This window comes from Anoxybacteroides rupiense, from assembly GCF_014196195.1.
Taxonomy (GTDB): Bacteria; Bacillota; Bacilli; order Bacillales; family Anoxybacillaceae; genus Anoxybacteroides; species Anoxybacteroides rupiense.
This window is the reverse complement of sequence record NZ_JACIDF010000010.1, coordinates 1-115,343: the sequence shown is the minus strand read 5'-3', so window position 1 is coordinate 115,343 and position 115,343 is coordinate 1. Positions and strand designations below refer to the sequence as shown.

Here is a 115,343-nt window from a genome sequence, read left to right as displayed (position 1 = left end):
ATCTTCCATTTCTTGCACTAGTGCATGATATAAGAAATCTTCTGCTGTCTGGTATTGTTTCCACCTATCATCTTCTTGTATAAATCCTCGAATACTTGGTAACCGTAGTTCTTTACACATCTCAATCATTTCTTGTCGCTTATCCATTAATGAAGCACCCATTGAAATCACCTCTATACGCTCCTAACTCTATAATGTTAGGATTATTTTCATATAAAAGTGGCTCACTTTTCAATTGCTATGGTGGCTCAGTTTTAGCTTATCAAATACAACAAGGCAAAGAGATGGTTCAACGGATGTTGCACAACCATTCTCAAGGTCTACGGAAGGATTCTGGCGTGTCGCGACAAGAGCGTCCGTTGTATCAAAGTGTCAATGAATGTATCGATACGGTTCACGAGTGGTTAGGACACGGCAGGGGACGGATGGATCTGTGTGAAGTGTACATGAAGTAAAAGGGGAGTAACACATGGAAAATCAGAGAGAATGGATGCAGCTTAGGGAACAACTGCAGGAAAAGGATAAGAAGATCGAAACCTTGATAATCGAAAATCATTGGCTCAAGAAGGACTTAGCCGCATTGAAATCTGAATTAGAGTCCGAGAAAAAACGGCTACGAGAAGCAGTTGGTGCGTGGAGACGCAAAGCACAAGGGGGAGGTGGACAATGGAAGTGCCTACGAGAAGGATATCATGCGTATCACCGTAGTCATTATAAGGTGTATGTGGTCACCGATATTCCCAAAGATTTAGATATTGAAGAGGTGTGTGTAGTCCTAAACGAAACGTTTTTGCCGTCCGTGGCCCCATATCGGTTTGTACGCTGCGACTACTCCACCAAGTACAAGGGATGGCTGGTGGAAGTATCGAAAGGAAAGTACATCGATATATATGAACCCCCAACATCAGCAATGGGATAAAAATGAAGGAAAAACCAGGGAGATGGATGATCCAATGTCCTGGTTTTCTATTTAGTGGAATGTAGAGAAAAAGTTTCAGAACTTCAAAAACAAACTACAACACTTGAAGCTGGAGTCACCATTTTCGATACGATTATGAAGGAAATTGAGCAAGCTAGACAGGACATGCATCATAGGAAAAAACATCAAAGTAAAAATATACATAAAATGTTTTTTGTGTATATTTTACAAAAAACTTGAATATTTACTTTTTTTGTTGTATAGTAATAAATTGGAGAGAGAGGGTACAAGATAGGGAGGTTACTAGAATTGAAAAAGTTTATTATTAAAACCTTTGCTGTAGCTGTATTACTAACGGGGATTACTACAACAAATGCCATGGCTGCTTCATATAATTTCCAAGCTACTTATGAACATTTAATTTATACTAATTCAGGATTCTATGTTAAAGGCACTTCTAGTATAGCTGGAAAACAGAATTCAGATGAGGCAGGAGATACCAAGGCGAAGTATTCTATGGTTTCTAGGGGAAGTGAGCCTGCAGATGATGTAATTATTACATACTTCACTCAAGAAGGTACTGGCTCCTTTAAAAGAACATTTAAAGACTTTACATCTTATGCTTACTTAAGAATGGATAATTTAAATCCTACAGGCTTTTTCGGAGGAAGAGAACCTATTACGTCTAGTGGTACATATACCTATACCACTAAATAATTCTATAAGTTATTATTTATAAATATGTATAATTCTTGTACTCTCTCCTTATGAATTCTATGCAGGAGAAAGGTTATGAAAAAGAGTTCAATATACCTAATTATCACATTTACTTTCCTTTTGTTGATAAGTATTTTTTTATTTAATAAACAAATTTTTAATGATAAAACAAATAATGGAATTAATGTTATAAAAGTTCTTTCTCTTCATAAATTAACAGAGGAAGCAGAGGAAGCATATACAGACAATATTAAACAGATATATCCAGACTATAATATATCATTTGATGCAGTACTGGACCAACAAAACGATATACGCAATGAACAAGAGCTGATAAATAGAATAAAAGAGAAACTAAAGGATGATACATATCATATTATTGTGGAAATTGATGAAGACCTAGCATTTTCTTTAAGTAAAGAAGGATTATTAAGAAATATACATTCTTCTATAAAACCATTGATAAAACGATATAGTATTCTTAGTAACTATTCAGAAAGTGTACCCGGAAATAATCCTGGAGAAACATATTTTATCCCAATAGATTTTCGAGGGTACTGTTTAATTTATAACCGAGATATTTTTAAAAGATTAAATATTAAAGAACCATCTCAAACTGAAGATTGGGATAATATATATAAACTGAGTGAAATGATAGAAAAAAAATCTAATGGGGCCATAACGCCGCTTACTTATGGAAGTAATTTTCCTCCTTTAGCATTCAATGAGTTTTTAAAGTACATAGCACCTTTAGAAATTTATTTAGATAGTTCTGGTTCTTCTCAAAAAAGATTGAAGGATGAATGGGTTAAATTTATTGATAATTACAAACATTATTCAATGAATGTTTATGATGGTGCAGAATTTTTAAGGGGTAACATTGCTATGGAATGGGTTGATACCAGTACATTATTTGATGATTTACTTAAACAAATGGAACAAGGGAATTTGTTAGGTGCTAAAAAATTCCGTTATAATGTGGTTTCTTCACCTCGTTTTGAAGGTCACTCTTTTTATGGAATGGTTGATAATGTTGCAGTTGTACCTTACAATACTCCTAATTATAATATCTCAACTGGATTAATTAATATGTTTTATACAGATCATTTTGTAAACAGTGCATACACTTCCGAAAGTGTCAATCTTCCAATTCATATTACAAAGAAACTTGAGGATATTTATAATCAAAAGGATTATAAATTAGATATTTTTTATCCGGAAAAGCTTAAATTTTCTTATACTAATTATGGAAACAAAATAATTTTTCCAGGAATAACATTAATGTACGATAGTATTAGAGGAAATATCTCTCCAGAAGATTCATTAGTAGAATTTCAAAAAGTTATAAAAGATAACTAAAGGGTTGATGGATAATGGAATATTTAGCGATGGGGGTAAATCTAGTTCTCGCAACCTTACCGCATATACTTGTAGGTAGTATAATAGCCATTTTTACATTGGTAAAAGATAATGATTTTTTTAAGAAAAAACTATTTATCCTGTTATTTAGTAGTTTAGTTGTAATTTCACCAGATATATTGAAAATCATGGGCATCCTTTCGAGCCACTCTTTATGGCTAGTTCCGATATTAGGTTTAATTTTTTCATTTATTTATGTTCAATTAAATAATGATAATAAATTGAGTAAAGTCTGGCTGGTTTTTTCTCTGATTATTTTATTTGGACATCTTCTTCTTGATTTTATTGATAATGGAGTTGAATTATTTTACCCTTTTATTAAAGATGCTTTTGATTATACTCTAATCAATAAAATAGATTTACTTTTTATTGTAATTCTTATAACTTCATTCACCCTTCTTTTCTTTTATAAGAAAAAAACTATTATTGTTATAACTTCATTATCAATAATTGGTTTATATCTTGGTGCACTAATATTTTCAAAAATGCACTTGGAATACACCTTGAAGAAGGAATTCAAGGATCAAGATATTGTTTTATTGATAACATATCCTGATCATCATTTTAATTGGGAATTTCAAGTAAGAACTAAAAGGTCGATTGTAACAGGGAAATCACCTATGAACAAAACAAATATAAAGATTGAAACCAGAACAGAGTTTTGATTTAAATAATGCTCATGTTATGGCAATGAATATTTTATACAAATCTAGTTAACATAAAATTGCATGGTAGGAAAATAAAAAAATACAACATAATAGTTATTATGTTGCATTCAACAATCCCCGACGAAACGAGAAAAACCCCTTGATAATCAAGGGGTTTTTTCTTTTTCTCGACTTCGGAAGAGGTTTGAATGTAACATATAGAATGTATTTGTTTTGTTGAATCTAACGTTTTTGAGGTATGTTTGTGACAGAACGAGTAGGACAACAAGCTGTTGAACCGATTCGAGATCCAGAAAAAATTCGAGCCATGAAAGAGTATTTATTGCATCAATCCTATCGAGATTATTTTTTATTTACCTTTGGGATTAATTCCGGGCTTCGGATTAGCGATATCCTGCCGTTACGCGTCATGGATGTGAAATATACGGAGCATTTGCGTGTCAAAGAAAAAAAGACCGGCAATGTCCGCAAAATCAAAATGACGGCAGCGTTAAAACAGGAAATTGAGAAATACACCAGAGGAATGGCTGATTCCGATTATTTGTTTCCGTCTCGGAAAGGGAATCGTCCAATTGGTCGAGAAACAGCTTGGAGAATTATTAGTGAGGCAGCCAAAGCATGTGGTGTAGAAGGTCCGATTGGGACGCATACGATGAGAAAGACATTTGGGTATCATTTCTACCAACAGACAAAGGACGTGGCGATGTTGCAGCAGATTTTTGGACATTCGGCCCCGTCCATTACCTTACGGTACATTGGGATTCATGATGATATGATCGATGAAGTTCTTGAAACGTTTTCTTTATAGTATTGTCTCTCTGGATCCGATCTGTGGGGAATCTATTCAATCCTATGGGATAAATAATGAATATTCACGTGGTATTATTGTATATATGACATAGGCAGTAGCTTATTGGATTGAACATCAATAGGGGGATATAATGAAGCTTTCTATTTTACGAGCAATACAATTGAACAACTATGCGAATTAATCAAGCTTACCCCGACGCAACGAACAAAGAACTTGCGAAAATGCTAGGTGTTACGACCCAATGGATAAGTCAGCTAAAGAAATGATTTAACACTTTAACGCGAAAACAAAAATGATGCGTGCGCTTATATCATGAGCGATAGCCTGCGCCTTTGGCGCTTCGTTTAGATGGATAGCCTAACGGGGCTTCTTTTTATTTGAGTTTTGTTGTTGGGGGACGTGTGTTACATTAAGTTGAGTTGCTTCTTTTTGCATCTCTTTAATTTTAAGGGGCTTTTCGGGTATTTTCGGTTATTCTCCGGTTCTTTTTCGGTATGTTTTTGTTGCATTTAGCAACACTTATGGTAAACTTTAAGTGAACGGATTCTTGGTATTTCCGACTTTTTTTAGTTTGAAATGAGAAGTTAATTTCTCTTTTTTGAACATTTATTAAACTCAAATTGATTTAAAACGATTTGATGTTTTCAAACTTTTAGAGTAATAAAAAAGCGCTAGGATGTGTGGCAGCACAGACCTAACGCTTCTGAAATAAAATCTTATGTTTTGTGACAGTCTGCCATTAACGTAGTGCGATCTGGACCAATTCGAGCACCACTGTTAAGATTGCGCAGATTGTCTGAATGGTGTCTTTGTCCATAAAGTCACCTATCTTTCTATGACCGATGCTCGTATGGCAGTACGTGCATCGGTTTTGTTTTTCTCTATGTACTATTATAACGATTTTTTTATGGTTTGCTAGTTTATTAGCGACGTATCTGTTTTTATTTAGAATTTTAGGGGAGGACGCGATACAGTGTATAAAGCACCGCATTTCTTGCGTAGTGAATATTTTTACTTCGACAAAGATGGGGAAACATGGCGTTAAAAGAAGGCGCACCAAACGAAGTAGTTGAAGAATTTAAAAGGTATTTAGGGTGTCGTAAAAAAGTGGGGAAAACGGCGTGAGATATTAAAAAATTTAATACGACAAATGTACACGACATAGAAGACGAAGACATTGATGTAGATTGTCGCTAGGTAACGCATAAAGGGAACGTAGTAGCGACATAGTCGTCGACATGCGAGGCGCTCATTTGTCGCATGTGGCGACAGTGGACGCAATCCAGACGGTTAAAGAGTTATTTGAAAAAGGCGTTAAAGTTCATGTGGTGAATATGGGGTTAGTGGAGAACACGTCAACAGGCAAGCTCATTTTTAATGTAATGAGCGCGTTTGCCGAGTTCGAGCGTGATATGATCGTCGAACGAACGCAGGAAGGAAAGGCCATAGCGAAGCAGCGAGAGGACTTCAGAGAAGGCAGGCCGAAAAAGTATAGCAAGAAACAAATCGAGCATGCGCTTGAATTGCTTAAAACTCATTCGTACAAGCAGGTGGAGGAAATGACCGGCATAAGCAAGAGTACACTCATAAGGGCAAAGAAGAAAACAAAGCATTGAAAGCACCCTAATCGAACCAAAAAAACTGTCTCAAGAAGTCATGAAATGACCTTTTGAGACACCTTCTATTATTCAACGATGTTTGAGTGATTTCAAAGTAGAATCATATTGTTTGATTGCTTTTGCGAAGGATTCAAGCATCTTTGGATTGATGTCTGCTAGTGGTACGGTGTGCCGGTTCTTTCCAATCATCAATCGATCCCCCTGAATTTGGAGGAATTCAGAATCACCTATACTTGCATTGAAAGAGTGGATTGCTTTTTCTATGGAGTTCATCGTCGTTCCTCCTTCAGATCTAATTTTTGACCTTCCGATGGTCCATTGAGGAAATCGAAGCGAAACCGATGACGATTAGCTAAATAATATGCTTCACTTTCCGCATTCCAATTCATTTCAAAACGGTGTTTGCGTAGCCCACTCTTAAAAAACTTTGCGATTTCTGCCGAGCTATCATAACGGTCGAAATCTACCCGAGGAATCGTATCTTCCAAAAATAGAGAATGTAAACGGTTATGTCCGAAGATAGAAAACTCATCGTCATTCTCTTTTGTTAGACGTATCAAAGGCTGTGCAATATCCCAATATAACTGTTGAGCCCATATATCATCGATGACTTTTTTCTTAAACAAGTCAAACCACTCTTCGTGTATCAACATGTAGACTGCCAATGCCTTAAGAATTCTTCGGTTTCTTCGACTGACCTTTAACAATTCTTCAAAAGAAAATGGAGTGTCATATGACAAGAAGATTAACCAATCTCGAAATAGTTCTTGGTATAATACAAAATCCATATTTCAGCACTCCCTATGCTTTATTAGTATTATGATAATTATTTGTGGCAATCTATTAATGTAGTGTATGGCAATTAATTTATGTAGGCTCCAGCGGCCATACATAAATAAAAAACCACTTGCCAACATTCCCTAAATACCATACCCTCCTAGTTGGGCAACTTGTTCAACGGGAGGTAATGAAGGAGATGTTAGCAGTGGCTGAAATAGATTATATCAGATATGAGGCGAATCAAAAAGGGTGTTCATACTCAGATATTGCCAAAAGAACGAATCATGATCCTAGAACGATTAAGAAGTATGCAGAGATGGAGGACTTTAGCCCAACGAAAAGAAAACAAACCCGGAAAGCTAGAGTAATGGATCTGGTGAAACCTATCTTAGATAAGTGGATTCAAGAGGATTTAACGAAAAAGAAAAAGTTTAGAAGAACTGCAAAAAGAATGTATGAAATGTTAAAAGAACAATTTGATTTCAAAGGGTCAGATCGTTCCGTTCGACTTTATGTAGCCAAACGGAAAGAAGAGTTACAGGAACAGAGTGAATCAGCAGCTCTTCCTTTAGAAGCCAAGCCGGCGACAGCACAAGTAGATTTTGGAGAGGCCCCTTTGGTCTACAAAGGGGAACGTGTCATTCTTCCTTTTTTAGCTCTTTCGTTTCCGTACAGTAATGGCTTTTATTTTCAAGTCATGCCTTCTCAAAACAGAGAATGCTTTTTGGAAGGATTAAAAAGAATTTTTCATTACATGGGCAGAGTACCGAAGGTGATCCGTTTCGACAATTAGCCTTTTGATTGGAAGGATATTCAGTTAGCCCCAGGCATTACAAGGGAATATGTCCTTCAAGGCGATTTTATCGAAAACCAAGAAAACCTTATTTTTTATGGTGGGGTCGGAACGGGAAAGACGTTCCTTTCCACTCTCATTTCCATAAATACCATGAAGAAAAAGGGAAAGAAGGTGAAGTTTTATACTGCAGCTGCGCTAGTGAATGCGTTATTAGAAGCAAATGACAAGGGATCACTAGGCAAATTTCTCAAACAAATCGAGAAATTAGACCTCTTGGTCATAGACGAATTGGGCTACATCCATTGATCGATTGATACATCACTCCCATTTAATCATTTTTAAAGGCGATAGTCATCGCTATAAAGATTCAATCTCTCTCAACCAATAACGGAATTTGGCAAGTGGCATTTTTAATTGCCATTTCGTGCATTTTTTACTTGCCAAAAACATATTATTTTCCCAAACAGGAATGCCCATCAGCACCCCATTGCACTGCTTCCCTACCCCAACCCAATCCTCATTACGGCAATCGATTGCCCGCTGCGCGATAGATTTCATACCATTCCGCTCTTGTTAACTCTACTTGGCTCGCTTGGCAAATCTCTTTTAAACGTTCCACATTAGTCGTTTCGACGATTGTCTGCATTTTGGCAGGATGTCGCAAAATCCAAGCAACGGCAATGGCGGATTTGCTTACGCCTTTTTCTTCAGCGATGCGTGCTAGTACACGGTTTAATTCCGGGAATTGGTTGTTATCGATAAAAACTCCTTCAAAGAAGCCGTATTGAAATGGCGACCAAGCTTGAATTGTGATATTTTTTAACCGGCAATATTCGAGGATGCTGCCGTCGCGATCGATGGCCCCTTCAAATAATGTATTGGCTTGAATGCCACTGTTTACCATGCCGGAATGCATAATACTGAATTGCAGTTGGTTTACAAGAAGCGGCTGTTTCACGCACGATTTTAATAGCTCTATTTGCATGCTGTTGAAGTTGCTGACGCCAAAATGGTGAACTTTGCCGCTTGCTTGCAAAACATCAAACGCCTCGGCCACTTCTTCCGGTTCCATTAATGTATCCGGTCTATGCAGAATCAACAGATTTAAATAACTCGTCCGCAACCGCCGCAACATTCTATCGACTGATGTGAGAATATGTTCTTTCGAAAGGTCGTAATAGCCATCTCGAATCGAGCATTTGCTTTGAATTTGTATATTGTCACGAAGTCCAAGTCTTGAAGCTAACACTTGGCCAAAAAGCTCTTCGCAGTATCCTTTCCCATAAATGTTCGCATGGTCAAAAAGGGGAATTCCTTCTTCCAACGCATGATCGATGTAGCTGGATAGCTCCTGCACATTCATGTTGCCAATTCTCATGCAGCCTAATACAATCTCATCCCCGATTTGCCAAGATCAATCTGTTTCATCATCGCATCCTCCTCTGTTTGAATATGTATGGACTTTGATATAATCACTTTAATCCTTAAAGTATACTTTAAGACAATACTTTCACGGAGGATTTTTTATGCATTACACAATCAAAGAAGTTTCCGAGATAACAGGATTGCCATCATCGACGTTGCGATACTATGAGACTGAACAATGATTGCTGAAAATACAAAGAAATCCATCAGGAGTTCGAATGTATACGGAAGATGACCTCGAATGGATGGCCGTGATTACATGCTTAAAAGATACCGGTATGTCGATTAAGGATATAAAAAAATTTGTCGCCCTTTGCGCATTGGGCGACTGTACGTTAGAAGAGAGAAGGCAAATGGTTCTCGCTCGCAAGAAGAATGTGGAATTAAAAATCGCAAAACTGCAACAACATCTCGAACATATCCATTTCAAGGCCGATTACGATGAAGCTGCGTGCAAAGCTGGAACCGAAGCGGAACTGAAAAAAAGAAAATATCCGAGTCCGTTTAAATTGTAATGGTGCTTGAGTATTCGATATTAGAGTAAGGACTATGCGTCAATAGAACCGCTTATCGTCTGTGAAAATAATGATAGGATGTCAGATATTTAGAAAAATTGAAGACCGTTTAGAGGGTTGATTACTACATCCCCAGTAGAAATGGGAGGGGGATATAGAAGTACAAATTGATTTTCCAACATAAGCAAGCCGCTTTCTATCGCTTGTCCACTTATTGTCGGCAACGTTATGGGTTCACATTGGCTCCTCCCAAGGAATGATCCTTCACTCGTTTCAGTTCATACAGCAAATGGTAACAGTCTTTTGTGTAAAAAATAGGTACATATCACGAATCATCTTATGAAAAATGGTATAAAAATTATACTATTTTTACTTATGTTACCATTTATAAAGAGAATAAATGGAGGAGTGAACCAAAATGTCGAGCGTGTCGGACGAGGTGCATACAAGAAACTGGGGGATAGAGGTGCTTTCGGATGGACAGGTTGGCCGAACGAACCGGGACATTGTAACGATGAGGGAGCAGTGCGAACAATGATCCGTCTGAAGCCTGAAGAGCTGGAAACAATCGCAAAGCACATTCCTGATGCGGAAGACGCATGCGAACGGGCGCGGACGACGCTGTCGAGGGAACTTTCTTCCCTTGCTATGGACCTCCCTGGCGTCAGCACGCCTGACATGGAAGCGCTGCGGGACAACTGATTCATTGGCTGCGGCGTTATGAAGACAAATTGAACGAAGCTGAAGAACTGTTGTATCGCACCGCCGCGGCGATGCCCCAAGCGGACCAAACGATTGCCGACAACATGAAGGAATTCGGCTTGGAGCTTCTTGGTTGGTATGACGTGCAGCGCGTGTTTGGCGAGTACGATCCGATTACGGGGGAGCGCCTTTCTTTAGGGGACCGTTTGCTGGCGGGAGGAATGCTGCTTGCGTCGATTGTTTCTCCCGCTAAAGGGGCCGGAATGGCGGGAAAAGCGGCAATCACGGGCGCCAAGGCGATGGATGTGGCATCCGTCCTATCGAAAATGAAACATGTGGTGCGCGATGATAGAATAAAGGCGATCTTCGAAACGATTTACCGGCAAGTTGTCAAAGCGCCATTCGCTGAACCCGCTCGCCTGTTTAAAAAGCAATGGGAAGATTTAGTGGAAAGTGTCGCCTCCGTTTCACGACAGCCGGCGTATGCCGGAGTTGGATCTATTTTAGGGAAAACGATACAAAAGGACACCCAAACGTAATGGATTTTTCGGTGAACCGGGTTACAGAAAAGACAATAGATGATACAGCTGAGAACATAGACAAAAAACAATATGTTTATAATATGGTTGAAAATTCAGAACCGTTAGCGGAAGTCAATCCTTGGGCTGCATCCACTTTTAGAAGCGGAATATATAATGCTATAAAGCTTGAAGAGGATATAATTTTATATCGTTCTGGCAAAGCAGGCGGAGGAAAAAATGCGTTAGAATAGTATTTTACGAGAAAGCCAAGCACAAAGATTGAGGGACGTATTGGACTATCTAGAATAGAAAGTCCAACATTGCACAGTTATAGTGTGAGAGATTTGTTCTTATATTTATTACTGATTTTGTTTACTATAGCATTAATCAATACTAGCCATCCAATGTGATGCACTAGAGTGCAGGGAGGGCAAAATGATGTATTTGGATAAAAGAAGTAAAGCGATTTTATCAGAGTTAATTTGGCGGGATAGCAGTATTACCGTTGAGGAGATCACTAAAAAATTCCGCATATCTCGTAGGACCGTTTACTACGACCTGGATAAAATTAATGATTGGCTGAAATCGAATGGCCTAGAAATTGTTCAATATTTTAGGGGAAAAGGCTATTATATCCCGGAAGGTGAACGGGAAAAAATTGCTAAAAAACTGGAGGTTGCTGACAAATGGGAATATGAATATTCTGCAGATGAACGCTTAGCTTGGTTAGCAATTTACTTATTAACAAGAGACAGACCTTTATTCCTTGAGGATTTATCAGAGTTAATAAGAGTAAGTAGAAATACTACGATTGATGACTTGAAGAAGCTAAAAAAAGAACTGGAGCAGTATTCTCTTCAATTGCTTTCAAAGCGTGGGGAAGGATATATAGTTCAAGGGAGTGAAGGCGATAAACGAAAAGCGATTGTTTACTACCTATCAAAACTTATACCGGAGCCGCTTGATTGGCATACATTTTTATCGAATACCCGGGCACTTTTTTCCGAAGAAAGACAAAAGCAAACGATTCTTTCCCAAGAACTCATACAGATTCAAACGATATTGAATGAATGTGAACAGGAGTTAAATATACAATTTGCAGATGATACATTAAATAGCTTAGTTTTAAGGTTTTGGTTATTCGGTAAAAGAATTGTTCAAGGGAAAGAAATATCGATGGATCCAATAGAAAAAGAGATTATTAATCAAACGAAAGAATTTCAAGCAGCGAAAATAGCTAGCAAAAAGCTAGAACAGATTTATCACGTTTTATTACCTGAAGATGAAGTTTATTACTTAGCAACCCACTTGTTAAGTGCAAAAGTGCAATATTCAGCTCAAACACATGAAGATGATGAAACAAGAACATTAAAGCTTGTTGCTGAGAAAATGGTTACTGATTTTCAAGCATTTTCCTGTGTATCGTTCTCAAATAAAAAAGAAGTTGAAGCCAATCTTGTGTTACATTTAAAACCTGCTTTCTATCGAATTAAATATGGATTAAAGGCTGAAAATCCATTAGCAGATCAAATTAAACGAAAATATAAAGATGTGTATTTAATTACAAAAAAAGTTATTCATCATTTTGAAACGCTTGTAGGTGAATCGGTTCATGATGATGAGATTGCTCTTATAGCAATCCACTTTGGAGGTTGGTTGAAAAAAGAAGGGCTACAACCGGAAAAAAGAAAAAAAGCAATCATAGTTTGTCCAAGCGGTATTGGAACTTCAACCATATTTAAAACATCAATTAGATGGACTATTTTCAACCGTTGATTTTATAGACATTATTTCTGCACGAGAATATGAGAACAGGTCATATTCGAATGTAGACTTTATAGTATCAACAGTCCCGATTAAGGAGGCGAAACATCCGACTTTTATTGTAAATCCGATCTTAAATGATAAGGACAAAGAAAGATTAATTAAAAAGGTCCATGCATTAACGGGGACTGAACAAAGTGTTTTCCGAATTTCCGTTGATTCTGTAATGGACATCATTAAACAATATTCTAGTATACAAGATGAAAAATCGTTAAAACTCGCATTAAAAGAATACTTACATCAACCAATCATGACTAAAGAAAAGGGGGAAGGTCCAAATTTATTAGATATTTTAAAGGGTCAATATGTAACATTTTTGAATGAAGTAAATGATTGGGAAGATGCTATAAGGAAGGCAGCTCATCCGCTATTGCAGGATAAAGTGATTCAACCATCTTATGTTCATGCAATGATCCAATATGTTAAAAAATTGGGCCCATATAATGTTGTTGTACCAAATGTCGCGCTCCCGCATGGGAAACCGGAGGATGGTGCACTAAAACTTGGAATGAGTCTACTAATATTACAAAAACCTGTATCGTTCTCAAGTAAAGAAAACCATCAAGTCCGTTTATTATTTGTTTTGTCTTCTATTGATAACCAACTCCATTTAAGAGCTCTATCGCAATTATCAGAATTGCTTTCTTCACGAAAAACAGTAGTGGAATTAATGGAATGTAAAACGAAAGAAAGTGTGCTTCAAATCTTATCGACATCATAAAAGTTGGGAACTAAAGGAGATTGGATATGAAATTTTTAGAGAGAGACATTGTAGCACTTAATGTAGAAGTATCTACTCCGGAAGAAGCAATACAAAAAGCCGGGCATTTATTGAGTGATAAAGGATATGTCACACAATCTTATATCGATGCGATGATTCGCTCGTTTCAAAAAAATGGCCCGTACTTTGTGATAGCCCCTAATATTGCAATTCCGCACGCTCGTCCGGAAGATGGAGTAAAAGAAGCAAGTGTTTCTTTGATTCAACTAAAGGAGCCTGTTTCATTTGGAAGCACCGGAAATGATCCGGTGAAGCTAGTGTTTGCGTTAGGAGCTTCAAACAGCGATGAACATTTAAACGTTTTAAAAATGTTAATGAAGGTGTTAGGGAATGCTGAAAATACAGAAAAGTTAAAATTAGCTAAAAATTATGAAGAAATAAAATCGTTATTAAATTAATGGATCAAAAGGAGAGTTGGGTGACGATGAAAATTTTATGCGTTTGTGGTTTAGGTCAAGGAACAAGTTTAATATTGCGAATGAACGTCGAAACGGCATTAAGGGAAATGGGGATTACGGCTGATGTGGATAATACGGATGTATCCTCAGCTTCCAGTCTGAACCCGGATATCATTATTACTAGTAATGAACTAGCTCAATCATTAAAAGGAACACCCTCTAAGGTCATTATAGTGAATAACTATTTTGATATGGATGAAATTCGTTCAGCTTTAAAAGAAAATTTATAAACCTTAGTTTAGGGGGGAGGAGTAAGCATGGAATTTTTGTATTGGTTAGCCGATAACTTTTTCGGGACACCGGCAATTTTATTAGGAATTATCGTTTTAATCGGTTTATTGCTTCAAAAGAAAACGGCCAGTCAAGTAATCAGCGGTACATTTAAAGCAATTATTGGCTTTTTGATCATTAGTGCTGGATCAGGGATTATTGTCGGGGCACTGAACGTATTTGAACCAATGTGGAAAGAAGTGTTTAACTTAGAAGCTGAAGCATTATCAAACTTTATGGGGCAAGATGTTTTCAATGCGAAGTTTGGTAGCGCTGTAACATTGGCCATGACATTAGGATTTCTGATCAACGTACTTTTAGCTCGAATGACACCTTTTAAGTATATTTATTTAACGGGTCATATGATGTTCTGGACAACAATGATTTTTGCAGGAGTCGTTGTTCATACAGTGGGGGACAAATTGTCATTTTGGGGATTGGTCACATTTTTGTCAATTGTAATGGGGCTTTATTGGACCATCCAACCTACACTGACGCAGCCGTTCATGAGGAAAATAACGGGGAATGATAACATTGCTCTAGGACATACTTCTGCATCTGTATCACTTTTGGCAGCTATTGCAGGTAAATATTTAGGAAATAAGGAAAACGATTCAGAAAAAATAAAATTGCCTAAAGGCCTCGAGTTTTTAAGAGATTCAAACGTTATTACGGCGCTGACTATGGGAATTCTATTTCTTATTGGGGCCATTGTCGTTTCGTTAAAAACAACCCCTGGAGCCGAGGAATTAATAGGAAGTACAGGTGGACAAGACTTTATTGTATATTCAATTATTCAATCATTTACATTTGCGGGTGGTATTGCAGTTGTGTTGATGGGGGTACGGATGTTCATTGGTGAAATTGTACCTGCTTTCAACGGTATTGCAACCAAATTAGTTCCAGGTGCAAAACCTGCATTAGACTGTCCGGTTGTGTTCCCATTTGCTCCAAACGCTGTTATTTTAGGATTTGTTGGTGCCTTTGTCGGGGCAATACTGTGGTTGGTTGTGTTAGGGAATACAGTTGCTTACATTTTTGTACCTACCATGATCGTTTTATTTTTCCATGGGGCCACAGCCGGAGTGTTTGGTAATGCGACAGGTGGTGTACGCGGTGCCTTAATCGGTGGATTTATTACGGCGACGGTAGTTGCTTGGGGACAATATTTCATGGTAAGAAACTTAATCGCAAGTACTGTTCCTGACACAGCAATGTGGGCTGCAGACTCTGACATGTTTATTTTAGGGCCGATTATTCGCTTTCTATCAGGTTTATTTTTCTAATGATTGAATAAGATGGTTGGAATATATTAGGTTAGAAGTCTTTCACGATTGGGGAAGCCTGGTCTTAATTATATATTTCCTGCACAAGTGTGGACATTTCCAATTAGGATAAAAAATGAAAAAAGAGGTGTCTAGCATGTCTTTCATCCGAACATTTTTTGGTGATATAAAACCGGAACAGCTTGGATTTACCTATTCTCATGAACATATTGTTTGTCGTCCTCCGTATTGGGTTGAAAAAGGAGAGAATGACTTATTATTAGATAATAAAGAGGCTTCCCTAAAAGATGTGTTAGATTTTAAAAAACACGGTGGACAAACAATTGTAGATGCAACTGCAGTTGATTATGGTCGAGATGTAGAGGCAGTTGCAGAAATAGGGAAAGAAGCCGGAATTTTTATTATTGGAACGGCTGGGTTTAATAAAAGCTTTTTATGGGATGCGAAAATAGAAGAAAAAGTAAGAAAAGTAATAGGACCTTTTGATACTTATACACAATGGATTGACCATTCATCGATTAATGAGTTAACAGAATTTGTTGTAAAAGAAATTGAAGAAGGATTGGAAGGAACTTCTTATAAAGGAGGACAAGTGAAGTTTGGAACAGGCTATAATCGCATTACTCCTTTAGAAGAAAAAACAATACGTGCTGTTGCGCGAGCTCATCATGAAACGAAAGCTCCTGTTCACTCACATACAGAAGTTGGCACGATGGCATTAGAACAAATTGAAATATTAAAGAGTGAGGGTGTTGATTTATCATACGTCAGCTTTGGTCATATGGATCGAAATCCCGATCCGTATTATCATGAGCAAATCGCAAAGACAGGAGCTTTTCTTTGCTTTGATGGAATAGCAAAAATTAAGTATGCACCAGAAAGTACGAGGATTCATTGTATTTTAGAATTAGTTCGTAAAGGATATGAGGGACAAATTTTAGTTAGTGGAGATACAGCAAGAAAGACTTATTACAAACATTATGATGACGGATTAGGTTTAGAGTATATTATCGCTAAATGGGTGCCGAGATTTATTGATGAAGCGAACAAAGCCGGTTTTGACGGTGAAAAATTAGTTTATCTTTTCTTTGTGGAAAATCCGGCAAAATGTTTTGCATTTAAAAAATGAGTTGAATGCAGGTGAACTAGATGAAATTTGAATATGAAAACTCTTTTGAAGTGAAACATAAAATTCAGGAAAGGAAAATAGCCATATTGCCAATTGGGGCTATTGAAGCTCACGGTCCACACTTGCCTCTATCGACAGATAATATTTTAGCTGAACGGTTATCAGAAAAGCTTGCTGAAAAGGTTCATGCATTTGTTCTCCCTACTTTACCTTATGGACAAGTATGGAGTTTACGAGACTTTCCTGGGAGCATAAATATTTCAAATGAATCTTTAATTTCAGTCCTCGTTGATATAGGAACAAGTTTATATAAACAAGGTTTTCGAATTTGGGCGATCGTAAATGGTCATTTAGGGAATCAACCGGCTTTAAAAGATGCTGCACGAGTTCTTTATGATCGATTTCAGGATTTTAAAGTTTTTTATTTCTTTTATCCTGGGATGAATACAATTTTAAAAGATGTAAGAGAAACTCAATCCGTCCATTCCACTTATTTTCATGCTTGTGAAGTCGAAACATCAATCATGCTTTATTTAGCTGAAGAACACACGAATATGGATAAGGCCATCTGCGACATCCCAAATATACCGGAAAGTGCTGATTTCACACCAACTCCTTGGCAGAAATTTACTAATACTGCTGTTCTTGGAGATGCAACTCTTGCCACAAAAGAAAAGGGAGAGAAAATTGTTGAAGCTGCCATTGAAAAAATGGCAGCAATGTTAAGGAGTGCAAAAGATGAAATTGCTTAAAATGAAAAAATTTAGGGATCAATTATTAATCAATGTATTGGCAAGTGGTGAAGAAAACGCAAAAGCAATTTATGATGCTGGAGAAGGATATATCGTTCCAGGAATTGCAGCAGCAGACTATTCTACTATAGATGAGGGTGTGGCGAAATTACGCGAATTAAAAAAAGCTGTTCCTGTAGTTAGTATTGGTCTTGGAGGCGGTGGAAACTTCCGAGAATGGAAACGTGTTGTTCAAATGGCAGTTGAGGCAAAATCCGAGCATATTAATCAACCGTATGAAACAGCTAGCTACGCCAAAGGATATTTAGAGGCGAATAATGTCAAACCAATGATTAATGCCTTAGTAGTGCCAACTGGTATAATCGGTAAAGTGAGATTGTCCACTGGAGCTACAGTTGATGTTGAATCGTGCTTAGATTTAGCAGCAGCTCTTAATATTGATTCAATCAAAGTGATGCCGGTAAAGGGGTTAACTCATTTGGAAGAACTTGTATTTATTGCAAAAGAAGCAGTGAAAAGAGGTATTCGTGGGATTGAGCCGGCAGGTGGTATTAAAATTGAACACGTACCAATAATGTTTAAAGCCATCCAACAGACCCATATTGAATTATTTATGCCCCATATTTTTGGAGATTTATTAGTAGAACCTAGTAAAACGAATCATGAAAAAGTTAGGGATCTATTGACGTTGTTAAAAGGGGGAACATTATGATCGCTCAATATTTTCAGAAAATTGAACATTTGTTGCAAAAAATAAAAAATGAAGAGACAGATTCAATGAAAAAGGCAGCGGAAAAAGTGGCAGAAGCTATAAAACACGGAGGAATTGTTCAATTATTTGGGTGTGGACACTCCCATATTTTAACGGAAGAAGTGTTTTATCGAGCGGGCGGGCTTGTACCGATTAAACCCATTTTTCATGAGCCTTTAATGCTTCATGAAGGAGCAGTTCTTTCATCGATGTTAGAACGTAAAAACAATTATGCACATACATTTATGAGCAGACAAGACATTCGATCAGGAGATGTATTTATTGTCCTTTCCACATCCGGAAGAAATGCCGTTCCAATTGACGTTGCACTCCATGCAAGAGAAAAGGGAGCCTTTGTGATTATTATAACTTCTATGGAGTACTCGAACAGTCAACCTTCAAGACATGAAAGTGGAAAGAGGTTATATGAAGTGGGAGACCTAGTGATTGATAATCATTCCGTAATCGGAGACGCTATATTAAAACATGAAAAGGTGGCTATACCGTTCTCGCCAACATCTACAGTTTCAGGAGCCGTTATTTTAAATGGCATTTTTGCTGAGGCAATTGTGATTATGGCGAAAGAAGGTTTCACTCCACCTGTTTTTCTAAGTGGAAATATAGAGGGGGCAGATGAACACAATCAGTTACTCATTAATAAATATAAAGAAAGAATTCCTCTATTGACAAAAGGATTAGGTTAAAGAATTTTCCGGCTTTTACTCCTAACTGTACAAATTGATATAAAATTTTATTAAGGTAAGGAGTCACATAATTTCCTGTAAAGTACTTAATCTATGTTTCATTAGAAAAGTTTGTATTTAGATCAGAGTATTTAGATAATATTTCATGAATTTTTTTTATATTCTAAAATTGTTCCGTTAACTTTTAATAACCGGCTGATTCAAAATGGTCTTTATAAACTTTTTGAATCAGTTTTTTGTTGAGTATTTTTATTAAGAAAACTTATCAGTCATTCAGATTCTACCTTTTTACTTCCTCCATCCATTAGGATCCTTCACGAAGCTATGTCGATAAATAATTACGGAATTTTTAATTTCTCAGTTTCTATTTGTATAAAAATGATGTGAGTCTAAAAATTGGACACGGAGAACAGAGAGATGATAATCAACTTAATGACAATCGGTTCGAGGTGTCCAATCATGAAAAAGAGAACATTTGATCAAGAATACAAGATTCAAGCCGTTGATTTATGCTTGGAGGGGGATAAGTCCATCGCCCAAGTGGCAAAAGAGTTAGGATTGGCTTACAACTGTGACCGCTAAATAAAACTGAACAGAATTCGACTGATTAAATTGAACAGTTTAGAAGCGTGCACTTTACATGGAGTGGCGTACATGATAGCCTCGTTTCATGCGGCTGATTCTTGTTGTTGCTCGCTTTTTAGGAAATATCTTGTACGCAGAGGCTCCATGTCAAGTGATAGGGATTACGCTGGAATTTCCAGAAAAGTGTTCACTCTTATTTAGAGAAAACGGTTCAATTTTTCCCGTCGGTTACATGGGTATTCAAGATTTTCAAGATCTATTGGATTATGCCTTGTTTTGCTGTCGCTTGACCGGGTAGAGAAACTAGAGACGGTTACGCTTGAAGAATTGCAGCCGATCAAAGAGAAAATGCGAAAAATAAAAAAAGCCGGGTATCAAGAAGAAATCTTGCAGAAGCTTTATGAAGGAATTGGTTACCATATGTAGGAGGAGGTGCGGACCAGCCTTCATTTAGGAGATGGGGAAGTCGTTAGCAAGCATGTCGTTTGTTTTCTAGAGAGAGGGGAGAAAAGAATGAAGGTATATAATGATCCGCTTGATATTTCCGTTCATCAGTGGCTTCAATTGTTGAAAGACCCGGAAGTTTTTCGCACAGAAGATATAGTGCTCATCTTGACGGTTTATAAACAAAAGGATTCAAAAGCGACAGGCAGACAAGTAGCAAAACTTTTAAACAGAGTAGACCATCGGGGATTTAATTCTCAATTGGGTCGTCTTGGAAGGAGGATACGCAAACGATTGCCAGGGATAACGTTTCCGCAAAGAGAAGATGGTACGATTCGATGGTGGCATATTCCCTTTTTAGGAGAAGAATATCGGAATCAATGCTTTTGGCAAGTGAGACCTGAATTAAAAGAAGCGGTCCGTCTTTATGAGTTTGAGGGAGAATCGGAGCAGAAGAAAATGTTTCTGATGCCGGAAGAACAGGAATTGGACCATGTGGAATTATATGAAGGCAGTAAAAAATTAGTAGCCGTCAATCGCTATGAACGGAATGCGAAAGCAAGACAGTTGTGTTTATCAAAATATGGATACCGATGTTCGGTTTGTGACTTTGATTTTGAGGAGTTCTATGGAAGGATCGGTAAACACTTTATCGAAGTTCATCATCTCAAACCACTAAGTGAAATCAATGAAGAGTACAAAGTTAATCCTTTTGAAGATTTACGGCCGGTATGTCCGAATTGCCACGCCATGTTGCATAAAGCGAATGTTTCGATTGAAGAATTAAGACGCATGATTTCGATCCGTTCGTTAAGATAAATATGGTCTTTCTCTAAGTTGAAATATGATGATGTAAAACAATAGTTTCCCCCAACTAAAAAGACACGATGTATCTAGATACAATTAAAAACAGGATGTTGATGCATTCATACTATTTATTTTTTGTATTAAAAATGGATAAGCGTGAATATATGAAATTTAGAGAAGACAAAAGCTGGAGGGGATAGAAATGGATTTTGCTTTCTTCATTATTACTTATGTTTTATCTGTTTTCCATTTTGCATATGGATATAAAGAAGCTATAAAAATAAGTGCAGAAACCGGAAAAGTCAACGGTTGGTCTGTTATTTTTTCGTTTCCACTCGGATTGATATTTGCATTTTTTACAAACTTTTTTTATCACAAAATATATTGATCAATTCAACCAACAGATTGTTTCGGCGCCTGTCACCATTTCGAATGGCGCTGTTTAAGGATAAAAGATCTAAAATAATTTCAGAATATGAATATCCAACACTTGTACCTCGAAGAAATGTTTCAATAAGGATTTTAGATCCTATTATGGATATATATTTAACACTCTGCTTGTATTTAATCGCATCTACTAAATACAGTTGTTAGACAAATGCGAAATTTCCTGTTTGGCAGCCGTGGAGAACACCTTTACCTTGCAGGAAATTTCGCTTTTTCTTTTTATCGAGAAGGTCAGCAGGAAAGAGGGAGATGAAGATTGAACAAGCTACTTTTCTCGCTTCTGCTGCTCTTTAAAGGCTTTAAAAACATCTCTTGTTTGCTTCATATATTTATAAATGCTGTAAGGCTTTTTTATGATTCGGACCGGAAGGGAAAGCAAAAATTTACTGAGGTCGCTTCGATATTCCTCTGTGATCTCTGCCGGTTTATGAACAATTTTTTCATATACCTCATGATAAAATTCATGTAATAAATCAATCTTTATTTCAACGGAGTGATGGCAGTGAACACATTCAATCTTTGAGATTTTATCGTTAATGTAAGTAATGACGTGGTCTTGCTCTTCGTTGCAATGAATGCAAAACAACACCGCTTCTATTTCTTTAATTTCCACGTTCTTCACCTCTTTTTATGAAGGATCAAATCCTTCTCTATATTAAGTATATTATTCAAGTCTGGCTTCTTTTCCTTCTGTAAAATGTTTCCGACACTCACAATTGATAAAAACTCCTCGAGGATTGAAATCATTATAACCAAATTTCAATAGGTATTTCAAAGTATAAAAAGTTTGAAAAATAATTTTAAGAATTTATTGACTTTTTGAACAACTAGGATATAATGATGATAATAATCTATTAACAAATGTTATTAGTCGTAACAAATGTTACGAGTGCGTGCACATACGTTAAAAAACGCTTTGAAGGAGCTGGAAACATGTCCGTTTATCAAGAATTGCTTGCACGGGAACGTGACGGTCAGCCGATTAAAGTAGGGGTGGTTGGCGCAGGTCAAATGGGATTTGGGCTGATTTCGCAAATCTCGCGCATACCTGGCATGGAGGTTAGAGGAATTTGCGATGTCAATATGGAGGCGGCAGAAAGAGCCAGCAGCTATTATCAATCGAAAGTAACGAAAAAACATCCTGTTCTTGTCAGCAGCGATTACCGCAAAGTCATTCAATCGGATGAAGTGGAAGTGATTGTCGATGCGACAGGGATTCCTGAAGTCGGCGCCAATATTTCGCTGGAAGCATTGAGATCGAGAAAACATTTAGTACTGCTTAACGTCGAAGTAGATATTACAATTGGTTCTATCATGCACAATTGGTTTACGTCAGCTGGGTTGGTTTATACAGGATCGGCGGGAGATGAGCCGGCAGCCACGCTTGAACTGTATGAGTTTGCGAAGACGATGGGCTTTGAAGTACTGGTTGCTGGAAAAGGGAAAAACAACCCGTTTATTCCAAACGCCAATCCGGATACGTGCAAGGAAGAAGCTCTTCAAAAACGGATGAGCGCCCATATGCTTGCGGCGTTCCAGGACGGCACAAAAACAATGGCGGAAATGAATTTGTTAAGCAACGCTACAGGCCTCATTCCAGATAAAATGGGCATGCATGGCGTGGAGGCCCATTTGGAAACGGTTGCCGACAAGCTGAATTTACAAGAAAACGGCGGTGTTTTAAACCAATTCGGAGTCGTTGAATATGTAAAAGGGTTGGCACCGGGCGTATTTGTCATCGTGAAAAGCGAATTAGAACCTGTGGATGCCGAATTAAGGTATTTGAAAGTTGGCAAAGGTCCCCATTACGTTCTTTACCGGCCTTATCATCTCGCAAGTTTAGAAACTCCGATCACCATTGCCAAAGCCGTATTGCATCACGATACGTCGATTCATCCATTAGGCGCGCCCGTTTCAGAAACAGTCGCTGTCGCCAAGCGCGATATCCAGGCAGGGGAAGCCATTGATGGCATTGGCGGTTACTCGGTAAGAGGCGTGCTTGAAACTCATCAAGAGATGAAGAAAGATTCGCACATCCCCATCGGTTTAATCAGCGGAAAAATTATCGCCAAACGCCCTATTAGACAAGGCCAATTTTTAACATTGGATGATGTCGAGTTAGATCCATCCACCACTGTTTGGAAATTAAGAGCTCTACAAGATCGTTTGTTTTCAAACTAAAAATGCATGTGTCAAGCGCAAAGGAGGTGATTCTTTTTGAAGCTTGCCATCATTTTATCGATGATTTTGCTGATTCAATATGTGGCAACGATCATACAAGTCAGACATTATCAAAAATATGTCGGCAAAATTGTAAGCCGTTACAAAGGCAAAGAAGGCTATTTTTTGTACTCTGGCATGAACAGACGAAAATTGAGTCCCGGCGCTGTGGCTATGATTGTGGTGAACAACGATTATGTGATAGAAGATTGCTATATTCTCAAAGGGGTTTCCGTTTTTTCGAAGTTTAAAAAATATGAAAAATACATTGGGCATCACGTAGCGAAAATTTTGGATGATCATCATGAATGTGTTGAAAAGGCTGGAGGAAGGAAGAAGCAAATCCCTTCATTTTTGGCGGCTTTGTCAATGGCAGCCGAAAACGCGATGGTTTCCATTTCTAAGAAAAAGCTTTCCATATAAAATGCCCGGAAAGGAGAAGTGAAAGATGGAATGGTTAAAATGGATTGGTGAACATTTTATCGGAATGTTTCAGGCCGGCGGAGAGACGTTTATGGGAATGTTTACAGGAATTATCCCGACTTTAATTGTTTTACTTACATTCACTTATGCCGTTATTAAATTTATTGGGGAAGAGCGGGTCAATCAAGCGATCCAATTTGCCTCAAAGTATATGCTGTTAAGATATACGGTCATGCCGATATTGTCCGTATTGCTATTAACAAACCCGATGTGTTATACGTTCGGACGATTTTTGCCAGAAAAACAAAAACCGGCGTTTTATGATTCTGCCGTATCATTCGTTCATCCGGTAACAGCGCTATTCCCATATGCGAACGCAGGCGAGCTATTTGTCTATTTAGGAATTGCCAATGGGATCAAAGAGGCCGGCTATTCGATGTCAGAACTTGCTGTCCGCTATTTTCTCGTAGGGATTGTTGTCATTTTATTGCGAGGAATCATTACCGAATATATTACCAAATTCTTGGCGCGCAGAATGGAAGCAAAATCTTAACATAGGGCAAAGATGAAAGCGAATTCAAATGTTTAAGAGGAGGAGAAATGATGTCAAAACAAGCTGTTTTTGTTGCCAAAGGTTCAGGCGGCTGGGGAAAAGGCTTGCGCATTGAGCCGCAAGGAAAAAAACAAAAAGTTGTATCGATTACGGGCGGCGGCATCCATCCTGTAGCAGCGAGAATAGCAGAGTTAACTGGCACGGAAGCGATAGACGGCTTTAAACATTCCGTTCCAGAAGATGAAATGATGTGCGTGGTGATTGATTGCGGCGGAACAGCGAGAATCGGCCTGTATCCAATGAAAAGAATCCCGACCGTTGATATTCTTCCGTCTTCTCCTTCTGGTCCGTTAGCGAAACACATTACAGAAGATATTTTTGTATCAGGCGTTACCGTGAAGGACATTTATCGAGCGGATGAAGCAGAAGAACAAGCGGTTCAGGCGGATGCTTTGGGAGCAGAAAACTTGGAAGAAAGACCGGCATTCGATGTGAAGGATAAGGAAGCCTTTCGCTCTCAATATGAACAAGTGAAAAAAGAATCCCGTGAGCATAATGAAAATCTATTTATGAGGTTTTCAAGGGGAATAGGAAAAGTAACCGGCACTTTTTATCAGGCGGGCCGCGATTCTGTTGATATGCTGATTAAAAATATTATTCCATTTATGGCTTTTGTCAGTATGTTAATCGGCATCATCAATTATACGGGAATCGGTGATGTGATTGCCAATACTCTTTCTCCTCTCGCCAGTTCTTTATGGGGATTGATCATCATTGTTATCGTATGTACCATTCCGATTCTGTCGCCGGTATTAGGTCCCGGAGCGGTGATTGCGCAAGTCGTTGGGGTGTTAATTGGAAGCCAAATTGCAGCAGGCCATATTCCGCCGCAGTTTGCTTTGCCGGCTCTATTCGCTATTAATGGCCAGGTGGGTGCGGATTTTGTCCCTGTCGGTCTGTCTCTTGGCGAAGCAAAGCCGGAAACGATTCAATACGGCGTGCCAGCGGTCTTGTACAGCCGCTTAATCACGGGAGTTCTTGCCGTTTTAATCGCATATGCCGCAAGCATTGGCATGTATTAATCATTCAAGGAGGATAAAAGATGTCAAAAACCATTATTCGTGAAATCGGTGCACTCGTCTCATCATTTAAAGAAGAAAACCTATTAATTCTCTTTGGACTTCACGCTCCTCCAGAGCTAAGAGAGATATCGGTTATTCACGAATTTGCCGGTGAAGTGCCAGATGAGCCTCTAATTGAAGGCGGGAAAATCATTTGGAACGATCAAGAATATTCCATCACGGCGGTCGGATCAGCAGCAAACAAAAATTTAAAAGAACTGGGCCATATTTCTATCTATTTCTCCGAGCCGAATGAACATGTGCTTCCTGGAGCGGTTTTTGTTGAGCCTTTCGCCTTCCCATCGCTCGAAGTCGGGAAAGAAATTCGCTTTGAGAAATAACCAATTCTTTCGTTGATTATAACAAAATACAGTCTAATTTTTGATAGAAAGAAGGGGGACTGTTGGAAGATAGAAGGCTGCTTGTGAAAATATCCCATATGTATTACTTGGAAGGAGCGACCCAATCAGAAATCGCCAAAGTGTTCGGTGTAAGTCGATCATTAATCTCAAAATATTTATCAAAGGCGAGAGAAGCAGGAATTGTGGAAATAAAAATTCATGACGGCTCACACCATCCTTTTATGAATATAGAAGCAAGGATTGAGAAAAAGTATGGGCTTCGGGAGGTCATTTGCGTTCCTAACCTGGGAAATGGCACAGATTTAGACAGTATTGGAACATATGCAAGCCGTTATTTATTAAGGATCTTGAAAAATGGGCAAATTGTCGGAGTTTCTTCTGGCACCACCTTGCTCTCCGTAGCAAAGCAGCTGTCAGCCAAGCTCCCTTATGCCTCTACCACCTTTGTTCCGATCGTAGGAGGCATGGGAGATGAACGGGTAGATATCCATGCCAATGTTCTTGTTTCTATGTTTGCCGAAAAATTAAAAGCCCATTATAAATTCCTTCATGCTCCGGTAATAGCCGACAGTAAAAAAGATAAGGAATTGTTTATGTCCCAATCATCGATACAAAGTGTTTTTGAACTTGCTGAAAAAGCGGATATCATCCTTGTGGGAATCGGCGGTTCACCTAAACACTCCACCATTACGAGATCAGAGATTGGCAAAAAGTATCGGCAATATTTTAATGAACTCGATGCGGTCGGTGATATTTGCTATAAATTTATCGATGAAAATGGAAATGCTCCTTCGAATAGCTGGAATGATAAAATTATTTCTTTCGACATTAAAAAATTAAAAAAAATCCCGTTTGTGATCGGAGTAGCAGCGGGGGTGGAAAAAGTCGAAGCCATTAAAGCCGTTTTAAATGGGAAATTAATCAATGTGCTGATCACAGATGAAAAAACAGCAGAAATGCTCGGGTCCTAAAACGTATCCTCTGTGTAAAACACGAGGGTGTCCAACACATCAATTTTATATGCTTTTCATCTTTGCTCAGTAGCTGTGCTGTCGTAACTGCAAACATGACAGCCGCTTTTTTTTTTTGCACGAAATATGATAACAGATCTCCTGATTTTTTCAGCGCGAAAAAACAAGCTCAAATACGTTTTCTATTTTGAAATTTCTAGTAAAACTCACGTAGATATTCCTTGACTATTTTCAGAAAAAACTTTATATTTATTACAAAAGTAAATATAAAGAACAAATGTAAAGGGAGAGTGTAAAAATGAGCAATCATGCACTTCCAGCATTTATAACAGATGAAAAATTAGTTGAATTGTATAAACAAATGTGGCTCATTCGATATTTTGATGAGAAGGTGGACCAATTTTTTGCTAAGGGGATGATTCATGGAACGACACACCTTTGCGTCGGACAAGAAGCGACGGCAGCTGGATCCATTGCGGTTTTGCAAGAGAAAGATAAAATTACGAGCACGCATCGAGGCCACGGTCATTGCATTGCGAAAGGGGCATCCGTCGATAAAATGATGGCCGAACTGTTTGGCAAAGTGACCGGATACTGTAAAGGAAAAGGCGGCTCTATGCACATTGCCGACGTGGAAAAAGGAAACCTTGGCGCAAACGGAATTGTCGGCGGCGGCATCCCGTTGGCCGTCGGCGCGGCATTAACTTCCAGGATGAAAAACGAAGGCTATGTTGTCTTGTGCTTTTTCGGAGATGGTGCAGCCAATGAAGGAAGCTTCCATGAATCCCTAAACCTTGCTTCCATTTGGGATCTTCCCGTTGTGTTCATATGCGAGAACAATCAATATGGAATGAGCGGGTCTGTCAAAGATATGTTCAATATTGAACATATCGCCGATCGGGCACAGGCTTACGGCATTCCCGGCAAGGTCATCGACGGAAATGACATGCTGGAAGTGATGAATGCCGTTTATGAAGCGGTTGAATATGCCAGATCAGGAAAGGGGCCTGTACTGATTGAAGCCAAAACCTATCGATGGAAGGGCCACTCCAAAAGCGACGCCAAAAAATATCGCACTCGCGAAGAAGAACAAGAATGGAGAAAAAAAGATCCGATCAAAAGATTCAAAGAGTACTTGATGGAAAAAGGAGTATTAACAGAAGAAAAGGCCGAACAGCTGCGCGAAGAAGCGTTCCGGGAAATTGAAGACGCTGTCGCGTTTGCGGAAAAAAGTCCAGAACCGTCGCTCGATACATTGTTGGAAGACGTTTATGCGTAAAGGGGGAGAAAAGCGATGCGAGAGATCACGTATTTAGAAGCCGTTCGCGAAGCGATGAGTCAGGAAATGAGAAAAAATCAAGATGTTTATTTATTAGGAGAGGATATCGGGGTTTACGGCGGCGCATTTGGTGTCACGCGAGGAATGATTGAAGAATTTGGACCGGAACGTGTGAGAAATACGCCGATTTCGGAAGCAGCTATTGCCGGTGCGGCCGTCGGATCAGCGTTGACAGGGATGCGGCCGATTTTGGAGCTGCAATTTTCCGATTTTATCACGATCGCGATGGATCAGCTTGTGAACCAAGCGGCCAAACTCCGATACATGTACGGAGGAAAAGGGAAGGTTCCGATGGTGGTAAGAACTCCTGCTGGATCAGGTACAGGCGCAGCTGCCCAACATTCCCAAAGCCTAGAAGCATGGATGGCTCATATTCCCGGGCTAAAGGTCGTACAGCCGTCAACCGCTTATGATGCCAAAGGATTGTTGAAGGCGGCGATTGATGATGATAATCCCGTGATTTTCTACGAACATAAGCTCCTTTACAAAATGAAAAGCCACGTTCCAGAAGAACCATACTCGATTCCATTAGGAAAAGCAGACATGAAACGGGAAGGAAAGGACGTAACCATTGTTGCCACAGCGATGATGGTGCATAAGGCATTAGAAGCGGCAAAAGAGCTTGAAAAGGAAGGGATTGACGTCGAAATTGTCGATCCGAGAACACTTGTCCCGCTTGATGAAGAGACGATCGTCGAATCGGTGAAAAAGACAGGACGAGTGGTCGTTGTCCACGAAGCGGTCAAACGTGGAGGATATGGCGGTGAAATCGCAAGCATCATTGCAGAGAGCGAGGCTTTCGATTATCTCGACGCCCCTATTAAACGGCTTGGCGGGCTGCCTGTTCCGATTCCTTATAACCCGAATTTAGAAAAAGCGGCTGTCCCGCAAGTACCAGATATTATCAAAGCCGTAAAAGAAACGGTCCAATTTAAATAAAAAGGGGGGAAGAACCGATGGCCAAAGAAATTTTTATGCCGAAGCTGAGCAGTACGATGGAAGTCGGCACACTCCTTCAATGGTTGAAAGAAGAAGGTGAACCTGTTGATATCGGCGAACCGCTCTTTGAAATTATGACCGATAAAATCAATATCGAAGTGGAGGCCTATGACAGAGGAATCCTGTTGAAAAAATATTTCCAAGCCGATGATCAAGTCCCGGTCAATCAAGTGATTGGCTATATCGGCGAACGAGGGGAGGCTGTTCCTGAAGAGCCGCCGATTTTATCAGAAGGAGCAACCGAACCATCTGGTCAAAAGACGGAACCGTCTGCAATAAGCGAGGACGCTGTCGAAGGGAAAAGCAATGAGAATGGAAAGGTACGAGCCACACCTGCCGCCAGACGCTTAGCCAAAGAAGCGCAAGCGGATCTACAAAGCATTTTAGGAAGCGGGCCCAAAGGCCGCATCCACCTGAAAGATGTGCAGCAATATTTAGAAACGGAAAAGGAACAGCCAAAAGCATCGCCGCTGGCAAGAAAAATGGCCGAACGTGAGAATATCGATTGGAAGACGCTTCAAGGATCAGGAGCAGGCGGCAAGGTGATGAGCCGGGATGTGATCCATGCTGTTCCAGCTCAAGCGTCAGGACAAAAGCAGGAGCAGCATGAAGTCCGGAAGAAGCTATCTGGATTGCGGAAAGTGGTGGCCGACCGCATGGTACAAAGCGCCTTTACCGCTCCCCACGTTACATTAACCAGCGATGTGGATATGACAAAAGCGATCGAAATGAGAATAGCCCTCCTTCCGACTGTCGAAACACAAACAGGATTTCGTTTAACGTATACGGACATTCTCATCAAAGCGGTTGGTACGGCTTTATCACGCTTCCCTGAAGTAAACGTCCATTTGGAGCATGATGAAATCATTTATAAAAAGAATGTCAATGTTGGAGTAGCCGTTGCGGTCCAAGACGGTTTAATAGTGCCGGTCATTAAACAAGTGGAACAGAAAGGGCTGGCGGCCATTTGCGCGGAAGCAAAAGATTTAAGCAAGCGCGCGAGGGAACAAAAACTCCGGCCCGATGAGCTGGAAGGCTCTACTTTTACGATTAGCAATTTAGGCATGTATCCGATTGATGCATTCACGCCGATTATTAATCAGCCGGAAATCGCGATTTTAGGCGTAGGCAGAACCCAAGAAAAACCTGTGGTTGTCAATGGGGAAATCGCCATCCGCCCAATCATGACCGTCAGCTTGTCTTTTGATCACCGCGTCATCGATGGCGCGCCCGCGGCGGAATTTTTAGCTGAAGTCAAACGCATTCTCGAAAACCCGTATGAAATGATTTTATAAGGAGGAGGTTCCATTTGGCACAATCGTATGATATCGCGGTCATCGGCGGCGGTCCGGGAGGCTATATGGCGGCTCTTCATGCTGCTCGTCTTGGAAAAAAAGTCATGCTGGTGGAAAAGGAGTTTTTAGGCGGCACCTGTTTAAATAGAGGCTGCATTCCTTCTAAAACATGGTTGAAAAACGCTGAAATTATAGAATCCATTGAGTTGTCCAAAGAATGGGGCATTCAAACGGGCAACCTCACGATTTCCTTAGACAAGATGAAAAAGCGGAAAGATGACGTCATCTCCCGTCTCCGACAAGGGATTGCGCTTTTGTTAAGACAAGGAAAAATTGACGTATATCAGGCAGAAGGCTTTTTAGAAGAAGGAAATACGGTTCAATTGATTGCAGATCAAAAAGAGGAACGTGTTCAAGCGGATAAAATCATTGTGGCGACCGGCTCATCTCCCTCCATTCCTCCGATCGCCGGGCTAAACGATGTTTCTTTTTATACAAGCGATACCATTTTTGAAATCGACAACATCCCAAGCTCCCTCACCATTATTGGCGGCGGCGTGATTGGCGTGGAGCTGGCGACGGTTTTTTCTCGTTTTAAAACACGAGTGACCATTATTGAAATGGCTGGACGGATGATCCCGACCGAAGATGCGGACGCCTCCAAAGCGCTTGCTCAATCGCTGCAAAAAAAAGGAGTACGAATGTTAACAAATGCGAAAGTGACACGTGTGCAAAAAAATGGAGACAAAATCATGACGGAATGTCTCAATGAAAAAGGCGAATCCGTGTTGGTCGAAGGAGAGGCGCTTTTAGTAAGCGTTGGCAGGAAGCCTAATTTATCTGCGGTTCAGGGGTTAAAACTGGAGCAAAACGGACCTTTTATTCAAGTAAATGAAAAAATGGAAACGAGCGCTTCCAACATTTATGCTGTCGGCGATGTCATAGGGGGATACCAGCTGGCGCATGCAGCCTATATGGAAGGGATCGTTGCTGCTTCGAACGCAGCGGGATACGAGCGGAAAATGGACAATCAAGTGGTTCCGCGCTGTATTTTCACACTTCCGGAAGTGGCCAGCGTCGGATGGACGGAAGAAGAGGCGAAACGGAAAGGGCTTGCGGTGAAGACAGAAACATTCGATCTTGCCGGAAATGGGAAAGCGTTGATTTCCGGCAACACATCAGGATTTGTCAAAATCGTCTATGACATGAAATATGGAGAAATCATCGGCGTCACCATGGTCGGCCCTCACGTAACGGAAATGATTTCCGAAGCGTCTTCTTTCATATTTCTAGAAGGCACGGTCGAAGAAATGGCCCGTATGATTCACCCGCATCCAACGATTTCTGAATCGTTTTTTGACATCGCAAAAAACATTATAGATAAAAGTAAAAAATAATAGTGTGGTGTAAAAAGGGATTATTTACAATTGTTCTATGGATCGAACAAAATGTAAATAAGCTCTTATTTTTTGCTTTTAAAAAAGTAAATGGAACATAAAAGCTTTTTATTCATCTGATGATATGTTTATTATAGAATTATGTAAGTAATCAGATAGATCAAATGACATCGCAAGTGTTGATAATCCATTATTTTATGAAAAATGTGGAATGATTGAGCTAGGAATCAAGCAATGTCAACGGGTTTTTTATGGGTCATCAACACACCTGAAATGGTATGAAAAAAGAAGAGGTGAGGAAATGTTAGAGTGGGAAGAAAGAAGGCAGCTTGTTAAAGTGGCTACATTGTATTATATGGAAGGGTGGACGCAAGAACAAATCGCGAAAAAAATAGGAGTGTCAAGACCGATTATTTCCAAAATGCTGCAGCGTGCGAAAGAAGTAGGAATCGTAGAAATATTTATTAAAGATGAAAGTGCCCATACCGTTGAATTGGAGCAAAAATTGGAGAAGCATTACGGATTGAAGGATGCGGTTGTCGTACCGACAGTAGGATTGACACCTGATATGGTGAAGCGGGCTGTAGCGCGTGCGGGCGCTTATTATCTCTCTAAAAATTTAAAGTCGGTGAAAAGGTTAGGGATTTCGTGGGGAACGACGCTTGCAGAACTAGTGAAAGAATTTCCGTATATTCGCAAAGAAGAGTTAAAAATTATTCCGCTTGAAGGAGGGATGGGAAGAAAATTCGTTGAAATTCATGCGAACCAGCTTGCCCACGAATTGGCTAAAAAAATGAGCTGTACCTGTCTTTATTTATATGCTCCAGCCATTGTTGAGACAGAAGAATTAAGGGAAAGATTGTTATCCATGCCAGATATCGAAGCCGTGCTTGAAGAAGGTCGGAATATCGATGTTGCCATCATTGGAATCGGCAATCCGCATAAATCCTCCACCTTGCGTAAGCTAGGTTACTTGAAGGATGATGATCTGCACTATTTGCGTAAGCTGGGTGTCGTGGGTGATATCGGATTTCGATTTTTTGATGAATCTGGTAATGTCATTATCAATTCATTCACCAATAAAATGATTGGCGTTTCCTTAAGCGAATTAAAAAAGGTGAACCGAGTGATAGCGGTTGTTGAAGGAATTCATAAACTTGAAAGTATAAAAGGAGCACTGAACGGAGGCTTCATCAATGTTTTAATTATTGATGAGCAGACTGCTGCAGCGATTGTTGAAAATTGGTGAAAAATTTCATGGAAAACCATTTTTACTTGGGTCCATTCATTAATATACATTTACAAAAAAACCTTCATAAAGTAGAGATGTGACCAAACGATTGAGGAGGTTCATGTATCAGGCTGCAGCTTACTAATGATTCACCAAGTTTTTACAGATAGAAGGACCGAGACTCTATTACTCAACATGGATGATGAGGTATCACAACCGTATCATCGATGAAGGAATGGCCGGAACGCTAACGGGGGCTTCATCCGCTCAGTTTTTATCCGAAGCATTGGGCGACAATGAGCCAAAATCTGTGGGATGAAACCATTCTTCTGTAGGAAAAGGCAATAGGGGATGTTCCGTTGTCTCAATGGTCAAGCCTAAATAAAGACCTTCTTGAGCGCTGATACGCTTGATCTCATGATCGAAGGAGGCGGCTTCCATTGCTCGCATATGGTTCATTCGTTCGTCTGAGACATCTACCTGTTGGCTCATGGTTCATATGATGAAACAAGCCTTTCCATTAGTGTTTCGGCTTTACGACAAAGCTTTTAGGTGATTATGGTGTATTATGGAAAACGATCGTACGTAGCAGCTTGCTTAAAAAGAGTTGTCATCTCCATGTTCAAGAGCGATCGCCTATTTCTATTCAAAAGGCATCAAAAATTTGGCGATCAGACTGGCATTCTGTCGTGAGGAAAAGAGCTATTGCCCTTATGAAATTTATGATAGCGAAGCGAAACAAGCGAGTCCTATTGATATCAGCAAAAAGCTGTTCGATGTAACAGATGCAACCAACATACGAATCTATCGTTTTTTTTACATTTCAACCGTGAATTTGGTTTTATGTATTGACACGAGAAAGCGATTACAAATATAATTAAAACAAAATTAACTAAATAGAACAAATGTAAAAAGTCAGAATTATCATTTTTTGCGCGATTGTGTTTCAACCTAACTAGGGGGAAGGTTCATGAATTCGATTGAAAAAATCATTCACGAAAATTGTGTGTTGTTAAATGTCGAAGCGTATGATCAACATGACATTCTTTCTCAACTCTCGGATGCTTTATATAAACAAGGTTTTGTTAAGGATACCTTTAAGCATGCTGTTTTAGAAAGGGAAGCCGAATTTCCGACTGGATTGCCATTAGTTTCAATCGGTGTTGCCATTCCGCACACAGATGCTTACCATGTTGCTCGAACGGGCATAGGAGTTGCCATCTTAAAGAAACCTGTAGAGTTCTCTGTAATGGGAAGTCCTGATGATAAAGTACATGTATCTATTATTTTGATGCTTGCGATGAACGATGGCAAAAAACAAATCGAACTCCTGCAACGTTTAATGGAATTTTTTCAAAAAGAAGAAAAATTGCTTGTTTTAAAAGACATGAAAAACGAGAAAGAAATCGCTGCCTATTTAGAAACTGAAATATTTTGAAAATAGAAAATATTGATGATTAAGGGAGGAATAAAAATGAAAAAGGTGCTTGTCATTTGTGGAACTGGAGTTGCAACATCAACAATGGTGATCAATAAGCTAAAGGAATTTTTTGCAGAAAAACAAATCGATGTTCAGCTTTATCAATCAAAAGTTTCGGATATTTTATCAACCGGAAATGATTATGATGTCATCATATCGACAACCGTTGTTCCGCCAAGCATTAAAACAAAGGTTGTTAATGCCGTTCCTTTACTAACAGGAATAGGAAAGGAAAAGGTATTTAACGATATATTAGAAGCATTAAAATAATCAATGAGGGGATGGGAGTATATGGATTTCATCCAAAAGATTGTTGATTTAGGCCCTACAGTCGTATTGCCTGTCATCATTTTTTTATTCGGTCTTGTTTTAAAAATGAAACCGGGGCGTGCCTTTCGGGCAGGTTTAACCGTCGGAATTGGCTTTATCGGTGTGAATTTAATTATCGGCTTGCTCGTGGATAATTTAGGACCTGCCGCAAAAGATATGGTTGAAAGGCTAGGGATTGATTTAAGTATTATTGACGTGGGTTGGCCAGCTACTTCGGCCATTGCCTTCGGATCAACTGTAGGTGCCTTGGCAATCCCTATCGGATTAATTGTCAATTTCATTTTACTCATTGTAGGCTTGACAAAAACGCTGAATATTGATTTGTGGAATTTATGGCATATTGCCTTCACAGGTGCGCTCGTCAGCATTATGACCGACAGCTTTGCGATGGGAATTGTAACCGCCTCTGTACATGCCATTGTCCTCTTAGTCCTTGCTGATATGTCACAAAAACATGTAGAGAAATTTTATGGCTATCCAAACATTTCTTTTCCCCATGGAACGTCTACACCGTATATTTTGTTTGCTTGGCCTTTAGAAAAGCTCTTCAACATGATTCCCGGGTTTAAAAATTTAAAAGCTGATCCTGAATCGATTCAAAAAAGATTAGGAATTTTAGGTGAATCGACAGTATTAGGGCTGATATTAGGTCTTATTATCGGTATTTTAGCAGGATGGAATGCAAAAGAAGTGTTGAATTTAGGAGTATCGACTGCAGCTGTTATGCTTCTTTTACCGCGGATGGTCTCCATTTTAATGGAGGGACTTGCGCCCGTTTCAGAATCTGCCAGCGAATTTGTAAAATCAAAATTTCCTGGCCGCGAAGTATTCATAGGGATGGACAGTGCTTTGGCAGTAGGACATCCAGCAGCAATCGCCTCATCTTTGATCATGGTGCCGATTGTCTTATTACTAGCCATTATTGTACCTGGCAACAAAGTATTGCCATTCGGTGACTTGGCAACGATCCCATTCATTGTCAGTATGATGGTTCCGATTTTCCGGGGAAATGTTATTCGAACCGTGGTAGCAAGCACGATTGCATTAGGGTTTGGTTTATTGCTAGCAACCTATATTTCCCCTCTTTTCACACAAGCAGCCAAAAATGTAGGTTTTTCTTTCCCAGAAGGAACGAACTCCATATCCTCGCTTGTTGACGGGGCGGTTCCAACGACTGCGATCTTCTTATTCGGGGCAAAGTTAGGGTACATTGGCTTGATGATCATTGCATTAATTGCTCTAGCAACCGCTTATTACATCAATAAAAGGCCCAATAAAACAAACGAATCATAAATGGGGTTCATCCTTTGCTTCTTACAGCAAACGAAAACATGCAGCTTCAACTTCCAAACGATTCAGTTTCGAAGTTGAAGTTTTTTTGCGGAATGTTTTGGCGGTTTCTGTGTTGCTGCTTAATTAAAAAACCATCAGCATAGAACGTTTTGCAACAGCTTATCAAAAAGCAGTTACATATGATAACAAATGAATGGATAGCGAAGGAACCTATAAGCAGACGGACAATGGATTGAAAGACATATGTGCTGAACGGATGATGTGGGGTGGAAAAACTTTCTGTACCCCATTTCAAAAGTGACAGTGAGCAACATTCTTGGGGGGAAGTTATTTTTTTATGCCTTTTATCAGTAAACCCTCTGTAATCCACTCTCTCAATTTAATATTGGTTTCTTTTCAAATGATTGTAGCCTCATCCGCCGAGAACTCTCCCGCCTCTTAACGGGGTGAAGGTGAGGAAGCTGCAATAAATAGATGTTCTGCATGTAAGCGCTCATTTTCTCTTCTAGAGATCACCTTTTCTTCTTCATCAAAAAGGCTATTGATTCCGAATGTATGTTGATGGAGCAGTCGATCTCGTTTTTTATCGCGTTCTTCGGACATTTGTTGGTTCATGTGTTCCAAACGTTTTTTTATGAAAATGGAGAAGGCTTCCTGTCATGGTCTTCAAACCATTTGCTTAATCTGTACTTTTTTAGTACGATTGTATTAAAAAGGAGAAACAGATGAATTGGATCGCATGGTTCATTATTGCCTGTGAAATCGGATTTTGGGTATTCATTATTGCCGGCCTATTTGCAAGATATGTTTTTAAGCAACAAAAGCTAGGAATCTATCTATTAGCGATGTCACCTATCGTCGATCTCGTTTTACTTATCGCTACGAGTTTTGATTTATATCGTGGAGCAACAGCCACCATTGCCCACGGTTTGGCTGCCGTATACATTGGCGTTTCGATCGCTTTCGGAAAAAGCATGGTACGCTGGGCGGATGAGCGATTTCAATATTACGTGGCAAAAACAGGGCCAAAACCAGTGAAGCGTTACGGTCTCGACTATGCAAAGCATTATTTTAAAGGCTGGATTCGGCATGTTTTATCTTATATGATCGGTTGTGGTATGATAGGAATGATTGATTGGTTGATTGACGATATCGAACGAACGGCTGCCCTCGTTCAAATTGCAAAAGTTTGGACAATTGTGCTCATCGTCGATTTTCTCATCTCGATCTCCTATTTTATCTTTCCAAGAAAAAAGCCTGAAGAAGGATAAATCGTGAATAGGAAAGGATATGGTCCATATGCATTCTATGTTATCCAAAGCCATCCAAACGTATTTCGATACAAGCGAAATCGTTACATGGAAACAAGTTTATGGCGGAGATATCAATGAATCTTTTTACATTCGGACAGCTTCCGGCTCCTATTTCATAAAAATTCAAGCAGCGCCGCCTCCACGCTTTTTCCATTCTGAAAAAAGCGGATTAGATACGATTCGCTTAACGAAGACGATTTCCGTTCCAAACGTGTTTCACGTGTATGAAGATGGCGAGGTTGGCTGTTTAATTTTAGAATGGATATCCGGGAAGAAAACTGAACAAGCCGCCGAAAAACTAGGGGCTCTTCTCGCCCTCATGCATAACTATACAGGGGAAAAATTTGGTTTTGCGAACAATGGTTACATTGGAAAGCTGCCGCAACCGAATCAATGGTTTGATTCATGGATCGACTATTATCGAACATGCAGGCTGCAACCTCAAATTCGTCTTGCTGAAGAAAAGGGATTGTTACCCCTTTCCATTTTCAAAAAGTTAAATAAGCTGATGCAAGAGTTAGAGCAATGGATACCAGAAAAACCAAAAGCCTCTTTGCTTCATGGAGATTTATGGAGCGGAAATTGGATGGCGGGGGAAAATGGCGAACCGTATCTCATCGATCCTTCTGTTTTTTATGGACATGATGAATTTGAGCTCGCCTTTACCGAATTATTTGGCGGGTTTCCAGCCGGCTTTTATCATGCTTATCAAGAAGTAAATCCTTTATCCAAAGATTATGAAGATCGTAAAGAACTTTATCAATTATTTTATCTGCTTGTTCATCTCAATTTGTTTGGAAAAAGCTATGTAAATGCGGTAGAAAGAATCGTTAACCGTTATGTTTAACCGTGTTCACCTAACAACATTTCGTCAACGATTTCATTCTACCTTTCTTATTTATTGCTTAACCGTATGTTGATACCCATTCAGCAGCCTGCCGGACTTCTTGCCATGTAAGCTGATGGGCCGGTGTTCATCCAATGAATGGTTACCTTGGCCTTTGCCTTCTAGTTCCTCCGTTTCTGACCGGAGGCAGAGCGGATCATTCACACCCGCGGCAATAAATACGGACGTACCGGTTAAATCAGGAAGTTTGTTTCCTCTTCTTGGCATCATTGGATGATGCAGCAAGACCCCTTTTAAAGTCCCTTTAAAATGAAACAATAAACTTCCTGCTATATTAGCTCCGTTGGAATATCCAAATGCCACGATATTTCCGCGGTTCAATTGATAGTTTGCCTCTGCTTCATCTAAAAAGTCGTTTCGTTCTTTCGTCCGCTTAATCAAATCGGCCTCATCAAAAACTCCTTCCGCCAAGCGCTTAAAAAATCGCGGCATTCCGTTTTCTAAAACATTTCCTCGAACACTGAGTATGTTCGCTTGTGGATCGATATGCTCAGCTAATGGCAGGAGAGCTTGTTCGTTAATTAAGATATCTCAAATTCAGAGTAATATTGACGGATTATTCCCTATTTGTCAAATTGTTTTGTAAGCTACATCTTAATCATTTGAAACCAGAGGCTCATTTCCTTTATAGTAAACATAGAAATCATCAATATATGGGAGGAATTCGATCGATGGAATATCGGATAGAAAGAGACACAATGGGTGAAGTGAAAGTTCCAGCGGATAAATGGTGGGGAGCCCAAACACAAAGAAGTAAGAATAATTTTAAAATTGGAACAGAAAAAATGCCAATCGAATTAATTCGCGCTTTCGCCGTGCTAAAGAGAAGTGCCGCCATCGTTAATGAAAAACTAGGAAAACTAAGCAAACCTAGAAAAGAGGCGATCGTTTTTGCTTGCGATGAAATTTTAGCTGGGAAATTAGATGACCATTTTCCGCTTGTCGTTTGGCAAACCGGTAGTGGAACGCAGTCGAATATGAACGTGAATGAAGTGGTAGCGAATCGCGGAAATGCCTGGTTAAAAGAACAAGGAATGGATGAAAAGATTCATCCGAATGACCATGTCAACATGAGTCAAAGCTCAAACGATACCTTTCCGACAGCCATGCATATTGCGAGTGTCCTTGCGATCAAAGACACTTTGCTTCCGGCATTAGAGCGCTTACATACAACGTTCGTTGCGAAAGAAAAAGAGTTTCAACATATTGTAAAAATCGGTCGTACTCATCTCCAAGATGCCACCCCGCTTACACTCGGGCAAGAAATTAGCGGCTGGGCATATATGCTGCAGCGTTCCAAAGAGATGATTATGGAATCTACTGAAAAGATGAAAGCCTTGGCGGTTGGGGGAACGGCTGTAGGAACAGGAATTAATGCTCATCCAAAGTTTGGCGAGATGGTTGCCGAAGAGATTTCGGCTTATACAAAAGAAACGTTCACTTCGTCAATCAATAAGTTCCATGCTTTAACAAGCCATGATGAAATCACCTATGCCCACGGTGCTTTAAAAGCTTTAGCTGCCGATTTAATGAAAATCGCAAATGACGTTCGTTGGTTGGCGAGCGGCCCTCGTTGCGGAATCGGGGAAATTATCATCCCTGAAAACGAACCGGGCAGCTCGATCATGCCTGGAAAAGTAAACCCTACACAAAGTGAAGCACTCACCATGGTAGCGGTTCAAGTGATGGGAAATGATGCGGCGATTGGTTTTGCCGCAAGTCAAGGGAATTTTGAATTAAATGTTTTTAAACCGGTCATTGCTTATAATTTCTTGCAATCTGTCCGTCTGTTAGCCGATGCGATGGATTCCTTTAATACGAATTGCGCCGTCGGCATTAAACCAAACGAAAAAGTGATACAAGAATACTTGAATCAGTCTTTAATGTTAGTAACAGCCTTGAATCCTCACATTGGCTATGAAAATGCGGCGAAAATTGCCAAACATGCTCATAAACATAACTTGTCCCTTAAACAAGCGGCCATTGAATTAGGAGTGCTAACGGAAGAACAATTCGATCAATATGTTCGTCCTGAAGAGATGATTCATCCAAAAGCGTGATCAAAAAGTAGCTTTCTAACGTCTTAAAAGTCCAAGCCTCACTTATTTTATCGCGTTCGCGCCAATTTAACTTATGAAAGCTCGCTCATGGTCTTTTTAGGCCATGAGCAAGCTAAAAAACTCAATCAACTTATTGCTTTTATTTTCCATAATAAAAGTCGCTCCATTTATCCATGCTTAGAATGGCGATCAGCTAATATAAAATGATCACCATATCCCCAAAAAACAAAACAGAATGATTCCAGCTTTTGTTGCAACGCTCGGATAGGGTTCAAAATTTTGCATAGTAAATCGCTGAAGTTATAAATGATGTTTTTTTAAACGGATACTCGATTGTGAAAGGATCTCTTTAAGTGGTGAATAAAGTTGAACAGCAATCCAGTATCCGATAAAAAAGCCGATTCCATTTAGCATGACATCATCAATATCTACTTTTCTTCCAGTCCCTTGAAAAATGTTTTCAATTAATTGAATCAATTCGATTAAAATAGAAATGGAAATGGAGGAAATAAATGCTGTTTTCACGCTTTTAAGCCGATCCCAGAGGACTGTCAAGTAAAAGGACAATGGGAAAAGCAGCAAAGTGTTTCCCACAATGTTTGTAACTAAAGACATATAATAGCCGTGTTTGATAGCGAATATGGCCATATCGATTAACGAAGCGAAGGGAATTATATTAATATTATGAGCGATCGGTTGACTTGTATCTATTGCTTTCGGATCAATATAAATAGGGAAAAAGAGTAAGAACATAACGTACAGACAGTAGTTCACAAAAATATATTTGCCAATATGCTAAAAAAATTAAACTCCTTTTTTCTTCTGACCATAAATGCCTGAACGACTACAAATAAAATGGTAGCTAGAATAAAATATATAGGTTTAATAGTAATCATAAACTCTTTCCTTTCAAGATAAATCAAGAGGGGGGGTCAGGCAGCTAATCCAGTTATGCATAATCAACCCCATCGTCTGATTTAAATAGATAGTGCAGCAAAAGTAGAAAGCGGAACAAATACTAGCCCAGCAACTGCAGAAACCATTTTTTAATATCGCTATTTTCTTTCCTCTAGGTACTGTATAGGTATTTTTATTTCTATATAAATTTTATACTATAAAAAAGAAATATATTGTATATATTTTTGTTCAATTTTACTTTATAGTAATATTTTTCATATTGGTTTAGGCGGTATCTTTACATGTCCTTCGATATTTGTAAACGAGCGTGGAGGAAGCTTTCCCCTCTGATGATCAACCTTTTCGATGTCAGCATTTCGGTGATTGAAGAGCTGCAGGAGGAATTCGTTCATTGGCTTTCCTAATCTAAAACATGCCTTACGTTACCATAAGATAAAGACAATTTTCAAAATCATCTATCACTAGGTGGTTAAAGCACCGTCCCGCTATTGAAAAAATAATGGGACGAATCGTCCCATTGTTTTTGGCAGTCATCCTATACTAGGGGTGATCGCGCTTTTGGGATAGAGATGAGGAAGACAAGATACAAAAGAGAACAGCCTCTCCATATGGTGAAAAAAAATGGAGGAGGGGCGGTAACTGCCTCCACCGTTGCCGCCTGTTTAGCACCGAATGTGATTCTTTTTCTTTCGCTATTGGTTATGTCAATCATTAGGCTATGGAAGTTTCCTTTTTCTTTTGGTCTAGCCAAATGCTTGACACAAAATTTTATACATCATCAGGGAAGCTATACAAAAATGAACGAATTATAAAAATATCCAATAACAGAAAGTCGGTTTTGATTCATCTAGATGAACACTTGCACCAACAGTTAAAAGACCTAACATTCGAGAATAACTGCGATGTGCCAGAATACATTGAACGCCTGTTAGAAGAATTATGCACCAATAATAAACATACAAAAAAGGGGAATCAAAAATCTGAATCCCTAATTTATTGAAAGAAATAAAAAATAATTAAACAAGAGGTGGTTTTACGTACTTTTTTAACGAACCGCATAAATCAAACTATGAATATTTAGTATCCGAAGTGTATCCACACGCACGGAACGATAAGGAATACCATGTTGTCGCTTATATATTAGCACTTCCAGACATTTATAATCGTTGCATTAGTGACAGCTTTTTAAAAACTTATCCTTTTCTATGGACAGTGAAATATAAAGATACCTCATATTTTGAAACAGATGAGGAAACAGGGCAAGAGTATCAAGTAATCGACTGTGAAGTAGAAGTGGATGAAGAAGGGAAGGAAATTCGGAGCGAAGCATACTACCAACTTTCTAGCGGTTACCGTAAATTGGTTGATCTTGCAACGAATTTATTTAATAGACATAACGACTTCAATCTTATGGATGCACTAGAAACATGGGATGACGCTTTATTCAAGGTGTTCTTACAGGTAGTGTTAATCCGTAAAGGGAATAGAGAAATTAATGGGCTTGCAATACATATAGAGTAGGAAAATCAATAGATAACTTTTTTAAAAAGGTGTACCGTACACTTTTCGAACAGAAGGGAAAAGGATGAAAGTGACCATTAGCGGAATATAGAGAAGAAAAGTAAAGTGAGGCGAGTAAAATGGAGTCGGCTTGGTTTCATGGTCAATTGGTTAATATTTGCTATGAATTTCATCGACTCAGTACCAATGGACTCGATAAGAAACAAATCATTCAACAGTTAAATCACGATTATCGCCTATTTTCTAAAAAAGAAGCGTTTACTTGTGTTTGTTGCGGGAAACCGGTTGAAATGGTTCTCCCGCTCGATCGCAGTGTTCACTTTCGTCATAAAGACGGCAGTGAATGTTCCTATAGCGAGAATTACCGCAAATACAAGAAACAAAAAGAAAAATACGAGAATATCAAGAGACATGAACTGGGGAAGACCATCCTACGAACACTCCTAGAAGGACAGTTAAAGCCTTATGGCATCACTGTTCAAGACAGCTAAGCTACCACTATAAAGGGACGTTATCATTTATACTGGATTTTATCTTAACCTTTCCTAATCAAGAAAAAATATGGGCAATTGACTATTTCACTGGCTTTAAAGGGAGCAAAGGCTATGCTACTCACATTGCTAAACGTAAGGAAACGTATCAGTCACAGGGAATCAGACCATTTTTCCTTGTAGATGAAGTGTGGTTAGCTTTTAATCCAAAGGTTTCAGCTTATACTACATTTGTAGAATCAGAGTTACACATCATAGAAAAGCGGCCGCAAGATATCGATTGGAACTTATTTTTGTTAGATTTAGATCCTCATTTACTCGACCTGTTATTACAACAACCAAGTAAATATGAACCGTTTGACACGCGAAGCATTGTGTATGTGAATCCAGAGGATCGAACCTGTAAAATTTTACGTTTTTTGATGACGAATCAAAGACATGCTTTTGTATTAACCACTCCTTTGGAGATTAGCTTAGAACAGGCATTAAGTATTACACCCGATATGGAAACGTTTCAACTGTATTCTCACGAGGAAAATAAACAAATGGTCCTTCTTAAAGAGGAATTATTAGCTAAATACTATCAAATATTAGCGGAAGAAGAACGGTTGCAAGAGGCGATATACGAACATATTCAAACCATGGAAGAAAGAATAAAAGAGTGGGGACAAGCATCGACCAACAATAAAATTAGAAGCCAGGAAGAAATGGATGAGGACTTATCAAGGCGATTTAAAGCTCTTAATAGCTCTTATATGAAGAGAAAAGCAGAGTTGCTCATCCAATCCGCTCGACAACATATTCTTCAACACCATACGGTGAATACGTATCCCGAACCATCCGACATGACAACGGAGGAAAAGGTCGCAATGAAAAAACGAGAAGAGCAAAAAGAAAAAATTCTAAACTATAAGATAGCCGGAGAAACGTATATTAACGGGAATCCCCGAAAATGGAAAGAAATCGTTTTGTATAAATTTAATGCTGTTTATCGACATGAAATGACCTTGCCGCAGCTGCTTGATTATTTAAAAAAGAACAATGTAACATTTAATCAAAGCGAAAAATTAGTGATATACCCGATCAGAGAGTTTCTCCTCTACATTGCTAAAGAAGTAGGGAAAGACTTAAATGTTTAATCAAACACAGCCAAACCCTATTAGGGGCTGACCCAAAACGCATTCGCGTTTTGGGTCAGCCCCTTGCTTAAATGTTCTTTTTTATTCCTGTCTACTTGACAGGGGTCACTTCACTTTATTTTATATTGCAGGTGTCTCCATCACAGTTATTAACCGGAATAATTCTTCTGGTTTTAGCTATATAATTGTAGAGTTTATGACCAAAAACAAAGTAGCTTGATAATTTTAAAGGTAACCAAAATAACATCATCAACGGAAGTCTTGCTGAAATAGAAGCGATTGCGTCAATACCTTTTGTGATTTTTCCTGTTTCTACGTTTATACAATACATTTCTTTTTCAAGGTCAGTGATAGGTATATTTAGATTATTTTCTTCTCTAATACTCTTTAGTTCAATAAGGTTAAACCAATCCAGCTTATGAATATTTTCTTTAACTCTCATACAGATTGGACACCAGCTATCATACAATACTAAGATTTTACTCACCTTATGCTACTCCTTTTTGTAAAATTTTCAAATCTTATGTTTATAATAAGGGGTGATATCAAAATCATCAAATTAATTAATTTTGAAAGGATTTGAATATTCAAATACACTTATCACGCTTTACGTCTCGTTATTTTTAGCATTTGTTATACCTATAATATTGTTGATTCACGAGAACGCGATTGTCCAATTATATTGGGTAATAACATACACTGTAGGAATACTCCAACAAAAGCAAGCACCACAAAAAACGACCAAGAAAGGGGAATATTTCTTGTTAATAAATATCCTACAATGAAGGGACCGATCGCGTTACTGATTCCATAGAGAAGCTGATAGCTCGAAATGCTTTTCCCTCTTTTCTCAGACGGACCAATTTCTCCCACAATTGTTGCAGACGCTGGATAAAAAAGTTGTTCTCCACAACTAAAGAGAAGAATTCCGACGAAAAGAAGTGGAACAAAAAAGTTCAAGTGTGCAGATACTAAAAATGTACTTCCTAAGAAAATGATATAAGATAAGCCTAAAACAACCGAACCGACGATTATTTTTTGCAAATCGTTCAAGCGATGTGTAAAAAACAACAGCGGAACCTGAAGGACAATAACGGAAAGGCTATTTACTGTAAATAACACACCAGAAATCCAGCTAAGGTCTGGACTTATCTCCTTTATAAAAGCAGGCATTGCGAAACCTAAAGCGACGTACATAAAGGTCATCGGAGCAACTGCTACCAAAAAACGCATTAAGTTTGAGTCGTATGAAAAACGAATAGCCCAAACTTTTTTGGAAATCGGTTCTTTTTTTATAATTGATTGGTTGCGCAATGGAATTTTTGCAATCAACACGGCTGCAATAAGAAAACTGAATGCATCTATGAATATTAACGTCCCATAAGCAAATGATGTATTAAATATTGCTATGATACCTGTACCTATGAGCATTCCTAAAGAATTCCCCAAATTCCGTAAACTTCGAGAACTTCCAAACCACATCGTTCGATCCTCGCTGGGGACAAGTTGTGAGATGATCGTTTGGTTCACAACTGGCCATGCCCGCTGTCCCCAGGTAACAATAGTCGCTGCGATTGTCAATCCCCAAATATTATGGAATATCAAATATCCAAGAGTTCCGATTCCTCGTAACCAAAAACTTGCAAGAGCAGCAGGCTTTGCACCTAATCGATCCACTATCATACCGCAGACAGGTATGGCAAGTAATCCAGCCAATGCACTAATCGATAGCATTTGACCTACTTGCTCCAACGAAAGACCACTCGTCTTTAGAAAAAAAAGAACTAAAAATGGCATAGTTAACCCCGATCCGAACGAATCTAGAAACAATGCCCCTAGAAAGGGCGCACTCCAAGGTTGTGAATGAACTACTTTCTTTATTTTCGAATATTGAGAAACTAGGAACTTCATGCCATCTCCACCTTACCCTAGTATCTTTTGCTCAGCTGTAGAAGAAAGAGCTTTTGGCAGGACAATTTTAAAATCTGCCGGTACGTTTTCACTTAGCTCAATGCCGGCGCGAGCATATGGACCTATTTCATCTTTTTGTCCAGCTCCTGTTACATACATGGCCACTTCATGTACTCCGTCAATACCGAGTTTTGATTCTACTAAACTTTCCTTAAAAGCTGCCGTCATGAAAACACCTAAATTATGTGCTGTTCCCGCTAACAAAAAGTTTTGCGCGTAGTGAGCGGTTTCATAATGCATAAGTCGATAAATGCGTGCGCCTTTGTATTTCCATTTAATTCGATCTATAACACTTGTATAAAAAATTGTAACGGATGCATCCAGAAAGTAGTCTTGGCCATACAATGCTTCATCCAAAAATGATTTAACATCATCCATCTTAGAAAGAAGATGCAGGGCGTGATGTTTTTGACAATAATGATAAATGCCTCTTTCCAGACCTTCACAATTATTTATGACTGGATATAATTCCGTTGCATGCCGACCTCCAGGCGAAGGAGCGGCCTTCTTTGCAACTCGTCCAAAGAACCGAGTCGAATTTGTGAAGAGGATTCCACCTGTATAATACAGAAGATCGGAAAGTTCTTGTAGCTTGATTGATTCCGGCAAAAAGTTTCGATAGGTTCTTCGAAGTGTTAAAGCATCGGAAAGGGTCATGTTTGATAAGGTGCTAGGTTTAGGCAAAGTGATATTTGATTTTTCACAGTTACATTTATATGTAGGAGGATGTGGTCCGGAAGATTCCATAAATTCCTCACCCACTTCATCGGACGACTTATAATTGGCATCACGGCTTTCCAGATGGACAAACCAAGTGGATTCTCCCCACTCTGCCCATTCCATAACTATTTCTGAGGTTCGTGATTGTTTTTGTTCGTTCGCGGAAATGAGAACACCGACATCAATCAACTTATTAACAATAGCTTGTATTGTGTTTTTGGAAATGGTCTTCTCTAGCCTATGTAAAGTCTCTTCTGGGTTCCCTGTGAGTGCAGAGACGACACTCATGACTTTCGAGTCAACTTCGAAACGACGATGTTGCGAGGGTATCCTCAATTGAGGCTTCCTGTTGACGTAAGTAATAACCAAATCTGATGTTAGTTTGTATTTGTAAATATATTCCATATATTCCTTTTCCCCCTTTTTCGTTAGCTATGGTCTCCTATAGGGAGACGAATCTCGATTCCTTCAGGCAGTACTTGTCCATATTCAATATCTGATCGCGTAGTCTTATCAAACACAATATGGCCCATACCGGAGACGTACATCGCAACTTCATGAACCCCACAAACCCCCAATTTCTCTTCTATAGCACTATCCTTGAAAGCTGCAGTAACAAAACTACCCAAACCAAGAGCAGTACAGGTAAGTAAAAAGTTTTGCGCGTAATGGCCTGTTTCTAGATGCATGAGCCGATAGGCTCTACTGGTATTATATTTCCATTTTAAACGATCTATAACACTTGTATAAAAAACTGTAACTGCGGCATTCAGGAAATAATCTTGCCCATATAGGACATCGTATAGAAATGGCTTCACGTCTTCTTCTGCCTCAATAAGATGTAAAGCGTGGTGTTTTTGACAGTAATGGTACACACCGCTTCGTAAACCTTCACATGCATTCACAATCGGATATAACTCTATTGAATGTCGTCCACCCGGAGAGGGAGAGGGCTTTTTGGCTACGATTCCATAGGAGTGTGTGTCATTTGTGAAAAGAATCCCCCCAGTGTAAAATAGAACATCGGCTAAGTTTTGTAGTGAAATTGGTTCTTCAGAAAAACGTCGACAGGATCTACGTTTCATAAAAGAATTGACCAAAGTTTGATCTAAAAGTTTACTAGGAGTCGGTAGTTTGATGCTAGATGTTGCGCAGTTGCACTTGAAATATTGTGGTGCAGGAGATGATTTTTTTCTGAATTCTTCAACATTTTTCAATCTACCTTCTTCAGTGGTTTCAAATTTTGTATCTTTTGTTTGTAGATGAAGGAACCAAGATGATTCATCCCAATCTTGCCATTCCGCTACGATTTGCTCAATGGTCAAATTGTAATCTGTTTCCTTTTCTATGAGAATTCCATTTTTGACCAAGTGTTCGACAATACTTGTTACCATTGATTCTGAAAAAATCGGTTGTAAGCTTGTGTCTTCACTCGAAAACATGGAGATAATCTCGCATACCTTCCAATCAACTTTAAAAGTGCGTTTTACAGAAGGTAGATGCAAGTGCGGTTGTCCATCAGGATAAGTAATGACTAAATCAGGTGCTAAATAATAACGGTTCAATCGTGACATTTTCTCAAACCCTTTCCCAACAGAATAAAAGTAAGAACCACCTGATTGAGTTTCAGATGGTTCCGCTCATGCCAATTCTTAGTCGGCCGGGTGCATAATAGGTATCAGTGCTTCCTGTTCTTCAAAAATAAATGTTTCTTCTTTTACTGTAATAAATGTTTCTTCTTTTACTGTATTATTTTTTACTGAATTATCTTTTAATTCATTATCCAATTTTTCCACCTCCTTACATTACTTAAGTTTATATTAAATTTGATCGGCAATTTAGTCAAGTTAGAAATTTGAAAATTATTAGAAATGTTATAATATTAAGTCAATACTAGTAATAATTTTCCACTAAATTGCTGTGTAAATCTGCATTTGAAGCCGACACCATAGTCTATTTTGGCCGGCAGGAATTAATCTAGGAGGAATATCCATGATAACTTTGGTTCGAATGAACGAAGAACAATATAAAAGGTTCTTCGAAGAGACAGTCAGAGAGTATGCCGAAGAAAATGTAAAGGAAGGCAGATGGACACCATCAGAATCGATTGGACGAGCGATCAAAGAAACAAATGAACTATTATCTAAAGGGATTCATACGAATGGTCATTTTTTGTGTTCATTGCATCACGAAGTAGTAGGCGCAATAGGCACGATTTGGTATGAAGTCAAAGAAAATAATGGCGAGAAATCAGCTTTTATATACAGCATTAAGATATACGAAGAATTTCAAGGCAAAGGATATGGAAAGCAGTCACTTATTGCATTTGAAACTGACCTTGCCTCGATGAATGTAAGTTCAATCGGGTTACATGTTTTCGGGCACAACAAACGTGCATATCAGTTATATACCAAGATGGGGTATATTCCAACAAGCATTAAAATGAAAAAATATCTCAGAAGCAAATGAAAACTAACTCGTATCTCGATTTTACTAGACTTTAGCACTTGAGAAAGGCTTTCTTTTTATGGGTTCAGGAATTCTTAATAATATGCCAATGGAGAGGATTTATCCTTGGGGGGTATAGCGATGAACATTGTCACGCATTGGTGGCTGTTCGAGATGGCACCGGTGTCCGGGGTGCTGCGGGCAGTCTTCTACACTGGCTTGCTTGTGCTGTGTATCGTTGACTTTCCGTCGCCGCTACAGGCGGCGAAGATTATGGGCAGCACCGAGCGTGCCTTTTACACCCCGGTCTTGGCGATGCGGCTGCTGGGCCTCCGCTGGGTTAGTCCCCGCGTGCTGTCAGTTGTGGCCAAGCTGACAATCGCAATGTGGGTAGCGGCCGCGGCCGGGTTCGTCCAGCCGGTCACTGGTGTACTGACGTTCCTGGGTTTCGCATTCTTGCATATGGTGAATGCTGGTGCGCTAGGCGCCCACCACTCGAAGCACTCGGCGCTGTACGCGTTGCTAGCCATGTGCTTCTCGGTGTCCTACGACTTCTCGCTAGACGGTCTGCTCGCCCAGTACGTGAACTGGCCGCTGCTGGTGCCCGATCAATCGGCGTTCATCTCAGGGTTTGCCCCGAAATTGCTGCTATTATTCCTATCTTACACTATGTTCGCCGGCGGTGTGTCCAAGCTCCTCTACGGTGGCCTCGGATGGTTAAATGGCGCCGCATTGCGGTTCTACATTAAGTACTCGCCGTCCCGCTGGCCCTTCATGACCAGACTACTGGTGGGTAGCCCGGTGCTATGCCGGGTGTTAGCATCTCTGACCGTGCTAATCGAACTGTCGGCCCCGGTCGCGATCTTCGTTCCATCGTGGCGGGTTCCGTTGGTCGTATGCTGGATTTGGTTGCATATCGGCATCCTGTGCGTGATGCGTCCCATGTACTTGGTACAAATGTGGTGCTACCTGCTTCTGATTGTGCCGAGCCTGACCGACCATTCGAGCACCACCTCCGCTGTCTCCTTGGGGGGCTTGTTCACCGCCGTGGGAATACTCGCGTGCGTGGTCCTAATCACGGTGCTAATACGACAGTCTGAGGAGTGGCCGTTCACCACGGTGCCAATGTACTCTAATGGCCTGACGAATGGCGCCGTGCGAGTACCCTCCGAGTCCGAACTGTACGAGCGCGCCGTACGTGCTCAACGAAACCAGCACCGGGCGTGGCAACGGGCGTGGTTGCCTGTGGAAGTCATGGAGGACATCCTAGTTCGGTCGACCGACAGTGGCAAGAAGCACCGGCTGTTCCAACTGATGCTCGAGAACAAGGTGGCCAAGTTTGTCCGCTGGCCCCAATACACCAAGGTGGTTCGCGCTACCGCGATTGCCGATTTGGCGGCGAAAGCAGCAGACCGCGTAGAATTAGGCGTGTGTAGCCCGGAATACCCAGCGACCCGCCTGCTGCATGAGGTCGCGTTGATTGTCAAGAACGCGATCCCAGACTGGGAGCGGTATGACCGCATAGAACTAGTTTGCCGTACCGACTCGGGTAGTGTAGTGATTGCCTCCGTGCCGCTAGGCACGCAGGAAGTTCGAGGATCTGGTGACCCGCAACAAAGATCCGAAAGCATGCGATTAGAGCAATACGGTGAACTACAGGACAGATTAATGAGCTGACTTGCTATTATTGATGACAAGGATAGTGAAGTCAAAAACTATTGCAGCGCCTACCAACGACACCATAATACATCTCAACAAGAGGTTTATGAATCAGAAAAACCTAAAGAAGAAGTACAACAGTGCGAAAGTGAAGAAATCGAACAATTATCATTGTTCTAAATCTAACTAGAACTTTGAGATTTAAGCGATGAGGGGGTACAAACAGTAAATATCAAGGAGGAAATTGAAGAGAAGATTACAAAGGTTGTTGGGAACACATATATACCGGCTGCTACCAATATAGGGGGAGCAGTCGGTTGTTTTGTAATTTATTTCTTTTTATATAGTTAAATTTGCGCGAAACTATAGTTTAACGAATATTTATAGACGGATAGATTAAAAATTTGGTATAATTTAGTTAGAATACTAGGTAACGTCAAGAATTTTGTGTAATGCAACATAGATAGGGTATCTCTGAAATGGATTTGGAATGGATAGGGGATTAGTTTCCTCTATAAAAATGACAGAATATTCAGTTTTTTTGTGCAGAAAGGGAGGATCCCCTTATTTTATTGGTTTGGCATTTACAGTATTTGGTTAATTGTAACGTTCTTCAAACATTCGTTGAAGCGCCTCCTGTGCTTCAGCAAATCCTCGTCACTTTCGCCCTGCCCATTTCTCATTAAAATCTTGGATGGTCAAATACACGACTTTTTCAGCGGCTTCTAAGCTACTCAAACTGTTCATCGGCTTGAGACGTTTCCGAATCTCTTTGATCGTTCGTTCAATGGCATGGGTCATGTAAATCACACTTCGAATACGACTTGGATACTCCATAAATGTAAGGAGGACATCCCACTCATTCGCCCAAGATTGAACTTCTCTCGGATACTTGCTGGACCATTTCGACTCAAACTGTTGAAACATCTGTAACGCCATCTCCTTATTCGTTGCGCAATAAATCAGCTTGAGACCCTCTGCCACTTCAAATTGGTCTTTTTTCCGAACACGATGTAAGGTATTACGTACTTTGTGAACGACACAACGCTGCACATCGGCTTTCGGATAAACCGTCTTAAAGGCTTCCTCTAAACCCGGTAGTCCATCGAATACGCCTAGAAGGACTTCCTTGACGCCTCTGTTGTATAGTTGTTGAAGAATCTCCTGCCATACATGGGCGCTTTCCTGTCCTCCCACAAAGAAATCAAGAATTTCACGAAACCCTTCTTCGTTTACACCTAACACGACATAAATGACCTCTTTTTCTACCGTATCTCGACTGTTTAGTGCAAAATAAAAGTAGCCGCTTAAAACAGTTACAGGTATTTTTTGATTCATTAGTCATTTTCCTCCCCGTTATTAAAAATTCTTTTTTAAATTCTCCGTCCTGATTTTGATAACACTCTTAAAAGATAAGAAAATAAAACGAAAATAGTAATCATTACGATTTAAATAATATTTAAACATACTTCGCTTGTAAATGCAAAGACAAACTGGGGAGTATATATATTGAAGTCTGGAATGGGAAAAGATGAATGCTGGACGGGGAAGGAAGCTTTTAGAAAGAACTTCATAAAAAGGGCTGTTTGGATGATTCGTCTATCATCGCTAAAAGAATCGCACAAGGAGGGGGGGACTATACAGACGAATCCTTATTGAACGTTTGTGAAAAAATATGAAATTAATACCGACAATGTTTTGATGTATTCCATTCTATAGAATTCACAAATTCCTTTTTGTGTGGTATAGTTTATAAAACGTAATGATTACTATTATCGAGAGGTGAAGAGGAAATGAACCCTTTTATTCTAATCATAGGGGCGGGACCTGCTGGGATTGGAATGGGGATATTATTCAAGCAATTAGGAATTAAGAATTTCGGGATTTTAGAGCGTGATCGCATTGGTTCGTCATTTATGCAATGGCCGAAAGAAATGCGCTTTATTACTCCGTCATTTACAGGACAAGGATTTGGCGCATTAGATTTAAATGCTGTTTCCCCGACAACATCGCCTGCATTCACACTGCGAAAAGAGCGGCTAAGCGGCGAAGATTATGCACTATATCTTGATTTATTGGCTGAACATTATGATTTGCCGATTCGAGAAGAAGTAAATGTGACTAGCGTTGAGAAAAGGGGAGACCGCTTTGTTTTAAAAACAAATGAAGGCGATTATGAAGCAGATGCTGTCATTTGGGCGACGGGGGAATTTCAGTTTCCAAATGTACGTCCATTCCCGGGGGCGGAACATGCGTTACATAACCGATATATTGATAGTTGGAGAAAGCTTGAAAAAGGTCACTATGTGGTCATTGGCGGTTATGAAAGCGGGATGGATGCAGCTGTGAATTTAGTGGCTTATGGCAATGAGGTGACTGTGATCTCAGCTCAAGAGCGAAATGGAAAAAAAGAAGCGGACCCGAGTTTGTCGCTGGCCCCATATACATGGGAGCGCTTGCGAATAGCCGAGCGCACCAAGCGGCTAACCGTTATCGAAAAGACAAAAGTGGAAAAGATTTATAAGGATAACAACGGTTATACGCTATTTCTTTCGAATGGCAAGCAAATGCTGACTCAACCCCAACCGATTCTAGCCACAGGATTTCGTTCAGGTGCGGAACAAATTCGTCCGTTGTTTGAATGGGGGGAAAATGGAAAACCGAAACTGACGGTTCATGATGAATCGACCATTACGCCGAATTTATTTTTAATTGGGCCAAGTGTTGCTCACGATCAGGCGATTTTCTGCTTTATTTATAAATTTCGGCAGCGTTTTGCTGTTGTGGCCAAACAATTGGTTGACCGTTTCAGACTGTCTCATGATGAAGAAATATTCACTCACTACGCCAACAATCAAATGTATTTAACGGACTTATCTTGTTGTGAGGTGAAATGCGAGTGCTAGCCGAACAAGCGAAACGAAAACGGCTTTTGCTCATCGGGCTTGAATCCGTTGGAAAGACAACGTTATTTTCAAGATGGACGCAGTTTGGCATTGGTGAAGAAACCAATGTGAAGGGAACGACGTATACGATTCGTTCCCATCCCCTTCGTTGCTTGGATGGATGGGAGATTGTCGATACACCGGGATTGCGCAGAGGAGATGAGCTTGGCAAGCGGCAACTGGAAAAAGAAGTGGAAAAAGCCCATCATGTGATGCTTATTATACGGGGCACCCATTTTCAAGAGGAATTAGAAGAACTATTGTCCATTGTTTCTATCGATCAAATGGACGTCTCCATTGCCGTTACATTTGTAGATAAAATGAATGAACAAGCGAAAGCAGTATTAGAAAACGCCCAAAAGCAATACAAATTCCCGATCTTTTTGACAAAAGGAAGGAAGGAGACTGATGGTACGCTTCCGCCGTTTATGCAAGGAAGAAAATGGACAGAAGAGGATATGAAGCTATTACAGGCGCTTCGTTTGCCTAAACAAGAGCCTGTTTCGCTTTTATTTGAACGCCCCGTCGTAGGGCCTCTCGCTTCAGTAGCGGCGATTTTGATGATGTTTCTCTTTCCGGTTTATATCGCCTATAAAATCGCAGAGTGGGGACAGCCGTATTTAGAAGCGGCGTTAGCTGGAGTTATTCAGGCTCTTGAAGGGAAAGGGAGACTGGTTGAAGCGTTACTTGTTGGAGATTATGGATTGCTTACGTTGGGAGCGTATTCCTTTTTATGGGCGTTTCCCGTTGTGTTTTTGTTAAGTGTTATGATGGCGATCACGGACGAAACAGGGATTAAAGATCGGATCATGGATGCCCTTGATCCATATTTGCGAAAAATCGGATTAAATGGCCAAGATCTTATACCAGTATTAACTGGATTTGGATGCAATGTGGTGGCCGTTCAACAGAGCAGATTATGCAGTGCGTGCACACGAAAATCGTGTGTTTCTCTTATTTCGTTTGGTTCGGCTTGCAGTTATCAAATTGGTGCAACGATTTCCATTTTTCATAGCGCACAAAAGCCGTCTTTATTTTTGCCGTATTTATTTACTGTTTTTCTTGTTGGAGCACTTCATACGAGAATATGGCATCGGCAGGCATTCGCGCATATAGGGATGATCCGCCCGCATCGGACATTTATTCAGCTGCCAACATGGTCAGGAGTATTATACCGGGTTCGTGCAACGGTCTCACAATTTCTAACACAGGCGATGCCAATCTTTTTTACGATTTGCCTAATTGCTGGATTGATGGACGTGTTCGGATGGATGAAAAAAGCGGTTGGAGTGTTTGCGCCGCTTGTTCAATGGCTGAATTTGCCGCATGAAGCCGCTGTTGGCCTTGTTTTTTCGATGATTCGTAAAGATGGCATTTTATTGTTTAATGAAGGGAACCAGCTGCTGTTAACGGAGATGTCGACATTTCAATTATTTCTTAGCGTTTATCTTGCTTCTACTTTAAGTGCGTGCGCGGTTACTTTATGGACGGTTGCAAAGGAATTAGGGGTGAAAGAGGCCCTGTTATTATCGGGGAAGCAGATGGTCACATCTCTTACGTCCGCCCTGCTGCTTTCGCTGTTGTTCCAATAAAATACTGGATGCCATTCCAAGAAGCAAATCATAAAAGATCTAAGGAAGTCCAAAGATTAATAAGCAAAAAGCGCAGGGAAGCTGGAGGCTTGGATATAAAAGTGACAGAGCATTTCTCTATAATGAGAAATGCTTTTTTGTGTCTGTTTTGAACAAAGAAGTATATTTTTTTGCAGCAAAAAAATAATAATAAACGATAATAATTTATTGAAAAACGATAAAAAATCTATTAAAATTAAATCGACAATAAATAAGCGAGGTGCTTTTTATGAAACCAGAAACTCTCTTTTTAAAGATTGTTGTTATTCTTATAGGGATTCCAGTTCTTGCTTTGTGCATCTTTTTGGTACCTGTGCTAGGGAATGTTGCAGCAAAATTGCTTCCGGAATTTGCTTCTATTAAATATCTCGTTTTCATTGTTTTTTATGCATCCGCGGTACCGTTTTACTTTGCTTTGTATCAGGCTTTTAATCTTTTACGCTACATTGACAAAAATGAAGCTTTTTCCGAGTTATCTGTCATCGCTTTGAAAAAAATCAAATACTGTGCCATCACCATCAGCAGTTTGCATGTGCTCGTCTTACCGCTTTTCTATCTCTTTGCGGAGAAAGATGACGCTCCAGGTGTCATCTTGATCGGATTGGTGGTTCCTTTTGCATCAATGGTGATTGCCGTTTTTGCTGCCGTTCTGCAAAAACTTTTAAAAACGGCTATCGATATCAAATCAGAAAATGATTTAACGATCTGAGGTGGACAATATGCCAATTATAATCAATCTTGATGTTATGCTGGCGAAAAGAAAAATGAGCGTTACAGAACTTTCGGAGAAAGTTGGGATCACAATGGCGAATCTCTCCATATTGAAAAACGGAAAGGCGAAAGCGATTCGTTTCTCCACTTTAGAGGCGATTTGCAAGGCATTAGAATGTCAGCCAGGAGATATTTTAGAATACCGAAGTGATGAAGAGAGTCAAGATTAGGCTCATAGAACTATGTAACGTGAAGTGGAAAGGAAGAGGAGCATTTCGATGATTCAAATTCATCAAAAAGGAGTCGCTCATGAATTTAACCATTCAAAAGGATACCCAGAAAAAAATGATAAAGGCACAAATTATGAGAGCATGCAAACAACTCGTGCGTTTCGGTTGGGAGCAGGCCCTATCATGTTTGTTTCCCGTTGTGATTTTTGCCTCTTTGGCCTTTACAAAAATCGTGCCGCTTCCCTTTCTGCCGCGATATGACTGGCTGCTCATTATTTGCCTTCTGATGCAGTGGTGGATGGTGCGTTCTAGGCTTGAAACAATGGATGAACTAAAGGTGATCACATTGTTCCACCTTATCGGCCTTGCTCTTGAACTTTTCAAGGTGCATATGGGTTCATGGTCTTATCCAGGGGAAGGATATTCTAAATTTTTCGGAGTGCCTTTATATAGCGGATTTATGTACGCAAGTGTAGCGAGCTATCTTTGTCAGGCGTGGAGGAGGCTGAAGGTGGAGCTCGTTAAATGGCCGCCGTTTTTCGTCGTTGTGCCTCTTGCTGCCGCGATTTATTTGAATTTTTTCACTCATCATTATTGGATGGACGTTCGTTGGTGGCTGTCAGGACTTGTCATGATCGTTTTTTGGCCATCATGGGTCACGTACGAGGTTGGCGGCACTCGTTACCGCATGCCGATCGTCCTTTCCTTTGTGCTTATCGGATTTTTTATATGGATCGCTGAAAATATCGCAACGTTTTTTGGAGCTTGGCAATATCCAAATCAGGCCGAGGCATGGAGTCTTGTTCATCTTGGAAAGGTGAGTTCTTGGTTCTTACTAGTGATTGTGAGCTTTTTGATCGTAGCGACGTTAAAGCAAGTGAAGGAAAATCTTCCATCAGAATAGAGGCTTGTCCTCGCAAAACTTGAAATTATATGTGATCGAAACGAATCCTTTCCTTTTCCAACGATCAAAGTTCATTCTTATGACATTTAGAGGTAACTTGAGAGATTAGCATTTACGCTAAAATATGAATTTTAGCTGTCTCATACCGATTGCTTCTATTCACTAGTTTATTTGTGCAGAGTGGTGGAGAAATTTTTCTATTTAAACATGCCGTTGTGTCAAGTGGAACGATTGACGAGAAAATGATGAAGCTTCATCCAGAGAGCATAGAAAATCCAAAGAGACGAGAATGGCAGGATTAATTCGATAGATGATGCATAGCGGAAATCCTTACCGTAATTTTTCTAGTCAACTATTATGATACTAGGGTTTTTGCTTTTTTATATTGATGGAAATTAGATAAGCAATTCCAAGTTATGATGTTGACAATCTGTTTGTTTCATGTAGTGATTGCTGTTAATGGAATTTCTTCTGCTCATATTCTGTTAAGAGGAGGCAGACTTCTCGATAGAATGTATTAGACAATAGTAGGCGTTCCCCTTAAGACAGGGGAACGCCTACTAATGGACATGAACATGATGTCGACCTTTCGGCACCACCATTGGTGAGCCTGAAAGAGGGTCTTCGATTACTGTACAATCGAGGCCGAAGATTTCTTTGATCAATGTGCTCGTAAGCACTTTAGATGGCTCCCCTTCGGCCACAAGCCTGCCCTTGTGGAGCGCAAAAATATGATCGGCATAGCGTGCAGATAAATTGATGTCGTGAAGGACCATGACAATCGTTGTTCCATGTTTTCGGTTTAAGTCAGTAAGCAAGTCGAGAATTTCGATTTGATAGGTAATATCTAGGAATGTTGTTGGTTCGTCGAGAAGCAAAATGTCCGGTTGTTGTGCAAGAGCCATAGCAATCCAGACGCGCTGTCTTTGACCGCCTGAAAGTTCATCAATAGGATGATTGGCGAACTCGATAATATTCATAAATTCCATGGCTTCTGCAACAGCTTCATAATCTTTTCTAGTCCATCCGCTAAGCCAAGATTGATGTGGAAATCTTCCACGCCCCACCAGATCTGCAACCGTAATTCCCTCTGGGATGACAGGAGATTGCGGCAGCAATCCTAAAATTCGAGCCAATTGTTTTGGTGGAAATTGACTGATCGGTTTTCCGTCGAGGATGATCTGTCCAGATGTAGGCTTGATCAGTCTGGCCATCGTTTTTAGAAGAGTCGATTTCCCACAGCCGTTTGCTCCGATCATCACACTTATTTTGCCACTAGGAACAACAAGACTAACATCTTGAATAACGGTTTTATGATCGTACCCTGCCACGACTTGCTCGACTTTGAAAAGATGCACTGGTTTCATTTATAAACTTCCCTTTCGATTCATTCGGATCAGCAAGAAAATCAAATATGGCGCTCCGACTATGCCAGTGATGACGCCGACAGGAAAACGGGTTTCAAAAGCAAACTGTCCAATCAGATCTCCTCCGAGAACAAGATTCACACCAACAAGCCCCGCAGGAAGGGCATTGGAAAAACCAGATCCAACCAATCTTTTGGCAATTGGTCCCGAAAGAAATGCGACAAAGGCGATGGGTCCGGTGACAGACGTAGCCACAGCAAGCATACAGACTGAACTTAGAATAAGTATGACTCTGACTGTATTCGTACGTACGCCGAGAGATGTCGCCGCTTGTTCGCCAAGCTCCAGCAAACTGAGCTGTTTTCCCAATACGATAATGATAGGAGTGCAGATCAAAACCGTTATCATCAGTGGCGGAAGCTCATGCATCTGGGAGCCATTGAGGCTCCCGCTCAGCCATCTGAGTGCTGCGGGAATGTCTTGTTGTGCGCCAATGAGAAGCAGATAGGATATGGCGGCGTCAAGCATCGCTTGTATGCCGATTCCAACCAAGATTAATCGCCCAATTGAAAAGGGCTTTCTGCTAGATAAGAGATAAATTATCATGACGGTGGCAAGACCAGCCATCACCGAAGCTAAAGAAACGACCGATTCACTAGTTTGAAGCACGATGATGCAGAAAACGGCCGCCGCGCTTGAGCCGGTAGTAATTCCAATGACATTCGGGTTGGCAAGAGGATTGCGCAACATTGTTTGGAAGATGCTGCCAGCAAGACCGAAAGCAAATCCGGCAAAAAGTCCTGCCAGCATTCTCGGTAAGCGGATCGTATTCACCGCAAATGACGCACCTGGAATCTGCTCGCCTGAAAGCGCCCGGATGACTTCTGTAACCGGATAAATCGTGTTCCCAAGCAACAGCATCGCGCAACAAAGTATACACGCCAATGACGCAAGCAATCCAGTAACAAGTATCCATCGGCGACGTCTTTGGCGTCTGCCCGCCATAATCAATTCAACAGATGATTTGATCATAATGAACTCACTTTCGATTTTATAGCTAATAGAATGAGTAACGGCGCTCCGATAAATGCAGTAACAACACCGACCTCAAGTTCACCAGGGCTGCCGATGAGCCTGCCACATACATCTGATATCGTCAAGATAATGGCGCCTGCCATAGCAGACATTGGTATGACAAAGCGCAAGTCAGGGCCAAGTAGAAGTCGCATAACATGAGTGGATAAGAGCCCGACGAAGGCGATAGGGCCGGCCAGCGCCGTAGTTGCCCCGCACAATATCACACTTGCGAGAGCGGCAACTAGTCTCAAGATTTCTGTTCGAACCCCCAGTCCGGTAGCAACGTCATCTCCAAGTACGAGAGCGTTAAGGGCCGGAGCCGTTATCATAGCGATCAATATCCCGACGATAAGAAAAGGGATAAAGATGGAGATAGCGCTCCAAGTCCCTGATCCAACACTTCCGACCTGCCAAAACCTAAATTGGTCCATGGCATAAGAGCGCGGAAGTATGATCATGACGACGAGGGAAGAGAGAGCCGCGCTTGTAGCGGCTCCCGCCAAGATCAACTTGAGGGGAGTAGCCCCTCCTTGTCCCATGGAACCAATACCGAATACGAGACTTGCTGTTATCACCGCTCCAGCTAAAGCTAGCCAAATATATTGGTTGGCTGCATTGATATGCAAAAACGCGATCCCGCAAACAACAAACAAAGCGGCGCCCGTGTTCACACCCAAAATGCTCGGGTCCGCAATGGGATTTCGCGTGACAGATTGCATAAGCGCTCCGGAAACCCCAAGCGCTGCTCCGCAAAACAAACCGAAAATCGTTCGCGAAATTCGCTTGCGAACCACGTTGGCTCCATAAGAATCAACATCAGGGTGAAACAAACCGTCTACTAATTCTTGAAGGCTCACTAATCGGGAACCCAAGGCCAGGGAAGCAAGGATACACACGCCGAGCAAGAGAATACAAATCGCCAAAATCATTGTAAAGTTTTTCGGCGTATGTAAACGGATTCGTTTGTCATGAGTAGCAAAAAAACTATTCATTTACTTTGCTAGCGGCTCCTCCAATTAATTCTAAATAATCATCAATCGTATATTCTATGGAAAGCGGAGTCGGAGTGGCAGCTGCAACCAAAGGTGTGCTGCTGTCGATGAACGCGACAGAACCTCTCTGGATCGCTGGAATTTTGCCAAGCACAGGATCCGCTTTGAGGGCATTGTATAATTCTTCGTTGCCATATCCGACGATGATATCCACGTCGTTAAGAGCCTCGGCGTTCTCGGCACTTAAATCCAAGTAAAAACTTTTAGGATCTTTAATAAGTTTCTTTACACTTTCAGGGTATTCCAATCCAAACTCATGTAGAAAGGCCACGCGGGTGTCTACCGGCGTATAGATATGGAGTTTCGACAAATCATCAGCCGAAAAATTAGCCCATACAAATTTCTTGCCTTTAATTTGCGGATAGTTGCTTAATTTTTCTTGGATCAATTTTTCCATATCCTTGACCAGTTTCTCGCCTTCTGTTTTCATGCCCATTCCTGCTGCATTCATGAGAATTTGGTCACGCCATGGAGTGGCCCATGGTGCTTCCGGATAAGCAACGACCGGAGCAATCTGGCTGAGCATATCGTAGTCTTCCTTTGTTATACCGGAGTAAGCAGCCAGAATGACATCGGGTTTTGCGTCGGAAATCGCTTCAAAATCCAATCCGTCTGTATCGTGGAACACATTTGGTTTCGTTTCACCGAGTTCTTTGAGCTTTTTCGCAGTCCAAGGTAGAAGACCGCTATCATCTTGGACGCCAAAGTTTGCCGCCGAGAATCCTACAGGAATCACACCAAGAGCGAGTGGAATATCTTGATTCCCCCATTGGATCGTAACGACTCGTTTCGGTTTGCTTTTTATCACCGTTGTACCAAAAGCATGTTTGATCTCGATCGGATATTTTGTGTCGTCACCAGTGGCTGTTTTAGTATTTGTCGATTTCTCTTCATTTGATTTGGAGGTAGAAGGAGAACTGCTCGAACAACCAACTAATGCGATCATGAGCGCTGTCAAAATAACAAGTAGTTTAAATGAGAAGTTTTGTTTTGCAATCAATTTATAGCCCCCTTTTTATATTTAATCATAGATTTATGATAGGCAAATCCTATTAAATAGAAAGAAAAAACCTTGACAAATGATTTGTTTCCACACATTTGCTACTAGCAGGCGTTTTGCCTATCATTTTTCACAACGGCCAATCTGTGTCTACCTCCTATCTTGATCACAATCTATGAGATGGACAGCAAGAAAATAAATGCTTTTTGTCCACCAATATATGATAATGATTCCCAATCTCATTCTATGTTTTCAGAAATCAGTTGTCAATAATGAATGAGCGCCATCTTATATTTTTAACACTCCTCTGAAAAAAGCCCCCCTCTTAACGGAGGGGAGGAGGTTCATAGTGAAGAATTTTCCGTAGAAAAATCGTAATTGTAACAAACTTTGTAAAGCTCTTTTATTTCTTCTTTTGATGGCACTCTAGGGTTGTTTTGTGGACTTCCGCTGGCAAGCGCATCAGTCGCCATTTTTTCGATAGCGTTTTCAAAATCATGTTGATCAATGCCCCAATTTTTTAAATTAGGAATATTTAAATCTAGGCAAAGCTTTTTTACAGAACGAACGGCGATTTTTGCTGCTTCATCGTTGGAAAGGGTTTTTGCTGTTGGATCAAAATATGTTCCTAATACAGCTAAGCGATCGGTACAAGTTTCGTAACTAAACTCTAAAACGGCCGGTAGTAGCATCGCATTTGAAATTCCATGCGGGACGTGGAACAGCGCACCAATTGGCCTTGACATACCGTGCACTAGACAAACAGAAGAATTGGTAAAGGCCATACCTGCCTGTAATGCTCCCAGCGCCATTCCTTCTCTTGCTTCAATATTGTTTCCGTCCTCATATGCCTCTTTTAAGTGTTTCACGATTAATTCCATTGCAGAAAGTGCTAGAACGTCTGTCATTGGATGAGAACGTTTAGAAATGTAAGCTTCAACAGCATGACTTAAAGCATCAATTCCAGTGGCCGCCGTGACAGCTTTAGGAGAAGATAAAGTGAAGAGTGGGTCGACAATGGCGACGTCAGGCATGAAGGCAGGTTGTTTGATCATCATTTTTACATCATTAGCAGTATTGGTTATGACTGTTACATCCGTAGCTTCCGATCCGGTTCCGGCTGTTGTTGGAATGGCAATGTGTGGGATGGATGGATTTCCTGCGACTTTTTTTCTTCCCATATAATCGCCAATATAACCACCATTTGTTGCAACCACAGCAACGGCTTTGGCTGTATCAATACAACTTCCTCCACCTAGCGAAATCACTAAATCGCACTTTTCTTCTTGAAGAAGATGTAATGCTTCTTCCACGTAACCATCATTTGGTTCTGAATCCACACCTGAATAGACAACGCTTACAATTTCTTCTTTTAAAAGCTCATGTTGAAGTTTTTCAATATTCCCTAAGCTCTCCATAATTTTGTCGCTTATTACTAAAGCTTTTCTGCCTCTTAATGCTGCTTCTTTGCCTACTGTTTGAAAGGCATTGCATCCATAGGATATGGTTTGGGGTGTTTGAAACAAGGCATAATCTCTCATTTGGTACACTCCTTTCTTTTTCACCATATAAATACGCAAGACGTCTGCCAATTATTAAATGCAATTACCATAAGATCCTTTAGTGCGTGATATATAGACAGACAAGTGTTTCAGATCATAACGATCTATATAAATACAGATGAATGTTCCAAAAAAAGCCCACTGCTTTCCTCATTTTTTAGCCGAAAGTTCAGGGTGGATGGAGAAGTGTTAATGACATGTCTCGGTCATGCCAAAATGTTCCAAGTGCCGAACAACGAGCTGCTTCTAAACAAGTTCATTTGTCTAGAAGTCGGCTGGTTCGGTCGCCCGGCTGTCAAAGCGTTGATCTATTTTGCTAGAGTAAAAAGTTTATGGAGTGGAATCTTGAAAGAAGCAGGAGAATGGTAATATTTGTGCAAATAGAATTAAGGTGTTTATTTAAAAATGATTTAAAACTTTAATTTTCCCTTTGTTTGAAAAATGAGGATAATAACAATAAACCAATGCCAATCATTAAATACCATCCCTTGACGTCATATGAAATCATAAGGATTAGTTCCTAAATATTTGCTGGACCTGAATTAGGACTGTTGTTAAACGGATATTTCAATATAAAAGGTAATATACCTAAAAGCGTTAAAATAACTCCTAAAATCATGAACAAAACAGAGAAAACTTTCATAAACAATCCTCTTTTCATTTGTGTTATTTTATCGTAATTCAGAGAATGAAAATCATTTTATGGCGTATTTTACTTACTGAGCCTCTCCCACCTGCATTTCGTTAAGAGGCGGGAGATTTCTTGAAAAAATAACAAACTTTGCGACAACCGTCTTGATTTATAAGCAACAATGCCAGTAAAGTCTGGACCTTCTGACCCGCTTTATATTAAGAAAAATAATAAGGGTGGGAAAAATTTCTGTTTCATATCGTTTCCCTCTCATTCGTCATATAAGAATTTTTGCAACAGAACTTATACATGCAGAAGCCCCTTGCCAAACACGTTATCATCTTCCCGTGATTGCTTTTTTGTGTCCAAACATTTCACATCAACTATCGTTGTTGCTGTTATAAGAAATAAGCCTTCAGAAGTAGGGAGAATGAAAAACGCGGCCCATATTGCCATTATTTTTCCCCCGTTATAATGATGAATAGTGCGAAGATAGAGAAGGTTTTTGATCGGTGTAAAAAACGCGTAACATACAAGCGATAAAGAGGGGGACGGAATATTGAAGAAAATAGGACCTAATGGCATGAAATGGCTGAAAATCATCCATGTTTTTTTAGTGGTTTTGTTTTTTGGCGGCATTTTGAGCTCGGTAGCATTGAATTTCTGGATTGATTTTACAAAATATGATGAAGCCTACCACGGTTATAAAAACATGGTGACGATAAGTGATCATGTAGTCAGATGGGGAGCGGTTGGAACTTTGTTTAGTAGGCTTTATTTACGGATTTTTCACCCATTGGGGATTTTTTTAGCATTGCTGGGTCGGCGTCAAATTTGATCTTTATATGATCCAAACCGTTGTTGGCATTTTTGTCGTCGACCGTTTGATGATTGCCAATATGGAATTATTGGAAACGCAAAAGGAACTAGCTTTAAGCAATCCGGCTTTTCTTCAAAATCATGAAATAAGGCAATACGCGGTATATTTTCAAGTGGCCGTCACCGTTTTTATTTTTATTATTTCATATTTAAAACCTTGGAGAAAGAAAAAACTTCAACCGAAATAAACAAATTAGTAACTGTGAGTGTGCCAACATAAAAAGCGCGGTTCAATGGTCATTCATTCGGCACTTTTTTGTTAATGATTATTTTGCGCCTTAGAAATTGAAAAATCAAACAGAAATCCTTAGAGCGAATCATTAGAGAAAAAGATCAATGAGAGATAAACAAAGGGTCATATATGCTGAAAAAATGGACGATACTAACAAACGGTGATGCTTGTGTATAAAAAAGAAGAGCTTGTCCGTTTTGTCGAAGAAGCGAAGCCGTACGCCCGCGATGGAAAGGTGGCCGATTATATCCCCGCGCTGGGAAAAGCGAATCCGAATGAATTGTCGATCGCCATCTATATGCCGGATGGTCAGGTGATCGATGCTGGCGATGTAACAGTCAAAGTGACATTGCAAAGCATTTCGAAAATTATTGCGCTTGCGCTTGTCTTGATTGACTGCGGCGAAGAGAAAGTATTCCGCAAAGTCGGCATGGAGCCGACGGGAGACCCGTTTCACTCAATCGCCAAGCTTGAAGACATGCAGCCAGCCAAACCGCTTAATCCGATGATTAACGCTGGAGCGCTGGCGGTGACGCATATGATCCGCGGCGGTTCGGTCGAGGAACGGCTTGTCCGGCTGTTGGCATTCGTCCGCCGCCTCGCCGGCAATGAAAGCATTTCCTACTCGAAAGAAGTGGCTCAATCTGAGTTTGCGACCGCCTTTTTAAATCGTTCGCTTTGCTATTTCCTGAAGCAGCATGGTATTATCGATGAAGATGTTGAAGAACTAATGGATTTGTATACGAAGCAGTGTGCCATTGAGATGACGTGCATCGATTTGGCGCATATCGGCCTTGTATTGGCGCTTGATGGGCGAGACCCGCAATCGGGTGAACCGCTCATGCCGCCTGATGTCGCCCGTATCTGCAAAACGTTTATGGTGACGTGCGGTATGTACAACGCTTCAGGGGAGTTTGCGATTAAAATTGGCATTCCCGCGAAAAGCGGTGTTTCAGGCGGTATTCTCGCGGCTGTTCCTAAACGGTGTGGAATCGGCATTTTCGGTCCGGCGCTCGATGATAAGGGAAATAGCTTAACGGGAATGAAATTGCTTGAGCTGCTGTCAAAAACATATTCACTAAGTATTTTCTAGGAGGAGACAAACATGAAAACATTTATGGTGCAGTTTCACCGCGAAGATGATATGGAAACGATGAAAGTCGGCAAATTGAACGAAGGCGAGTTCAATGAGGTAACTGAAGGCGGGACGCGCCATTTGTTCGACTTGGATACGAACATCGGCTACTTTGTCTTTTTTGATGCCGAAGACACAAAAGGAAATGTATCCTATTTGATGCTTCAATATGAAGAAGACCAAGAAGAAGCGAGCGCATGCTATAGCTTTGAGATGAAAGATTTTTATGAATTTATGGCCCTATACTTAAGTGATCTTGAATTCGCCGATGAGGAAGAGATGGCCGGAGAAGGCGATAAAGAGGAAGCATACGGTCCGATTCACCATTTGGTCCATTTGCTCTACCATATTGTGGAGGAAGGAAAGACGGTGGAAGTGTAAGGGATGAAAGAAGCTGTTTTCAAAGGCCAGTAACATGATTTTTGAAAACAGCTTTCTTCGCTTAGCCCGGATGGAAGAGAAATCTTCTATGCGGGCTTTTTGGCGCTTAGAGGCCGTGTATGACCGTTTTTTACTAAGCATTGAGAACATTCGTTAGTAGCGCTTTTACTGTAGGAACATCAGCAGGTGCCCATTCAAGGGATGTTAGATCTTGAAGCGGCACCCATTTTAATTCTGCATGCTCTTTCGCCTTTGGCTCCCCTTCCGCAATTTTTGCTTTATACGTAAGCAAATGGACGATCACATCTGGATATTCATAATGCACTTCTTCCATTTTTTCATCTACTTTAATTGTGCAGCCTAATTCTTCGAAAATTTCTCTTGATAATGTTTCTTCTGGCTTCTCTCCTTCTTCCATCTTGCCGCCAGGGAATTCCCATACATTCGGTAATGTCATTTGAGGAGAACGAAGAGCACACAAAATACGATTTTGCTCATCTTCAATAACGGCGCCGATGACACGAACGGTCTTTTTCATGATGTTATTCTCCTTTTTGTTCGCATTTTTACTTTATTTTATCACAAAATATTCGATGCAAAGCTTAGTTGTTTTTTTGATTTCTGGAAAAACGCTGAAGAATCTTTGAGTGATAAATTTTGGTATGATATAAGAGCGGGACAATCTATTTGTCTGGATACTAGTCCAATGTGTGTCGCATAGATTCGTTTTCATGCAAAGAAATTATGGTGTTTTGGTAAAAAAACTAAAACCAATTGACATTGCTTGTGTCTAGCTCAATCATTCCATATTTTTAGTAAAATAATGGATTATCCACACTTTTGATCTTATCCTAATGTTTAGTTGGTCTTGTTTCAGATGAACACTGATTTACAAGGAGACTTGTATATGAGGAAATTTGTCATTTTTGCGTATTTTATTTGTTGCTGTTTTATTTTCGGATGTGAAAAATCGAAAGAAATAAACCACGCAAGATATCCAACTTTTGTCGCACTTGCCGATGGAGATAGTAAGTTGATTTTTCTTGATAAGAAGATGAATATAGTGAAAGAAATTAATAATAAAAACAAATTTCAAAGTTTTTCTATAGACGGAAATCGTGTTTATGCTTTAGAGGATGGTACGTATACGGGAACTAAACCCTCGATGCTCATCATGAATCTTTCGAATGGTTATATTGAAAGAAAAATAAAACTGCCACATATACCAGCGGCCTTTGTGGTCGTGAAGCAAAAAGCTTATATTGCTTCATCTGAAATATTTAGAGAGGGAATGCCTTTTTTTATTGTTAATTTGTCTAATGGGAAAATAGAAAAATTGATGTTTACCAAAGGAATGGTTAATACAATTAAACATTATAAAGATGAAATTTTCATTTCTATAAATTCTGGGGGGAGCATGAGCCAGCACAGTAATGTATATAGAATACAAACTAATGATGCATCCCTTTCATTTCATCCTGTTATTCAAGATCATCTTGAATTACCTCCAAGTGATTTTGTAATTGAAGATAACAAAATGTACTGTGTTTTTACAGGTTTTTCTTACGGACCACGGCCTGAGTGGGTGAAAGATCCTGAAAAATATACAAATAGGTTTATGGTTATCGATTTGAATAATGGGAAAATCATTTATGAGAAGAAATTGTCTAAGCCTTTCCCGCAAAAAATAATTAGCGTGGGGAATAAATTCTATATTAATAATTATACGGATATGGACATGAAAGGAAAATTTTTAACAATAATTAATAAAAAAGATTTTGGTGAATCATTTTTACCTATAAAGAATCCAGCCTATTTTGACTACAACAAACAATTAAAAGGATTTTTAGTGTCTAATCCTCAAAACGGAACATTACAATTTATGAAAAATGGTAAAATAGTTAAGAAACTTAAAGTTGGTGAAAATAGTAGCATAGTTAAGTCTGTGCAAAAATAAAACTTTGGCTATCTGTTTGAATGAAGCTAAAATCAGCCAGTATAAAAAAAGAACTTTTTTCCTCGAACAAAAGCTGTTCCCATAAAAAGTTGATGACTCTTTATTTGGAGTTCAGGGGTTATCTAATAGGGAAAAAGGTCAACTTCAGTCATTTGAAGAATTGAACGAACGATGCCCGTAAAAACACGGCTGAAAGGCAAGTGCACACACTTGCCTTTTCGTCATGTGAATGCGTGATGAAGGTCATGAACACCCCCGCTTTGGTTCTGTGAAGCGGGGGTGTTCGTCCTCTATTAAACAAAAAAGCCATCACTTTTCAGCGCATATTACAACTGCTGCCTCCAAGTTACTCAAAGACTGGTGCCATATATTCATACTCAAAGGTTTGGAGGAATTGGCGAGCTGCTTTTGACAGACGGCGGTTTTTAAGCCAAATCACGGCAGATTCTGATTCAATCTTGCAATCTTCAATTTCACTAATTTTTAAATCGGTTAAAGGGAAGGAGCATAATGTCGACTTCGGAAGCAGCGCCACTCCTACTCCTGCTCTTGCAAGAGAGAGGAGCATGGCGGCATCAGGGCCTTGACAAACAACATTCGGTTCAAATCCATGCTTTCGACATGTATCGATCACGAGCTCATAAAGGCCGACACCGCTAACTCGGTGTAATAGGATTAATGGAATATGCTTGAGTTCCTGGATTCGCATCTTTGGGCTGACAGGCCAGTGTTTCGATGAGATCACGACAAAATGATCCGCGGGCAACATAAGCAGCGAAAAGTCATGCAGGTCTAAAGGGAGGCGGACGATGGCAAGTTCGATTTCGCGGTTTCGTAAATTCTGCGCCAGACGGAATGAATCTCCCTCATATAACCGAAAACGAACCTTTGGATATTGTTCACGAAACTGCCGAATGCGTTCCGGTATGTAAGCAAAGCATGTTTTGACGGATCCGATCGATAAGATTCCCTTAATGCCTTGCCCCACTTCTTTTACTTCTGTAATGGTATCATCAAGTTGATGCAGCAGCTCTTTTGCTCGTCTATACAAAATTTCCCCGGCTTCTGTCAGCTCCATATTTTTTCCGTTCCTTTCCATTAAAAGAACGCCTAGCTCATCTTCGAGAGATTTCAATTGGTAGCTTAGCGGAGGCTGGGCCATATGGAGTTTTTTGGCTGCTCGAGTAATCTGTCCTTCCTCCGCAATGGTTGAAAAATAACGAAGCTGCTTAATATCCATTACAGTCTCCATCCTTTCCATTAAGTATATTTTTTTTGTATAGAGCATTAATTTTTTTAGTATTTTTCATATAGATTAACACATGATACATTTGATTTGTAAGATATTTCAGATAAAATGAAATTTTCTAACTAAAAGAAACGAGGGAGAGCGAGAAGATGGGAAATTTGGAAGCGGTTAAGAAAAAATTGCGAGGTTCCATTGCTCCGATTATAACCCCGTTTAACGAGGATGGTTCGATTGATTTTGAAACGCTGGAGCAATTGATCAACTGGCATATTGAGAGCGGTAGCCATGCGATTTCTGTAACGGGAACAACGGGGGAGCCGAGTTCATTGACGCTTGAAGAGCGCGTACAAGTGATGAAAGCAGCGGTTAAAGCGGTGAACGGTCGCGTTCCTTTCGTACCGGGTACAGGTTCGACTAATCATGCTGAAACGCTTTATTTAACAAAGATAGCACAAGAAATTGGCGCCGATGCGGCATTAGTAATTGTTCCATATTATAATAAACCATCTCAGCATGCCCTTTATAAACACTTTAAAGCGGTAGCTGATTCCGTGGATATTCCGATTATTGTCTACAATATTCCAGGAAGAACAGCGGTCAATCTTGAAGTGAAAACACTTGCGAAATTGCGGGAAGATTGTCCAAACATTATCGGGGTGAAGGAGTCCAACAAGGATTTTGAACATGTAAACCGAGTGTTGCTGGAATGCGGAAGAGATTTTCTCCTTTATTCAGGCATTGAACTGTTATGCTATCCAATGTTGGCGATTGGCGGGGCGGGATATATAAGCGCCACAGCTAATGTCGAGCCGAAGAAGGTAGCCGAAATGTACAATGCTTGGAATGCAGGCAACGTCCAACGCGCATTGGAGCTTCATTATGAGTTAATGCCATTAAATGATGTGCTCTTTAAAGACACGAATCCCGCTCCTGTAAAGGCGGCATTAGGCATGATGGGGAAAATTAAACCGGTTCTTCGTCTGCCAATGGACTTACCGACACAGGCTTTGCAAGATGAAATCCGCGAAGTTCTCAAGAGATACGTAGATTTGCCGGAGGAAGTTTCATCGAACTCATGAGACGGTCCTTTTCCATAACATCATAAAAAATAGGGTAAAGGGATGTGAAAAAAGATGGAGAATCAAGGAATAGCCGTTCAAAAATCGGCTCATAAGCAAGTAGACGATGTCCAGCACTATATAAACGGGAAATTTGTAGAGGGCCGGTCAGGAACCAGCTTTGATAACATCAATCCTTTTACAAATGAAGTGATCAACCGTGTAGCAGAAGGCCGCCAGGAGGATGTAAATGAAGCGGTGATGGCAGCGAAAAGAGCGTTTGAGCATGGCCCGTGGGGAACGATGAAAGTGGAAGCGCGAATGAAGTATATAAATCGTATCGCTGATCTGATTGATGAAGAAATTGAGGAAATTGCCTTTTTAGAAGCGCTGGATACGGGACTTCCGATAAGTCAAACGAAAAAGATGACAGCACGGGCTGCGGAAAACTTCCGCTTTTATGCAAGAATGGTTCAAGCCAAATTGCACGGCGAGTCCTACCTGGTTGATAAAGAATTCATCAACTATACCATTTACAAGCCGCTTAGCGTGATTGGACTGATTACACCGTGGAATGCTCCTTTCATGCTGGAAACGTGGAAAGTCGCACCGGCATTAGCAACAGGCAATACAGTCGTATTGAAGCCCGCAGAGCTTTCACCGTTAACAGCTAATAAACTGGCCGAAGTGATTCATAAAGCCGGTCTTCCAGAGGGGGTATTTAATGTCGTCCATGGTTTTGGAGAAACGGCAGGAGCCGCTCTTGTTGCGCATCCAGATGTGAAAGCGATTTCTTTTACAGGTGAAACTACAACAGGCTCGATCATTATGAAAAATTCAGCGGATACATTAAAAAAAGTATCGATGGAGCTTGGTGGAAAATCGCCATTCATTGTATTTGAAGATGCTGATTTAGAGAGGGCGCTTGATGCCGCCGTATGGGGAATTTTCTCGTTCAACGGTGAACGCTGTACCGCAAACTCTCGCGTTTTTCTTCATAAAAACATTAAGCCTCAATTTGTAGAAGCATTAAAAGAGCGTGTAGCCAACATCAAAATAGGAGATCCTTTAGATCCTGCTACACAGCTGGGACCTTTAATTGAAAAAGCCCATTTTAATAAAGTGCAGAGCTACATCGAACTGGCAAAAGAAGAAGGATGTGAGGTGGTACAAGGGAGCGTGCCTGAGGAATTAAGGGAAGGGAACTTTGTCCCGCCAACCTTATTATTAAATGCCAAAAATGAAATGAGAGTATGCCAAGAAGAAATATTTGGCCCTGTGATGGCCGTTATTGAATTTGAGACAGAGGAAGAAGTGATTGCAATGGCCAACGATGTAAGATATGGACTTGCAGGCTACGTCTGGACAAACGATATTAAAAAAGCGCATCGTGTGGCACATGCGGTCGATGCCGGAATGCTATGGATTAATGCTCAAAATGTAAGAGATCTTCGCATTCCGTTTGGCGGTACGAAAGATAGCGGAATTGGCCGAGAAGGCGGACATTATGCCATTTTCGAATTTTACACGGAGCCGAAAGTGATTCATGTAGCAATTGGGGATCACCATATACCTCAATTTGGAAAAAAGAAATAGAGAATCAAAGAAGCAGATAGAATAACAATGGATCGGTGATGAAGGGAATTTCCAAAGGAGAGAGTGAGATGCCAGCTAAAACAGGAAAACAATATATTGAGAGAGTGGATGAGGCGCAGGCAGTTGTCTGGATTAATGGCGAACAAGTAAGAGGAAAGATTTCTGAGCATCCTGCTTTTAAAGGAGTCATGAAAACGCAAGCAGAGATGTATGATATGCAACATGATCCCGCCAAGCGAGATTATATGACATATGTATCGCCAACAACAGGAGAACGTGTAGGGACTTCATTTATCCAGCCAAGAACAAAAGAAGATCTTGTGATGCGCCGCAAGATGATGCAAGAATGGGCCAAATATAATGGAGGAATGATGGGACGTTCTCCAGACTATCTTAACGTTGGCATCATGGCTTACGGCGCAGCTGCCAAAATGTTTGGGAAACAAGATCCGTTTTACGCTAAAAATATGGAAGAATATTACGAGTATTGCAGAGAAAATGATATTTCTCTCACTCATACGCTCATTCAGCCTCAAGTCAATCGGGCGGTCAACGCCGCACAGCTGCCAGATCCTTATATTGCCGCTCGGATTGTGAAGAAAACATCGGAAGGAGTGGTGATTCGCGGAGCGCGTTTGCTTGCAACGCAAGGGGGAATTACAGATGAAATTATGGTATTTCCTTCGACTCTATTAAAACAATCCGAAGAAGAAAACCCATATGCTTACGCATTTGCAATTCCCAATAACACCCCCGGGTTAAAATTTATTTGCCGTGAATCATTCGATTACGGAAAATCCCACTTTGACCACCCGCTAGGATCACGCTTTGAAGAAATGGATACGGTTGTTGTTTTTGATGATGTGGTGGTGCCGTGGAACCGCGTATTTGCACTTGGTGATGTAAGCGTTTGCAACCAGGCGTACAACGAAAGCAATGCCGTTGTTCATATGACGCATCAAGTAGTCGCTAAAAACATTGTGAAAACGGAATTTGTGTTAGGAATTTTACAACTAATGGTGGAAACGATCAACATCGGACAGTTCCAGCATGTCCAAGAAAAAATGTCCGAGGTGATTATCGCGTTAGAAACGATGAAAGCCTACATGACAGCAGCGGAAGCGAACGCAAAAATAGATAAATGGGGGATTATGACGCCTGATTTTACGCCACTAAATATTGCTCGCAATTATTATCCAAAGATTTACCCTCGATTTAGTGAAATTATGCAGCTATTAGGTGCTAGCGGTTTAATGGCTATTCCGTCAGAAGCAGATTTTAAGTCAGACATTCGCCCAGATTTAGATAAGTATTTGCAAGCGGCTAATGGAGAAGCTTACCATCGTGTGAAATTGTACCGTCTTGCTTGGGATGTTTGTATGAGTGCATTCGGCACAAGACAAACCTTATATGAGCGCTTTTTCTTTGGCGATCCTGTCAGAATGGCGAGTGCTTTATATAACGGCTATGATAAGCAAGAATATGTAGATCGTGTGAAAGAGTTTCTCGACCGTTCAGAACAGATGATTCAAAATAATTAAATTCTTTGCGATAGAGGGTTGTGAGATGGTTTTTCAGTTCATCATCTATTGACGAGTTGCCGCAACTAGATCATGAAAGCTAGCAAGAAATCACGGGAAGCCTATATAGATACGACTAAGGAAAAGTACAGCCCATTCAAGAAGAATTTCTATAAGTCTCGACGGTTGGCAAAAAGTGGCTGGGTACGTCAAAGTATGGCCGAGTCCCAAACAACCAATCGCTTACAGGTGTCAATAGGCGAGGGTGGTCGGTTGTCCGACCGTCGAAAAGTGTAGTGAAGGTATTACCACATTCAATAAGTGGGGGAGTTGGTAGGATGGAATTTAATATTATCCGCATTGCGAGAGTAGTGATTAACGTCACGGATTTAGATCGTTCGAGAGATTTTTATGTAAACGCTTTAGGTTTTGTTGAAACAGAGTGTGACGGAGAACATATTTATTTAAGAGGATTAGAAGAGCATACGCATCATAGCTTAGTGTTAAAAAAATCAGATCAACCTGGTGTTCATGCCCTTGGATATAAAGTGGCGTCAGAAGCCGATTTAGATAAATTATCCGCGTTATTTCAAGCAAAAGGCTTGAAAACGAAATGGTTGGAAGAAGGAACGCAATATGCGATCGGCAGAGCATTGCATGTCCATGATGTATCCGGGATGCCATTGGAGTTTTTCTGCAAAATGGATCGGGTGGAGCGGATGCTTCAACGTTATGATCAGTATAAAGGGGCGAGAATCCAGCGCATTGACCATGTAAACTGCATGGTTCCTGATGTAGAAAAAGCCTATGACTTTTTTATGAAAGAATTAGGATTTGCTTGCTCTGAGTACACCGTGACAGAGAAAGAGCGGATTTGGGCAGCATGGCTCCACCGAAAACAAGGGGTACACGATCAAGCTTTTATGAACGGAGAAGGTCCGCGCCTTCATCATATCGGCTTTTGGCTGCCAGATCCATTAGCATTAATCCATTGTTGCGATATACTGGCTTCTATCGGCTATGCAGAAAGTATTGAGAGAGGACCAGGGCGCCACGGACTTTCCAATGCCTTTTTCCTTTATTTAAGAGATCCGGATGGTTATCGAATTGAGCTTTACAACGGGGACTACTTGACAAGTGATCCCGATTTTATTCCGATTCGTTGGGAGTTAGATGACCCGAGACGTCAAACATTTTGGGGGCATAAAGCTCCAGAAAGCTGGTTTAACGAAACGTTTCCGTTTTTAGACATTGATACAGGAGAACCGATTCCTGTCTCCAAAGCGACTTTAGAAAAAATTAAACCAGAATTTATCCTATAGCTGCTTGTCCATGGGATCAAACAGAACGAAGGGGGGATGAGCAGTGGATGATCGGACATTTAGAAATGCAATGGGAAAATTCGCGACAGGAGTAACGGTAATCACAACGGCAGTAGATAGGGACGTTCATGGAATGACAGCCAATGCATTTATGTCGGTTTCTCTTAACCCTCGATTAGTGCTCATTTCGATTGGGGAAAAAGCGAAAATGCTAGAAAAATTGAATCAGTCAGACGCATTCGCTGTCAATATCTTGTCTGAAGATCAGAAGGAATTATCCATGCAGTTTGCAGGACAAATACAGAAAAAGCGCGAGGTAACATTTGAGTGGCTACATGGTATTCCTATTTTAAATGGTGCTTTGGCCAATATTGTCTGCCATGTTTATAGCAAGCAGCTGGCGGGAGACCACACGTTATTTATCGGGGAAGTCATCGATGTGGTTGTGGGGGAAGGGACGCCGCTAACCTTTTTTGCCGGAAAGTATGGAAAAATTGCAAATATATAAAATCGCATGTAGCAGGAGGATGGCTTTTACTTGAACAACCAACCGCTTCTTTAGACGAATGGTGAGATCTGGAAGCGGTATTGTTCGAGAACGCTGAAAAACGACAGGGCGGTGAACTACTCACCACTTAGCTAAAGCTTGAAGTGGGAGCTTCTCAGTTCCACGACGAAAGCCGCCTTTCGTCTCCCTGAGCGTGACTTCGGGTCGTTCCAACCCTAGATGTCCGACAATTCGGAGTTCTTTTGTACCTTGGATATTTTACGCATGGAAGGATCAGCTTGGTTTTCGCATTTTATTTTCTCCATGCAACCTCCTATATCCAGTTATGAAAGAACGACATAGGTTTATTTTACCAAAGGGTCAGACAATTGAACAGGCAAAAGCCTGTCCTTGTCCGAAGTCGATTCATCTCCCACTTTCATCAAGCTTCGCAAGATTTAGAAGTGGGAGACTTCTCGACTGAAGAATGTTAAAAAAATTAAGGTTGATCTGGAGAACAGGGAGGTGTAGCGATGGAAACCGTTTATATCCGGCATCCGATTTCCGCATCCGTCACAGCTCAAATGAGGCCTTGTGTTTTGGCGCTTGGCTTTTTCGACGGCGTTCATCTTGGACATAAAGAAGTTCTAGAGGCTGCCAAAGCAGCGGCGAAGCAAAAGCAGCTCTCCTTTGGCGTTATGACCTTTTATCCTCATCCTAAAGATATTATCCAAGCAAATGAAGAGCCGAGAAAGTATTTAACTCCTTTGCCGATAAAGGAAGAACGGTTTCGAGAGATGGGGGTGGAAAAATTATTCGTGGTCCGTTTTACTCCTGAATTTGCGCGTCTCCGGCCGAAAGATTTCGTCGTCCAATATATCGTAGGCCTTCGTTGTAAGCATGTCGTAGCCGGATTTGATTATCATTACGGATATAAAGGCAAAGGAACGATGGCCACTTTGAAAAAAGAAGGGGACGGAAAGTTTCAAGTAACAGTGATCCATCCGATCAAACGCGAGCAGGAAAAAATCAGTTCTACTGCTATCCGCAATCTGCTGTCTGTTGGGAACGTAGCCTTGATTCCTAGTTATCTTGGTGACTTCTACGAAATAAGAGGGAAAGTCAAAAAAGCGTCGATCTATTATAAAAATAATCAATTTCTTCATATTCTAGTAGATGAAGAATATATGCTGCCAACGCCCGGTATATATAAAGTTTATGTGGAAATAGATGGGCAACGATATAAGGGGACTTGCCAGCAAATTTCTAGCAATGGTAACCAATCATTCCTTTTAGTTCAGCTGACAAATTGCCTTATCAACACGTATGAGAAACGGGTTAAGGTAAAATGGCTTCAATTCTCTTTGCGCAAAGCAAAAGAGGATCACGACATCTATCAATATATGGAGGGAGAGCGAAGAATTATTTAGTCCTGTCTTGATGAAGATTGGATTGAAAAAGGTCTTAACCAATCAGTTCCGTCCTCTGAAAATAATGGAACAAGTCCATCATTTGCAATAGGGGACGCAGGAATGGATACGAAAAATAGCTTGTTTCAGAAAATGGTATATAAGCAAAATCACGAAACCTCTCGCATGCCATATAGCAGAGTAAAGGAAAGCTGTTTGGAAAAGAGTTCATCTGCGTTTGAAGAGATGGCAGAACGGAAACGAGTCGGACGTAAAAAATGAACGACAAAAAAGTGGAGGATTGGTGATATGATGGGACAAAATGAACGGGTCGTTGTTAACCATCAACAGCTCCATTATAAGGAGCTTGCTGCATCGGAGAAATTCAAACAGCTTTTAGCTGTAAAGAAGCGCTTTACCATTTATGTAACCCTATTTTTTCTTATCTTCTCTCTTTTGCTCCCCATTTTGGCATTCTACACTAACATCTTAAAAAAGCCTGCCATAGGCGCTATTTCATGGGCTTGGATATTCGTTTTTGCCCAATTTGTGATGACATGGATCATCTGCCACTTGTATGTAAAAAAAGCGGCTGAATTTGATGACATGGCGGACCAAGTGCTGCTGCATCATCAAGAAGAGGGGGAAAGATGAACATGGATGTAAAAGTTGTGACCCTTTTTACTCTCATCGTTGCCGTCACGCTTCTCATTACTTACTATGCTTCCCAAAAAACAAATAGTGCAAGTTCTTTTTATACGGCAGGCGGGGGGTTAACAGGCTGGCAAAATGGTTTTGCTATTGCAGGGGATTTTATGTCGGCCTCTTCATTTTTAGGGTTGATTGGCGCCATTTCCCTCGTCGGCTATGATGGGATCTTTTTAATGTATGGAGCGCTTGTTTCTTATTTAGTGGTTCTGCTTTTAGTAGCTGAACCTCTGCGAAATCTTGGGAAATATACATTGGCAGATATGATTGTAGAGCGTTTTCAAGCGAGAAAAGTTCGCGGGGTCACAGCCTTTAATGCGCTAACGATTTCTATCTTTTATATGCTGGCCCAACTGGTGGCAGCGGGTGATCTTTTTAAGCTTTTATTGAATATTCGTTATGAAATATCCGTTGTGTTAGTAGGTCTTGTCATGCTAATTTACGTGATTTTTGGAGGAATGACGGCCACAAGCTGGGTGCAGATCACGAAAGCTTTCCTGTTGTTAGGCAGCACATTTGTCATTTTTGTGATGGTGATGGCGAAATTTGATTTTAACTTTTTGCGAGTATTTGAGGAGATGCAGACAGCCACGCCTCTTAAGGAAGCCTATTTAGCTCCGGGGGCGAAATATGCGAACGGTCTTGATGCTTTTTCGTTAACGCTTGGCCTAATATTGGGCACGGCTGGGCTTCCGCACGTTCTTAGTCGCTTTTTAACCGTTCCAAATGCGAAGGTAGCAAGAAAATCTGTCGTTTATTCCATTTGGATTATCGGTTTGTTTTATGTGATGGTGATCTTTTTAGGATTTGCGGCCGCTAAATTTGTAGGGGCGCAAGACATTGTGGCTGCTAATCCAGCCGGGAATATGGCCGCGCCGTTGCTCGCTAAAATATTAGGGGGAGATCTGCTATTTGCTGTGGTATCAGCGGTAGCATTCGCCACGATTTTAGCGGTTGTGGCAGGAATTGTGATAACAGGCGCTACAGCATTTTCACATGACTTTTATAACGAAATTGTCAAAGGAGGGAAGGCGACAGAGAAAGAACAAATTCGCATGGCAAGGTTCGCATCGATCGGAATTACAGTCCTTTCTATTATCCTAGCTTTATTCGTCCAAAAAATGAATGTGGCGTTTTTAGCTTCTTTAGCATTAACAGTAGCAGCCAGCTCGAATTTGCCTGTTATTTTGTATACCGTTTATTGGAGGCGTTTTAACATAACAGGCGCGATTACAGGGATGCTCGTAGGATTGATTGGAACGATTCTCCTTGTTGCATTAAGTCCCAATGTGTGGAGTCCTGAACAAGGGAAGGCTCTTTTCGTTGGCGAACCGATTTTCCCATTAGCGTCACCAGGAATTGTATCGATTCCTCTTGGCTTTTTAGGAGCCTATCTTGGCACAGTCTTTTCAGCGAGAAAAGAGCAGAACGGCAATTTCGAGGAAATATTAGTTAAATCAAATACAGGGAGCGACATAAAAGGAGTTAGTCATCATGGAGTGTAAGGAGAGACCATTTGTACAATCAGTAAGAGGTATCTTTAACCTGCGTAAAGATGAATACAAGGTTTTATCACTATTGAAACGATGGTCATGATGACATTTTCTATAAGGCTCCCTTGTTGGTGAATGGATGCATTTCCGGCCTTATCCTAAAAACGAGGAGACGATTGCGGCGGTCGGACGACCGAGCAACCCTGTTCATTGACAAATGAAACAGCCGGTTGTTCGGTTTAAGCGCGACGAAAAAATAGGATTCTGTTTTTGCGTTGGCTATGTAAGCTCAACTTTCTTATAGAAAAATAAAACAAGGAGCGAGGGATATGAGTAAAGTCAAAGTCAGGGTGAAATTCCGCGGCATCCTGCAAGAGAGGGAAGCGGTCGCTAACTTGGACGAGAATAGGATTGAATTGCAAGGAAGGCATTATCGGGTAGATCAGCTGATGTGGGATGCTCCTATATCAGGTGCTGTATACGGAACGCTGTTCAATTATAAAGGAGCGCTTGCCGCTTTGGGAGAGACTGTATATGAAGCTCCTTATCATGGAGAACCAAAAGCTCCTGTTTTATATATTAAACCGAGAAATACAGTCATTGGTTATGGAATGCCCATTCCATTGCCGGCTGATGCCAGAGAGCTTGAAATCGGCGCGGCGCTCGGAGTTGTGATGGGCCGTACGGCAACTCGTGTGAGCGAGGAACAAGCGCTTGAATTTGTAGCGGGTTATACGATCGTGAATGATGTGAGCATTCCGCATCAAAGTTTTTATCGTCCGGCCATCAAGCAAAAGGCTCGTGACGGTTTTTGCCCAGTCGGCCCTTGGATCGTTGAACAGGATGAAGTACCCGATCCGGATGCATTGGGAGTGCGTGTATGGATTAATGGGGAGTTGCGACAGGAAAATACGACAGCAAATCTCATTCGATCTGTGAGCAGGCTTATTGCTGATGTTACGGATTTTATGACCTTATATGCTGGTGACACGCTGTTAGTAGGAGTGCCGGAAGGAGCGCCGGTCGCAAAGGCAGGAGATCATGTTCGCATTGGAATTGACGGGATTGGCAGTTTGGAGAATACGATTATTCATGAGGATGAATTAGCAGGGGGGCAACGATTATGAAGCGAGCACGAATCGCGTATGCCGGAGCCATTCATCATGCCGTTGAAGAGAATGGCTGTATGAAGCTGGAAGATGGCCGTATCGTTGCTGAACATGAAGTGGTTTGGCTGCCGCCTGTGCAGCCTCGTACAGTGTTTGCCCTTGGGCTTAATTATGCCGATCATGCGAAGGAGCTGTCATTTCAAGCGCCGACAGAACCGCTTGTTTTTTTGAAAGGCCCCAATACGTTTGTTGGTCATCGTGCACAGACGCGGCGTCCCAAGGATGTTGTCAACATGCACTATGAATGTGAACTGGCGGTCGTGATTGGCCGTCCAGCTCGTAGAGTGAAACGAGAAGAGGCATATGACTATATAGCGGGTTATACCATTGCCAACGACTATGCGATTCGCGATTACTTAGAGAATTATTATCGCCCTAATTTAAGGGTGAAAAGCCGGGATACATGCACGCCGATTGGACCATGGCTGGTAGATGCTAAAGACATAGCCGATCCGATGAATTTAACGTTAAAAACATATGTCAATGGCAAGCTGACACAACAGGGGACGACAAGGGATATGATTTTTGACATCCCTGCTCTTATTGAGTATTTAAGCAGTTTTATGACATTGAACAAGGATGATGTGATTTTAACCGGAACTCCTGAAGGGCTAGCCGATACAGCTGTAGGTGACGAAGTGGTCGCTGAGATCGAAGGAATTGGCCGACTTATGAACACCATTATAGCTGACGAATAAAGCGGCTGCTGATGTTGCTTATCGTTCTCGTGGTAATCATTTTTATAAAGAGAAAAGGAACGATGAAGTTTTGGCTGGGGTTCAGATGTTCGGAGTGCTCGAAAGACCGATTTGTTGATCCTAAAAAGCTGCTAGTCATTCAGCTTTTGGAGCGTGCTTGCACGTATGACAGGTTTTCGATCTTGGCTATCCAAAAAAGGCTTTGCCTCATTTTCAAGTGATAGAAAGAGAGGAGAAATCATGCCACATCTGATTATTGAATATACAGACAATCTGAAGGAGACGATTCATATTTCTGATTTATTGGAAAAAGTGAATCAAGTTCTGATCTCTAAAAGCGATATTTTCCCGATTGGAGGTATTCGTTCGCGGGCCGTTGAGCTTCATCATTACCGGATTGCGGATGGAGCTGAGGACGATGCGTTTGTTCATGTGACTTTAAAAATTGGCGCCGGGCGGTCTGAGAAGGAAAAAAAAGAAACCTGTGATCAGCTTTTTGAGGTAATAAAGGATCATTTTGCGGCCGAATTCGCCAAACGTTACTTAGCATTGTCTCTGGAATTAGTGGAATTCAGCGAAACGGGCACCTATAAGCATAACAATATTCATAAACGTTTTAGAACATAGTGTGGGAGATTTGTTCATTAAGCGAGAGCGGATGCAAAGCATCCGTATTTTTTTATGCAGTGTGGTTCAAATAATAAATGAGCAGAAAATGTGGTTTTAACATATCCGAAAAGTTCTGTTACGTTTGTTTTTTGGATATTGAGAAATGCAATAGCCTGATGGGTTTTTTATAGAAAATAATTCATTCCATTTTCATTGTATAAGCGACAATGCCAACACCGAATTGCATGAACCGTTGCACCTGCACTTCGCTGAGAGGCGAGAGACTTTTCGGAGGGGCTATGTTAGCGCGGAAAAACGAATCAGCAACGGTTTTGTTACCTATGTATATTTATGCGTTTTTTGATTTTTTCATTCAGATATATGTGCCCATCTTATTGAACAAATGGATGAGGATGTCATAAATGATTTCATTAATGACTGTAATATTATAGAAAATATTTTAAATTTATAAATAATAATGCTATACTATAATTAATAATGATATCTCATTCAGAAAAGGTGGATCAGCTAGGCTAGGTTATCGTCTAGTTTGTTGGAGCGCCTAAGGGGAGCGCTTACAGGTTTTCTTTAAATCTTAGGGTATAAGGATGGTAAAGATGAGCAACAATCGGATGAGAACAGATGTGATTTTAATTGGTGCTGGAATTATGAGTGCGACGTTGGGAACGTTGTTAAAGGAATTAGCACCAGACTGGGAAATTACAGTATTTGAGAGGCTCGCAGATGCAGGGGATGAGAGCTCTAATGAATGGAATAATGCCGGAACGGGACATGCCGCACTGTGCGAGCTTAATTATACGGTCGAAAAACCGGATGGATCGATCGATATTAGCAAAGCGATCAAAATTAACGAACAGTTTAATGTTTCGTTGCAGTTTTGGTCTTATCTTGTCAAAAGCAAGCTGATTGATCATCCGCAGGATTTTATTATGCCATTGCCTCATATGAGTTTAGTGCAAGGGGAAAAAAATGTCGCGTTTTTGAAAAAACGTTTTGAAGCGCTGGCTAGCAACCCTTTATTTGAGGGAATGGAATTTTCTGATGATCCGAAAAAATTGCAGGAATGGGTTCCGCTCATTATGAAGGATCGGACGCTCAATGAACCTATAGCGGCCACAAGAATCGAATCAGGGACCGATGTCAACTTTGGTGCGTTAACACGCATGCTGTTTGACCACTTGAAACGCAAACATGTGGATATAAGATACAAACATCATGTTGATGATATGAAACGAACTAGCGACGGCTCATGGGAATTGAAAGTCCGAAACCTCGATAGCGGTACGGTCGAGCGACATGTCGCAAAATTTGTCTTTATTGGAGCTGGAGGAGGCAGCTTGCATTTGCTGCAAAAATCCGGTATTCCTGAAGGAAAGGGAATTGGCGGATTTCCGGTAAGCGGAATATTTATGGTGTGCAATAATCCTGATGTTGTAGAGCAACATCATGCCAAGGTTTACGGTAAAGCGAAGGTGGGAGCGCCTCCGATGTCGGTTCCGCATCTTGATACGCGGTTTATTGACAATAAAAAATCGCTGCTATTCGGGCCGTTTGCCGGCTTCTCGCCAAAGTTTTTGAAAAACGGCTCCATGCTTGATTTAATTACTTCTGTAAAGCCGCATAATCTCTTAACGATGCTGGCGGCTGGTGTTAAGAACATGTCGCTGACGAATTACTTGATTCAGCAAGTGATGCTATCGAAAGAGCAGCGCATGGAAGAGCTGCGGGAATTTGTTCCGAGTGCCAGAAGCGAGGATTGGGATTTAATTGTAGCGGGTCAACGTGTGCAAGTGATCAAAGATACGGAGGCTGGCGGAAAAGGAACGCTTCAGTTTGGAACGGAAGTGGTAAGTGCCGCTGATGGTTCGATCGCAGCGTTGCTTGGCGCATCTCCGGGAGCTTCTACCGCTGTACACGTCATGCTCGAAGTGATCACAAGATGCTTCCCTGAACGCATGACAGAGTGGGAGCCGAAAATTAAAGAAATGATTCCTTCCTACGGTGTGCCACTTATGAAAAACCCAGGCCTTCTGCGCGAAATTCATGCTTCAGCTGCAAGAACGCTTGGTTTAAGCGAGGGCATGCCGCTTCCCATGGCCTAAAGTGAACGATAAGAATAAGAAACGGTTTTAAGAATATCGTTTGTTATGATGATTGATTCGTATATAGGGCTGGTTGAACATCGCTAGGGCCCATGTTTGGATCAGCCCTTTTTGTCGCTGCTGATATAGACGGAATGCAGCACATGAGACGGTCGGATGCTCGAACCATATCGCTTTTAACAGCTCATTGAATGGGTTGGAAATGATATGGTTCGGGCTTTTTCTATGTAAAGTTGAAATGAAGCGGTCTATTTTATTCCTAAATTTAAAAAAAGAATGGCACAACGCATATAGCCTATGAATATTTTCGGATGATAGATGGCGGCGTGATGAGGTGTTGGCTGAGGCGGCTCCATGCCAAAGTGGATGGCTTATTTTTAGGGGAAGTGGCTGGTTCATAATTGATCCATGTGCGTTATGATGGAACTATAAAAAGCATGAAACGGAGATGATGTAAAATGTCATGGACTGTATTGCTTTGTATCGTCATGGGAAGTTTATTAAAAATAGTGATCACTTCCCTTCCCTCTGGGGTTGTTGAGTGGATGACCGATAAATTTCAAATTCATTCAAAACTCAATCAGGAGAATAGCATTGTGACGATGGCTAATCAGAGACTGGAGGGGGAAGAAAAGGCAAAAATAATCCGTTACTTTAATGACGCCTCGTTTAAAGAACGGCATTATATATGGCCGGGCACGGAACAGAGCTATTTGCATCCGACAGATAGCGGAACGTTGATTATCGTTGATACGAAAAGTTCTAAAAAAGATGTAAGACTATTCATTTATTGCTACAACGACCGCGTGGAGGTTATCAAACAGTATAAGAAAAAAATGCTGGCGTATCGTCTTTTTCCGGGAAATTTAGTTCGTTATGCACAGCGGCTCGCAACGGATATTTCTGGATCTGAAAATCCTCATGTTTGTGCTAGTGGCGAATGAAAAAGAAGACAGATGCTCGTGGCTAACGAATTTGGTCAGCTTCATAAACGAAATGGAAAGCAGGGAAAAAGGCGGCTGTTCATTCGTTGTCAGATTAAATGGATTCACTTATTCTTGTATTGTCACCAAACTGTAAAGATGGAAAAAGGAAAGCAAGTGGTTTGTCCGCATGACAAAGGCCGGAGCAACAACGCTTTCGGCGCCGTTGTTGCTGACTTTGTGAAGTGTTGAACTCGATATCTACAAAATGGTAACGTCAAGTTAGAATGGGGCGTAAGTATCACGGTAACACCGTATGAATAAATATTCGTTTCATTTTGATGAACTTAGGAAGGAGAAAATCGATGAAATTTGCCATTATGCTTGTTTTGCTGATAGGAGTGGTCTCCCTTATAGGAACCATATTAGTGGCAAGAACGGTGGAGACGAACTATGGGAAATCGATTAAGCGGAATATCGGGAATTTGACGATTATCTATGTGATCCTAATTTTGGGACTTCTTATCGGGCTGGTCTGGTATGCATTTGTTGCTTTATAGCTTGACTAGCGGCCTAGCTGTCGTTAGACGGTGGAAATTTTTTATCATCGGATTGGAGCAAGCGAGGGATCTCTTCAACATGGCTGGAATCATCAACTTCATGAAAGTAGCCAGCCAATAAAAAAACGGTAAGGATGGGTTAAGATGGATTGGAAACCGAATCGTGCGGATAAGAAACCGATTTATAAGCAGATTGCCGATTATATTGAACAAGGAATTTCATCGGGAATATTCCCGCCGGACCGTTTGCTGCCTTCCGAACGTGCTCTTGCAAACGAATTGCAGGTGAATCGAAGCACTGTTTCTGCAGCTTATGAATGGCTGGAGTCTCTCGGAATAGTCGAGCGTAAAAAGGGAAGCGGCACACGAGTGAGTACGGATATATGGGGAATATCGCATAAACGCATCCCCAATTGGGGACGGTATGTCGAGGATGGCTCTTTTTTGCCTAATCTTCCGCTAGTGCAGCGAATTCGCACGGAAACACAAAAAAATGATTTAATTAATTTAGCAAGCGGCGAATTGACGCCAAGCTTGTTCCCAGCTGAACAATTTAAGAAAATTTTTGCTGAACAGCTGTTTACTGGACATCTCGGCTATGACCATCCCCAAGGAAATGAAGTGTTGCGGGAAACTATTGCTTCTCATGTGAGAGAGTACAAAAATATTGAGACGAGCTCTTCTTCTATTCTCATTACATCGGGAGCGCAACAAGCTCTTTATTTGATTGTTCAATGTTTATTAAAGCCAGGAGATGCGGTTGCCATTGAGGATCCGTCCTACTGTTTTTCTCTCCCTGTTTTTCAGTCTGCCGGGCTAAGAACGTATTTTTTGCCTGTAGACAAGCACGGCATGAATCCTGACGATCTTCTGTCCTTGCACAAGAAGCATCGGATTCGCATGGTTTTTTTAAACCCTGAACACCATAACCCTACAGGAACGGTCCTTTCTTTAGAGCGCCGAAAAAAAGTGCTGGAGCTATCGGCTGAATTCGGTATCCCCATCATTGAAGACGATCCTTATAGTTTAACGACCTTTGATGGAAGAATCCATCCCCCTTTAAAATCGATGGATGATGCGGGGAATATCTTGTATATTAGTTCTCTATCCAAAATTGCCGCATCGGGATTGCGAATTGGATGGGTGATTGGCCCGCCGAAGGTGATTCAGCGACTAGCCGATGCGAAACAGCAAGTGGATTTTGGACATAGCATTTTTCCGCAGTGGATCGCCAATGAATTTTTAGCGTCCTCACATTTTCATACACATATAGCGATGCTGCAAAAGAAATTAGAACAACAAAGAGATGTGCTGATTTCCAGCCTTGCCGACCAATTGGGCAGCCAAGTGGATTTTTTTATCCCAAAAGGAGGAATCCATCTATGGTGCAAACTAAATCGCCCGATGAATGAGCATCATTTACTTGAGGAAGCAATGAAAAGAGGAGTGGCGTTCGTTCCGGGAAGCATTTTAGGTTCAAAAAAAGGCTATGTACGCTTTACGTTTGGACGAGAAGAGTCACGCTTCATCCGGGAGGGAGTTTCCCGATTTGCAGAGGCGTTTAAAAGCATTCAGTCGGTTCCAAAGTAATCGAATCATTTCTGCCTTTGGGATGCAGGCCCCACTATTTTCAAAGTAGTGAATCGGGTTTTTGTTGAAGAAAGATAGAATGAGAAAATGGGGGCGCCTCAGCTTTTGGGAAGAACCTTGATCGATGGATTGAGCGACCAAGATCGAGTAAAGACATATTAAGATAACTGAAAGTTTCATGATTTTGTGAAAAAGCTTAAGAAGTTCATTGTGCAGAAGCGTCTCATGATAGCGGTTGGACAACATGATAAGATGAGCGTTAAACCTGTTTCTTTTTTTGGTTTGCCCCAAAAGCGAACGCTAGACCAATGCTTTTGGGGCTTCTTGCTTCTACTTACTTTTTCCATTTTACGCTTTCTTGTTTCTCCTCATTTACTAGGAGCTGGAAAACATCCGGCCTTGAATAATGGCCTACTACATCAAAGTCAAATTGACTGTAAGCAATATCTCGCAAATCAAGATCTGCGATAAGCATCTCTTCTTTGCCAAAAACAGGTCCCTTTATATATTCACCTAAAGGTCCAACGATCGCACTGCCTCCTAAACACATTTCCTCTGGAGAAGAGGATAAATCATCGTAGCAAGCTAGATCAGTAGGATACATGTCCTTGGTCACATATTGGTTGCAAGATAAAACGAAACATCTGCCTTCTGCGGCGATATGCCGAATCGTAGATTGCCATAGCTCTCTGGAGTCTGCTGTCGGAGCGATATAAATTTGAATTCCTTTCGCATACATCGCTACTCGGGCCAGCGGCATGTAATTTTCCCAGCAAATTAACGCCCCTATTTTGCCATAAGGTGTATCAAAAACGGGAAGAGTGCTTCCGTCTCCTTCTCCCCAAATGAATCGTTCTGAACCAGTGGGTTTGAGCTTGCGGTGCTTTCCCAGCAATTTTCCGTCTGGTCCAAAGAATAATACGGAGCAATATAAAGTGCCTTTGCTAGATTCATTGTCTCTCTCAATGACGCCAATAACGAGATACACCCCGGCTTTGCGTGCTGCTTCTCCTAATTTCTCAGTAGTTTCGCTAGAAACAGGAACGGAGTTTTCCCAATAACGAAGCCAATCCTTCCGTCCTTCTGATGAACGGCTCCCGACAGTTGTCCCGAAGCTGAGTCCCCTTGGATAGGCTGGAATAAACGCTTCAGGGAATACAACGATGTTCGCTCCTTTTTCCCCTGCTTGCTGTATGAACGAAATGGCTTTTTCGGTACTCGCTTTCCGATCCATAATGACAGAAGCTGTTTGCACAACCGCTACTCGCACATGATGTTGCTGAACCATGAGAAATCCTCCTCTTTTCAGTAGAATAACTCTATCATTGTTATGATAATGGAAAATCTATGCTTTGTGCCCAGCCAATAGAATCCATAATGTCCCATCCATTTTCCCTTAACACAATTGGGCGAGGATGGTTCTATCGATCAACGCAGCTTTTTGGCGCTACGGTTTCTATCTTAGGTTGGAGTGTATGTTGTTTTTCGGTCATCGGACGACTAACGGTCACTATATATAAATCAAATGAAAATAAAGGACAAAAGCAAGAATTTGACTATAATTTTGGAATTTATGTAAAATAATTTCTTTATGTGGTATAATGCATACAGATTAGTAAAATACGTGGTCTATACTGGTTATGATCTTATACGAAAGGAGAGGAAAAGAGCATGTGGTGGTTGATTGGGCGTATAAAAGAAAAGGCATCCATGATTTGAACCCTGAAGAAAATGCCAAGCACGTTTCATGGTCAGAACAGGCCTATATGGAAGCCCATATGCAGAATATGAGAAATGATCATCATGATAACGGCCCGATTTAGGGTTCCACGATAAGAAAACAGTGAAGATGTATCGATTCTATTTTGCCTCTTGACAAAAGCTACTCTGTATCTACTCCCCAGTCATTTTACTCAGCATGAATCGTCATAATCAATGTCAAAACGAAACGGAGAGGAAGATCCACTTGCCGATTGGAAGCATTAATCACCTAACGTTCTCTGTATCCGATTTAGAAAAATCCGTTCGCTTTTACCAGCAAGTATTCGGTGCAAAGCTATTGGTCAAAGGACGAAATTTAGCCTATTTTGATCTAAATGGAATGTGGCTTGCTCTGAATGTCCAAAAAGATATTCCGCGAAACGAAATCCGGCACTCATATACTCATATCGCTTTTTCCGTCAAAGAAGAAGACTTCGATGATCTTGTTCAAAGGCTGAAAGAGCTAGATGTGGCCATAATTCCAAGCAGAGAAAGAGATGAAAGAGACAAGCGCTCTGTTTATTTTACGGATCCTGACGGGCACAAGTTCGAATTTCACACCGGCAGTTTGAATGATCGGTTGGCTTATTACAAAAGCGAGAAGCATCATATGCAGTTTTTTACTTAATATCATCATGCGATGAAGAGGAGAGTAAATACATTCATTCTTTTCAGAGAGCTCCGGTAGCTGGGAAGGAGTAAGAATGGTTTATTGAAGCAAGCCTTGGAGCATCGCACGGGAACCGAAAAAAAAAAGGGGGATCGTGTGACAGGTGGCGCCTGTTATAGAGCTAAGGTATTCGTGTACCTACTGAGTTTAACATCTTTCCGAAATTCATCTCCCACTTCTAAACGAAGTGAAAGTGGGAGATGAATTTCGGTTAGGCGTAGCCTAAAGTGGTCTCTTTTTTTGTGTGTTATGATATAATTAGTTTTAGAAAAATGAAAGGCCGTTGTATCAATGAAATGAGACAATAATAACCATTCAGTGTTCCTGTTGTATTATCATCTTGTTCTGGTTGTAAAATATCGCAGAAAAGTGATTGATGATACCATATCTGACTATGCAAAAGATATGTTTGTGAGATTGGGTAAAAATTACGATATTTCCTTGGTCGAATGGAATCACGATATGGACCATGTGCATATTTTGTTCAAAGCACATCCAAATAGTGAACGATCAAAGTTCATCAATGCCTATAAAAGTGCAAGTTCTCGACTGATCAAAAAGCATTTTCCGAAAGTGAAAAGAAAACGGTGGAAAGAATATTTTTGGTCAAGAAGCTTTTGCCTGCTTACAACGGGTGGTGCGCCCATTGAAGTAATAAAAATATATAGAAAATCAAGGTATGAAGTGATGTGGTGTCGATATGGCAAACAAAGCCTATCAGTTCCGTCTATACCCAACAAAAGAACAAGAACAACTGCTCGCCAAAACTTTCGGTTGTGTCCGTTTCGTGTATAACAAAATGCTTGAAGAACGCATACAAATTTTTGAAAAGTTCAAGGACGATAAAGAATCCTTGAAACAGCAAAAATTTCCGACCCCTACCAAGTACAAAAAGGAGTTTCCTTGGCTAAAAGAAGTGGATAGCCTTGCGCTGGCAAATGCCCAATTGAATTTGCAGAAGGCGTTTCAAAACTTCTTTTCTGGCCGCGCTGGATTTCCAAAGTTCAAAAACCGCAAGGCGAAACAGTCGTACACCACAAATGTGGTGAATGGCAACATGAAGCTTTCAGATGGCTATATCAAGCTGCCCAAACTGAAATGGATCAAGCTCAAGCAACATCGGGAGATTCCTGCCCACCATATCATCAAGGCTTGTACGATCACGAAAACAAAAACAGGAAAATACTATATTTCTATTCTCACAGAGTACGAACATCAACCTGCACCAAAAGAAGTACAAACGGTTGTTGGGCTTGACTTTTCCATGAATATGCTGTATGTCGATAGCGAGGGTAAGAGAGCCAATTATCCTCGATTCTATCGCAAAGTATTGGAAAAATTAGCGAAAGAACAGCGTAAATGGTCTCGTAAAAAGGAAGGCTCTAATCGTTGGCATAAACAGCGTCTGAAAGCAGCGAAGTTGCATGAGAAAATTGCCAATCAGCGCAAGGACTTTCTGCATAAGGAATCGCACAAATTAGCGAAACGGTATGATTGCGTGGTGATTGAAGACCTCAACATGAAAGCAATGTCCCAAGCCCTCCATTTCGGTCAAAGCGTTCATGATAACGGCTGGGGCATGTTTATCACTTTCCTTCGGTACAAATTGGAAGAACAGGGGAAGAAGCTGATCAAAATCGACAAATGGTTTCCATCATCAAAAACTTGTTCGTGCTGCGGTAAAGTTAGGAAGTCTCTATCGCTTTCTGAGCGTACATTCCGCTGTGAATGTGGATTCGAGAGCGACAGGGACGTCAATGCGGCCATCAATATCAAACATGAGGGCATGAAACGATTAGCGATAGTCTAACTTGTCCTCGAACCGTGGGGCACACGGGGATCGCTCGGTCAACTTCTCATCATGAGATGGGATTACCCGAGAAGCCCCCACCTCTAAGCGAAGCGTAGGTGGGGGGAGTATGTCACTATGGTGACATATTAATAAAATGGGGTGGCATCGCGAATGAAAATTCGTCCCCAAGACCTAGTGTCTTGGGGCGAATTTTTTATTTAGCTTATTGGATAAAAGGAGGAGCTTGGAAGTGAGAGGTAAAAATCCATTCGAGGCTTGGCAATATCACCTTTTACTTTTGCTTCGAATCGGAATTTCCAATGTGGGCGATTGGATTTATTTAATTTCCTTGAATTTATTGGTTCTCAATATGACTGATTCCCCTTTTGCGGTATCTATCCTGTATATGCTCAAGCCTTTAGCGGCCTTACTTACGAACGCTTGGTCCGGGAGTGTGATAGATCGATTCAATAAACGGAATCTTATGATCATGCTAGATGTGATAAGGGCTGTACTAATTGCCATCCTGCCTTTTTGTTCTTCGATTGGGGCTATTTATTTTATTGTTTTTTTCATCTGTATAGCAAGTGCGGTATTTGGACCGGTATCGATGACTTATATCACCCAGCTAACTCCTCCGGAGCAAAGGCAGCGCTTTAATTCATTGCGAAGTTTAATGGACTCCGGCGGTTTTCTGATCGGGCCAGCGGTTGCAGGTGCCCTATTTTTAGTCGGAACGCCTGTATTGGCCCTTTATATTAATTCATTGGCTCTACTCTTCTCAGGGGCGATCACCTTGTTGCTTCCGAATGTTGAAACACAGCTGGTAAGTCATCCAGCTGATCACAAAGGCTCTTTCCAGCTGCTGAAAAACGATTGGAAGCTGGTGATGAATTTTAGTTATCGTTACGTTTATATCACGCTTATTTATTTTTTATTTAGCTGCATGATGGTAATCGCGACAGCCGTTGATTCATTGGAAGCTGCCTTTGCGAAAGAAGTGCTTGCTTTATCAGAAAGTGAGTATGGCTTTTTAGTGAGTGTAGCTGGAGGAGGTGTTGCGTTGGGAGCGATTGTGAATGCCATATTTTCGCGAAAATTAGCGACGTCTTGGTTAATCGGCTTTGGTGCCTTCCATGTAGCGATTGGCTATATGATCTATGCTTGTTCAAGCTCTTTTTCTATCGCTGCTTTGGGGTTCTTTATTCTTTCCGTCTCTTTATCCTTTGCCAATACCGGATTTTATACCTTTTATCAAAATAACATACCTGTTTCCGTAATGGGAAGAGTGGGAAGCATATATGGATTCATTGAAGCGATATTCCTCGTCATCACAACTGCTGTTTTTGGAATGATGGCGCAGCTTGCCTCTATTCAGTCTGTCGTCATGATCGGCGCATTCTTGATGCTACTCGTTACTTCGATTTTATGCGCACTCGCCTTATTGCCAGCAAAGAAAAAATATTACTCATCTATTATCACAGAGACAATAGAAGATTCACAAGCATGAGGAGATCTTTGGCTGACAATATAGGCTTATATAGAACGATTCCTTATAATTAAGAAGGAAGGGCTATCAAGTTGTAGCACGTCATTTTAGAGAAAATGAGCAATGCCTATTGTACGTGGAAACTTACAAGAAAAATGAAAATACGGGTCTTTACCAAATAGACAAAGTGGCGAAAATGTTTTTAAACTCCTCTTATGGTTCTATAAAGCGGCGTGTTCGATCGTATGCTGTCGTTTGTTCATTTGAGGGAGCAGATATTGACGCATGAAGCTGTATTTATCAATAGGGTAAATATAGTTTGGCAAATTTTAATTGTTTTTTTCATCATCGTTTGGTAATTTGTTCTTAATAGATGAAGTATGAATAAATGCTGTCAATATTGGATGGTTGTTGGCATGGAGAGCTAATTCGAAGGTTTTAGTTAAAAACTTACATAGTGAGGTCGTGTTCCATGATGGAAAGTAGCAGAAGGGATCGAAAAATAAAAAAACGAAAAAGAAAAAAGTGGTTCGTGATCCTGCTTATTTTGATCGTGCTCATTTTGACGGCATTGTTATATGCGGTCGTCGAATACCGTAAAGGCTTGAAAAACTCGCAAAATGACTCTTTTTTGCCGCATGAAAAGGTAGAATTTCAAGGCGTAAAGGATAAGGAGCGTATGAACGTTTTACTGCTTGGCGTTGATGCGAGAGGAAACGAGAAAGCGCGAGCGGATACGATTATGATTGCTCAGTATAATCGAAAGACCAAGCAAGCGAAAATCGCCTCCATTATGCGGGATTCCTATGTGGATATACCGGGGTATGGGAAAAATAAAATCAATGCCGCCTATGCTTATGGAGGTCCTGAATTATTACGGAAGACGATTAAAGAAAATTTTGATGTAGATATTGCCTATTTTGCTTTAGTAGATTTTAAAGGATTCACTAAAGCAATTGATGTAGCTTTTCCTGAAGGAATTGAAATCAATGTTGAAAAAGAGATGTCGAAAGGAATAGGTGTCACGCTGCATCCAGGTGTTCAAAGACTTCATGGAAACGAATTGCTTGGGTATGTGAGATTCAGAAAAGATGCTGAAAGCGACTTTGGCAGAGTGCGGAGACAGCAAGAGGTAGTGAAGCGTGTGATGGACGAATTTATCAGTGTGCGGGGGATCGCGAAGCTGCCGAGTGTAGTCGGTACCATCCGGCCATATATATTAACGAACGTAGGGTATAAAGAAGTACTGCCCCTATTAGCTACATTTCCCGGAAGCGACCAGAAGGATATTAGCTTCTTTCGAATTCCTATTGATGGATCATTTCGAGATGCCACCTATCCTCAAGCAGGGGCCGTGCTAGAAATGGATCTTGCGAAAAATAGGCAAGCGTTAAAGGAATTCCTAAAGTAAGCATGCTCGATTGTATGGTTCATAAGCTGCTAAAGACGGAATAAGGCACCCGTTTGCCAGCAAAAATTATAAATAAAGCGCAGAACATGTTTGGCCGCTAGTTTGATATAGACTTCCATGACGAAAAACGCATAGGGGGAGCAAAGCATTTTCAAAATAGATTGTACAAATAATTTCTGGAACATCGGCGATCAGAGGCAAGTCTATGGAGATGGACTTGCCTTTTTGTTCAATTTACCGGGATTTTTCTGGCGCAGATCAGTCGGAAACATTCCGTATTTAACATCATCCATCGAGAAGTCTCCCACCTCGTAACGGAGTGTAGGTGGGAAGGTTCATTGATGATGGGTTTGAGTGCTGTCCATTTCTCTTTTGACACGAATAAAGGCAATCATTTGGTTAAGGTCATCCGCTGTTAAAGGCTTTCCATCAATGGTAAAGCAAATATGGGCCAACATCGCTGTTTCCGTTAACTCGATGGTATGGAAATCGGGCTTTTCAGGGCTATCCGCGGCTCCAAGCAAATAGTCGGTAGACGTTTCAAATAATTGAGCCAATTCTTTAACTGCTTCTAATGAAGGCTGGCGGTAGCCGGATTCATAGCCAGCATAGGTACTTTTAGCGATATTTAATTGATCGGCAATATATTGCAAAGGCCATTTTTTCTTTTTTCTTAATTCTGATAGCCGTTTTGATATCATCGTCCTGCTCCCTCCCTCTTTTTCTCCCACTATAAAAAGTTCGCGAAACGAATAAAAACTCTTGTTATTTTCATAGGAAATGAATATAATGGAATCGTATATTCGCGATTCGCGAACAACTTAATTATAATGTACACTAAATGACCTATAAAACACAACAGGTTATTCAATAGAAAATCACCTTTTCGTTCGATTATCGCTTTTCATAGAGGTGTCAATGATGAAAAAGATTCTTTTAATCGCGACAGGCGGCACAATTGCCTCCGTAAAAGGAGAAGAAGGACTCTCACCGGCATTAACAGCTGAAGAACTTACAGGGTATGTGCCAAAACATAGCCCTAATTATCGCTTGGACAGCCAAATACTGATGAACATCGACAGCACAAATATGCAGCCAGAGTATTGGGTAAAAATCGCCGAAGCCATTTATGAAAACTATCATCGCTATGACGGGTTTGTTATTACGCATGGAACAGATACGATGGCTTATACAGCTTCGGCTTTATCTTATATGCTGCAAAATTTGAACAAACCTGTTGTTCTTACTGGTTCCCAAGTTCCGATTAGCTTTGAGCGAACGGATGCGAAAAAAAATTTATCCGATGCCGTTCGGTTTGCTTGTGAAGAAGTTGGCGGCGTATTTATCGTGTTTGATGGAAGAGTGATTCTTGGCACAAGAGCGGTCAAAATGCGAACAAAAAGCTACGATGCTTTTGAAAGTATTAATCATCCATATATCGCTTATATCCATCATGATCAAGTCGATTATCAATATGAGCTTCGCTCGGAAGCAGTTGGAGAACTAATATTTGAGCCGTCGCTTTGTCCGGATGTGTTTCTCTTAAAGCTACATCCTGGTACGAAGCCAGAAATCTTTGATTATATTAAACCGCTGTATCGAGGAGTGATTATCGAAAGCTTTGGAAATGGTGGGGTGCCGTTTCAGGAAAGGAACTTGCTTCCCAAAATTAAGGAGCTCATTGATGACGGCATGGCCGTTGTCATTACCACGCAATGTTTAGAAGAGGGAGAAGATTTGACGTTGTATGAGGTGGGACGCAAAGTGGCGCAAAACACCGTCATTCTATCTGGAGATATGAATACAGAGGCTATTGTGCCAAAGCTAATGTGGGTATTAGGGAAAACCAATCATCTGCTTGAAATCAAAAAAATAATGGAAACCCCGATTGCGGGAGATATTACGCCAAAATTTGATGAAAGCTGGGATTTATAAAATGATTAAAACAAAAGCAGTGCGAATGGAAAAAGACTTTCTTGGGGAAAAGGAAATTCCAGAGCATGCATACTATGGCATTCAAACGATGCGCGCGGTAGAAAATTTTCCGATTACCGGATATCGAATTCATCCGTCCTTAATTGAAGCAATAGCGATCGTGAAAATGGCGGCGGCACAAGCGAATATGGAAATCGGACAGCTCAGTCCACGGATAGGCCAAGCGATTGCCGCAGCCGCGCAAGAAATTATCGATGGAAAGTGGCATGACCAATTTATCGTGGATCCGATTCAAGGCGGGGCCGGAACATCGATTAATATGAACGCGAATGAAGTCATCGCCAATCGGGCGCTTGAATTGCTCGGTGAACGGAAAGGAAACTATCAAGTCATCAGCCCGAATAATCATGTCAATATGTCCCAGTCGACGAACGATGCTTTTCCGACCGCCATTCATATTGCCGTGTTAAAGATGCTGGAAAAGCTGCTGACGACGATGGAGAACATGCACGCTGTATTTGTTGAGAAGGCGCGGCAGTTTGATCGTGTGATTAAAATGGGGCGGACGCATTTGCAAGACGCTGTTCCCATTCGCCTTGGCCAAGAATTTGAAGCCTATAGCCGTGTGTTGGAGCGGGATATAAAAAGAATACAGCAATCGCGTCAGCATTTATATGAAATCAATATGGGGGCAACGGCAGTAGGAACCGGATTAAATGCTAATCCGCGTTACATTGATCGCGTGATTAGGCATTTAGCAATGATTAGCGAGCTTCCGCTAGTACGTGTTGAGCATCTCGTTGACGGAACGCAAAATACAGATGCTTATACCGAGGTGTCATCGGCGCTAAAAGTGTGCATGATTAATATGTCAAAAATTGCGAATGATCTGCGTCTCATGGCATCTGGTCCAAGAACGGGCTTTAATGAAATTACATTGCCGGCCCGCCAGCCTGGTTCCTCCATCATGCCTGGCAAAGTCAATCCGGTCATGGCAGAAGTGATCAATCAAGTAGCTTTTCAAGTGATTGGGAACGATCACACCATTTGCTTGGCATCTGAAGCGGGACAGCTAGAATTAAATGTGATGGAGCCCGTACTCGTTTTTAATTTGCTGCAATCCATTCATATTATGGATAATACATTTCGTGTATTTACTGACTATTGTTTAGCAGGAATTGAAGCAAATGAAGCGAATTTAAAAACGAAAGTAGAAAAAAGTGTGGGAATCATTACGGCTATAAACCCTTATGTTGGGTATGAAACAGCCTCGCACATTGCGCGTGAAGCTTATCTTACAGGCAAATCTGTCCGTGAGCTATGCTTATCCTATCATTTATTAACAGAACAGCAGTTAAACGAAATACTGGATCCTTATGCGATGACTCGTCCTGGAATTGCAGGGCAAAAAAATGATTAAAAAATAAAAACAGAAAGGCAGATACATATGGCAATACCAAGTGGTGCAAGCATGCATATTACAATCCGTATTCAGTTTGCAAAAAATTTGGTCTCTTTTGGTGACATTGCGACGGCAATAGGACAAGCGGGTGGAGACATTGTTGGAATCGATGTCATTTCCTCGACGAAAACGCATACGGTGCGCGATATTACGGTCAGTGTGTTTGATACTAAGCACGCCGACTTAGTGACAGACACATTGAGAAAAACGCATGGAGTCAAACTCATCAATGTATCGGATCGCACGTTCCTGATGCATATTGGCGGGAAAATTGAAACGAAATCCAAAATTCCGATTAAAACTCGCGATGATCTATCGCGTGTTTATACGCCAGGAGTGGCTCGCGTGTGCAGTGCGATTGCCGATGATCCAAGCAAAGCCTATTCGCTAACCATTAAACGCAATACAGTGGCGGTTGTCTCTGATGGGACAGCTGTGTTGGGGCTAGGGGATATCGGACCGTATGCAGCGATGCCTGTCATGGAAGGAAAAGCGATGCTGTTTAAGCAGTTAGCTGATGTCGATGCTTTTCCGATTTGCTTAGATACAAAAGATACCGAGGAGATTATTCAAATTGTTAAAGCCATTGCCCCGGCATTTGGCGGCATTAATCTTGAAGATATTTCTGCTCCTCGTTGCTTTGAAATTGAAGAACGATTAAAGCAAGAGCTGGATATTCCAGTATTCCATGATGACCAGCATGGAACGGCCGTCGTATTGCTTGCCGGTCTTTTAAATGCGCTGAAAATTGTAGATAAAAAGCTGCAAAATATTAAAGTGGTCTTAACCGGAATTGGCGCGGCCGGCATCGCCTGCACGAAAATTTTACTAGCGGCCGGCGTCAAAAATATTATCGGTGTTGATCGTCATGGTGCTATTCACCGCGGGGTGGAATATGACAACCCTTATTGGAATGAATATGCACAGCTAACGAATCCGGAAAATGTCAGCGGCACGCTTTCAGATGTGATTGAGGGGGCGGATGTGTTTATCGGGGTATCTGCTCCGGGAATTTTACAAATCGAAGATGTGCAAAAAATGGCGCAAGATCCGATTGTGTTTGCGATGGCTAATCCTATTCCGGAAATTGATCCGGAGCTGGCAGAGCCGTATGTACGGGTTATGGCTACAGGCAGATCCGATTATCCGAATCAAATCAACAACGTGCTTTGCTTCCCGGGGATTTTCCGAGGCGCTCTTGATTGCCGAGCGATTGAAATTAACGAAGAGATGAAGCTGGCGGCAGCTGAAGCCATTGCCTCTGTTGTGACAGAAGAAGAGCTAAATGAAACGTATATCATTCCAAGTGTATTTAACAGCAAAGTGGCTGAGAAAGTGAGAGAGGCGGTTATTAAAGCTGCTTATCGTACAGGAGTGGCCCGCAAAGAGGATATCATGTTTAAGGCTGAATAAAAACAACGTCGAAGTCCCGTTTACTGGGGCTTCGACGTTTTTAGTTTCCCAAATTAACAACGTTATTTTAATTTTTCATTTAAAACACTTTCTTCTAAAACGGAAAATTTATCTCCGTATACTTTGACAATATGCTTTTCTCCCCATCCGCATAAAGAATCTAAAATTTCTTTTAAGCTCCACCCGTATTCACTTAGTTCGTATTCCACTTTCGGGGGGACTTGATTATAAACAATGCGATTGATAATCCCATCTTCTTCTAACTCTCTCAATTGCTGCGTTAGCATTTTTTGCGTGATTCCTGGCATCGAACGTTTCAATTCACAGGTGCGTTTTTTGCCGTGTGTCAGGTGGCAAAGAATAACACATTTCCATTTTCCACCTATTACTTCTAGTGTCGCTTCGACGGGAATATTATATTTCTTTTTTTGCATGTTTTTCCTCCTCTTCAATAGTTACTAAAAAGTATCTATAGCACTTTAAAGTATCTATAGTACTTTAAAGTACGTACTTTTTTTTATAGCTTATATGCTCCATAATAACATTTGCCAGCTGGCTTTTGCTATATTTTTTACAACCAAGCAATGGGGAGGAAAGGCGATGAACGAAAGTAAACGAAATACATTAGCATTGATCGCATTAGCTGTAAGTGCCTTTGCGATCGGGACGACAGAATTTATCAGTGTAGGGTTACTGCCGCTCATTTCGCGCGACTTGCACGTTTCCGTTTCAGTCGCCGGGCTGACGGTTTCCTTGTATGCTTTAGGGGTTACTTTCGGCGCTCCTATTCTTACATCTTTAACGTCCAGTATGTCACGCAAAGCTTTGTTGCTTTCGATTATGGTTGTCTTTATCATCGGTAACAGCATTGCAGCTCGTGCCGATAGTATAACGGTTTTACTTGTAGCTCGTGTGCTTTCTGCGTTTTCACACGGTGTATTTATGTCGATCGGGTCAACCATCGCCGCAAGTTTAGTAGCGGAACACCGACGGGCTAGCGCGATTTCCATTATGTTTTCCGGTCTGACGGTCGCTACGATCACTGGAGTGCCGTTCGGTACATTTATTGGACAGCAATTTGGCTGGAGGTTTGCCTTTCTTTTTATTGCTGCTGTAGGGGTTATTGCGTTCATTGCCAACAGCATTCTCGTTCCAGCGAATTTGCGAAAAGGTGCCCGCACTACGTTTCGTGATCAGTTTCGGTTAATCACTAATGGACGTTTGTTGCTGCTGTTCATTATTACAGCTTTAGGATACGGAGGCACTTTTGTTGCTTTTACGTACTTATCTCCGCTTTTGCAGAACGTCACGGGATTTAGTGAAAAAACGGTTACGGTGATTTTGCTTGTTTATGGGGTAGCGATTGCGATCGGTAATGTAGCGGGAGGAAAGCTATCTAATCAAAATCCGATTAGCGCTTTATTTTATATGTTCATTGTGCAAGCTATTGTGCTTTTTATTTTAACCTTTACAGCTCCATTTAAGGTGGCTGGGCTTATGACGATCATCTTAATGGGACTGCTTGGTTTTATGAGCGTGTCAGGATTGCAAGTATATGTAGTGATGCTTGCCGAGCGTTTTGTGCCGAGCGCAGTCGATGTTGCTTCAGCGATTAACATTGCCGCATTTAACGCGGGAATTGCGATTGGTTCCTACCTAGGCGGCATTGTCACCGAATCAATGGGGCTGATTCATACCGCTTGGGTCGGTGGATTGATGGTGCTAGGAGCCGTCCTTTTAACAAGCTGGAGCTTGGCACTTGAGAAGAAAGATCAAAAGATGCACAGAGCGAAAAACGAGATGATGGATCATCGCGAATGCCTTATGCGATAAGTAGTGTAATACAAGACCAATCAAAAGAAATAAAGGAGATGAGTTGAATGACGGCCAAACATTTAGCCGACACAACGATTTTAGCGAATGGGGTCAAAATGCCGTGGCTTGGGCTTGGAGTATTTAAGGTGGAAGATGGGCCGGAGCTTGTTCAGGCTGTTAAAGCAGCCATTCGCCACGGCTATCGCAGTATTGATACCGCGGCGATTTATGAAAATGAACAAGGAGTAGGCCAGGGGATTCGCGAAGCATTGCAAGAGACCGGAGCTTCACGTGAAGAATTATTTGTGACGTCAAAAGTGTGGAACACGGATTTAGGATATGACGCGACGCTAGCAGCGTACGAAGCGAGCCTGAATAAATTAGGTTTAGAGTATCTAGATTTATACTTGATTCATTGGCCTGTAGCAGAAAAATATAAAGAAGCATGGAAAGCATTAGAGACGCTTTACAAGGCAGGAAAAGTACGGGCTATCGGTGTGAGCAATTTTCATATTCATCATCTTGAGGAGCTGATGAAGGAAGCAGAAATCAAGCCGATGGTGAACCAAGTAGAGTACCATCCGCGTCTAACACAACAAAAGCTTCAGGCTTTTTGCGAAGAGCACAGTATTCAATTAGAAGCGTGGTCGCCATTAATGCAAGGACAATTGCTTAATCATCCTGTTTTACAAGAGATCGCGAAGCATCATAATAAGACGGTTGCGCAAATTATTTTGCGCTGGGATTTGCAAAAAGGAGTGGTAACCATTCCAAAAACAACTAAAGAGCAGCGGATGATGGAAAATGCCTCCATATTTGATTTTGCTCTGACAAAAGAAGAGGTGGAACAAATCGATCGCTTAAATCAAAATCGCCGCGTAGGTCCAGATCCGGATAACTTTGATTTTTAACACATTCACCAAGAAGCTCCCCCTCTAAACGGGGGGAGGTTCATACAATCGATATCGATCCATTGAGAAGATATGTCATGATGTTTGGAGGAGCCAAGGAGGGGCGAGAACAATGAACGAGAAAGGAAGCATTGTTTTTATCGGCGACAGTATAACAGAAGCGGGCAGAAGGAAAGATCCCGAGCAAATGGGTTACGGGTATGTCCGACTGATTCACGATTATTTGCTGACAGATGACCCGCAGCAGCCGTTAGCCGTTGTCAATCGGGGAGTGAGCGGCAACCGCATTCCTGATCTATTGGCGCGTTGGGAGAGAGATGTCATTGCATTGCAACCATCTTTTGTTTCGATTTCCATCGGTATCAACGATGTGTGGCGCCAGCTCGATCATCCCGAGAAGGAACAGGTGTATCCTAAGCAATTTGAGGAAATCTATATGGAGTTAGCTTGGCAAACGAAAGCCAAAACCTATGCGCATCTGATCTTGATGGAACCGACGATTATTGGCGAGGCGATTCATTCAGAAGGCAATCGAAAGCTGAAGCCTTATGTGAACATTGTGCGTAAAGTAGCGCATACGTTTCATGGAACGCTTGTGCCTACTCATCAAGCATTTCTTGCTTATTTGCAAGCACGTCCATCATCTCGCTATCGGCTGACGACAGATGGAGTTCATATGAATTCGCTTGGCAATATGTTGATGGCGCGAACATGGCTTACGGCGTTTGATCGCGATCGGCGACAGAAATAGCACACGAAATGTGTTTCGCACTTCACATTGGCATTTGCTTTAACATTCCCAGCAAAACAAGCGAATGTAAGCATTTTTATTCTATTTTCCCGTATCGTGGCAAAAAGTGCGCCGGATAGGCCGGATTGTTCAGTTGGTTTAAAGGCTGTAAAGTGCCATGTCGTTTATTTGACGAGTGAATGTTTAAAAGCATAGATAACCGCTTGTGTCCGATCTTGTACTCCCAGTTTGGCGAGAATGCTGCTGACGTGGACTTTGACGGTTTTCAATGAAATAAATAGCTCTTCGGCGATTTCTTGGTTAGACTTGCCTTGGGCGATCAATAAAAGGATCTCCATTTCGCGGTTCGTCAGCTCTTCGTGAGGCAGCAGCGTTTCTTTTTGCCGCATTTTCTTCATCATTTTTCCGGCTACCTCCGGCTCCAATACCGACTGGCCGTGGAAAGTAGAGCGGATGGCATTGGCAATTTCGCTCGCTTTCGAGGTTTTCAGCATATAGCTTGCCGCTCCCGCTTCTAGCGCCGGATAGACCTTATCGTCATCTAGAAAGCTAGTGACGATAATAATTTTTGCCTCCGGCCATGCGGACATGATTTCTTTTGTCGCTTCAATCCCATCCATTGGCTGCATCACCAAGTCCATTAAAACGACATCCGGGCGAAGCTGAAGCGCTAGTTCCACTCCTTTTTTTCCGTTTTCTGCTTCGCCGACTACCGTCATGTCAGGTTGAGATGATAAATAAGCAGAAACTCCGATTCGCACCATTTCATGGTCGTCAATCAATAACACTCTAATCATGGCGTTGATCCTCCTGTGCCACTATCGGTACTTTTACTTCAAGTCTTGTCCCTTTATTTTTTAAGCTGATAATTTTGAGCGTTCCGCCGATTTCAGCCGCTCGTTCATACATGTTTTGCAAGCCGTATGAACCGCTTTTAGAATGATTTGCATGGACATCAAATCCAATTCCGTCATCAACCACACGCAAAATAGCAAAATGATCCCGCTGAATTAACAGCACCTCCAGAGTCGAAGCTTTCGCGTGGCGAAGCGTATTGGAAACAGATTCCTGCAAAATACGAAATAAATGGTCTTCTACTCCTTTATCTAAAGGTGCATCTTCTATTTTCCATTTGATCTGCATCGGCGTTTTTTGCGATAATTCCAGCAAAAGCTCCTCCATTCCTTCTTGCAGTGATTTGCCCTTAAGTTGGACAGGACGCAAATGAAGCAGCAGCGCTCTCATTTCCAATTGCGATTGGTGAATCATTTGCTCGATCAGTTTCAGCTGCTTGGTTTCATGGTTATCGGACCGCTCTTTTTCTTCCATAATCGCCGACATCATCATCGAAGCGGCAAAGAGCTGCTGGCTGACGGAATCGTGCAGCTCGCGCGCAAGCCGATTTCTTTCTTGGGAAATAATATCTTGAATAAGCCGCTCTTGCTGTTCAGCTTTTGCTGTCGCCATTTTTTGTGAGCGTTTGGTTTGTTCGATCCATTGATGATGAATTTTTTGGAGGCGTTCCCAAATTTCCTGAAAATCTTCCGTTGGCTGCTTGACTTCCAATTGCATCAATGAGCCTTGTTCGATTTGTTGAAGGGCGTTGGCGATCGTTTGCAGCTGCTGTCGCCACCATAGGTTAGAAACAATTCCGAAGGCAGCTCCGATCAAAATGACAACAGTAGGTGCAAAAACGATAAATGGCAAATTCATGATTTTGGTTTTCCATAATATGGACCAGTCTCCTAATGGAAACAACGTGAAACAAGAGAAAAGCAGAAGAAACAAAACAACAAGCGCCACTAAAATAAAAAGTGCAAACTGCCGCAGCATCATGTTCATATCCGCTTCACCTCTAAATTTCCGACCATCATCGAGGTGATGATTTTAAGCTTTTGCTCTGCTGTCTCATAAGCTGTTGTTTGCCAGACCAATGTTTGGTTAAATATTTGCTCCTTTTCCTTATCTAAAATGAGAGTGGAACCAACAACCGCGGAGTGGACGATGCTGATTTCGAGTTCATAAGGCACAAAAATTTGGACATTTCCGATCCAATGGCGTATGGAAATCACTGCTTCGCCTTTTGGAAGCACCGCATAGCTTAAATCAATCACGGTATCTCCTAGTCCTACTTGGATATTCACATCGTTCCATTCATATGCTTGCTCAGGTGTCTTTTGACGGCCAAATAACAAATTTTGCAATAAAGGCTTTCGCTCAAGAATTTCCGTTTGGACTGTTCGATCGGCCGGCTGTATTTTAGGCTGCAGCAAAGCCGGCTGGCGTTTCGATTGGAAAAACTGAATTAGAACATAGAGTAAAATGGCCAATAGAAAAAATCGAGCAGTCATCATTGTAAACACATTAAAAACAAGTTGGATGATACCAAGCCAAAATAAAATTTTTCCAATCATGCTGTGCCACTTTTTTCTTCCTATATATACAAATGCTCCTGATACAAGAAGAGAAAAAATAAGCCCTTGATGAAAAAAAGAAATTTCAATGGCTAAAAGGAGCACACCAATTAAGATGGTCCAGCTTATATAATCGGTTTTTTTACGATGGTTAAGCATAGGCTCCCCACCTTTATCTCAAGAAATAGTAAAGAATGGATACGCAAATAGACGGTTTTGTTTCTGGAAAGAGATTGCTCGTCTATGCCGGTACTAGGCAGAAAAGCGGCCGCATGCTCCTTCGCTTCCATGTAAAGATGTAAATGGAACAATGGAAAAAAGCGAAAAGGCGCAGCTGCCTACGCCCTTTAGCATACCACTTTTTTTCCGGACTGTCCTTTATTTTTTGCAAGGAGTCCCGCTGCCATTCCATTAGTGGTTGTTTTCCGTTTCAAGCTGTTTTTCCAATTGTGCGATTCGCGCATCAATCGTATTTCGGTAATAGGATGAATGGACTTGCTGCTCCAAGCGCTCTAAGTATGATTCAATGTCCGAAAACACGGGGACGGACTTGCTCGAATAGCGATTTGCATCTAGAACTTGATTGATGCGATAGTGGGCATGCGCGAGGTTTTCCCGGCCCATTAATTCCATCCTTCTAATATGCATATCCTTTAGTTTATGCTTCATTTCTTCATATTTTTTTTCAAGCTCCATTAAATGTTGCTGCACGTTTTCATAGGAATGCTTTAACTGCGCAGCTCGCTCTTCATATTGTGTATGCTCTTGAGCGGCAAATTCAAATAATTCTGTTTCCCCGGCTTTAGAAGCGATTTCCGCTTGCTTTTGGCGCTTATCCGCCAACTGCTTGGCATGATGGTACTCACGCAAAAATTCTTCTTTTAATAAGTACTGACGTTCAATGAACTGACGAACCTTTTCTGTTTCTTGTTCGCATTGGCGCAAATATTGATTTAACATCGCAATCGGATTTTTCTTTTCTTTTTCATCAAGCAGCTCATGGAGATCAGCAGCAATCACATTTTTTATGCGAGAAAATAAACTCATATTTCTTCACTCCCTTGATTAATAATTTTTTTGCAGTTCATTCCATTGTTTTTCAAAATTCGCAAATGGATCTTCTGTTTCTTTCGGTGTATGCGAAGACTTGGTCCAGTTTTTATAAACAACATACAGAACATATGCTGCGACAATGGCAGCGATGGCTGGGGCATTCGCCACACTGATGGATAAGGCGATCAGGCCAAGCAGCGCCCAGCCAATCTTTGAACCTGCCGATTTTGCTTTTAAAAATTGTTTGAACGTGTAATAAAGAATGACAAGACTGAGCGCGAAGCCGACGAGCGGTCCTACGTTGGCGAACAGGACAATGGCCGCAATTCCTCCAGCTAGCAGCAGCCCGATTTTTCTCAACATGGTTCATCTCCTCCTTTCTTGTCTTTATCTTAGCTTTCTTTTTCTTTTTCCATCATGCTCTAGAGTTATATTTTTGGCTAAGACCTGAGATGTATTTTGATATACGGTCGCTGTTGTTGAATGAAAGAAAGCAAATTTATGAGCATGCAGAAAAAATTCAGAATAAATTAAAAACCTTTTAAAGGAAAAGTGTATTATAATCATCTATAGGGGGATTTTTTGGAATCCGGGGGGATTTTATAACATGCAAAGAATACGAACGACAGATAAAGAGAGAATGAAGCAGTTATACTATACAGGAGTGACGGAGGAAAAGCTGCAATATGTATATGAATATCGAAATATCCTGTTTGATCTCGTCGAACCGGTGGTGAATGAGCTGTACGATGATATCAAAAAGGTGGAAGTTTTGCGCGAGCTGATTCAGCAGCATTCGACGTTTGAGAGATTAAAAGAAACACAAAGGCGATATTTGCGCGAATGCTTTGAGGCGACCATTGATGATAGCTATATTCAGAAACGCTACACGATCGGACAAGTCCATTCGCGAATCGGGCTTAGTTTATCTTGGTATTTAGCTACATATACTCGCTATGCTGATATTTTATACAAATATATTTCACAGGTGCTTCCAGAACAAGCGACAACCATTTTGCTGACGATCCAGGCGATTTTTTCATTCGATATGCAGCTGACGCTTGAAGCATACAAGGCTTCGGAAGTGGACAAAGCTGCTCATCCGCTGCGCTGGGAGCTGGAGCGGCTACGGCAAATGAACGGGTTTACCAAAACAGACTTGAAGCATTTGGAGCAGTTTAGCGGCTATATTTCTTTTTGCATTGACAGCATTATCGACCAGTTTGATCATGCCTTTACCTATCGCTTAGGGAGCGAGCCTTATTACAGCTTTATCGCGAAAGACAAGTATTTAGTGTATATTCGCAATTTTTTGCTGCAATTTTTTCAAGAAAAGGTGTATGAAGACCTTGAATCGTATTTTCTAATTATTCGGGATTGGAGCCGCCTGATCATTGAACGGGGATATCCGGAAAGCTTGTTCCATATTGCGGCTGAATCGGTATGCGAAGCGCTGAAAAAAGTATTTCTGACAAAGGAGTATTTGCATGATCGGCATATTGTCCAATATATTCATTCCTTTGAACGATTTTCCAAGTTTACATTGGCGATTATGAGTGAAATTATTCGTCCCTATTTATTTTTGCGCGATTTTGATTTTCTTGATATTTATGCTTATGAGATTAGCACGATTGATTTTGGAAGGCTGACATGGATTGATGATAAAATGCGGCGCCTCTTGCGCACGCTTGGAATTCATGAAGAAAATCCGATTGGCCGAAGATGCTACGAGCTGCTGCACAATCGAACCGTTCCTTGCTCAGGCTGCCCTATTCTGGAGCAGACAGATGAGCCGCTGCTTGTGACACTTCGCAACGACCAAGGGACTAGTTATTATAAAATCCGCTCTTTGCCGCAAACCAAAATTTTTGAGCTTTCGCGTGCGCTTTTGGTGATTCAGGATGTGACAAAAGAATCGAAAGTCATGTTTGACACGCTGGAGCGGCTGCTGCAATTGGCGGAGTATCGCGATGACGATACGAAGAACCATGTTCATCGGATTGGCAGGCTGTCAGGCATGCTCGCTCGTTTAGCTGGCTGCGATGAACAATTTGTTTCCCAGATCGAAATTGCTGCGAAATTTCATGATATTGGCAAGGTGGGCATCCCCGACTATATTTTAAATAAACCCGGCAAGTTGACGAAGGAAGAATGGGAATCAATGAAAACGCATGTTTTAATTGGACATCAGATTTTGGCCAATTTGGACTTGCCGGTGATTCAAATGGCGGCCAACATCGCCCGTACGCATCATGAATGGTGGAATGGCGAAGGATACCCAAACGGTTTAAAGGAAGAAGACATTCCGCTGGAAGGGCGAATTGTGGCCATTGTGGATGTGTTTGATGCTTTGTTATCGAAACGAATTTATAAGGATGCGTTTCCGCCTGAAAAAGTGAAGGAAATTTTATTGGATGGCCGCGGAAAGCAGTTTGATCCGAAGCTGATCGATTTATTTTTGGCGATGTGGAATGAATTTTTAATCGCGAGAGAACGCTTGCAATAAAGCGAACAGCATGCATGTTGTTCGCTTTATTGCTTTTTGAGCAAAGCTATGCCGCAGGTGTTTGCCTTATTTTCATCATAGGGTGAAGCTGTTGGACGATCGGCGGAAGGCGCATTTGTGGACGTGTTTTTTCATCAAAGTCCTTTACCAATACGATATTTTCCGTCTTTCATATGGAAAAAATTTATTGTGCCTTCCTCTACTATTCAACAATATTCGACATTTGTTATGATAAAGGTGATTTTCATCATAGATTAGCTTAAAGGGGATGACACAATGCCGCAAATCAAACGAAGCTTGGCGACTCGACTTTCATTATGGATGGCTGGCACGTTTGTCGCACTTACATTAGTGAATGCTTTCGTATTTTCGTATATTGTCCAGCAGGCGTCGAAACGCACAGTAGGGAGCTATGCTGCTGAACAAGCAAAAAATATTACCAGCATGCTGGATACAGAGAAATATGCGTCATTTTTGCAGCAGCCAGCCGAGAATGATACATATTGGCAGTTAAGAGAGCAATTGAATGATATTCGGGAAAAAATCGGCGCATTGTACGTATATACGTTGCGCGTCGATGGACAAAAACTCTCCATCATGATTGACGGTCAACCGCCAGGCTCCGAGGTGGCATCGGCCATAGGCGATTCTACTTCTTCCACAACGTTAAAAGACATTGATGGAGCGTTAAATGGAAAAACAGATTATACGGATATCGTCCATGATCAACAGTATGGGGATTATTTATCAGCATTTGCACCGATTATGCATAACGGCAAGATGATTGGAGCGCTTGGTGTTGATTTGCCTGCAAACTATGTGGAGCAAACCATGTCTGCGGTGAAGGAACAAATCCGCGGGCCGTTTCTTCTCGGGTCTGCTATGGTGGCCATTCTGATTAGCGCAGGAATCTTCCTATATTTGCGCCGCCGCTTCCGGCCGCTCACTCTATTAACAGCTGCATCGGAGCAGATGGCAGCAGGAAAACTGGGAGAAGCGCACCAGAAGATCCTCCAGCTTAGGGACAAAGGAAACGATGAATTGTTTGCTTTAATTCGCTCATTTAAAACGATGGTGGACCAAATGTCTCTTCTGATTGACAAAATCAAGCATAGCAATGATTGGATGGTGCAAGCGTCCAGCGAACTGCAATCGCATGCTGCTTTTACGGAAGAGCAAAATGAAAAAATGGTCAAAACAGCCGGCATTGTTCATTCTTATTCACAGCAGCAGCTTGAAAGTATGAGGGAATCCAATGCGGCGATTCAAGAAATGGCGACTGGCATCCAGCGCGTCGCTCACTCTTCCTCTTTGCTTGCTGAATCGGCTGAAGAAATGAATCGCGATGTTCAAACAGGGGATCGTCATGTTGATCAAGCGATGCAGCAAATGGAAAGCATGTATGCCAAAATCAAGGAAACCGCGAACTGCATTCAACAATTATCGGAAGGAACAGATGAAATCAGCCATATTCTTGATGTGATTCGCGGTATTTCCGAGCAAACGAATCTTTTAGCGTTGAATGCGAGCATTGAGGCGGCCCGTGCTGGAGAAAGCGGCCGCGGATTTGCGGTGGTGGCCAATGAAGTTCGAAAGCTGGCTGAGCATTCAAAAAGCTCCGTTGATACAATCGGAAAGATGATGGACCGCTTCCGCATAACCACCGAACAAGCCGTTCAGCAGATGGAGCAAGGGGAACAGGAAGCAAACGCAGGCCGCGGCCAAGTGGCGGAAATTCGTTCGATTTTTGCCAACATCGTAACAAACGTGCAGAAAAACACGGATGAAGTTCAAGAATTATCCGCCATTGCTCAGCAGATGTCGGCAGGAACAGAAGAAATTGCCGCCGCCGTAGAGCACACGTTGTCAGCCGCAAGGGAAGTCAGCGGCTCGATCAGCACCATGGTCCAATCGGCCGAGCATCAAGGGCAGCTTGCTAAGCAACTTAGCGAGATGGCGCGCCGCATTCATGGGGTATCGGATGAGCTGCATGAACAGATCCGCCAATTCCGAGGATAAATTTAGCGAAACCCTCGCCCTTTCCTTGGAATCACGCACTTGCGCCCAACAAAATGGCCATTAGCCCCCGACTCAAGCCTAAAGCTTGGGTTGGGGGCTTTTATTAGTTTTGTTGAACAGCTGCCTCTAGCCAATCGCGGTACGTTGTATGGGGATAGAACAGGGTTTTGTTTTTTATTGTCTTTGAGTTGATACGATATTTCAAGAAAATGTAGTGGAGATCTTTAGTATGTAGATCCATATATAGGGCTATTTTCTTAAAATAAACGAAAATAGATTTAATTTCCCCTATTCTCCTTTTCTGTACAAGTGATTAAAATGATATTGTCCCAAATTTAGATGAAAAAGGAGGGATTCAGCTGATTGTTTGATCATTGATTTTTTTCTTTATTTTTTTCAGTTTAGCAACGAATGAGGTGACAACAGATGAGGAAAAGGAAGTCTAAGTGGTATTCATTTATTTCTTATTTGCTTGCTTTTACAATGATGTTTTCAACGCTTGCTCCTTTTGTTCAAGCGGAGGAGAATGCGCCTCCAGCAGTGAACGCTTCTCCGACAGAAGCTCCAGAGAATGGTGAAGCGCCAATTTCCAATAATGAAGGGTCTTCGTCGTCTCCTTCCGCAAACGTCGAACAGGGGGATTCCATCCCTGCTTCTGATGCTGCTAATGAAACGTCAGAAGCAGGGTCTCCAAGCTTTTCGAATGATAACCAAAATATCGTCTCTGCCAATGATCCTTATCCGAAAGAAAAGGAAATCCCAGCTCTCCGGACGGAAACAGCGAAGGTCTATGAAAATTCGGATGGAACGTATACCGCAGAAGTATTTGCAGAGCCGATTCACTTTAAGAAAAACGGCCAATGGGTAGATATTGATAACACACTGGTTGAAAACTCACAGCAGGAATTCGAAAACAAAGCGAATCAATTTAAGGTGAAATTTTCTAAAAAACCGAAACAAAATCGCCGAGCAAGATTGTTTACGTATGAAATCGCTGGCCATCAAGTGGCGGTAGAGCTATCGGATGATGACGCTTCAGCAACAAAAGTATTCAGGGGAATCAAGGATGTAGCGGGAACACTCCAAAAGGATCGCATCCAATATAAGCAGATCTATCCTGGAGTGACTTTTGATTATACTTTAGACGGAACAAAGGTTAAGGAAAATATTATTCTCGATTCCTATCAAGGCAATAACCGTTTTACATTTCATATTAAAGCTCAAGGGCTAAAGGCTGAGAAGCAAGCGTCTGGTATCATCGAATTCACAGACGCCAAAACAGGAGAATTTTTATTTTATATCCAGCGCCCATACATGTACGATTCATCAAAAGAAGGAAACGTGTCAGAACAAGTCACCCAAGAGGTGACACCTGTCGACGATGGATTTATTCTCACTGTCACAGCAGATGAAGCGTATTTAAAAGATCCGAAGCGCGTATATCCCGTCGTCATTGACCCTTGGATCGACGTGTTCCAAGCGCAGGATACGTACATTGCGAGCGGATCTTCCACTGGCTATCATAACACTGATAAATTATTGGTCGGATATGACCAAACAATAGGGAAGACGCGTTCTTTATTAAAATGGACCCTTCCTGTTATCCCAAATGGAGAGGTCGCAGGAGCTTCCGTTGGTCTTTATCAATACACTTCAAATGCAAATGTTCCGATTTATCTTCATCGAGTGACAAGCTCTTATAATACGACGACGGTCACCTGGGCTTCCCAACCAAGCTTCTTGGCGACAGCTGAAGACTCCCAAAGTTCGACAAGTACAGGATATGTGTACTTTAATGTATCAAACTTAGTGAAGAGTTGGTATGATGGCACGCAATCCAATAACGGGATACTCGTCAAGTATGCGGATAGTCAAGAAGGAACTGCTAAAACCAAATATTTCCGTGCAACAGAGTGGGTAAATCCGGATGGTTCGCCATTTGGTAAACCGAAGCTTGTGGTCAGCTTTCGTCCTAAAGAACTGCTTGGGATCACCGATTATTGGACGTACACACCTGATTTATTCCAAGGAGAAGGAACCGCCGTTGTGAATGTGATCAACGGAAATATGGTATATGAGATTAACCTTCTATCATTACCGGGAAAGACGGATGCATTTCATTTAAATTTAGTGTATAACAGCCGTTCTAACTATTCCGGATCTTATGGAAAAGGTTGGATGTTTAGCGCCCAACAAAGCCTTTATATTAATCCAGATAAATCTATTATTGAATATCGGGATGATAAAGGAACTCGCTATCACTTTGCGAAGCAGCAACATGATACGTCTGATACGTATTCAGCACCAGAAGGGACGTATTTAGAGTTAACAAGCGATGCCAATGGATATTACATCAAGCGTCCAGATGAAACGACCTTGTACTTTGATCAGTCAGGAAGAAACACGAAAATTGTGGATGAAAAAGGAAATGCGATTATTTATGAATTTGATGGAAGTTCCAATCGTGTCATAAAAATAAAAGAACAGTATAAAAACGAACCGCCAACACGAGAAGTTTCATTGAGCTATAACGCTAACGGATTGCTGGAAAAAGTGGTTGATTTTCGTGGTACGCAGATGGTGCTTACCTATGAAACAGTTAACGGTACCAATCGCTTAACCAATATTATTTACGGCTATAATCGAACAGAAAAGAAAACCATTGCTTTTGATTACAATGCCAATCATCAGCTTATTGGCATTACAGACGCGAACGGAAACCGAGGCGAAATTCAATACGACTCATCCAATCGGGTAACGAAGCTTATTGACCCTCGCTCTACTACTATTTACTCAGAACTATCGTACCCGAGTGCTACGGAAACTATTTTTACCGATGCGCGAGGCAATAAAACGTATTATAAAAATAATTCTGATCAAAATAAAGCGACCGTCAATGTGACACAAATTACCGAAGACTATCAAGGAACTGATCCGGCAACGACCATCTATGAATGGGAAAAAAACCAAATAGTAAAAGTGATGGAGCCTAATAAAAATACAGGTGATCCAGATCCTTCCGTAACGCATCAGGCTCAATATGATGAGAAAGGAAATCTTAAAGAAGCTTCATCGCCAAACAATTTGCAAGTAACAAATGATTATGATGACAAAGCAAATCTGATCAAGGAGCAATTTAGCAATGGCTCTTATGGTCAATATGTGTATGATGAGCAAAGCAATTTAATTTTTTCTACTAATAACTATGTATTGACTGACTACAATACGTATGATCGGTTCGGAAATGTGCTTAGTACGGCATCGCCGACACGAGTCACTCATAATCGTTTGCCAAACTCGAGTTTTGAGTACGTTGACACCAGCGGTTACCCATTAAATTGGAGAAGGTATACGGCTGGGCAGTACGCTCGAAGCAGCGATCATGCCGCTGGCAAGTATTCGGCTAAAATCACGCTGACTGGCAGCGAAAGCGGCGGCTACTATTCGCAGATCATCCCCGTTCAAGCAGATGAAGGCGATAAAAATTACACGATCGCAGGATATGTCAAAACGCAAAGTGTAACTGGAACCGGCGCCCAATTCCGAATTTATCCGCTCGATGCCAGCCAGCAAAATATCAAGGATAGCTCAGGACAATCCATTGTGTTTCTTTCTTCATCATTAACGGGAACGAATGATTGGACGCGTCTGTCTGATTACGTTCAGCTCCCCGCAAATACAGCGTATGTTCGTGTCGATTTGCTGTTTAAAGGGGCTGGCACCGTCTATTTTGATGCCGTACAGTTTTTATATGGCGCGATTCTTGATGATTATTACAGCAATGAAAACGCCGGCTTTGAATGGGGAACAGGCGCTGTAGCCGATACATGGGAGCTAAACAGCCTTGGAGCGAATGATGGAAGAACGACAGAAAGGGTTCGGCGCGGCAGCTATTCTCTGAAAATCAATGGTGCAGCGAATACGTCTCGATATGTGGGGCAATATGTAGAGGTTTCAGGAACAAAAGGAACGCCGATCACCATTTCTGGTTGGGCCTACACAACTGGGGCCAATGCTTCCGGTGGGTTTTTTGGATTGCGGCTTCGTTTTGTAAAGCTTGATGGCACTTCCACCGCTGTGGATATTCCATTCGATTCATCCGAACGTCTCAGCAACCAATGGCAATTTGTAAAGAAGACCGTGCGCGCGGATGTCGATTTTACGCAAATGAAAGTTTATGCTATGTATGAAAATCAGACAGGCACGGTTTATTTTGATAATATGAAGGTGGAAGAACGTGCTGCAACGGCGTCCCAAACCTATACGAGCGACGGCAGCTTGGTCCAAACGGAAACAGATGAATTAGGCCGTACAACATCATACAATTATGATGCCAACGGAAATCAGACGGCATCGATTCTTCCAAGCGGAAAAAAGACCAACTACCAATACGATTATTTAGATCGTCTCAAAAGCGTTACATTGGTCGCAAGTTCTGATAC

The 115,343-nt window shown here is 41.2% G+C and carries 107 protein-coding genes and 9 pseudogenes (1 of these 116 running past the window's edge); 87 read left to right on the top strand and 29 right to left on the bottom strand.

The annotated features are described in order from the left end of the window. Window positions 1-147: the start of an IS21-like element helper ATPase IstB gene (gene istB / locus GGQ95_RS15150; protein ID WP_183187090.1), read on the bottom strand. It extends 606 nt beyond the left edge of the window; only the first 147 of its 753 coding nucleotides appear in the window; its start codon is at window positions 145-147; the stop codon falls past the left edge of the window. Window positions 148-469: 322 nt separating this feature from the next. On the opposite strand from istB, the gene GGQ95_RS15145 reads away from it, so the two are divergent. From GGQ95_RS15145 to GGQ95_RS15120, 6 genes and pseudogenes are all read left to right on the top strand, one after another. Continuing rightward, window positions 470-919, top strand: coding sequence for a hypothetical protein (locus GGQ95_RS15145; RefSeq protein WP_159719192.1), 450 nt, complete (start codon window positions 470-472; stop codon window positions 917-919). Window positions 920-1,228: 309 nt separating this feature from the next. Further along, on the top strand, window positions 1,229-1,636 hold the full coding sequence (locus tag GGQ95_RS15140; protein ID WP_159719193.1) for a hypothetical protein: 408 nt from the start codon (window positions 1,229-1,231) through the stop codon (window positions 1,634-1,636). Window positions 1,637-1,711: 75 nt separating this feature from the next. Then, window positions 1,712-2,995, top strand: a complete 1,284-nt coding sequence (locus GGQ95_RS15135; RefSeq protein ID WP_159719194.1) for an ABC transporter substrate-binding protein — start codon at window positions 1,712-1,714, stop codon at window positions 2,993-2,995. Between the two features lie 14 nt (window positions 2,996-3,009). Further along, window positions 3,010-3,720, top strand: coding sequence for a metal-dependent hydrolase (locus tag GGQ95_RS15130; protein WP_159719195.1), 711 nt, complete (start codon window positions 3,010-3,012; stop codon window positions 3,718-3,720). Window positions 3,721-4,030: 310 nt separating this feature from the next. Continuing rightward, window positions 4,031-4,531, top strand: a complete 501-nt coding sequence (locus GGQ95_RS15125) for a site-specific integrase (RefSeq protein ID WP_244963767.1) — start codon at window positions 4,031-4,033, stop codon at window positions 4,529-4,531. Between the two features lie 1,268 nt (window positions 4,532-5,799). Then, window positions 5,800-6,150, top strand: a pseudogene (locus tag GGQ95_RS15120) (recombinase family protein); the annotation flags it as partial. Window positions 6,151-6,222: 72 nt separating this feature from the next. On the opposite strand, the gene GGQ95_RS15115 reads toward GGQ95_RS15120, so the two are convergent. Together GGQ95_RS15115 and GGQ95_RS15110 are read right to left on the bottom strand one after the other, a co-directional pair. Further along, the gene (locus GGQ95_RS15115) at window positions 6,223-6,426 is read right to left on the bottom strand and encodes a hypothetical protein (RefSeq protein ID WP_183187085.1); all 204 of its coding nucleotides are present in this window, start codon (window positions 6,424-6,426) and stop codon (window positions 6,223-6,225) included. Next, entirely contained in the window at window positions 6,423-6,941 is a 519-nt protein-coding gene (locus GGQ95_RS15110) for a hypothetical protein (protein WP_183187084.1), read from the bottom strand. Before GGQ95_RS15110 ends, GGQ95_RS15115 begins: the two co-directional genes overlap by 4 nt. Window positions 6,942-7,129: 188 nt before the next feature. Here GGQ95_RS15110 and GGQ95_RS18420 point away from each other — a divergent pair. Both GGQ95_RS18420 and GGQ95_RS15100 read left to right on the top strand, forming a co-directional pair. After that, a pseudogene (locus GGQ95_RS18420) lies at window positions 7,130-7,723 on the top strand (transposase); the annotation flags it as partial. Between the two features lie 3 nt (window positions 7,724-7,726). Next, a pseudogene (locus GGQ95_RS15100) lies at window positions 7,727-8,117 on the top strand (ATP-binding protein); the annotation flags it as partial. Here the strand turns inward: GGQ95_RS15100 and GGQ95_RS15095 are convergent. Both GGQ95_RS15095 and GGQ95_RS15090 read right to left on the bottom strand, forming a co-directional pair. Next, window positions 8,087-8,287: a hypothetical protein gene (locus GGQ95_RS15095; protein WP_183187083.1), complete on the bottom strand. Its 201-nt coding sequence runs from the start codon at window positions 8,285-8,287 to the stop codon at window positions 8,087-8,089. The pseudogene GGQ95_RS15100 and the gene GGQ95_RS15095 overlap by 31 nt on opposite strands. After that, complete coding sequence (locus tag GGQ95_RS15090) at window positions 8,250-9,107, bottom strand: aldo/keto reductase (protein WP_376768716.1); 858 nt, start codon at window positions 9,105-9,107, stop codon at window positions 8,250-8,252. Before GGQ95_RS15090 ends, GGQ95_RS15095 begins: the two co-directional genes overlap by 38 nt. A gap of 148 nt (window positions 9,108-9,255) precedes the next feature. Between GGQ95_RS15090 and GGQ95_RS18630 the strand changes: the two are divergent. The 15 genes and pseudogenes from GGQ95_RS18630 to GGQ95_RS15020 all read left to right on the top strand — a co-directional run bounded on the left by GGQ95_RS18630 (window position 9,256) and on the right by GGQ95_RS15020 (window position 20,695). Then, window positions 9,256-9,669: pseudogene (locus GGQ95_RS18630) on the top strand (MerR family transcriptional regulator). Window positions 9,670-10,203: 534 nt separating this feature from the next. Next, window positions 10,204-10,874: pseudogene (locus GGQ95_RS15080) on the top strand (pre-toxin TG domain-containing protein); the annotation flags it as partial. Window positions 10,875-10,909: 35 nt separating this feature from the next. After that, the gene (locus tag GGQ95_RS15075) at window positions 10,910-11,143 is read left to right on the top strand and encodes a hypothetical protein (protein WP_183187082.1); all 234 of its coding nucleotides are present in this window, start codon (window positions 10,910-10,912) and stop codon (window positions 11,141-11,143) included. Window positions 11,144-11,330: 187 nt separating this feature from the next. Beyond that, the gene (locus GGQ95_RS18410) at window positions 11,331-12,668 is read left to right on the top strand and encodes a BglG family transcription antiterminator (protein WP_244963762.1); all 1,338 of its coding nucleotides are present in this window, start codon (window positions 11,331-11,333) and stop codon (window positions 12,666-12,668) included. Then, window positions 12,613-13,437, top strand: a complete 825-nt coding sequence (locus GGQ95_RS18405) for a PTS sugar transporter subunit IIA (RefSeq protein ID WP_244963761.1) — start codon at window positions 12,613-12,615, stop codon at window positions 13,435-13,437. The genes GGQ95_RS18410 and GGQ95_RS18405 overlap by 56 nt, the downstream gene beginning before the upstream one ends. 26 nt (window positions 13,438-13,463) lie before the next feature. Further along, complete coding sequence (locus GGQ95_RS15065; protein WP_183187081.1) at window positions 13,464-13,895, top strand: PTS sugar transporter subunit IIA; 432 nt, start codon at window positions 13,464-13,466, stop codon at window positions 13,893-13,895. A gap of 26 nt (window positions 13,896-13,921) precedes the next feature. Then, window positions 13,922-14,185, top strand: a complete 264-nt coding sequence (locus tag GGQ95_RS15060) for a PTS sugar transporter subunit IIB (RefSeq protein ID WP_080860698.1) — start codon at window positions 13,922-13,924, stop codon at window positions 14,183-14,185. Between the two features lie 27 nt (window positions 14,186-14,212). Next, window positions 14,213-15,511: a PTS ascorbate transporter subunit IIC gene (gene ulaA, locus GGQ95_RS15055; protein WP_183187080.1), complete on the top strand. Its 1,299-nt coding sequence runs from the start codon at window positions 14,213-14,215 to the stop codon at window positions 15,509-15,511. A gap of 136 nt (window positions 15,512-15,647) precedes the next feature. After that, a complete protein-coding gene (locus GGQ95_RS15050; RefSeq protein ID WP_183187079.1) occupies window positions 15,648-16,640 on the top strand; it encodes a phosphotriesterase family protein in 993 nt (330 codons plus the stop codon). 20 nt (window positions 16,641-16,660) lie between these two features. Beyond that, window positions 16,661-17,392: a creatininase family protein gene (locus GGQ95_RS15045; protein ID WP_183187078.1), complete on the top strand. Its 732-nt coding sequence runs from the start codon at window positions 16,661-16,663 to the stop codon at window positions 17,390-17,392. Then, a complete protein-coding gene (locus GGQ95_RS15040) occupies window positions 17,379-18,104 on the top strand; it encodes a KDGP aldolase (RefSeq protein WP_183187077.1) in 726 nt (241 codons plus the stop codon). The genes GGQ95_RS15045 and GGQ95_RS15040 overlap by 14 nt, the downstream gene beginning before the upstream one ends. Further along, complete coding sequence (locus GGQ95_RS15035) at window positions 18,101-18,847, top strand: SIS domain-containing protein (protein ID WP_044746811.1); 747 nt, start codon at window positions 18,101-18,103, stop codon at window positions 18,845-18,847. The genes GGQ95_RS15040 and GGQ95_RS15035 overlap by 4 nt, the downstream gene beginning before the upstream one ends. A gap of 459 nt (window positions 18,848-19,306) precedes the next feature. Then, on the top strand, window positions 19,307-19,429 hold the full coding sequence (locus GGQ95_RS15030; RefSeq protein WP_159719482.1) for a transposase: 123 nt from the start codon (window positions 19,307-19,309) through the stop codon (window positions 19,427-19,429). A gap of 279 nt (window positions 19,430-19,708) precedes the next feature. Then, the gene (locus GGQ95_RS15025) at window positions 19,709-19,858 is read left to right on the top strand and encodes a hypothetical protein (RefSeq protein WP_156450539.1); all 150 of its coding nucleotides are present in this window, start codon (window positions 19,709-19,711) and stop codon (window positions 19,856-19,858) included. An 87-nt stretch (window positions 19,859-19,945) separates the two neighbouring features. Then, a complete protein-coding gene (locus GGQ95_RS15020; protein WP_183187076.1) occupies window positions 19,946-20,695 on the top strand; it encodes an HNH endonuclease in 750 nt (249 codons plus the stop codon). Between the two features lie 700 nt (window positions 20,696-21,395). Here GGQ95_RS15020 and GGQ95_RS15015 read toward each other — a convergent pair. Beyond that, entirely contained in the window at window positions 21,396-21,743 is a 348-nt protein-coding gene (locus tag GGQ95_RS15015; RefSeq protein ID WP_044741662.1) for a hypothetical protein, read from the bottom strand. Window positions 21,744-22,063: 320 nt separating this feature from the next. Here GGQ95_RS15015 and GGQ95_RS15010 point away from each other — a divergent pair, with 320 nt between their 5' ends. From GGQ95_RS15010 to GGQ95_RS14935, 16 genes are all read left to right on the top strand, one after another. Then, window positions 22,064-23,311: an NAD(P)H-dependent oxidoreductase gene (locus GGQ95_RS15010; protein ID WP_183187075.1), complete on the top strand. Its 1,248-nt coding sequence runs from the start codon at window positions 22,064-22,066 to the stop codon at window positions 23,309-23,311. Between the two features lie 36 nt (window positions 23,312-23,347). Further along, a complete protein-coding gene (locus GGQ95_RS15005) occupies window positions 23,348-23,773 on the top strand; it encodes a transcriptional regulator GutM (protein ID WP_240371462.1) in 426 nt (141 codons plus the stop codon). 25 nt (window positions 23,774-23,798) lie between these two features. After that, window positions 23,799-24,326 carry a PTS glucitol/sorbitol transporter subunit IIC gene (srlA, locus tag GGQ95_RS15000; protein ID WP_183187074.1) on the top strand — a complete coding sequence of 176 codons (528 nt, stop codon included), beginning with the start codon at window positions 23,799-23,801 and terminating at the stop codon, window positions 24,324-24,326. Window positions 24,327-24,376: 50 nt separating this feature from the next. After that, window positions 24,377-25,408 carry a PTS glucitol/sorbitol transporter subunit IIB gene (srlE, locus tag GGQ95_RS14995; RefSeq protein ID WP_044741665.1) on the top strand — a complete coding sequence of 344 codons (1,032 nt, stop codon included), beginning with the start codon at window positions 24,377-24,379 and terminating at the stop codon, window positions 25,406-25,408. Window positions 25,409-25,428: 20 nt separating this feature from the next. Further along, a complete protein-coding gene (locus GGQ95_RS14990; RefSeq protein WP_044741666.1) occupies window positions 25,429-25,788 on the top strand; it encodes a PTS glucitol/sorbitol transporter subunit IIA in 360 nt (119 codons plus the stop codon). Window positions 25,789-25,850: 62 nt separating this feature from the next. Further along, a complete protein-coding gene (locus GGQ95_RS14985) occupies window positions 25,851-26,780 on the top strand; it encodes a sugar-binding transcriptional regulator (RefSeq protein WP_231883425.1) in 930 nt (309 codons plus the stop codon). 298 nt (window positions 26,781-27,078) lie between these two features. Next, window positions 27,079-28,059 carry a pyruvate dehydrogenase (acetyl-transferring) E1 component subunit alpha gene (pdhA, locus tag GGQ95_RS14980; protein WP_044741667.1) on the top strand — a complete coding sequence of 327 codons (981 nt, stop codon included), beginning with the start codon at window positions 27,079-27,081 and terminating at the stop codon, window positions 28,057-28,059. Between the two features lie 15 nt (window positions 28,060-28,074). Continuing rightward, a complete protein-coding gene (locus tag GGQ95_RS14975; protein ID WP_044741668.1) occupies window positions 28,075-29,058 on the top strand; it encodes an alpha-ketoacid dehydrogenase subunit beta in 984 nt (327 codons plus the stop codon). Between the two features lie 17 nt (window positions 29,059-29,075). Further along, on the top strand, window positions 29,076-30,413 hold the full coding sequence (locus GGQ95_RS14970) for a dihydrolipoamide acetyltransferase family protein (RefSeq protein ID WP_183187073.1): 1,338 nt from the start codon (window positions 29,076-29,078) through the stop codon (window positions 30,411-30,413). A 14-nt stretch (window positions 30,414-30,427) separates the two neighbouring features. Next, on the top strand, window positions 30,428-31,810 hold the full coding sequence (lpdA, locus tag GGQ95_RS14965) for a dihydrolipoyl dehydrogenase (RefSeq protein WP_183187072.1): 1,383 nt from the start codon (window positions 30,428-30,430) through the stop codon (window positions 31,808-31,810). 301 nt (window positions 31,811-32,111) lie between these two features. Further along, a complete protein-coding gene (locus tag GGQ95_RS14960; RefSeq protein ID WP_183187071.1) occupies window positions 32,112-33,059 on the top strand; it encodes a sugar-binding transcriptional regulator in 948 nt (315 codons plus the stop codon). Between the two features lie 952 nt (window positions 33,060-34,011). After that, window positions 34,012-34,479, top strand: a complete 468-nt coding sequence (locus GGQ95_RS14955; RefSeq protein WP_044741672.1) for a PTS sugar transporter subunit IIA — start codon at window positions 34,012-34,014, stop codon at window positions 34,477-34,479. Window positions 34,480-34,515: 36 nt separating this feature from the next. Further along, window positions 34,516-34,791 (top strand): PTS sugar transporter subunit IIB, encoded by a 276-nt coding sequence (locus GGQ95_RS14950; protein WP_044741673.1) that lies wholly within the window; start codon window positions 34,516-34,518, stop codon window positions 34,789-34,791. A 21-nt stretch (window positions 34,792-34,812) separates the two neighbouring features. Further along, window positions 34,813-36,144 carry a PTS galactitol transporter subunit IIC gene (locus GGQ95_RS14945; RefSeq protein ID WP_183187070.1) on the top strand — a complete coding sequence of 444 codons (1,332 nt, stop codon included), beginning with the start codon at window positions 34,813-34,815 and terminating at the stop codon, window positions 36,142-36,144. A gap of 725 nt (window positions 36,145-36,869) precedes the next feature. Continuing rightward, window positions 36,870-37,415 carry a hypothetical protein gene (locus GGQ95_RS14940; RefSeq protein WP_080860752.1) on the top strand — a complete coding sequence of 182 codons (546 nt, stop codon included), beginning with the start codon at window positions 36,870-36,872 and terminating at the stop codon, window positions 37,413-37,415. 19 nt (window positions 37,416-37,434) lie between these two features. Next, window positions 37,435-38,304, top strand: coding sequence for a fructosamine kinase family protein (locus tag GGQ95_RS14935; RefSeq protein WP_183187069.1), 870 nt, complete (start codon window positions 37,435-37,437; stop codon window positions 38,302-38,304). 58 nt (window positions 38,305-38,362) lie between these two features. On the opposite strand, the pseudogene GGQ95_RS14930 reads toward GGQ95_RS14935, so the two are convergent. After that, window positions 38,363-38,883, bottom strand: a pseudogene (locus GGQ95_RS14930) (alpha/beta hydrolase); the annotation flags it as partial. Between the two features lie 152 nt (window positions 38,884-39,035). Here GGQ95_RS14930 and fumC point away from each other — a divergent pair. After that, window positions 39,036-40,424 (top strand): class II fumarate hydratase, encoded by a 1,389-nt coding sequence (gene fumC / locus GGQ95_RS14925; protein WP_183187068.1) that lies wholly within the window; start codon window positions 39,036-39,038, stop codon window positions 40,422-40,424. A 300-nt stretch (window positions 40,425-40,724) separates the two neighbouring features. On the opposite strand, the gene GGQ95_RS14920 is transcribed toward fumC, so the two are convergent. Then, window positions 40,725-41,198, bottom strand: a complete 474-nt coding sequence (locus GGQ95_RS14920) for a VanZ family protein (RefSeq protein ID WP_183187067.1) — start codon at window positions 41,196-41,198, stop codon at window positions 40,725-40,727. A gap of 1,191 nt (window positions 41,199-42,389) precedes the next feature. Here GGQ95_RS14920 and GGQ95_RS14915 point away from each other — a divergent pair. From GGQ95_RS14915 to GGQ95_RS14905, 3 genes and pseudogenes are all read left to right on the top strand, one after another. Continuing rightward, window positions 42,390-42,863: pseudogene (locus GGQ95_RS14915) on the top strand (DUF2538 family protein); the annotation flags it as partial. A 119-nt stretch (window positions 42,864-42,982) separates the two neighbouring features. Further along, window positions 42,983-43,354 (top strand): competence protein CoiA family protein, encoded by a 372-nt coding sequence (locus GGQ95_RS14910; protein WP_183187065.1) that lies wholly within the window; start codon window positions 42,983-42,985, stop codon window positions 43,352-43,354. Window positions 43,355-43,647: 293 nt separating this feature from the next. Continuing rightward, on the top strand, window positions 43,648-44,493 hold the full coding sequence (locus GGQ95_RS14905) for a hypothetical protein (protein WP_183187064.1): 846 nt from the start codon (window positions 43,648-43,650) through the stop codon (window positions 44,491-44,493). Between the two features lie 115 nt (window positions 44,494-44,608). On the opposite strand, the gene GGQ95_RS14900 is transcribed toward GGQ95_RS14905, so the two are convergent. The 5 genes from GGQ95_RS14900 to GGQ95_RS18625 form a co-directional block, all read right to left on the bottom strand. Continuing rightward, window positions 44,609-44,980, bottom strand: coding sequence for a thiol-disulfide oxidoreductase DCC family protein (locus GGQ95_RS14900; protein WP_080860767.1), 372 nt, complete (start codon window positions 44,978-44,980; stop codon window positions 44,609-44,611). A 152-nt stretch (window positions 44,981-45,132) separates the two neighbouring features. After that, window positions 45,133-46,404, bottom strand: a complete 1,272-nt coding sequence (locus tag GGQ95_RS14895) for an MFS transporter (RefSeq protein ID WP_183187063.1) — start codon at window positions 46,402-46,404, stop codon at window positions 45,133-45,135. 12 nt (window positions 46,405-46,416) lie between these two features. Then, window positions 46,417-47,589, bottom strand: coding sequence for a SagB/ThcOx family dehydrogenase (locus GGQ95_RS14890; RefSeq protein WP_183187062.1), 1,173 nt, complete (start codon window positions 47,587-47,589; stop codon window positions 46,417-46,419). A 23-nt stretch (window positions 47,590-47,612) separates the two neighbouring features. Beyond that, the gene (locus GGQ95_RS14885) at window positions 47,613-48,758 is read right to left on the bottom strand and encodes a SagB/ThcOx family dehydrogenase (protein ID WP_183187061.1); all 1,146 of its coding nucleotides are present in this window, start codon (window positions 48,756-48,758) and stop codon (window positions 47,613-47,615) included. A 78-nt stretch (window positions 48,759-48,836) separates the two neighbouring features. Continuing rightward, window positions 48,837-48,971, bottom strand: a complete 135-nt coding sequence (locus GGQ95_RS18625; protein ID WP_280528800.1) for a hypothetical protein — start codon at window positions 48,969-48,971, stop codon at window positions 48,837-48,839. 205 nt (window positions 48,972-49,176) lie between these two features. Here GGQ95_RS18625 and GGQ95_RS14880 point away from each other — a divergent pair, with 205 nt between their 5' ends. Then, window positions 49,177-49,653 carry a GNAT family N-acetyltransferase gene (locus GGQ95_RS14880; RefSeq protein WP_044741682.1) on the top strand — a complete coding sequence of 159 codons (477 nt, stop codon included), beginning with the start codon at window positions 49,177-49,179 and terminating at the stop codon, window positions 49,651-49,653. A gap of 120 nt (window positions 49,654-49,773) precedes the next feature. Further along, on the top strand, window positions 49,774-51,309 hold the full coding sequence (locus tag GGQ95_RS14875; protein ID WP_183187060.1) for an HTTM domain-containing protein: 1,536 nt from the start codon (window positions 49,774-49,776) through the stop codon (window positions 51,307-51,309). A gap of 639 nt (window positions 51,310-51,948) precedes the next feature. Here the strand turns inward: GGQ95_RS14875 and GGQ95_RS14870 are convergent. Further along, window positions 51,949-52,569 (bottom strand): annotated as a pseudogene (locus GGQ95_RS14870) (IS256 family transposase); the annotation flags it as partial. Between the two features lie 515 nt (window positions 52,570-53,084). Here GGQ95_RS14870 and GGQ95_RS14865 point away from each other — a divergent pair. The 5 genes from GGQ95_RS14865 to GGQ95_RS14845 all read left to right on the top strand — a co-directional run bounded on the left by GGQ95_RS14865 (window position 53,085) and on the right by GGQ95_RS14845 (window position 57,712). After that, window positions 53,085-54,197, top strand: coding sequence for an NAD(P)/FAD-dependent oxidoreductase (locus GGQ95_RS14865; RefSeq protein ID WP_183187059.1), 1,113 nt, complete (start codon window positions 53,085-53,087; stop codon window positions 54,195-54,197). Further along, entirely contained in the window at window positions 54,191-55,828 is a 1,638-nt protein-coding gene (locus GGQ95_RS14860) for a nucleoside recognition domain-containing protein (RefSeq protein WP_161491033.1), read from the top strand. The genes GGQ95_RS14865 and GGQ95_RS14860 overlap by 7 nt, the downstream gene beginning before the upstream one ends. 268 nt (window positions 55,829-56,096) lie before the next feature. Beyond that, on the top strand, window positions 56,097-56,576 hold the full coding sequence (locus GGQ95_RS14855) for a DUF2975 domain-containing protein (RefSeq protein WP_044742075.1): 480 nt from the start codon (window positions 56,097-56,099) through the stop codon (window positions 56,574-56,576). 10 nt (window positions 56,577-56,586) lie between these two features. After that, entirely contained in the window at window positions 56,587-56,808 is a 222-nt protein-coding gene (locus GGQ95_RS14850; RefSeq protein WP_044742076.1) for a helix-turn-helix domain-containing protein, read from the top strand. 133 nt (window positions 56,809-56,941) lie between these two features. Then, complete coding sequence (locus GGQ95_RS14845) at window positions 56,942-57,712, top strand: DUF817 domain-containing protein (protein WP_044742119.1); 771 nt, start codon at window positions 56,942-56,944, stop codon at window positions 57,710-57,712. A gap of 560 nt (window positions 57,713-58,272) precedes the next feature. Here the strand turns inward: GGQ95_RS14845 and GGQ95_RS14840 are convergent. The 5 genes from GGQ95_RS14840 to GGQ95_RS14820 form a co-directional block, all read right to left on the bottom strand. After that, window positions 58,273-59,079: an ABC transporter ATP-binding protein gene (locus GGQ95_RS14840; protein ID WP_183187058.1), complete on the bottom strand. Its 807-nt coding sequence runs from the start codon at window positions 59,077-59,079 to the stop codon at window positions 58,273-58,275. Further along, window positions 59,080-60,084, bottom strand: a complete 1,005-nt coding sequence (locus tag GGQ95_RS14835) for a FecCD family ABC transporter permease (protein ID WP_369824142.1) — start codon at window positions 60,082-60,084, stop codon at window positions 59,080-59,082. It abuts the gene before it with no gap. 23 nt (window positions 60,085-60,107) lie between these two features. Then, on the bottom strand, window positions 60,108-61,148 hold the full coding sequence (locus GGQ95_RS14830) for a FecCD family ABC transporter permease (RefSeq protein ID WP_183187057.1): 1,041 nt from the start codon (window positions 61,146-61,148) through the stop codon (window positions 60,108-60,110). Then, window positions 61,141-62,154, bottom strand: coding sequence for an iron-siderophore ABC transporter substrate-binding protein (locus tag GGQ95_RS14825; RefSeq protein ID WP_080860822.1), 1,014 nt, complete (start codon window positions 62,152-62,154; stop codon window positions 61,141-61,143). The genes GGQ95_RS14830 and GGQ95_RS14825 overlap by 8 nt, the downstream gene beginning before the upstream one ends. A gap of 398 nt (window positions 62,155-62,552) precedes the next feature. Further along, a complete protein-coding gene (locus GGQ95_RS14820) occupies window positions 62,553-63,749 on the bottom strand; it encodes an iron-containing alcohol dehydrogenase (RefSeq protein ID WP_080860782.1) in 1,197 nt (398 codons plus the stop codon). A 207-nt stretch (window positions 63,750-63,956) separates the two neighbouring features. Between GGQ95_RS14820 and GGQ95_RS14815 the strand changes: the two genes are divergently transcribed. The 5 genes from GGQ95_RS14815 (at window position 63,957) to GGQ95_RS14800 (ending at window position 67,028) form a co-directional block, all read left to right on the top strand. Then, window positions 63,957-64,139, top strand: coding sequence for a hypothetical protein (locus GGQ95_RS14815; protein WP_183187056.1), 183 nt, complete (start codon window positions 63,957-63,959; stop codon window positions 64,137-64,139). Window positions 64,140-64,960: 821 nt separating this feature from the next. Then, window positions 64,961-65,239, top strand: a complete 279-nt coding sequence (locus GGQ95_RS18400; protein WP_244963760.1) for a hypothetical protein — start codon at window positions 64,961-64,963, stop codon at window positions 65,237-65,239. A 7-nt stretch (window positions 65,240-65,246) separates the two neighbouring features. Next, a complete protein-coding gene (locus GGQ95_RS18395) occupies window positions 65,247-65,468 on the top strand; it encodes a hypothetical protein (protein WP_244963759.1) in 222 nt (73 codons plus the stop codon). A 207-nt stretch (window positions 65,469-65,675) separates the two neighbouring features. Continuing rightward, complete coding sequence (gene glsA / locus GGQ95_RS14805; protein WP_044742120.1) at window positions 65,676-66,605, top strand: glutaminase A; 930 nt, start codon at window positions 65,676-65,678, stop codon at window positions 66,603-66,605. A gap of 12 nt (window positions 66,606-66,617) precedes the next feature. Next, the gene (locus tag GGQ95_RS14800; RefSeq protein ID WP_066149419.1) at window positions 66,618-67,028 is read left to right on the top strand and encodes a cytosolic protein; all 411 of its coding nucleotides are present in this window, start codon (window positions 66,618-66,620) and stop codon (window positions 67,026-67,028) included. A gap of 133 nt (window positions 67,029-67,161) precedes the next feature. On the opposite strand, the gene GGQ95_RS14795 is transcribed toward GGQ95_RS14800, so the two are convergent. After that, the gene (locus GGQ95_RS14795; RefSeq protein ID WP_066149422.1) at window positions 67,162-67,566 is read right to left on the bottom strand and encodes a (deoxy)nucleoside triphosphate pyrophosphohydrolase; all 405 of its coding nucleotides are present in this window, start codon (window positions 67,564-67,566) and stop codon (window positions 67,162-67,164) included. A gap of 369 nt (window positions 67,567-67,935) precedes the next feature. Between GGQ95_RS14795 and GGQ95_RS14790 the strand changes: the two genes are divergently transcribed. Further along, window positions 67,936-68,985 (top strand): hypothetical protein, encoded by a 1,050-nt coding sequence (locus GGQ95_RS14790; RefSeq protein ID WP_044742084.1) that lies wholly within the window; start codon window positions 67,936-67,938, stop codon window positions 68,983-68,985. A gap of 346 nt (window positions 68,986-69,331) precedes the next feature. On the opposite strand, the gene GGQ95_RS14785 is transcribed toward GGQ95_RS14790, so the two are convergent. After that, a complete protein-coding gene (locus GGQ95_RS14785; RefSeq protein ID WP_044742085.1) occupies window positions 69,332-70,225 on the bottom strand; it encodes a LysR family transcriptional regulator in 894 nt (297 codons plus the stop codon). Window positions 70,226-70,383: 158 nt separating this feature from the next. Here GGQ95_RS14785 and hpaI point away from each other — a divergent pair, with 158 nt between their 5' ends. From hpaI to pdxR, 16 genes are all read left to right on the top strand, one after another. After that, a complete protein-coding gene (gene hpaI, locus GGQ95_RS14780; RefSeq protein ID WP_044742086.1) occupies window positions 70,384-71,313 on the top strand; it encodes a 2,4-dihydroxyhept-2-ene-1,7-dioic acid aldolase in 930 nt (309 codons plus the stop codon). A 54-nt stretch (window positions 71,314-71,367) separates the two neighbouring features. After that, window positions 71,368-72,888 carry a 5-carboxymethyl-2-hydroxymuconate semialdehyde dehydrogenase gene (gene hpaE / locus GGQ95_RS14775; RefSeq protein ID WP_183187055.1) on the top strand — a complete coding sequence of 507 codons (1,521 nt, stop codon included), beginning with the start codon at window positions 71,368-71,370 and terminating at the stop codon, window positions 72,886-72,888. A 68-nt stretch (window positions 72,889-72,956) separates the two neighbouring features. Then, complete coding sequence (gene hpaB / locus GGQ95_RS14770) at window positions 72,957-74,429, top strand: 4-hydroxyphenylacetate 3-monooxygenase, oxygenase component (protein ID WP_066149431.1); 1,473 nt, start codon at window positions 72,957-72,959, stop codon at window positions 74,427-74,429. A gap of 317 nt (window positions 74,430-74,746) precedes the next feature. Further along, complete coding sequence (hpaD, locus tag GGQ95_RS14765; RefSeq protein WP_183187054.1) at window positions 74,747-75,730, top strand: 3,4-dihydroxyphenylacetate 2,3-dioxygenase; 984 nt, start codon at window positions 74,747-74,749, stop codon at window positions 75,728-75,730. A gap of 43 nt (window positions 75,731-75,773) precedes the next feature. Next, complete coding sequence (locus GGQ95_RS14760) at window positions 75,774-76,238, top strand: flavin reductase family protein (RefSeq protein ID WP_044742090.1); 465 nt, start codon at window positions 75,774-75,776, stop codon at window positions 76,236-76,238. 512 nt (window positions 76,239-76,750) lie between these two features. Continuing rightward, a complete protein-coding gene (locus GGQ95_RS14755; protein ID WP_159719501.1) occupies window positions 76,751-77,647 on the top strand; it encodes a cytidyltransferase in 897 nt (298 codons plus the stop codon). 102 nt (window positions 77,648-77,749) lie between these two features. Then, the gene (locus GGQ95_RS14750) at window positions 77,750-77,908 is read left to right on the top strand and encodes a hypothetical protein (protein WP_156450541.1); all 159 of its coding nucleotides are present in this window, start codon (window positions 77,750-77,752) and stop codon (window positions 77,906-77,908) included. Between the two features lie 27 nt (window positions 77,909-77,935). Further along, window positions 77,936-78,280 (top strand): DUF485 domain-containing protein, encoded by a 345-nt coding sequence (locus GGQ95_RS14745; protein ID WP_231734655.1) that lies wholly within the window; start codon window positions 77,936-77,938, stop codon window positions 78,278-78,280. Window positions 78,281-78,282: 2 nt separating this feature from the next. Then, a complete protein-coding gene (locus GGQ95_RS14740) occupies window positions 78,283-79,839 on the top strand; it encodes a solute symporter family protein (RefSeq protein WP_044742092.1) in 1,557 nt (518 codons plus the stop codon). Window positions 79,840-80,156: 317 nt separating this feature from the next. Next, on the top strand, window positions 80,157-80,954 hold the full coding sequence (locus GGQ95_RS14735) for a fumarylacetoacetate hydrolase family protein (protein ID WP_066149439.1): 798 nt from the start codon (window positions 80,157-80,159) through the stop codon (window positions 80,952-80,954). After that, complete coding sequence (locus GGQ95_RS14730) at window positions 80,951-81,694, top strand: fumarylacetoacetate hydrolase family protein (RefSeq protein ID WP_183187053.1); 744 nt, start codon at window positions 80,951-80,953, stop codon at window positions 81,692-81,694. The genes GGQ95_RS14735 and GGQ95_RS14730 overlap by 4 nt, the downstream gene beginning before the upstream one ends. Window positions 81,695-81,934: 240 nt before the next feature. Further along, window positions 81,935-82,321: a 5-carboxymethyl-2-hydroxymuconate Delta-isomerase gene (locus GGQ95_RS14725; RefSeq protein WP_044742096.1), complete on the top strand. Its 387-nt coding sequence runs from the start codon at window positions 81,935-81,937 to the stop codon at window positions 82,319-82,321. A 599-nt stretch (window positions 82,322-82,920) separates the two neighbouring features. Then, a complete protein-coding gene (locus GGQ95_RS14720; RefSeq protein WP_066149443.1) occupies window positions 82,921-84,426 on the top strand; it encodes a malate:quinone oxidoreductase in 1,506 nt (501 codons plus the stop codon). Window positions 84,427-84,884: 458 nt separating this feature from the next. Beyond that, window positions 84,885-85,370 (top strand): YfmQ family protein, encoded by a 486-nt coding sequence (locus tag GGQ95_RS14715; protein WP_082741701.1) that lies wholly within the window; start codon window positions 84,885-84,887, stop codon window positions 85,368-85,370. A 344-nt stretch (window positions 85,371-85,714) separates the two neighbouring features. After that, on the top strand, window positions 85,715-85,909 hold the full coding sequence (locus tag GGQ95_RS14710) for a hypothetical protein (protein ID WP_044742100.1): 195 nt from the start codon (window positions 85,715-85,717) through the stop codon (window positions 85,907-85,909). 144 nt (window positions 85,910-86,053) lie between these two features. Continuing rightward, window positions 86,054-87,499 carry a MocR-like pyridoxine biosynthesis transcription factor PdxR gene (pdxR, locus tag GGQ95_RS14705; RefSeq protein WP_159719505.1) on the top strand — a complete coding sequence of 482 codons (1,446 nt, stop codon included), beginning with the start codon at window positions 86,054-86,056 and terminating at the stop codon, window positions 87,497-87,499. Window positions 87,500-87,833: 334 nt separating this feature from the next. On the opposite strand, the gene GGQ95_RS14700 is transcribed toward pdxR, so the two are convergent. Next, window positions 87,834-88,787 carry a carbon-nitrogen hydrolase family protein gene (locus GGQ95_RS14700; protein ID WP_183187052.1) on the bottom strand — a complete coding sequence of 318 codons (954 nt, stop codon included), beginning with the start codon at window positions 88,785-88,787 and terminating at the stop codon, window positions 87,834-87,836. A gap of 385 nt (window positions 88,788-89,172) precedes the next feature. On the opposite strand from GGQ95_RS14700, the gene GGQ95_RS14695 reads away from it, so the two are divergent. From GGQ95_RS14695 to GGQ95_RS14670, 6 genes and pseudogenes are all read left to right on the top strand, one after another. Continuing rightward, window positions 89,173-89,322, top strand: coding sequence for a hypothetical protein (locus GGQ95_RS14695; protein WP_231734656.1), 150 nt, complete (start codon window positions 89,173-89,175; stop codon window positions 89,320-89,322). 143 nt (window positions 89,323-89,465) lie between these two features. Beyond that, window positions 89,466-89,888: a metallothiol transferase FosB gene (fosB, locus tag GGQ95_RS14690; RefSeq protein WP_080859834.1), complete on the top strand. Its 423-nt coding sequence runs from the start codon at window positions 89,466-89,468 to the stop codon at window positions 89,886-89,888. Between the two features lie 360 nt (window positions 89,889-90,248). Beyond that, a pseudogene (tnpA, locus tag GGQ95_RS14685) lies at window positions 90,249-90,618 on the top strand (IS200/IS605 family transposase). Between the two features lie 12 nt (window positions 90,619-90,630). After that, window positions 90,631-91,740: an RNA-guided endonuclease InsQ/TnpB family protein gene (locus GGQ95_RS14680; RefSeq protein WP_183187051.1), complete on the top strand. Its 1,110-nt coding sequence runs from the start codon at window positions 90,631-90,633 to the stop codon at window positions 91,738-91,740. A gap of 232 nt (window positions 91,741-91,972) precedes the next feature. After that, window positions 91,973-93,232 (top strand): MFS transporter, encoded by a 1,260-nt coding sequence (locus GGQ95_RS14675; protein ID WP_080859957.1) that lies wholly within the window; start codon window positions 91,973-91,975, stop codon window positions 93,230-93,232. 454 nt (window positions 93,233-93,686) lie between these two features. Then, on the top strand, window positions 93,687-94,622 hold the full coding sequence (locus tag GGQ95_RS14670; RefSeq protein ID WP_044742122.1) for an LCP family protein: 936 nt from the start codon (window positions 93,687-93,689) through the stop codon (window positions 94,620-94,622). Between the two features lie 335 nt (window positions 94,623-94,957). Here the strand turns inward: GGQ95_RS14670 and GGQ95_RS14665 are convergent, their stop codons facing one another. After that, entirely contained in the window at window positions 94,958-95,323 is a 366-nt protein-coding gene (locus tag GGQ95_RS14665) for a helix-turn-helix domain-containing protein (RefSeq protein WP_066150873.1), read from the bottom strand. A 220-nt stretch (window positions 95,324-95,543) separates the two neighbouring features. Between GGQ95_RS14665 and GGQ95_RS14660 the strand changes: the two genes are divergently transcribed. From GGQ95_RS14660 to GGQ95_RS14650, 3 genes are read left to right on the top strand one after another with little or no spacing between them, the layout of a single operon-like run. After that, on the top strand, window positions 95,544-96,557 hold the full coding sequence (locus GGQ95_RS14660) for an asparaginase (RefSeq protein WP_183187050.1): 1,014 nt from the start codon (window positions 95,544-95,546) through the stop codon (window positions 96,555-96,557). Window position 96,558: 1 nt separating this feature from the next. Continuing rightward, the gene (aspA, locus tag GGQ95_RS14655) at window positions 96,559-97,977 is read left to right on the top strand and encodes an aspartate ammonia-lyase (RefSeq protein WP_183187049.1); all 1,419 of its coding nucleotides are present in this window, start codon (window positions 96,559-96,561) and stop codon (window positions 97,975-97,977) included. A gap of 27 nt (window positions 97,978-98,004) precedes the next feature. Then, complete coding sequence (locus tag GGQ95_RS14650) at window positions 98,005-99,432, top strand: NAD-dependent malic enzyme (protein ID WP_066150879.1); 1,428 nt, start codon at window positions 98,005-98,007, stop codon at window positions 99,430-99,432. Window positions 99,433-99,494: 62 nt separating this feature from the next. Here GGQ95_RS14650 and GGQ95_RS14645 read toward each other — a convergent pair whose 3' ends face one another. Beyond that, window positions 99,495-99,866 carry a winged helix-turn-helix transcriptional regulator gene (locus tag GGQ95_RS14645; RefSeq protein WP_183187048.1) on the bottom strand — a complete coding sequence of 124 codons (372 nt, stop codon included), beginning with the start codon at window positions 99,864-99,866 and terminating at the stop codon, window positions 99,495-99,497. A 166-nt stretch (window positions 99,867-100,032) separates the two neighbouring features. Here GGQ95_RS14645 and GGQ95_RS14640 point away from each other — a divergent pair, with 166 nt between their 5' ends. From GGQ95_RS14640 to GGQ95_RS14630, 3 genes are all read left to right on the top strand, one after another. Next, the gene (locus tag GGQ95_RS14640) at window positions 100,033-101,265 is read left to right on the top strand and encodes an MFS transporter (RefSeq protein ID WP_183187047.1); all 1,233 of its coding nucleotides are present in this window, start codon (window positions 100,033-100,035) and stop codon (window positions 101,263-101,265) included. A 47-nt stretch (window positions 101,266-101,312) separates the two neighbouring features. Then, entirely contained in the window at window positions 101,313-102,158 is an 846-nt protein-coding gene (locus GGQ95_RS14635; RefSeq protein WP_183187046.1) for an aldo/keto reductase, read from the top strand. A 112-nt stretch (window positions 102,159-102,270) separates the two neighbouring features. After that, window positions 102,271-102,909: an SGNH/GDSL hydrolase family protein gene (locus tag GGQ95_RS14630; RefSeq protein ID WP_183187045.1), complete on the top strand. Its 639-nt coding sequence runs from the start codon at window positions 102,271-102,273 to the stop codon at window positions 102,907-102,909. A 164-nt stretch (window positions 102,910-103,073) separates the two neighbouring features. Here the strand turns inward: GGQ95_RS14630 and GGQ95_RS14625 are convergent, their stop codons facing one another. The 5 genes from GGQ95_RS14625 to GGQ95_RS14605 all read right to left on the bottom strand — a co-directional run bounded on the left by GGQ95_RS14625 (window position 103,074) and on the right by GGQ95_RS14605 (window position 106,739). Next, a complete protein-coding gene (locus GGQ95_RS14625; RefSeq protein ID WP_044742112.1) occupies window positions 103,074-103,706 on the bottom strand; it encodes a response regulator in 633 nt (210 codons plus the stop codon). Next, window positions 103,699-104,751, bottom strand: a complete 1,053-nt coding sequence (locus GGQ95_RS14620; RefSeq protein ID WP_156487519.1) for a sensor histidine kinase — start codon at window positions 104,749-104,751, stop codon at window positions 103,699-103,701. The genes GGQ95_RS14625 and GGQ95_RS14620 overlap by 8 nt, the downstream gene beginning before the upstream one ends. Next, window positions 104,748-105,482 carry a cell wall-active antibiotics response protein LiaF gene (gene liaF, locus GGQ95_RS14615; RefSeq protein WP_066150889.1) on the bottom strand — a complete coding sequence of 245 codons (735 nt, stop codon included), beginning with the start codon at window positions 105,480-105,482 and terminating at the stop codon, window positions 104,748-104,750. The genes GGQ95_RS14620 and liaF overlap by 4 nt, the downstream gene beginning before the upstream one ends. A 252-nt stretch (window positions 105,483-105,734) precedes the next feature. Continuing rightward, window positions 105,735-106,370 carry a PspA/IM30 family protein gene (locus tag GGQ95_RS14610; RefSeq protein ID WP_044742114.1) on the bottom strand — a complete coding sequence of 212 codons (636 nt, stop codon included), beginning with the start codon at window positions 106,368-106,370 and terminating at the stop codon, window positions 105,735-105,737. A gap of 18 nt (window positions 106,371-106,388) precedes the next feature. Next, window positions 106,389-106,739 (bottom strand): lmo0954 family membrane protein, encoded by a 351-nt coding sequence (locus GGQ95_RS14605; RefSeq protein ID WP_159719511.1) that lies wholly within the window; start codon window positions 106,737-106,739, stop codon window positions 106,389-106,391. 244 nt (window positions 106,740-106,983) lie between these two features. On the opposite strand from GGQ95_RS14605, the gene GGQ95_RS14600 reads away from it, so the two are divergent. The 3 genes from GGQ95_RS14600 to GGQ95_RS14590 all read left to right on the top strand — a co-directional run. After that, entirely contained in the window at window positions 106,984-108,882 is a 1,899-nt protein-coding gene (locus tag GGQ95_RS14600) for a protoglobin domain-containing protein (protein WP_159719512.1), read from the top strand. A 276-nt stretch (window positions 108,883-109,158) separates the two neighbouring features. After that, window positions 109,159-110,901 carry a methyl-accepting chemotaxis protein gene (locus GGQ95_RS14595; RefSeq protein ID WP_183187044.1) on the top strand — a complete coding sequence of 581 codons (1,743 nt, stop codon included), beginning with the start codon at window positions 109,159-109,161 and terminating at the stop codon, window positions 110,899-110,901. Window positions 110,902-111,327: 426 nt separating this feature from the next. After that, window positions 111,328-115,343: DNRLRE domain-containing protein (locus GGQ95_RS14590; RefSeq protein WP_183187043.1), on the top strand; the 4,016-nt coding region annotated here is incomplete at its 3' end.

Bases quoted from the DNA above. Each gene is read 5' to 3' on its own strand.
- GGQ95_RS15145 (WP_159719192.1), top strand. From the start codon at position 470: ATGGAAAATCAGAGAGAATGGATGCAGCTTAGGGAACAACTGCAGGAA.
- GGQ95_RS15135 (WP_159719194.1), top strand. From the start codon at position 1,712: ATGAAAAAGAGTTCAATATACCTAATTATCACATTTACTTTCCTTTTG.
- GGQ95_RS15130 (WP_159719195.1), top strand. From the start codon at position 3,010: ATGGAATATTTAGCGATGGGGGTAAATCTAGTTCTCGCAACCTTACCG.
- GGQ95_RS15125 (WP_244963767.1), top strand. From the start codon at position 4,031: ATGAAAGAGTATTTATTGCATCAATCCTATCGAGATTATTTTTTATTT.
- GGQ95_RS15115 (WP_183187085.1), bottom strand. From the start codon at position 6,426: ATGAACTCCATAGAAAAAGCAATCCACTCTTTCAATGCAAGTATAGGT.
- GGQ95_RS15110 (WP_183187084.1), bottom strand. From the start codon at position 6,941: ATGGATTTTGTATTATACCAAGAACTATTTCGAGATTGGTTAATCTTC.
- GGQ95_RS15095 (WP_183187083.1), bottom strand. From the start codon at position 8,287: ATGAAATCTATCGCGCAGCGGGCAATCGATTGCCGTAATGAGGATTGG.
- GGQ95_RS15090 (WP_376768716.1), bottom strand. From the start codon at position 9,107: ATGAGAATTGGCAACATGAATGTGCAGGAGCTATCCAGCTACATCGAT.
- GGQ95_RS15075 (WP_183187082.1), top strand. From the start codon at position 10,910: ATGGATTTTTCGGTGAACCGGGTTACAGAAAAGACAATAGATGATACA.
- GGQ95_RS18410 (WP_244963762.1), top strand. From the start codon at position 11,331: ATGTATTTGGATAAAAGAAGTAAAGCGATTTTATCAGAGTTAATTTGG.
- GGQ95_RS15065 (WP_183187081.1), top strand. From the start codon at position 13,464: ATGAAATTTTTAGAGAGAGACATTGTAGCACTTAATGTAGAAGTATCT.
- GGQ95_RS15060 (WP_080860698.1), top strand. From the start codon at position 13,922: ATGAAAATTTTATGCGTTTGTGGTTTAGGTCAAGGAACAAGTTTAATA.
- ulaA (WP_183187080.1), top strand. From the start codon at position 14,213: ATGGAATTTTTGTATTGGTTAGCCGATAACTTTTTCGGGACACCGGCA.
- GGQ95_RS15050 (WP_183187079.1), top strand. From the start codon at position 15,648: ATGTCTTTCATCCGAACATTTTTTGGTGATATAAAACCGGAACAGCTT.
- GGQ95_RS15045 (WP_183187078.1), top strand. From the start codon at position 16,661: ATGAAATTTGAATATGAAAACTCTTTTGAAGTGAAACATAAAATTCAG.
- GGQ95_RS15040 (WP_183187077.1), top strand. From the start codon at position 17,379: ATGAAATTGCTTAAAATGAAAAAATTTAGGGATCAATTATTAATCAAT.
- GGQ95_RS15035 (WP_044746811.1), top strand. From the start codon at position 18,101: ATGATCGCTCAATATTTTCAGAAAATTGAACATTTGTTGCAAAAAATA.
- GGQ95_RS15030 (WP_159719482.1), top strand. From the start codon at position 19,307: ATGAAAAAGAGAACATTTGATCAAGAATACAAGATTCAAGCCGTTGAT.
- GGQ95_RS15020 (WP_183187076.1), top strand. From the start codon at position 19,946: ATGAAGGTATATAATGATCCGCTTGATATTTCCGTTCATCAGTGGCTT.
- GGQ95_RS15010 (WP_183187075.1), top strand. From the start codon at position 22,064: ATGTCCGTTTATCAAGAATTGCTTGCACGGGAACGTGACGGTCAGCCG.
- srlA (WP_183187074.1), top strand. From the start codon at position 23,799: ATGGAATGGTTAAAATGGATTGGTGAACATTTTATCGGAATGTTTCAG.
- srlE (WP_044741665.1), top strand. From the start codon at position 24,377: ATGTCAAAACAAGCTGTTTTTGTTGCCAAAGGTTCAGGCGGCTGGGGA.
- GGQ95_RS14990 (WP_044741666.1), top strand. From the start codon at position 25,429: ATGTCAAAAACCATTATTCGTGAAATCGGTGCACTCGTCTCATCATTT.
- pdhA (WP_044741667.1), top strand. From the start codon at position 27,079: ATGAGCAATCATGCACTTCCAGCATTTATAACAGATGAAAAATTAGTT.
- GGQ95_RS14975 (WP_044741668.1), top strand. From the start codon at position 28,075: ATGCGAGAGATCACGTATTTAGAAGCCGTTCGCGAAGCGATGAGTCAG.
- GGQ95_RS14970 (WP_183187073.1), top strand. From the start codon at position 29,076: ATGGCCAAAGAAATTTTTATGCCGAAGCTGAGCAGTACGATGGAAGTC.
- GGQ95_RS14960 (WP_183187071.1), top strand. From the start codon at position 32,112: ATGTTAGAGTGGGAAGAAAGAAGGCAGCTTGTTAAAGTGGCTACATTG.
- GGQ95_RS14955 (WP_044741672.1), top strand. From the start codon at position 34,012: ATGAATTCGATTGAAAAAATCATTCACGAAAATTGTGTGTTGTTAAAT.
- GGQ95_RS14950 (WP_044741673.1), top strand. From the start codon at position 34,516: ATGAAAAAGGTGCTTGTCATTTGTGGAACTGGAGTTGCAACATCAACA.
- GGQ95_RS14945 (WP_183187070.1), top strand. From the start codon at position 34,813: ATGGATTTCATCCAAAAGATTGTTGATTTAGGCCCTACAGTCGTATTG.
- GGQ95_RS14940 (WP_080860752.1), top strand. From the start codon at position 36,870: ATGAATTGGATCGCATGGTTCATTATTGCCTGTGAAATCGGATTTTGG.
- GGQ95_RS14935 (WP_183187069.1), top strand. From the start codon at position 37,435: ATGGTCCATATGCATTCTATGTTATCCAAAGCCATCCAAACGTATTTC.
- fumC (WP_183187068.1), top strand. From the start codon at position 39,036: ATGGAATATCGGATAGAAAGAGACACAATGGGTGAAGTGAAAGTTCCA.
- GGQ95_RS14910 (WP_183187065.1), top strand. From the start codon at position 42,983: ATGGAGTCGGCTTGGTTTCATGGTCAATTGGTTAATATTTGCTATGAA.
- GGQ95_RS14895 (WP_183187063.1), bottom strand. From the start codon at position 46,404: ATGAAGTTCCTAGTTTCTCAATATTCGAAAATAAAGAAAGTAGTTCAT.
- GGQ95_RS14890 (WP_183187062.1), bottom strand. From the start codon at position 47,589: ATGGAATATATTTACAAATACAAACTAACATCAGATTTGGTTATTACT.
- GGQ95_RS14885 (WP_183187061.1), bottom strand. From the start codon at position 48,758: ATGTCACGATTGAACCGTTATTATTTAGCACCTGATTTAGTCATTACT.
- GGQ95_RS14880 (WP_044741682.1), top strand. From the start codon at position 49,177: ATGATAACTTTGGTTCGAATGAACGAAGAACAATATAAAAGGTTCTTC.
- GGQ95_RS14875 (WP_183187060.1), top strand. From the start codon at position 49,774: ATGAACATTGTCACGCATTGGTGGCTGTTCGAGATGGCACCGGTGTCC.
- GGQ95_RS14865 (WP_183187059.1), top strand. From the start codon at position 53,085: ATGAACCCTTTTATTCTAATCATAGGGGCGGGACCTGCTGGGATTGGA.
- GGQ95_RS14855 (WP_044742075.1), top strand. From the start codon at position 56,097: ATGAAACCAGAAACTCTCTTTTTAAAGATTGTTGTTATTCTTATAGGG.
- GGQ95_RS14850 (WP_044742076.1), top strand. From the start codon at position 56,587: ATGCCAATTATAATCAATCTTGATGTTATGCTGGCGAAAAGAAAAATG.
- GGQ95_RS14845 (WP_044742119.1), top strand. From the start codon at position 56,942: ATGAGAGCATGCAAACAACTCGTGCGTTTCGGTTGGGAGCAGGCCCTA.
- GGQ95_RS14840 (WP_183187058.1), bottom strand. From the start codon at position 59,079: ATGAAACCAGTGCATCTTTTCAAAGTCGAGCAAGTCGTGGCAGGGTAC.
- GGQ95_RS14835 (WP_369824142.1), bottom strand. From the start codon at position 60,084: ATGGCGGGCAGACGCCAAAGACGTCGCCGATGGATACTTGTTACTGGA.
- GGQ95_RS14830 (WP_183187057.1), bottom strand. From the start codon at position 61,148: ATGAATAGTTTTTTTGCTACTCATGACAAACGAATCCGTTTACATACG.
- GGQ95_RS14825 (WP_080860822.1), bottom strand. From the start codon at position 62,154: ATGATCGCATTAGTTGGTTGTTCGAGCAGTTCTCCTTCTACCTCCAAA.
- GGQ95_RS14820 (WP_080860782.1), bottom strand. From the start codon at position 63,749: ATGAGAGATTATGCCTTGTTTCAAACACCCCAAACCATATCCTATGGA.
- GGQ95_RS18395 (WP_244963759.1), top strand. From the start codon at position 65,247: ATGATCCAAACCGTTGTTGGCATTTTTGTCGTCGACCGTTTGATGATT.
- glsA (WP_044742120.1), top strand. From the start codon at position 65,676: ATGCTTGTGTATAAAAAAGAAGAGCTTGTCCGTTTTGTCGAAGAAGCG.
- GGQ95_RS14800 (WP_066149419.1), top strand. From the start codon at position 66,618: ATGAAAACATTTATGGTGCAGTTTCACCGCGAAGATGATATGGAAACG.
- GGQ95_RS14795 (WP_066149422.1), bottom strand. From the start codon at position 67,566: ATGAAAAAGACCGTTCGTGTCATCGGCGCCGTTATTGAAGATGAGCAA.
- GGQ95_RS14790 (WP_044742084.1), top strand. From the start codon at position 67,936: ATGAGGAAATTTGTCATTTTTGCGTATTTTATTTGTTGCTGTTTTATT.
- GGQ95_RS14785 (WP_044742085.1), bottom strand. From the start codon at position 70,225: ATGGATATTAAGCAGCTTCGTTATTTTTCAACCATTGCGGAGGAAGGA.
- hpaI (WP_044742086.1), top strand. From the start codon at position 70,384: ATGGGAAATTTGGAAGCGGTTAAGAAAAAATTGCGAGGTTCCATTGCT.
- hpaE (WP_183187055.1), top strand. From the start codon at position 71,368: ATGGAGAATCAAGGAATAGCCGTTCAAAAATCGGCTCATAAGCAAGTA.
- hpaB (WP_066149431.1), top strand. From the start codon at position 72,957: ATGCCAGCTAAAACAGGAAAACAATATATTGAGAGAGTGGATGAGGCG.
- hpaD (WP_183187054.1), top strand. From the start codon at position 74,747: ATGGAATTTAATATTATCCGCATTGCGAGAGTAGTGATTAACGTCACG.
- GGQ95_RS14755 (WP_159719501.1), top strand. From the start codon at position 76,751: ATGGAAACCGTTTATATCCGGCATCCGATTTCCGCATCCGTCACAGCT.
- GGQ95_RS14750 (WP_156450541.1), top strand. From the start codon at position 77,750: ATGGATACGAAAAATAGCTTGTTTCAGAAAATGGTATATAAGCAAAAT.
- GGQ95_RS14745 (WP_231734655.1), top strand. From the start codon at position 77,936: ATGATGGGACAAAATGAACGGGTCGTTGTTAACCATCAACAGCTCCAT.
- GGQ95_RS14740 (WP_044742092.1), top strand. From the start codon at position 78,283: ATGGATGTAAAAGTTGTGACCCTTTTTACTCTCATCGTTGCCGTCACG.
- GGQ95_RS14735 (WP_066149439.1), top strand. From the start codon at position 80,157: ATGAGTAAAGTCAAAGTCAGGGTGAAATTCCGCGGCATCCTGCAAGAG.
- GGQ95_RS14730 (WP_183187053.1), top strand. From the start codon at position 80,951: ATGAAGCGAGCACGAATCGCGTATGCCGGAGCCATTCATCATGCCGTT.
- GGQ95_RS14725 (WP_044742096.1), top strand. From the start codon at position 81,935: ATGCCACATCTGATTATTGAATATACAGACAATCTGAAGGAGACGATT.
- GGQ95_RS14720 (WP_066149443.1), top strand. From the start codon at position 82,921: ATGAGCAACAATCGGATGAGAACAGATGTGATTTTAATTGGTGCTGGA.
- GGQ95_RS14715 (WP_082741701.1), top strand. From the start codon at position 84,885: ATGTCATGGACTGTATTGCTTTGTATCGTCATGGGAAGTTTATTAAAA.
- GGQ95_RS14710 (WP_044742100.1), top strand. From the start codon at position 85,715: ATGAAATTTGCCATTATGCTTGTTTTGCTGATAGGAGTGGTCTCCCTT.
- pdxR (WP_159719505.1), top strand. From the start codon at position 86,054: ATGGATTGGAAACCGAATCGTGCGGATAAGAAACCGATTTATAAGCAG.
- GGQ95_RS14700 (WP_183187052.1), bottom strand. From the start codon at position 88,787: ATGGTTCAGCAACATCATGTGCGAGTAGCGGTTGTGCAAACAGCTTCT.
- GGQ95_RS14680 (WP_183187051.1), top strand. From the start codon at position 90,631: ATGGCAAACAAAGCCTATCAGTTCCGTCTATACCCAACAAAAGAACAA.
- GGQ95_RS14670 (WP_044742122.1), top strand. From the start codon at position 93,687: ATGGAAAGTAGCAGAAGGGATCGAAAAATAAAAAAACGAAAAAGAAAA.
- GGQ95_RS14665 (WP_066150873.1), bottom strand. From the start codon at position 95,323: ATGATATCAAAACGGCTATCAGAATTAAGAAAAAAGAAAAAATGGCCT.
- GGQ95_RS14660 (WP_183187050.1), top strand. From the start codon at position 95,544: ATGAAAAAGATTCTTTTAATCGCGACAGGCGGCACAATTGCCTCCGTA.
- aspA (WP_183187049.1), top strand. From the start codon at position 96,559: ATGATTAAAACAAAAGCAGTGCGAATGGAAAAAGACTTTCTTGGGGAA.
- GGQ95_RS14650 (WP_066150879.1), top strand. From the start codon at position 98,005: ATGGCAATACCAAGTGGTGCAAGCATGCATATTACAATCCGTATTCAG.
- GGQ95_RS14645 (WP_183187048.1), bottom strand. From the start codon at position 99,866: ATGCAAAAAAAGAAATATAATATTCCCGTCGAAGCGACACTAGAAGTA.
- GGQ95_RS14640 (WP_183187047.1), top strand. From the start codon at position 100,033: ATGAACGAAAGTAAACGAAATACATTAGCATTGATCGCATTAGCTGTA.
- GGQ95_RS14635 (WP_183187046.1), top strand. From the start codon at position 101,313: ATGACGGCCAAACATTTAGCCGACACAACGATTTTAGCGAATGGGGTC.
- GGQ95_RS14630 (WP_183187045.1), top strand. From the start codon at position 102,271: ATGAACGAGAAAGGAAGCATTGTTTTTATCGGCGACAGTATAACAGAA.
- GGQ95_RS14625 (WP_044742112.1), bottom strand. From the start codon at position 103,706: ATGATTAGAGTGTTATTGATTGACGACCATGAAATGGTGCGAATCGGA.
- GGQ95_RS14620 (WP_156487519.1), bottom strand. From the start codon at position 104,751: ATGAACATGATGCTGCGGCAGTTTGCACTTTTTATTTTAGTGGCGCTT.
- liaF (WP_066150889.1), bottom strand. From the start codon at position 105,482: ATGCTTAACCATCGTAAAAAAACCGATTATATAAGCTGGACCATCTTA.
- GGQ95_RS14610 (WP_044742114.1), bottom strand. From the start codon at position 106,370: ATGAGTTTATTTTCTCGCATAAAAAATGTGATTGCTGCTGATCTCCAT.
- GGQ95_RS14605 (WP_159719511.1), bottom strand. From the start codon at position 106,739: ATGTTGAGAAAAATCGGGCTGCTGCTAGCTGGAGGAATTGCGGCCATT.
- GGQ95_RS14600 (WP_159719512.1), top strand. From the start codon at position 106,984: ATGCAAAGAATACGAACGACAGATAAAGAGAGAATGAAGCAGTTATAC.
- GGQ95_RS14595 (WP_183187044.1), top strand. From the start codon at position 109,159: ATGCCGCAAATCAAACGAAGCTTGGCGACTCGACTTTCATTATGGATG.